This is a genomic window from Pseudovibrio sp. JE062 (assembly GCF_000156235.1).
GTDB lineage: Bacteria > Pseudomonadota > Alphaproteobacteria > Rhizobiales > Stappiaceae > Pseudovibrio.
In genome coordinates this window covers 73,104-188,446 of the sequence record NZ_DS996811.1, presented here as the reverse complement: position 1 = coordinate 188,446, position 115,343 = coordinate 73,104, and the positions used below count along the sequence as shown (strand labels likewise).

Here is a 115,343-nt window from a genome sequence, read left to right as displayed (position 1 = left end):
ACCGCGGTTGGGTAGCGTGAACTTGGCGCCGTAATTCTCACAAATGAAGCCTCTGGCGTTGCCGTCGGGCAGGCTGACTTTAAACACCATGCCGCGCGGTAAAATGCAGATTTCCAGCGGCTCCAGATCAATCACACCGAACTCGGTTGCGATCTTCAGGCGACCGCTCTGGGGCACCACCAGCAACTCCGCATCGGCATTGTAAAAGTATTCGTCCTCCATATCCGCGTTGGCCAGATATACATGCGCCGCCATGCCCATCTGTATGCCGACGTCGCCAGCTGTGGTCATGGTGCGGATACTATCGATGAACGTGAGCTTTTGGCCTTCAGGAAACGGAACCGGGTCCCAGCGATATTGGCCAAGTGAGACAACATCAGGGATCTTGTTGGGAGCGGTTTTCCAGTAGGGATGCGTGATTTTATGCAAGCGACCTAGGTGCTTAACGGAAGGTCTGATGCGATAGAGCCAGGAGCGTTCGAGTGTTCTATGGGGTGCGGTGAAAGGAGAGCCGGAGAGCTGTTCGGCATAGAGGCCGTATTCAACCCGTTGCGGTGAGTTCCGTCCTTGTGGCAGAGCCCCCTTGAGGGCCTCGCTCTCAAAATCATTGCCAAATCCGGCCATGTATCCCGGTGTGGTTCCATAGCGGCTGTCATGGGTGGTCTCTGAGTTTTGATCAGTTGGTTTTTCCATGGTCCACTCCGGGCATCACCAGCGATTTTGGGTCGAATAGAGAAGATGGTTCAATCCTCAGGCTTGAACGAGCAAAGGCATCTGAGCACAGAACCAGATGCACGCAATCAACGCGATCTGGTGGAGGTAATCCATCTCCCGAAAACTATGGGAAGAAAATGGCGGGGCCATGAGCCTTTACTGAATTACCTGCCAACAATCCTGACCCTTCAAACTGCGGCACCCATGATCCGTGGATTGGCTAATTCTTCAATAACAGTAGGGTGATAGCCAGCAACTGAGCAGCTTGTCTGAAAGAGCAAGTGAGAGAGCGAAGTTCGCCGCTGCTACATGGAGGCGCGCCTTCCATTTTGGGCTGGTGGGTGAATGGATCATCTCGCAAGTCACTTGTTCATTTTTTGGAGGTCAGGGCTTCTCAGTTGTCCTGGATGATGGGGGATTTCTCCGTTTAGGTCCGTTTTCAGGTTGAGTTGGGCGCGTAAAAGCGAAGGCGAGTGGGGGCTTGTTTTCGTGGTTGTCATCCTGAAAGCGGACCTTGCATCCGTCACGCTCCTTGATGAGCGCCAACTCTTCCAAAGCTCAGGGCGTGTTCACTACTCTTCGTCGGGGATGGTAGCTAATTGCGTAATGCTTCAGAGGGTTCGTCTCTCGAGCGCGCATCCTTGTTGATGAGAAACTTGAAACCTTTCTAATTTGGTTGGTCATCTAGTGCAGTTGGGAGTCGTCCTAGAACCAGATTTTCCCAAAACAGTTCTCAGAATCGCATTTCTCCAATATTTATACATGAGAAATTTCAATTGAATTCTCGCTAGAAAAGTCGCAGAATTTTGCTAATTCGACGTAGCAAGTCGCATTCGCTCATCAAAAATACGTAAATTTTTCTAGACAGCACTCCGAAAATCTATCTAAGTTGATAACGTTTCATATTTGGGAGCTTGTTATGAAAATATTGAATTCGGCATCTGCGCTCGCAATTGCCGCTATGACATTTGCGGGGGGGACCGCATTTGCAGCTGACAAAGAGCTTGTGATCTTCAACTGGCTGGGTGGCTCAGAACGTGATCTGATCATTGCACTGGAAGAGGGTTTCACTGCCAAATATCCGGACTATGAGATCAAGGACATCAATCCGGCAGCGGGTGGGGATGATCCGCGCTCCGGCATTCGTTCTGCAATGCTTTCCGGCGAACAGTTTGATCTCCTGCTCAACACCTGGCCGTCCTTTGAGAAAGAGCTGGTAGAAGCTGATTTGATCCGTCCGATTGATGCTGCATGGGAGCAGTATGGTTGGTCATCTGCGTTGAATGACAGCTGGCGTAATCTGGCAACCTATCATGGCAAAACCTATGGCGCATACTTCATCGCGGGCAACCGTTCCGGTGTTTGGTATCGTCCGGATACATTGGCGAAAGCCGGCATCGCGGGGGAGCCAACCCAGTGGAAGGACTTCCTGAGCTCTTTCAGTGCCTTGAAAGAAATTGGAATGCTACCTGTTTCCATCGGTGCGCGGAGTTGGGCGCAGACAGAATGGTTTGAAAACGCATTGCTGCGCACCGCTGGCCCAGCCTTTGCCAAAGAACTTTCTGAGCACAAAGTGGCGTGGACGGATGATCGCGTGAAGGAAACCTTCCGCAATCTGCGTGACATGCTGGAAGCGGACTGCTGCGCAGAACCGGGTGCGATGCTCAGCTCTCACTGGACAGATGCTGCTGATGCCGTGCTGAAAAACAAAAAGGCAGGCTTCATGCTGATTGGTTCCTGGGCAAACCAGCGCGCCAAGAATGAGTACTCCCTGACCCCGGTGAAAGACTACTCCTTCATGCAGTTCCCGGTGATCAAGCCGGAATACGGCAACGCGATGAGTGTTGACGGAAAGAACTTCCTTGTGATGAAGCAAGCGAAGAACCCGGAAGGTGCAGAACTGTTTATTGATTTCGTTCTGAGCAAGGAAGGCGCTGCGATCATTGCAGAGCAGAACCTTGCAACACCGAGCGCGCACGTGGATCCCTCGTCCTACGATCCAATCGTGCGTAAATACGCTCAGATTCTGCCGCTCGTAGACGTTTTCTTTGTTCTTGATGATCTTCTGCCAGCTGAGTTGAGCGGTGAGTTCCGCGTTGGCTTGCAGAAATTCCTTCGCGACCCAAGCGATGCGAACATTGATGCTGTCACTGCAGCGCTCGAAGCTAAAGCGAGTGAGCTTTATCAATGAGTGTACAACATGGGTCTATCTTAACCTCCCAGACCCAGGCGGGGCCTTTTGCGGGCCTCGCCACCCGGCTCTTCGGAGGTAACCTGCGCCGCGCCGACTGGATTGCATTTGCACTGCTGGCGCCGACACTGATCTTCTTCAGCATTGGTGTGCTGTATCCGCTCTTTGAGACGATCCGTGTGAGTTTTCTTGACTGGACCGGATTGAGCCAACCGAAACCTGCAGGTTTCTCTAACTATATCAAGCTGTTCAATGACGCGAACTTCTGGAACGCGCTGCGGGTGACGCTGACCTGGACACTGGCTTGTACCGGTATTTCCGTCTTTATTGGTTGGAGCGTTGCGCTGATTTCCGGTCTGGCTCCCAAGCAGACTGCACCGTTCCGCGTGGCCATCTTTGCAGCCTACGGCATCTCTGAAACCGCTAGTGGTTTGATGTGGCTGGGCATTTTGCAGCCGGATTTTGGTCTTCTCAACGGCGTGCTGCGCATTATCGGGCTGGAAGGCTGGGCCTCTCCATGGCTGGGGGAACCGTCCACCGCGATCTGGGGTGTTGTTGCGGCCTATGTCTGGACGCAGGCAGGTCTGCCTCTGCTCACCTGCTATGCAGCCATTCAGGCGATCCCGAAAAGTCAGATTGAAGCGGCGCATATGGATGGGGCAACCCACTTCCAGATCCTGCGCTACATCATGGCACCTCTCAGCCTTCCCGGTGTGCGCATTGCGATCTTCATCAACTTGCTGAACAGCCTCAAAGCGTTTGACATGATCCACATCCTGACAGCTGGTGGACCAATTCGTTCAACAGAAACAGTTGGTTACTTCATGTACCAGGAGTCCGTTGTCTACTTCAAGCAGGGCTATGGGGCTGCAAGTACGGTGGTGCTTCTGCTCGCGGTTATCGTCTGTTCCATCCCACTCATTCTGGACAAGGCATCGGAGAGCAAATGATCAATCAAACTCCAAAATGGCCTGTTTTTGTGCTGGGGTCTGTTGCAGTTATCTGGATTGTGCCGCTGGTGGGTATCATCGCCATGTCGATCCGTCCGGAAGGCGAGATTGTCAATGGCTGGTGGACGATTGAGCCTTTCACGTTCACGCTGGAAGCCTGGCGTGAGGTCTGGGTCAACTACCCGATTGGCCGCGCGTTTTTGAACTCTCTGGCCGTAGCCAGTTTCGCGACTATCCTCCCGGTTCTGTTTGCACCAGCAGCGGCCTATGCGTTCCACTATCTCAAGTTCCCGTTCCGCCGGATCTTGCTGCTCATTCTCGTGAACGCATTTGTTGTGCCAAATCAGGTGGTTATCATTCCCCTCTTCAAGCTGTGGCGCGAGATGGGGCTGATCGATACCTACTGGTCTGTGGTTATTCCGTTCGTGGGTCTGTCCTTCGCCTGGTCGGTTCTGCTGGTCAAAAACTTCCTTTCCAACTTCCCGCGCTCGCTGATTGATGCGGCGCAGGTGGATGGGTGTGGGCATTTGCGGACCTACTTTTTTATCGTGCTACCAAACACGCTGACGGCGATGGCGGCGGTTGGCATTCTGCAGTTTATGTGGACGTGGAACTCGCTTTTGCTGCCGATGTTGTTCCTGCGGGAAAATGCGACGCTGCCGGTGATGCTCTCCACGATCTCCGGAACCTATGAACCCAACTGGGATCAGCGCGCGGTTGCGACCATCATCACCTCCATCTTACCACTCATTATCTTCTTGTTCTTCCAGAAGTATTTCTCCGCTGACGGCAAAAATAACAGCGGCTCCAAGGGCTAAATCATGTGCCAGAAAAAAGAAGTAAAAGACTTCCGATACCGCCAGATTCATCTGGATTTTCATACCTCTGAACATATTGGAGGGATCGGGTCCAAGTTTGATCCGACGCAGTTTGTTGAAACGCTGAAGCATGGCGAGGTGGACTCCGTCACCCTGTTCGCCCGTTGTCATCACGGCTGGAGTTATTACCCCACCAATGTAGGCAAACCGCACCCGGAACTGCAAAATGCAGACCTGCTGGGGGACATGATCAAGGCCTGTCATGCTGCCGACATTGCGACCCCAATTTACCTGACAGTTCAATGGGATGAGCTGACGGCCCGCGAGCATCCGGAATGGCGTGTAATGCAGGCGCAGAACACGGCGGCCAACTATCCGGGCACTGAGCCTTCTGCCATGAACCAGCTTACTCCCACATGGCACACCATCTGTCTGAACCACGAGGGTGCAATTCAGCGGCAGATCGACATCGCTCTGGAAGTTTGCGCTCGTTATAATCCGCCTGCGTTGTTCATGGACATCCTCGCCTCGTGGGAATGCACCTGTAACGCCTGCCTTTCCTCAATGAAATCAGAGGGTTTGGACCCGCTGAGCGCGGATGACCGCAAGAGCAACGATAAACGCGTTCTTTTGCGTTTTTTTGAAAGGTTTTCGCAAGCGGTCAACGGAGAGTTCCCGGATACACGAATTTTCTTCAACTCTGGCCACATCTACAAAGGCCAGGATGAGCGCTACCAATACTACGGTCATCTGGAGCTGGAGAGCCTGCCGACGGGTGGCTGGGGTTATGACCATTTTCCCGTCTCAGCACGGTACGCGGATACATTGAACCTGCCGTACCTGGGTATGACGGGACGCTTCCATACGCACTGGGGTGAGTTCGGCGGCTTCAAGCGGGCTGACGCGCTAACCTATGAGTGCTGCCTTATGGTCTCTCTGGGCGCGCGCTGTTCCATTGGCGATCAGCTGCACCCGAACGGGCATATGGACTTTGCGACCTACGACCTGATCCGCCCGGCTTATTCCCGCGTTAAAGCGCTGGAGCCATATGCGAGCAACGCGACCTATCAGCGGGAAGTGGCGATCCTTTCTGTTGAGGCGCAAGTCTCCCAGCTTGGCAGCCACCTGGGCCATCGTAGCGAGCCGAGCGACTCTGCTTCTGCCCGCATGCTGCTGGAAATGCAGATCCCGTTTGATCTCATCTCCTCTTCCAGCAGTTTTGATGACTACAAGCTGATCATTTTGCCGGACAGCATTCGCCTGAATGACGACCTTGCGGTTCGCCTGAAAGCGTTTACGGACGCGGGCGGCGCCATTCTGGCCACTGGCGAGTCCGGTCTTGATGTTGAGGGCAAGCGATACCTCCTCGACATCGGAGCAGAACTGTCTGATACACCAATGAAGTACGACCCGAGCTATCTGTCCTGTCGGGGAAAGCTGGACGATGATCTGGTCGATGCTTCTGTTGTTATGTACGAGAAGGGGGCATCTCTGCGGGCAACAGATGGTGATGTGCTGGCTGATGTTCGTCCATCCTATTTCAACCGCACATGGGACAAGTTCTGCTCACACCTTCACACGCCGGAAGATCCGGACGCTGAGCCGCTTGGTCCGGCGATCATGCAGAAGGGCAGTGTGGCGTATGTGGCTTATCCGCTGTTCCGCCTTTACGGCACAACGGGCCAGACGCTTTATAAGTATCTGGTGCGCGGCCTCATCAACCGCCTGATGCCAAGTCAGCTGATCGGCACCGAACTGCCATCAGCCACGCGCATGTCGCTGATGAAGCAGGCTGATGAGCAACGTCAGGTGCTGCACGTGCTTTATGCGCCAACCCAGCTGCGCGGCAGCGGTGTACCGTATAATGATGGTCAGACCCGTGCGGTTGAGATCATCGAGGACGCGCCGGAGTTGAAAGAAGCAAAAGCCTGGGTGCGTATGGACGACGAGCCAGCGGGCGTGACCTGCGCTTATTCGGGTAAAACGCTGCCATGGCAGTATGACAGCCTCGACAAAAAGCTGCACATCGTCTTTCCTAGCCTCCATATCCATGGGGCCGCCGTTATCTCACAAGCAGATACCGCAGTGGCTGCGGAATAAAGGGCAGTGCAGTGAAAAAACCAACCATCCTCGATGTAGCAGATACCGCAGGCGTCGCTGTCGGCACAGTCTCGCGTTATCTGAACGATCAACGCATCAGGAAGGACAACCGGACCCGGATCGAACAAGCGATTGCCGATCTGGGTTACCGGGCCAACACGCTTGCCCGCGCCATGAAAACAGAGCGCACGAACACAGTCGGGTATCTGGTTCCCAAGTTTGACGAGTTCAACTCGGGGATCCTGACCCAACTGGTGCGGTCTCTGCGAGCCCGTGGGTATTCCATTGTAACCTTTCACCATTCCGATGAAGCGGATGCCATCAACGAGGCGCTGGAATCAGCGTCTTCACGGCGCATCGATGCCATCATCTTGTCCGGTACTCATGAAGTCACGGAGAAGGTGCAGGAGCTGCTGACTGGAGAACAACCAGTCATCATCTTCAACAACGATGTGCCGGGCGTGGAAACGGATAAGGTGCTGGTCAACGATGAAGCTGCTGCGCAAGACGCTGTGAGCCGCATGATTGACTTTGGCCATACCCGCATTGGCGTGGTGACAGGGGACCTGAATGGAAGCACAGGGCAAAACCGGTTGCAGGGCTTCAAAAAAGCCCATGAGCAAGCAGGCCTGAGTGTTGATGAGGAGTTGGTTTACGTTGGCAATTGGGGCCAGCTGGATGGATACACCGCCATGGACAGGTTCCTTGGCATGGAAAATCCGCCAAGTGCTGTGTTCTACTCCAATTACCTGATGACCATTGGTGGTCTGGACTGTTTGTCCAGCAACGGCAAACAGGTGGGCAAAGACATTGATCTTGTCACCTTTGATGATCCAGACATGTTCCGGCTGATCCCGCCGGGCATCACTGCCATTGAACAGCCCATTGAGCAGATTGCCCGTCATCTGACGGAGATCGTGCTGAGCCGGCTGGATGGAACGGCGCCTGACCACCCCCGCAACATTCGCGTCAATTGCGCGCTCAAGCTGCGCGGCTCCTTAGGAGTTGCTCGGAAAGCCTCCGGAAAAACCCATGAAGATAGTTAGCTACAACATTCAATACGGAACCGGCATCGACGGTAAAGTCGATCTGGCAAGAATTGCAGGAGAACTAGAAGGGGCCGACATCATCGGTCTGCAGGAAGTTGACCGCTTCTGGAAACGAAACGGCAATGTGGATCAGGCCGCGGAACTGGCGGATCTGCTTGGCGGATATCGCTGGGTCTATGGCCCGGGCCTTGACATGGACGCCTCGTTTCACGATGAAAACGGCAAGCTGGTCAACCGCCGCCGTCAGCACGGGGAAATGATCCTTTCCAAATACCCGATCATTTCCACCCGCACTTATCCTTTGCCCAAGATGGGCTCCATTACCCGCCACGCCATTCAGGCGGCGCTTCTGGAAGCCGTCATCGACGCGCCGGGTGGGCCGCTGCGGGTCTATAACACCCACCTGTTCTACTGGTCACCAGACTTTGCGCTGGTGCAGGCACAGTTTGTGAGGGACCGCATCAAGACCGCTCCGTCTGAAGGTGGAGCATGGTGCGGCGGCCCGGGCATCGACGCCCACTGGCTCAACGACGAACCGCAGCCAACCATGCCAACCGACTGCATTTTGCTGGGCGACATGAACAACGGACCGGGCACGCCGGTCTATGAGGTGTTCACCGGCCCGCCATCAGAAGAAGGTGGCCGCGTGCAGACGCTGGATGGCTTTGTCGACCCATGGGTGTGGCTGGGCAACGAGGAGATGAGTGGCAAGACCGCGCATTTCGACACCCGCCGCATTGACCATGTGTTTGTGGGAGCCTCTCTGCGCCACCGCATTGCAGGCATGTGGGTGGATGAAGACGCGAAAGGCTCTGACCATTTGCCGGTCTGGCTGGAACTGAAGGATGCCTGAGGGGGGAAAGCATGGCACAAGTTACTCTGAAAAATCTCGAAAAGTCCTACGGTCCAACCAAGGTCATTCATGGTATTGATCTGGAGATCAAAGACAAGGAATTTGTCGTTTTTGTTGGGCCGTCCGGCTGCGGAAAGTCCACCACGCTGCGCATGATTGCTGGCCTTGAAACGATTTCTGGTGGGGAGCTGGTCATTGGCGATCGGGTGGTCAACGATATGCCACCACGCCAGCGCAACATCTCCATGGTGTTTCAGGATTATGCGCTCTACCCGCATATGACGGTTGCCAAGAACCTTGGATTCTCGCTGAAGATTGCCGGGGTTTCCCAGTCCGAGATTGAAAAGCGGGTGGCGGATGCGGCAGCTATTCTGGGGTTGGAGCCCTACCTGAAGCGCAAGCCGGGCCAGCTTTCTGGTGGTCAGCGCCAGCGTGTGGCCATGGGCCGCGCCATTGTGCGCCACCCGGATGTGTATCTGTTTGACGAGCCGCTCTCCAATCTGGACGCCAAGCTGCGCACCCAGATGCGCATTGAGATCAAGAAGCTGCACCAGCGTGTCGGCAACACCATCATTTATGTGACCCATGATCAGGTGGAAGCCATGACACTGGCAGACCGCATCGTGATCATGCGGGACGGCATCATTGAGCAGGTGGGCAGCCCGCGTGAGGTTTTTGAAAAGCCGAACAACACATTCGTGGCGACCTTCATCGGGTCTCCGCCCATGAACCTGATTGATGCCCACGTGGCCAGCAGCAATGGCGACCCGGTGCTGAAGCTGGGTGACGGCAGTGAGCTGAGCGCACCTGCACGTCTGCGCAGCACGTTGGAAGCGGGCAAAGCGGTGAAGCTGGGCGTGCGGCCAGAAGACATTTCGCCGGAAGGCAATGCCTTGCCGACAGCCGGTGAAATCGCACAATTGCAACTGCCTGTATTGCTCTCTGAAGACCTGGGCTCAGAGGCAACTTTGTTTACGGAGCTGGCAGGCTCTCCGGTTCAGTCCATCATGTATAATCCGCGCACAGTGCATGCTGGGGAAACGCTGAGCTTCAACATGGCGCTTGATAAATGCCATGTGTTTGATGGAGAGACTCTGCGCAATCTGGCAGCTTAAGTTCTTTTGGGGCGAGCCTTTGCCGAAAGCCTGTTACCACTTTTCGGCAAGGCCGCAGCTTGATCTGCCGGATTGACGTAAACAAAGAAAAGCCCTGAGCTGATGCTCAGGGCTTTTGCCGTTGTCGCGTCTTCCCGAAAAGCGGCTCTGGTTTTCGGGTGGACGCGCTGCTTTAGCCTATAGGGAGGCCGGCCTACGCCATTTCTTCCATTTCAAAACCTGGAACCAGCTCCAGCGGCATATCCTGATAGCAAACCGGACGCAGGAAGCGGCGGATCGCCATGGTGCCGACAGAGGTTGCGCCGAAGTTGGTGGAGGCCGGGTAAGGGCCACCGTGAACCATGGCATCACACACTTCCACGCCAGTCGGGAAGCCATTTGCCAGCACGCGGCCTGCTTTGCGCTCCAGCAATGGCATCAGCTTGCGGGCTTCTGCATGGTCTGCGGCATCAATGTGGATGGTGCAGGTCAGCTGACCTTCAATGGTGCGGGCCACATCCTGCATCTGCTCAATGTTCTTCAGCTTGACGACAATACCGAGTGGGCCGAACACCTCTTCCTGCAGCTCTTTGTTGCCGAGCCAGTTTTCAGCATCCGTCACGAACATATACGGCTTGGCACCACGAGTTGCGCAGGCAGTGCCCACCAGCTCTTCAACACCCGCTTCGCCAGCGATCTTTTCAGCGCCGGAGCGGTAAGCCGCTGCGATGCCGTCTGTCAACATTGGCTGCTCGCCGGTAGCGCCCAGAGCTTCTTGAGCCTTAGTGATGAAGGCATCTGCCTCTGCGCCTTCCACCAGAAGAACCACGCCCGGATTGGTGCAGAACTGGCCTGCGCCCATGCACAGGGAACCAGCCCAACCGGCCGCGATGGCATCACCGCGATTGGCGAGGGCATTCGGGAAGATGAAGTTTGGATTGACCGAGCCCAGCTCGCCAAAGAACGGGATCGGCTCAGGGCGGGAGGCGCACAGATCAAACAGTGCGCGGCCACCGGCCAGAGAACCGGTAAAGCCAACGGCTTTGATCAGCGGGTGCTGCACAAGGGCGGTGCCAACCTCACGGCTACCGCCTTGCACCAGTGAGAATACACCCGGATGCATGCCACAGGATTTGATCGCTGCGTCAATGGCTTGTGCCACGATCTCAGCCGTGCCCGGATGAGCCTCATGGCCCTTCACGACCACCGGACAGCCCGCTGCCAGCGCTGAGGCCGTATCGCCGCCTGCAGTGGAGAACGCCAGCGGGAAGTTGGAGGCACCGAATACAGCCACAGGACCAACCGGACGCTGGCTGAGGCGCAGGTCAGGTCGCGGCAGAGGCGCACGATCTGGCATGGCCTCATCGTGTGTTAGGTCCAGATATTCACCTTTTTCAATATGGTCGGCGAACAGGCGCAGCTGGCCAACGGTGCGGCTACGCTCACCGTTGAGGCGCATTTCCGGCAGGCCAGTTTCCGCGCAGCCCACTTCGGTGATTTCAGCGCCGCGCGCGTCGATCTCGTCCGCCACAGCGCGCAGGAACTTGGCGCGCTCTGCGCGGGTGGTCCAGCCGAAGGTCATGAAGGCGTCTTCGGCAGCCTTGACGGCGCGGTCAACCAGCTCCGTGGTGCCGCAGGCATAGCTTTGGGCAGAGCCCGAGAATGGGGACGACTCGAATTTCTGGGCGTTATCGACCCATTCTCCGGCGATGAGATGGCAACCTGTTAGCATCGTTTCCTCGGCACATGAAGTTATCTGGCAGGCGCTGCGGCGCTGATGTGCAGCCCACAGCTGAATTTTGACAGTGATATATCACTATCTTCTATCAGGTTCAAGCCGATAACTTCATATTGTGCAAAGGTCTTTCCTACCGCAGATCTGTAAGGGCCTCATCTTCCACGCGAATTCGCAGGGCTAGGATGGCACCGTTAAAGCCGGAGAACAGGAAGGCAATCGGAAACAAGCCGAGCACCATGGGTGCGGTGAAGATCTCCAGTGCCACCAGCAAGTAATTGGGATGGCGCACAAACGCAAATGGTCCTTTAGTCACCAACGGCGTTTTCGCCACAATAATGCGTGTGGTCCAGCGACGGCCCATGCTGAGCAGAATCCAGAGGCGGAACACCTGCAAAACGGCGAACACCATCAGCCACGGAAGGGAAACCGGCTTGTCGTAACCCAGCACAACAAGAGCGATGATCCACGCCACATGCACGCTGACAATCAGCGGGTAGTGAGAAGCGCCAACTTCGTAGGCCCCTTCCTCCAGCAAGCGCTTGGTGTTGCTGCGAGCGATGACCAGTTCGGACAGGCGCTGGAGGATGATGAAACCCAGAAACAGCAGGGCAGCTAAGGAAGCATCAGGCATTGATCGCCCCCTCTGGTTTTGAAAAGTCGGTTGTGCCCCGGTGCCCGCCAGCTTCTGACGGCACAACGGTGACCGGTTGGAACGAGGCTGTGAAACCGGGGCCAAGGGCGCACATGACCATGTTGCCCTGCGCGGTGCGCTCCAGAACCCGCTCAAGCACAAACAGCACAGTTGGGGCGGACATGTTGCCGAACTCCTGCAGGATCTCGCGCTCCACATCCAGAACACCGGTGGGCAAATCCAACGCACCTTCCAGCGCTTGCACCACCTTCGCCCCGCCCGGGTGGCAGACGAAGCGAGCAACGCCAGTCCTTTCCATGGAAAGGGCAGTGAGACTGCGCTCTGTTACATCACGGAAGTGCTCGGTGGCGAAGTCGGGAATAGAGCGGTCAAACACCACGCCGAGGCCGTGTTCTTCCACGTTCCAGCCCATGATGTTGAGCGTGTCTGGCCACATCTCCTGATGGCCTGATCCCAGCTGGAACACCGGTTTTGACCCTTCCGGCTTACTGGTGGACAGGCAGGCGGCGGCTGCGCCGTCACCAAACAGAACGGTGGCGATGATGTCGGCCTTGGTGAGCCGGTCACTGCGGAAGGAGAGTGTGCAGCCTTCCAGCGCGAGCATGAGCACGTTGCTGCCCGGTTTCGCCTGCGCCAGCTGCTGCGCGATGGCAAGGCCGGAAACGCCTCCGGCACACCCCAGCCCGAACACTGGCACGCGCATGATATCTGTCCGAAAGCCCATCTGCTTCCAGGCTTGTGCTTCCAGCGTGGGTGTGGCAATTCCGGTGGAGGAAACGGTCACGACCGTATCGATCTCATCGGCACGCAACCCCGCTTTAAGCAGCGCTTTGCGGGCGGCGGTGATGAACAGCTCCGTTGCGCCGCGCACGTAGGTTTCGTTTCTGGTTTTCCAGTCCTGAGGTTCCAGAAACCACTCCAGCGGCGCAAAGGAGTAACGGGTTTTGACACCGGCGGTCAGAAACGTGCCGGCCATGCGCTCGAACTGCGCAAACTTGGGGCCAAGAATCCGACGGGCGTAGTCCAGCACCAGAGTCTGGGGTAATTCATAGGGCGGCACCGCTGTCGCAAGGCCGGTCAGGTAAACGGGCATCGGCTCTCCAACCCTGCTTTCATTATTGCCAGAACATGCATCATCAACTTTATAGGCCTTGACCAAACTGCTGAAAATCCGGCGTTTTTTGGGGTTGTTTTGGTGGGGTGAGATTGAGTGCTACGGATTGTCAGAGTGCGGCTTGCCCGGCCTCCCGTTCAGTTGCGGATTTCATACGGTAAATGGTGATCGCCAGCAGCGTGGCATTGGTGATGTCGTTGAGCGACCCACCCCAGGATCCCACGATCAGGGCGTTGACCATCCATGTAAGTGCACAGGAGAACATGGCGATGCGCATCTGTATTCCACTGAGGCAGAAGAGCGCGAACCCGCTCATGAGAGAGGCAGTCCATGGCAGCAGATCAATGAGGCCTTCATACACCATCACACTCATGACGGTTTGGATGACAGCAAAGATGCCAAACCACGTGTAGCCTTTGAAGCGCAGGGAAACGAAGGACCGCACACCATTGATGCCAAGGTTTGTGGCAGCCACATAAGCGCCCATGAGCACATAATGGATGCAGAACAGGGAGCAGCTGACAAAAAGCAGGCCGCGAAACAGCTGATCACGCTTGGTGGAAAAGCCAACCATGTTGACGGCATAGGCCGCCAGCCCAAAGCCCTGTATGACGAGTGGATCCATCTTCCATTTTCTTTCTTATTGGAAGAGGAGTGTAGGCGTGAAAGACCGGCAGATCGTCTGTAATAGCGCGGGTCAGAGATACTACGCGCTGGATAAGTCGTGGCTCAAAGCGTCAGAGTAAAGCGGTGCAATGTCAACGGGTTGCCGTTCAGGTGTACGGTCTTGGTGCCGTTTTTATCCCAACGGAAACCACAGGCGCGCAGCACGTTGGAAGAGGCCGGATTGTTGTCCGCTGCAAAGGCTTCCAGCTCCGTCAGATCCCCTTGCGCCCGCACCAGATCCGCAACGGCAACAACGGCGGCTTTGGCGTAGCCTTTGCTGAGGTGTTTTTCACCCACGCGGTAGCCCAGTTCTGCTGTGTGCAAAGGCTCCGCACCCAGCTTGCGCAGGTTGATGCGACCCACCAGTTCACCAGCCTCAGAGCGCATCAGATAAAACCGATCTGGATCAGCCATCAGATCACGAATGACCTGCTTCAGAGACTCTTCCTCAAAATGCTCTGGCCCGCGCGCTGGCACCCATTTTTCAAAGAAGGTGCTGTTGCTGCTCTCAAACTCCAGAACATCAAGAGCATCCTCTTCGCAGATTTCGTGAAGAGTGAGGGGCGGCAGGGCAAGGTCGCTGGGTGTATTCATAAAACGGGCACTGATTAAAAAAGACAGGTGCACCCTACAGCATATCCTTGCAAAGAGAAAACCCCTCACGCCGGCAGGCGCAAGGGGCTTTCGGTATCAGTCTCAGAAAAAGCCTAGAGGTCTTCGCGGGAAAGAGCGTGGGCCGGAATGCTGGAGCAATCCATTTTCACCATGCCCTGACCGTCCAGATATACCCAGTTGCGGTTGATGCTGGTTGCCAGATACTTCTCATCATCTGTGTGCACCAGCTCATCCTGTTTGAACTTCGGCAGGATCCAGGCCTTCATCAGCACCCAGTAGAGCGCGAAAGCCGTGAAGAAGCCAACGAAGTAGGAAAGGTCAATGGCGTAGATCGCCAGCGCACCACCTACGGCCCAGGCAATCAGGCCAGCCGGGTTGCAGCCAGCGATGTACTTGAACTGACCTTCTTCCTCATAAAGCTCTGGCACGTTCAGGCGGCGTTTGCGGATTACGAAGTAATCGCAGATCATGATGCCACCCAGTGAGGCGAGCATGGCGCCGTAAAGGCCCAGATATGTGAAGAGGTGATCAAGGATCAGCCAAGGCATTGCCAGCGTACCGACAATCGCTGCCAGAACCAGCCCCATAGCGTAGGTGATCCATGGAGCGCCTGCATTCACGAAGGTCAGCGCGGCCGGGATCAGGTTTGCACTGGTGTTGGTGGACCACTGTGCCAGCACGACCATGACCAGCAGAACCACCAGAGTGATGCCGGTGCCCTGACCCTGAATAACTGTGATCGGGTTCCAGTCACCTGCTGCGATGAAGGAGACAGCACCAATCAGCGCGATCCAGCTCTGCACCACTGGCAGGGCGATGAACTGCGCCAGAAACACGTTCTTGTTGCGCTTGAAGAAGCTCTTGGTGCCAGCTTCAACTTTCAGGAAGCGGGTGATGTTTGGAATGTCGACTGCCAGAGAAGACCAGAAGGCCATGTTGGCAACAAACAAAGCCACGATGGAGATTTCTGCATCACCTGCAAAGGACCAGATGTCTTTGCCGCTTGCTGTGGCCAGACCATCAAGGGTGAAGTACATCCAGACGGAGATCGCCATGATTGCTGGAGCTGCGATTTTCGCAAGACGCTCAACGGCGCGGATGCCCATGGCGGTGTTGATCACCTGCAGCACAGCAAAGCCGATGTACCAGACCACCCAGTTATCAAAACCGGTGAGATAGGAGAAGATGCCGTTCAGCGCCAGCGCGCCAAGGTAGGTCTGAATGCCGAACCAGATGGCCGCCACGATGCCGCGGGTGATGGAGGGAATGTGTGTGCCCACGGTGCCAAACGGCGCGCGCAGGTAAACAGCGAAGGAAATGCCGTGCTCGGTGCCGATGTCTGCTGTCATTGCCATGACGATGCCAAGCAGCAGGTTGGCGAAAAAGATTGTTGCAATAACGATTGGGAGAGGGAGACCCGCCACACCGCCAGCACCCAGCTGGAAGGTTGCGATGATCACCGCCATCGAGATCCAAAGTCCAATATATCCGCGATTGGAAATGGCACGTTGATTAAGCCAGACGGGAAGGATGGCTGGCTCCATGAGGCGGGATTGGCCGCGCGAAGTCTCATCCATAACTTGGGTTTGCGCCATGTTCTAGATCCTGATGTATATCTAATTTTCTGAGACAGTAAATCTTAGCAGGGCGCAAGTATGCGCGTGCAAAAACAGCGCCCACAGCAAGAAGTAGTGATGACATTACCGTTTGCCGGTAGTTGCACTACATGCACTGTGAGGCTGAATACAGCCTGATGAGATTGTTCTGCTAAAGTCGGCTAACTAACCTGAAAATATGTATTGCGCAAGTAGGTCAGAGCAAATTTTACTAGATTTTCGCAAAAGTATTAGAGTGAAAATATTTATCAAGGGCGAAGAAAACTTCAAAACTAAGTTTTTTGATCAGTTGGTAAAAGTATTTTCTGTGGTAATTCTTGAAGGTAGCAGAGGGAGTTCTGCTCACGTTAACTCCCTCAACCCTTTAGGTGTGCGGATCTTGGCTGCGTATCTGATTGTCGGGCCATAAATAACTTCGATTGGAAAGTTAATCGCGAGGTCGCCATAGAGCGCCTTTATGGTTTCAGGTTCAGGGTGCTCCAAAGTAAACGTCTCAAGCCGTGCGCCCAGATCCGGAATGTCTGAAGGGTCTTCAGGCACGCCATAACGGTCAATCAGTGAAGGTGCAGCGCCCTCCAGCGGCAGGCTTCCATCCTTGGCAATTGAAAAGGCAAACTCAGGATCGCCCTGAGGCAGAGGAACTTGCTCTCCAAAAATGTTAGGGTGTTTGGTGAGGACTGGATCGATGGATTCCACGCCAGCAACCCAGCCTCTTAAACGGCGTCCAGCATCCCACTCGGCTTTGATCGTCTTCTGATCATCCAGACCAAACCATCGTGCTCGGTTGGGAGCGGGGCCGATTGGATCAAGTGCAACAACTTCAAGATAGAGCGTTCCACCGAGCTGGAGGCGATGATTGTGTGTTCCCATGTAATCATGACAAACACCAAAAGGAACCTGAAGACCAAGGCAGTCTTCAACGTGCTTGACGCCATCCCTTAAGGTCGGCGCAATCACCGTGATATGGTCAAATTTTAACATGCTGTGAGGCTCTGAAAAGTTACGGTAGGACTGAGGATTATCGGTGCACTCCAAGAACAGGGTGCAATCGCCACGGGGGATGTGTGGCTTAGAAATGCCTAACAGTTTGGAACACCTTGGCGGAGGTGTCCAGTGCTCGCGGCAGATGCATATGTTTAGAGGTTTTGACGCTGTTGGACTCGAGAGGCCTAAGCTGGAAAAGAGACAAACTGGCAGATGATCTACAATGCTGAGAGGTTAAGCGCTACAGGGCCAAAACTCATCATGAAAACCAAGGCCATTTGCTTCCATCCGGGAACAACCAGGTAGGCCTTTTGCGGCTTACGGGGATGGTAGAATACTGTTACCCCTGAGTTGTCGTGGTGATCTATGTAGCGGAACTGCCATTTCAACAGTGCGCGCAGATTGTAGGATACCTGGACGTGCCAGACGTTAATCCTATTGTTTTCATAGGGCACACCATCAACAGAGTAGCTGTAAAGTACCTTCGCTCTGTAATTGGTTCCATCATGTGAGCCACCACCCCAGCCATGGACCGATTCTTCATGCAACTTACCGATGACACTTGGCCATTTGCTTATCCGGTACATGTATATCAACGAGTACACACCCATCAGTGCGAAGTATCCGGCGGCTGTCAGCAAAATCGTATCACGGTGGCCTTCGGCAAGAAGTTCAAAATACTCAGTCATATGCATAGGTTAAGTTGAAAAGTGTTTGTTGCCAAGACGGCAGGGTAACTCTTAACCCTCAGCAGATGGGCATGCCCCGCAGGACCCGGCAATAATCGACTTTTGCTTCAGCACCTCCAGAATCTTCTCGAAGTCTCCCTGATCAAGGCCGGATTGCTCTTCGATGACTTTTGAGATGTGCGCGATTGTTTGGGTGCGCAATTCCTGACCTTTGTCCGTCAGCGCGACCTCAATGGCGCGGCGGTCTTCTTCTGAGCGTTGGCGCTGCAAAAGCCCGAGTTTCTCGAACTTATCGACCAGTACAGTCACGTTGGAGGGCAGGCAGAACAGCAGATCTGCCAGCTTTCCCATGCGCACAGGCGTGCCCAAGTGCAGCAGCATATTGGTTTCTGTGGGGGTGAGCTTATCAGCATACTCGGAGTAGGATTTATGAATGCGGCCCAGAATTTCCTGAAACTGGAAAAGCACAAGCATGCTGGCTGGTAAGTCGTTCATTTTGCTCGCTTCCTCACGTCTGCAGGTGGCGTTTTAGCAGGTTTGCTTTAAAAAAGTAATATTTATAATATTGAACTATTAAATGATTGGAGTATATAAAGCGCAACAGAACGGAGTGAAGATATGTCCAAGTCAGTTGTGATTTATGGTGGTGGTGTTGCCGGTGCGGTCCTTGCCACGCAGCTTGCAAAGCACGCAAAAGTGCAGCTTGTGAGCCCGCTTGATTATTTTGAGGTGCCCATGGCGATGCCGCGGGTGGCCGTGCAGTCAGACTATGCCCATCAGGCAGTCATCCCGTTTCACTCCTTTCTGACGGGCGTGGATTTCATTCACGGCAAGCTCGAGCACTTCACCGGAGAGACCGGGCATGTGGTGGCAGCAGATGGGTCTGAACGCGTCATTGAGGCGGATATCTCCATTCTTGCCACTGGCAGTCGTTATCCCTCTGACCTGATCCGTCCGATTGAGGGCTCCACGAAAGATCGGCATGCGGCGTTCAAATCAACCCATGGTGCCATTGAGGCAGCACAGAAGATCCTGCTGGTTGGTGGTGGTCCGGTTGGGATTGAGCTGGCCGGTGAAATCAGTGAGAGCTTTCCGGGCAAATCCGTCACTCTGGTGGAATCCAGCAGTGAGGTGCTGAAGGGAACCTCGCGCAAAACAGCCAATCATGCGGTGAAGGTGCTGCAACAGCGGGGCGTCAAGTTCATGCTCGGTGAGCGGGTGCTTTCGCCGGAGCCATCCTCCTCTCAGAAAGCAGAGGTCGGGCAGGCCAAGCTCTCCAGTGGGGCTGTGGTGGAGTATGATCTGATCATCTGGTGTATCGGTGGCAAACCCAACACGGACTACATGCAGCAGGATCTGGCTCATCTGTTGGACGCTCGTGGTTACATCGCCGTTGAAGAGACGTTCCAGATGAAGGGCAAGAACAACGTGTTCGCTCTTGGTGATGTCGCCGGGATCGATGAGGTGAAGAAGGCGCTTTATGTGCGCGGACATGTGAAGACTGTGGCTCACAACGTGCAGCAATTGCTCAAGAACCCGCAGGCGAAGCTGAAGAGCTATAAGCCGAAAACCAACGACACCATGATGCTGGTCACTCTTGGTAGTGAGGGCGGTGTTGCGGATATTCCGCCGGTTGGCACTGTAAAGGCAAACTGGTTTGCCCGCATGGCTAAAGCGAAGACCATGTTGGTCCCCATGTACCGTAAAGCGCTTGGCGCCTCCGCGAAGGCTTAGGGGCAGCTTCATGAAATTGGGAATACTGGGCGCTTCCGGCTTTGTGGGCCGGGAGCTGTGCAAAGCCGCGCTGGCGCAGGGCCATGACGTGCGCGCCCTCGTCCGCAGTGCGCGCTCTGCCGAGCAGGTGCCGGAAGGTGTTGAGCTGATCTTTGGTGATTACTTCAGTGCTGCAAGTCTGCGGGAACTGGTGGATGGCGTCGATGCAGTGCTCACCACCATCGGCCCACCGGAAACACGGCGTTCACCGCTGAAACCTGCAGACTTTGAAAAAGCCATGCTGCAGCTTTTGGCAGCGATGCAAGAGGCTGGCGTAACCCGCGTGATCCATCTGGCAAGTGCAGGCACGCGATACGGAGAGGAACCACTCACTCTCAGCCGCAAACTGATGCGGTCCATTCTCAGTGTGATCGTGCCGGTGGTGATCCCCGCCAAAGAGGCAGAACTGCGCGTGCTGGCAGAGTCCGGCATCAACTGGACCTCCATTCGCCCACCGTTGATCGCCACCAATGTTAAAGGCCAGCTGCAAACCAGTGAGACGGAGACGCAAGGTTTCCGTGTGGATGTCAGTCAGCTGAGCGCCTTCATGCTGCGGGTGGTTCTGGATGAGCGCTGGTTCAAAACTGCGCCGTTTGTGGGGACGCGGTAGTCGACTCGTCCATCAAACCTTTGCCTGAGAGTGCTCTTCCAACAGCGCTGCTTCCTGCTCAGCTGACAGGCCACACTTCAGCGGAACATCCCGCCGTGTCCGATCCCACGCAAGCAACGGCTTAAGCGTTTCGAAAAGTGGCCGACAGGTCAAACCTGCGGCCTCTGCGCGGGCGGTGTCCACATTCATGAAGTGTGTGTAGTCGGAGGCGGAAGGGATCATGACGGGAAGGTCCGTCCAAGGCTGAATGCCAGCTTCCAGAATGTGTTCCTCGTCCACCCACTTCAGACGGGCAGGGGAGCCGGAGACAGCAATGATCTGCTGAAGCATATCGCTCAGTTGCATCGGGGTGCTGGTCACATTCCAGATCCCACCGCGCTTTTCCTCTGCGCAGGCCAGAGCAAACTCCGCCACATCCCGCACATCAATCATCTGCACATTTCGAGAGGCTGGAGCAGGGGCTGGCACCTCTGGCTTGTCAGCTGTGGCCTGATCTAACCGGCGGACCCACCAGGTCAATCGATCCGAATAATCTCCTGCCCCGACCAGCAGACCTACACGCAGAGACGTCACCCGATCTCCAAGCATGTCCGTTGCTGCAAGCTCGCAAGCGCACTTGAGGCGTCCATAAGAGGCGCCGTAGGAGTTTGCTGAGCTGCGATCCTTCGGTTCCAGATTGCGGGCCAGTGCCAGATCTTCCTCGGTTGGAAGGGGCACCGCATCCTGTTCATTCAGCAGAGGCTTGGTGAAGGTTCCATAGGCGGAGATGGAGGAGATGAACACATAGCGCTGTAGGGTATCTCCCAGCGCTTCAAGCAGATGGCGTACGGTATCCGGCTCAAAGGCGCAGGTGTCGTAAGCCCAGTCGAACTGTTGCTCCTGCAAGATGCTCAGGTCACCATGCCGGTCCGCTGTGATGGCCTTCACGGCAGTTGGCAGGGAGCGGTTGGTGTTGCCGCGCACCAGCACCGATACTTCATGTCCTGCGCTGGTAAGTGTCTCTGTTATCGCACCGCCCAAAAACCCAGTTCCACCGACAACCAAAACCCGCATGATGTTCTCCCCATTCGTACACCCAACCTAGCGGGCTGTATGTGTTTGTCCAGCCACACCTTCAGGTTTCACAACCAGAGCGATGTTGACCGACTGAGGAGGCTCTGATATTAGCCCTCAGCTGCAGCAATTGGTGCGCAGCACAGTATGGAGCGAACCATGTCTTTCCGTGTTTCGCCCTTTAAAGGGCACTGATCCTTCTCAGAGCCAGCGCTAGCGGCCTGTAGGATCTTCTTTCGAGCCAATGCTCGGAAACACTCTCAAGAACTATAGGCCATTTTCATGGGCAATTTACGCTTGGATTGTGCGAGCAGCGCTACAGTTGCGCCTGCGCCAATCCATCGATTTTACGGGACTTCTGCCTGGATCCTTGGGGATGCAGAAGTCCAACTCAACAAACTTGCGCAGCTAGAGGCGGTCCGTCAGATCGCGGCGTTTCCTGATCTTCATCCCGGTCCGGTGGGTGTTGCCATCCTGTCTGACAGGGTGCACCCGCACATGATCGGCAATGACATCGGCTGCGGCATGACTGTGTTCCGCACCTCCTTAAGCGCTCATAAGCTGAAGCCGCAAAAGCTGGCTGACCGTTTGCGCGTGTTGCAGGACTACACGGATCCGGCTGAGGGTCAGGCGCATTTGCGCAGTGCCGGTTTGCCGGATGATCTGGCAGTCACAGCCATTGGCACCATCGGTGGTGGCAACCACTTCTGTGAAGTGCAGGTTCTGGCGGAAACGCCGGATGTAGAGCTTGCTGCCAAAGCTGGTGTTGCCAAAGGTGATGTGCTGCTCTTCGTCCACTCCGGCTCCCGCTCCTTCGGGGCCAGCATCTTTGCGAACTATGCGGAGGTTGGCCCGGAAGGGCTGGCAGCAGAGGATGAGCGCACTGCGGCTTACCTCAAAATGCATGATCTGGCCGTGCGATGGGCAAGCCTGAACCGGCAGATCATTGCACAACGGGCAGCCGCTGCTCTGCGCTGTGATGTGGAGCTGGTGGTCGACAGCAGCCATAACCTCATTGAGCGGTATGGCGATGGCTTCCTGCACCGCAAAGGAGCTGCAAAAGCGGATGTTGACCTTGTTCCGCTGGCTGGTTCTCGCGATGCAAAGAGCTTTCTGCTGAAATCAACCGGCAACAAACCGGAGGCATTGGCATCTCTGGCTCATGGAGCGGGGCGCAAGTACGACCGTGCCTCCATGCATGGCCGGATTGCCAAGCAGAAATCCGTTCGCAATGCCTTGTCACGCACCTCTTATGGAGGCCGCGTGGTCTGTGAGGACAGACAGCTTCTCGTAGAAGAAGCTCCACAAGCCTACAAGAACTCTGAGGATGTTCTTGCGCAGCTGGTTGAGGCAGAGCTGGCCACGTGTGTGGGGGTGATGACACCTGTCGTCACGTTCAAAACCGCACGTGGGGCAGACGAGCGGAGGAGCAAGCGATGACGGAAAAAACAACCGTTCGTCTGCTGTTGTCATCCGGAGACGGGCCTGCGGAATGCAGGCTCGCCCTTTGCCACAGCGTTGCAGCTATGGAGAAAACAGCAAAAAAGCTTGGGCTCTCCTTTGCCAGTGATCCGGAGCGCTCTGACCTTTCCGCAAATGTTGCTTCTGCTGAAGTGACACTTGCGGGTGAGGGAGCCAAGACTTTTGCCAAGGCATGGTGCGGCACGATCAAGTGGACCTGCCAGAGCCCCTTTCGCCCCAACCATAAACGGCAGAACTGGTTCATCGGCGTCTATGAGCTGCCGGTCTCTGCAGCAGAAGCCGGAGAGTTCAACGCAGAAGATCTGCGCTTTGAAACTCTGCGGGCTGGTGGCCCGGGCGGGCAGCACCAGAACAAGACCGAAAGTGCGGTACGGGTCACCCACGTGCCCACAGGTCTTTCTGTTGTGGCGCGTGACGAACGCTCTCAACACCGCAACAAACAGATTGCCCTGCAGCGTTTGCAGGAAAAGCTCTCTGGTCTTTCAGCGGAAGAAGGTGCACGCCTGCGAAAATCTGAACGCTTGCTCCACCACCAACTGGAACGCGGCAATCCGGTACGGTGCTTCAAAGGAGAGCGGTTTAAGGAAGTCTGATCTCAACAATCCGAAAGCGCCTCTTTATGATGGCGCTTTCGGGCTTAGATTCGATGTGGGGGTGAAGAACCAAGATGACTGATATTGTGAATGGCCTGCTGGTGCAGAACGGGCGTGTTCTTATGGGCCTGCGCTCTGCATCGCGAAAAAACTATCCCGGCCTCTGGAGCTTTGTGGGTGGGCACGTTGAAGCCGGAGAAACGCTGGAGCAGGCTCTTATGAGAGAGCTTGGCGAGGAAGTTGGCGTCAAAGCGCAGCGGTTTGTGAAGATCTTCGAGTTTGCTGCCCTTGCTCCAAGTGGTGAGGGCTCAATCACGTTTCACTTGTTCAAGGTCGACCAATGGCAGGGCACGCCTGAGAACCTGGGCGATGAGCACTCTGAGGTGCGATGGGTGGCGTTTGAAGAAGCGATCGGGCTGCCCGGTCTTGCCTTTGCTGAATACCAAAATGTCTTTGAGAAACTGAAAGAAGAAGGAGCGCTTCAATAGCACTCCCGAATGTCAGCTCTGGCTCTCCTGCTGGGCTTCCGGGACAGTGATTTTGCGACCCCACTTGATGTTGGACCAAACCAACTCATGCAGGAAATAGAAGATAAAGCCGAGGATGGAGCTGACAATTGCAATGCTTCCGCCCACGGTGACTGAGCCGGTAAACACAAAGCCGATCAACGTCATAGAGACGAGACCCATGACCTGCCAGGTAACTGATTTTGTAAAAATACGTGAGGCTGAATCCATCTGCGAAATCCGGGTAAGAATGTAAGTCCTGTCTTCGTTGCTACCGGAAAAAATGCGGATTGGACATTTGGTATTTGAGCTGCAATAAATTCATTTTGGTGATTTTATTCTGCAATGGTGATTTTGATGGACAAGCGTGACAGGGCTGTTTTGTTTAAAAACCGTCTGACTGAGGCCATGGCGCAGGCGGATGTGACACGCAGCCAGCTGGCCCGAAATGCCGGTGTGGATCGCTCGACCATCGGCCAGTTGCTGAACAACGAAATCCCGCGCCTGCCCAACAGCCAGTTGCTGGCAGACCTTGCTGCGTCCCTTGGTGTGAGTGCCGACTGGTTGCTGGGACTGACCAACAGACCGGAGCGTCCCGGTGACATCATCGCAGCAGCCATGGCCATGAGCCCGGCTGAGCGCTCTTCTGTCGATGAGCAGATTCTCAACTGGCACAAGGAAGCAACCGGTCTGAAAGTGCGCCATGTGCCCGCTACCCTGCCGGATATCTTAAAAACAGACAGAATGCTGGCCTGGGAGTACGCCTCATTTCGCGGGCTGGATGCGGAAGAAGTGGTTGGGTCCATCCGCGGCCAGCTGGATTGGTTACGCTCACGCCAGTCAGACTATGAAATCTCCATACCGCTGCACGAGATACAGGCCTGCGCCCAGGGCATTGGCTACTATGCGCATCTGGATGAAGACACCCGCCGTGAACAACTACAGTTTGTTGCGGACACCTGCCGCCAGATGTTTCCTCGTCTCCGCTTGTTTCTGTTTGATGCGCACAAGGTGTTCAGCGCCCCCATCACCATCTTCGGTCCCAATCTGGCGGTGATTTATGTGGGCCAGTATTACCTCGCCTTCCGGGAAGCGGAGCGGGTCAGTTCTCTGACCGACCACTTCGATTGGCTTGTTCGCGAGGCCTCCGTAGACGCCAGAGATGTGGCGGATTACGTTGAGACGCTCATTCAGTAGTCTGGCTGTTATGCTGTTCGTTGACTGATCTGCTGCCTTTGCGGTGAGGCCAGATGCAGAACTCCTCCAACACCATCGATCACAGCAAACATCAGCAGGATTGGGTGATGGGAGAGAGCATAGGCCCAAAGCATGGAGGCGGCGAAGAAGAGCCGCAATATGCCTTCATATCTGCCGATGGAAACTGAAAAGTTGCGCCAACGCCAAATCGTCCATCCTGTTCCCAATACACCGAGCATCTGCCCGAACAGCAGTTGAACTGACAGAAAAACAGGCCATGTCTGACCTCCTAGCGCCACATTGAGGCTGCTCAACGTTTCTATGTGGGCACTGTTGATGAAGGGGATGGCAAAAGGTGCCAGTGCCAGAACATCATAGATGCAAAAGAACCTGAATAAGCGTTGGTAACTGCTTTGAGAAAACATGATGCACTCTTTGGAAATTGTGAGGTTGAGCTAAGGAAGCACGGGCGAAGTTGCTCGTGCTCCGGTTAGCGTAGAACCGGTTGATCCGAAATTTCCAGAGGGACAGCTTTATAAATTAGATAAATCTAATATTAAGCTGTGGATTAAGTGACCTCTGTTCTCTTAATTGGTGTTTCCCATAGATCTCCGGGGACATTGCGGTCTCTCAGGCATGAGAAGATCTTGGCGGTGAACAGCAGGCCGAGAGCGAGTTCAAAGGTGCTCAGCGAGATCCAGATGAGCTGAAGCGCCCCTTCCTCGATGCTCCAGTTGTACGCGATCAGGTACGAGGCCGGAACGCTGCCGAACCACATAGTGAGGATACGGGTTTTGAAGACAAACGTGTTCTGATGAAAACTCTGCAACATGCCGCTGGCGATGAAAGACACAGCAAACGCAACCGCATAGTACCAGATGTGCGAAGTGACGGAGACGGAGAGCTCGAAGATATCCTGCCCGTAACTGCCAAGGGAGAACAGTGAGGTGATCTCCCGGTCAAAGCTTTGCAGGATCACCGTGACAATCGCCACATACGAAAACGCGACAAACAGCGAGGCGCTGATGATCTTGGGAATGCGATCATACTGATTGCGGCCAATAGCCTGTGAGGATAGGATTGTCGCCCCATTGGCAATACCAACCACAGGCACGATGCCGATGTAATTGAGGATGACGTTGAAGTTGTTGGCAGCCAGCGCCGTGGTGCCCACAATGGCGACGGCCCAGATGATTGCCGTGTTGCCGATCTCATCCGTGCTGTCATGGGCGCCAAGGGGCATGCCACGCTTGAATAGGGCGAGGACGTCGAGCGCTCGCCGGGATTTGCTGAGCAAGGCCCGGGCTTCTTTCCAGGCCGCAACCCGCAAGGCGCGGGGTGTTTTTCGGAGATAGACAATCAGCACCGCAAGTGAGCCGAGGACTGTGCCAATGGCAGACCCAGCCATGCCCAGCTCCGGAAAGCCATAGGCACCAAACACCAGCAGATAAGTCATGGGCATGGCGACCAGTTGCCCTGCAAGGCTGGCTTTGAAGATGAGGCGGGTGTTGCCGATGGCGCCGAAGTAACAGCTGGCAGCACTATCCAAAATCATGATGGAGCCAAACAGCATGGCCCAGCTGAGGTAGACATTTTCCAGCGCAACCACTTCGTCTGGTCTGCCGCTGAGCTGGGAGATGTTCATCAGCAACGGCAATGTGAGAATGAGGCCCAACACGCACAGAATGGCGACGGCAAACAGCCTGCCTCCCATTTTGTGGGCCGCTTCAATCCCGCTGCGTGCATATGCTTCAGCAATAACCGAGCGGCCAATCTGCGTGACACCAGAGAAGAAAGAGATTGCGGACATGCCCATGAAGACAGCGGGGCCGGAAGCCGTGAGCGTCTGTTCTGAGTAGGCGGCGAGACACAGTCGATCTACAATCATCATCAGAGTCCGGCCAGACATAGCCAGCATTAATGGACCTGAAATGCGCAGAACCCGCGTCAGTTCATGATGAAACAGCGGAAATCTAAGCAATTAGAAAATGTACCTTACGGAAATAAAACTAAAAATCGAAATCAGTATATATAGCTATCAAAGGTTGTAGAGACACTTTTACGCGATGCACATGGCTATACACAGAATGAATGCATGTGTTGCCGAGGCGCCACAAATGGCTTAGGCCGCTACGTTTTTGAGCCTCGCCGGCTAAGCGGGCGAGGCTCAAAAGTCATCATGTAGCAGACTACAAGAACTGATAATCAGGCTTTTGCCGCCTGTTCTTTCTCGTTGATAGGTTCCCCAAAGTAAGCGCGATACATGAACATGACGATGGCGAAGATACCCCAGCCGAAGACCAGGTCTCCCGGTACGCGGGCCCAGACCAATGCGGTCATCACCGGACCGTGGATTGTCTCCGGAGCGCGCGCAAGCCAGTAGCTCTCAGTAAAGCTGATATATGCCTGATAGATGCCCTGCGGGATCAGTGAGAGCGCCAACATCATGGCCAGACCGATGTTGAGCCCCCAGAACGCCTGCTGCAGCCACTTGTCACTCCACCGATTGTCGGGAATGAGTGAGCGCAGGCAGAACAGCATCAAGCCAATGCCCAGTAATCCATAAACCCCGAACATGGCCGCATGACCGTGCGCCGGTGTGGAGTTGAGGCCCTGCATGTAATAGAGCGCCAATGGTGGGTTGATGAAGAAGCCGAGCAAACCGGCGCCAACAAGGTTCCAGAACAGAACAGAAGCGAAGAAGTTGAGCGGCCATTTGTAGTGCTCGATCCACTTGGTGTTCTGCTCTAGTTTATGGGTCTGGTAGGCCTCAAAGCCAATGACCAGCAGTGGCACAACTTCCAGCGCTGAGAATACGGCCCCCAGCGCCAGCACGCCAATCGGTGTGCCGCTCCAATAGAGGTGGTGGAACGTGCCCAGAACACCGCCGGACATGAAGATGATGGTGGCGAAGATCACTGCAACCGCTGCAGTGGAGGCCCGGAGCAGCTTCAGGTTGACGAAGATGAGTGCGATGATGGCTGTCGCGAACACCTCAAAGACACCCTCGACCCACAAATGCACCACCCACCAGCGCCAGTATTCCATAACGCTGATATGCGAGTTCTGCCCCCAGAACAGACCGGCACCGTAGAGCAAGCCGATCGCGGTGGCTGAGAGCAACGTCAAGGCAATGAGGCTGCGGTTGTGGCCGCCTTTTAGGGCCGGATAAAGCGCACGCAGCACAAGTACCAGCCAGAGCAGGAGCCCGATGAAGAGGAAGATCTGCCAGAAACGACCCAGATCAACATACTCATAGCCCTGATGACCGAACCAGAAATTCATGGTGCGGGAGAAGAACTGGTTCACCCCGAGCCACTCACCCGCAAACGAGCCCACCACGATGATGATCAGACAAATCCAGAGGAAGTTGACACCGAGTGTCTGATAGGCGGGATCCTTGCCGGAAAGCAGCGGGGCCATGAACAGGCCTGTGCCCAACCAGGCTGTCGCGATCCAGAACACAGCGAGCTGCGTGTGCCAGGTGCGAGAGATGGAGTAAGGAATGATCTCTGCCAGCGGAATGCCATAAAGATCCTGACCTTCAACAGCATAGTGCGCCGTGAGGATGCCAAGCGCGACCTGCGCGATCATGAGGCCCACAACCACCCAGAAGTATTTGGCTGTCGCCCGCATAGAAGGGGTTATCTTCACATTCGCCAGAGGGTTTTTCGCGGCAGCGCCGCCTTCCGGAATGATCCGCTCGCGCCACAGATCGTATTGGCGGACGTAGTAGAAGCACAGCGCACCAGCACAGCCAAGCAGCAGGAGAATGCTGATGATGGTCCAAATGAACGCAGCACCGCTTGGTTGATTGCCAACCAGTGGTTCATGGGGCCAGTTGCTGGTGTAGGTGATGGTGTCATCTGGACGGTTGGTTACCGAACTCCAGGAGGTCCAGAAGAAGAAGGCGGAGAGTTTTTGGGCTTGTTCGGGAGTGATCAGAATGTTGGGAGGAAAGGCATAATCATCGCGAAGGTTTTGCCCGTCGATGTTGTCGAAGGAGGCAAACAGCCGTGTGAAATGATCTTCCACCTGTTTGACGGCCGTAGCCCGATCATCTGAAATGGTAATGGTCTCATTGGCAGGATTGTAGCGATTGCGCCGCATCTCCTCTTCAATGAGAACCTGAAGGAAAGCTTTTTGCTCATCGCTTGGCGGGGTGTAGCCTGTGCCGACCCGTGCCCGGTGAAAAACATCCCGCAGTGCCAGCGCTTCTCTGTGCAGCCAGTCCGTGGACCAGTCTGGCGCCACGTAGCTGCCATGCCCCCAGATGCTGCCTTGCTGCATACCGCCCAGAGATTGCCAGACGTTCTGGCCTTCTTCGATATCATCTTTCGTGTAAATCACATCGCCGCTGTCTGAGACCACCATATTGGGAATAGGTGGTTTCATGCGGTAGATTTCAGCGCCAAAAAAGAGAAGGACACCAAAGGCGAGGACCATACCTACGCCGAGAAGTATCCAAAGCCGTTTGAGTGAAAAGGTTACATCATAGTCCTTGTCAAACATGGCTTGCTGCTCCTGACCTTCGGGGGAAACACTGGCTTGCGTTTCAAATCAGATTATCAATCTGATTCAGGCCGTGCCTCCCTCAAAGTTAGGAGAGGCGTTCAGGTGGCAGCGGGTAGCATGTCACTTTGACTTTTTTGCGGTTCGTTGGCCAATCGGCTGCGCAGCAGCTCACCTTCGCCCTCAACAATTGGGTAGGCCACGGTGGTCAACAGCGCGTTCAGGTACTTCAGATCGCTGATGGTTTCCAGATGGATGGAGCTGGTGGTCCGACTGGATTTGCGGTTCTGACTCAGGCGACGCAGGTGTGCTTCGCGGCTCTTGTACTCCAGCTCACGCACCAGCACTTTGCGGGAAACAAGATCCCGTGCCAGATCCGGATCGCGGGTGATGAGCACGCGCAGGGAGATCTGCAGGTTTTGCAGCACAGCGGCGTGCAGGTCCTTAATTTCCTTCCAGCCTTCCTGAGAGAATTCCTTGTTCAGGCCGGAGATCTTCTCAGCCAGCACCAGCAGATTACGCTGAATGACGTCACCCATCTGTTCCAGACAGACGCAGTAGTTCATGAGCTCAGTATACTTTTGATAGTCCTCATCGCTCATGGACTGGGTGGTTACATCCGTCAGGTATTCTTTGATAGAACGGTGCAGATCATCGATCTCATCATCCATCTTCATCAGCCGCTTGGCTGTTTGCGCATCATCCCCCCGGAACACCACCATCACGCCGCGCAGCATGGCTTCCACCTTCTCGCTCATATGCAGCATTTCGCGCGTGGCAGCATTGAAGGCAAGGTCAGGCGTTTCCAGCAGCTTACGGTCCAGCAGGCTGAGACGTTCCATGACGGCGTCTTCCTCTGATTGGCCAGCACTATCGGAAATGATGAGCTTGGTTAGTCGAGCCACAAGGCCGATTGTTGGAATGCCGAGCAGGACGACGCCCAGGTTGAAACCACTGTGGAAGTTGGCGATGGCGCGGGCAGGGTCGTCACCCAGCATATCGATGGTGAGCACATCAAAGCGCATAAGAAGCAGGGTGATCAGCACGCCAGCCACACGGAAGATCATGTTGCCAAGTGGAACACGGCGCACTTCTGCACTGTCGCTCATGGTCAACACCAGTGGAATAATGCTGGAGCCGATGTTGGCACCCAGAATGAAGAGCAGTGCGCCTTCCATCGGCAGAACACCGGTGCTTGCCAGTGTCATGATCATCAGCACAACAGCAACAGAAGAGTGCAATAGCCATGTGAGGGCAGCAGCGGTGATGATTGCCACAAACGGATCACCAATCAGCAAGTTTAAGATGACTGGCAGTGAGCCACTTTCGCGCAGAGGTTCAGAAGCCATGCTGATGAAGGACAGTGCGATCAACATCTGGCCCACACCGATAATGATACGGCCTGTCTGGCGCATGGTGCGCGTACTGCCGCGGGAGAACAAAGCGCCACCCACAACGAGACAGACCGGCAGCAGCCAGCTCAGGTCAAGGGAAAGCACCTGCACGACCATCGTGGAGCCCAGATCCGCCCCCAGCATGATGGCGAGGCCTGCGGCCAGTGTGATGGAGCCTTTGCTGATGAACCCGCGGGCAAGAATGGCCGTTGCCGTCGCACTTTGCAAAATGATGGAAACCAGAAAGCCGGTGGTGAAGCTAGTGTAACGGTTTTTGGAGGCCTGCTGCATCCAGCCCTGAAACTTCTGGCCAACCGCGCGCTCAACGCCAGTCCGGATCATTCTGGTTGCCCAAAACAATAGGGAAATACCTGCAGCAAGGTGTAGAAGTATTTCAAAACTGCTCATCACAGCCTCCGGATTCAGCTCTCGCGGTTATTAATAGGAGGCTCACTTAAACGCAGTTGTCGTGGTGTGCGGCAAAGGTCTTTAAGCAGATGTTGTCGGACTATCAGAATATGCGAGATCCCTCGCTTCCCCCGGAAATGACGAGAGGGAAAGCAAGTGATCGCATCGCGCGCCTTGGGAGCTCTTGCGGATTCTTGAAATCGATCCGGCAACTAAAATTAGCCACCTCAATGATTTGATAAATAACTTAAGACAGTTATGTCGATAACTCAATATGTTAAGCTCAATTATGGCGAGAAATTTACGCAATAAGTGCGTTTTTTGAGGCCTTTCGTGATCACTTTGCTATTGGGCAACCAATTCCTTCAGATAAGTCCAACCTATTGAATTTTCTGAATTAATATTAGTTGGCAAAGTAATCGCGAGTCGCTGCTTGAAAATGCGCACGAGGTGCGTTTTCCCCAGCCTCTCACAAAAGCGTAATGTGGCGACTATTTTGCTGAATTTCCTCTATCTGACTCGCTTTTGCCTGAGTTGGAGGAAGACTGCTGCATGTAACGGGTTGGATGATCAGGCCCCCTTGAGAGCAATGTTTCAAACTCAAGAGGTGATCAGTGAGGGTGAAAGGATATCTCCAAGCTTGCGCGGAGATTACCTAGGCGTTTTCTACTGAATCAGGTTAGTAGTTTCTCATAGCAGATCACCTATCAAGTTTTACGGTAACAATTACTTTGAGGCTTCTATGAGTTTTACGCGCACCATAATGCTGGCTTTGCCTGTAGCACTGTTGCTTGGCACTTCTGTGCAGGCGGCGGATGAGCCGACAGAAGAGCAAGTCACGACAATTGCCAAATGCGTTGAAGAAAAGGGCGGTGGTTATCCGGCGATGGCCTGTTTTGGTGAGGTGATGGAACAGTGCATCGGCACCAAGTATCAGAACAGCCACATGATCTACTGCGCCGTGCAGGAGTATGCGGTCTGGGATCAGCGTCTCAACGCGGCCTACTATGAGATTATGGATATTGCGAGCACCAATGTGCAAGCAAGCCTGAAGAGTGCACAGCGCAACTGGATCAAGTTTCGTGATGACACCTGCTCGGCCAATGCGCTGATCTATGAAGGCGGCACTCACGCCCCGCTTACCATGTCGGTTTGCATGGGGGATCAAACAGCGGTGCGCAGCTTACAGCTTGAGCAGTTTCTTGCTGAAGTTGGTCCTCACTGACGAACATGGCCTCTCTCTTTAAAGGGGCCAATATTTAGGAATAGCAGTACAGGCCAATGTGTTTAGGCTGAGCGGATGCTCGTCTCTTAAGGTCTGTGCTGATGAAAAAGGTTCTGATCCATATCGGTGCGCACACAACAGGTTCTACCGCGCTCCAGCAACAGCTATATGCTAAGGATCCGGAGCGTTTTGTAGACCCTGCGCACTTTGAAAACAGCCGCTTCATGAAGCTCTATGAGGATCGCTTGATCAAACCCAAGGCCTCTCAGCTGGCGGAGCTGTTTCAGGAAGCTGTTTACCGGCCTGATATGGAGACCTATCGGCTTTCCTGTGAACGCTTGATGGGCAGGCCCTTTCAGAAAGGTGGCTTTTATCCGCACCTGAAGCGCTACGTGCAACTGGTGGAAGGGTTGCAGCGGGCCGATATCTCCGTGAAGACGCTTGTGGTTCTGCGCGAAAGAACAGACTTCCTGATCTCCTGCTTTTTGCAAAGCCAGACTGGATATGCCTCACGCAACAACTTCCATGAGTTTGCCAATCTGGCTGTGACGGATGCCTTCTCCTGGCAAGCCATCGCGAACCAGTTGGATAAGGCTGACACCACCTTCGTGCCCTGGGAAGCTGCTGAGACCAAAGCCTCTGAGCTGGCAGGGCAGTTCAACCAGTTCTTTGAGTTGAAGTTGCTTGGTGGTGAAGACCTGACAGAGTGCACCGAACAACCTCAATCCGACCCGGGCCTTTCCGTGATCCAGCATCTGGCGAAAATTGAGGATGAAGGTTTACGGGCGCATCTGATGAAATGCGCTGCAGAGTACTGCCGCCAGAGCGACAGGGCTGCGGTGATCTCGGAGGACTTGGAAGGGATTTATCGCAGGCATTTTCTGGAAGGTGATATCGCGTTCGCCAAAGCCAACTATCCCAGTCCTTTCCGCAAAATCTATTCACAGACGAAATCGGTGGCAGAACAGTTCTGGTTTGCGTTCGCTACGGATGATGCTTGATCAGCTTTCAGCGCAGTGTTTGGTGTCACCTACTGCAATTTCCATTGTAACCAGAAAGGCTTGAATAAGCGGGCAAAGCAAGATGCGTGAGCTTGCTTGCGGTGAGTGTGCGTGAAATGAACAGCCTTGGGTGTGGGCGAGCCGCTGATTATCTGTAAGCCAGCCATCATAACGCCAAACTCACGCCGGTTTTACTGTACCGTCAGCAATGGGCTGGCATAGTGTGCAAATCACTCAACTGACAGGAGAATCCTGACACCCTCCGGAATATTGGAGAGGTTAGCGCTATTGCGCAGGTTTCACTGCCGCTTGAAAACAACAATAATAACAGCAGATGGACGCAAACGTCCCGATCAAGATGAGTGAAGAGGCGCCGTGTGACGCAGGTTCAGCTTAAAAACCTCTCAAAAGTGTTCTCCGGAGCACCTGCGGTTGATGCCATCAATCTTGATGTGGCCTGCGGCGAGTTTCTGGTGCTGCTGGGGCCTTCCGGCTGCGGCAAAACCACGAGCCTGCGCATGGTCTGCGGGCTGGAACAACCGACCTCAGGTTCCATCTGGTTCAATGGTCAGGATGTGACTAATCTGCCTGTCCAGAAACGAAAAGTCGGCCTTGTTTCCCAGCGCTTTGGCCTGTTCCCGCATATGACGGTTGAGCAGAACGTGGCGTTTGGGCTGTCCGTGCGCGGTATGTCTGCTGAGGAGCAGATGCGGCAAGTGGGTGAGATGCTGGAGATTGTGCGTCTCTCAGCCTTTGCCAAGCGCTTTCCATCTCAACTGTCTGGTGGGCAGATGCAGCGCGTGGCGATTGCCAGAACGCTGGTGACCAAGCCGGAAGTGCTGTTGCTGGATGAGCCGATGGCGAGCCTTGATACTCTTTTGCGCAGTGAAATGCGCCAGTTCATCCGCGACCTGCATGATGAGTATGGCATGACAACGTTGCTCGTTACTCACGACCAGATCGAAGCCATGGATCTGGCGGACCGGATTGCGGTGATGTTTGATGGCAAGGTTGCGCAGCTTGCAGCGCCCGATGAGATTTATCAGCGCCCTGCAAATGAGCAGACCGCCCGTTTTATGGGGCATTCCAACATCTTTGAGTGTACGCGTACTTCAGAAAGTCATATCGACAGCCCGTTTGGTCAGCTTAGTTTGGGGGAAGCATCTGCCTGGGGTGGAATGCAGCCCTCCAAGGCTATGTTGCGGTTTGAGAGTATTCAGATTGGAGAGTGCCGCGAAGCACCGCAGAATAATGCGTTTTCCGGTACAATCACACGAGCAGAATTTCTTGGCGCGATGATGCGCTACACGCTTCAGGTGGGAGAGGGATCTCTGACTGTTGAAGAAGCATCTACAATCAAAAGAAAAACAGGCGATGCGGTTACTGTGACACTACCGCCAGAACAAATTTGGCTGCTGCAATAAGCGGCTGAAGAACCGGTTGGGGGCAATTTATGCAAAGAACAAAATCACTCACCAGACAGATGCTTCTTGCAAGCACGCTCGCTGTTGTCAGCTGGAGCGGCGTTGCGCAGGCAGAGAACGCACCGGGCATGTTCCGCAGTGAGTTCCTGAAAGGCAATCTGGGGTGGGAAGATGTGACCGCCAAAGCCCGTGAGGAAGGCACCGTCAATCTCTACTACTGGGGCGGCTCTGACATCATCAACCTGTGGGTGGATCAGGTGGCAACCCCTGCACTGGCTGCAGAAGGCGTGCGCCTCAACCCGGTTCGCATCACAGCCACCAAGGACACCGTGGACGTGGTGATCGCTGAACTGGCCGCTGGTCGCGGTGAAGAGCAGGGCAGTGTGGATCTGGTATGGGTCAACGGCGAGAATTTTTACTCTCTGAAGCAGCAGAATGCGCTGTGGGGAGCTTTTGCCAATCGCCTTCCAAACTCTGTGAACTTTGAGTGGGATGAGAACGATCCGCGTTCTCTCCTCAACCTGCGTGACTTTGGCGTAGAGACTGGTTTTCAGGAAATGCCATGGTCTGGTGAGCAGTATGTGTGTTCTGTCAACCGCGCTCATGTTTCCGCAGAAAACACTCCGGCGACCTTTGCGCAGCTGAAGGCCTATCTGGAAGCCAACCCAGGCAAGTTCACCTATGTGAAGCCACCGCATTACCTTGGCAACACTTTCGTGCAGTCCGTGCTTTATGCGCACAACCCGGATGGAACTGGCGCAGAGCCGTACCAGAAGAGCTTTGAGGAGCTGGGCGGCGCAGAACTGGCACGCCTGATGGAACCGGGCATTGAGTATCTGAAGAGCATCGAACCGCTGTTGCTTGGTGGTGCCTCTGGCAAGCCACGCTACCCGGAAAACTCTGGTGAACTGGACAATCTGTTCCTCAATTCTGAGGTTCACTTCAATTGTAAATTCGGTGTGTTCGGCAACCATAACGGCCTGATCACCGGTGCCTATCCAGAGCAGGCGGAAGAGATGATCTTCCCGGCTGGCAACATGATCAAGAATAAGAACTACCTTGCCGTACCACTCAACAGCCCGCATCCGGCGGCCGCTCTTGTGGCGATCAACTACTTCTCTTCAGCGGAAGCTCAGGCTTCCAAACTGAAGACAGCAGGTATGCCGGTTGGTCTGGATCTGTGGCGTTTGAGCGAGGAAGAGTCTGCTGAAATCGCAGCTTCCGCACCGCCTCACTACGGCGTCACGCAGCAGCAGCTGGACGACAACATTGCACCAGACACCAACGCAAGCCTTGTTGATGTGATCGAGGCCACCTGGCTGGCAGTGATCGAGCGCAAGGAAGACAAGCCACTGGCCGACATCGTGGCGCAGGTTTCTGGTGAACTGAACAACTAATAGTCTTGCGGATGGCGGGCTGCTGCCATCCACTCCTTTATGAAACGATTGATGATGCCCAAGGCGCTTTCAGCTCACTCCAACACTTCTGCCTCTCCTGCATTTATGCAGAACCTGCGGGACATTGCAGAAATTACGCCACTGCTCGTGGTTTTACTGGGGCTGTTTGGAGGCGCCGTTGTACTGGGTGTTCTGCAAAGCTTTGGCTATGCGCCGTGGTTTGGCATCAATGAGTTTCCAACCGCTGAGTATTATGAACGCCTCTGGCTTTCCTCCGATTTCTGGGTCTCTCTCGGGCTGACGCTGTACTACGGTTTCGCGGCAACGCTGATTGGCCTCGTTCTCTCCGTTCCGTTGAGCATTGCGCTTTCCAAAAAGTTCAAAGCGTCCCGCCTGTTTGGAGCTCTTATTCGCCTGCCATTGATGGTGCCTTATACGGTTGGCATCGCACTGGCATTGGTGATGTTGGGCAATGGAGGCCTGCTCTCTCGCATCTCTGCCGGGCTTGGCCTGATTGATGATCCTTCACAGTTTGTGCAGATCCTCAAAACCCATTGGGGCTGCGGGATTATCGCCGTTTATGTCTGGAAGCAGGTGCCATTCATGACACTGACCCTCTCTGCTGTTCTGGCCCGCAAAGGGGAGGATACGGTAGAGGCTGCCATGGTGCTGGGAGCAAGTTCCAGGCAGATTTTCTGGCGCGTCACGCTTCCACAGATCATGCCGGGCATTGTCTCCGCCTCTCTCATCTGCTTCGCCTTCAACATCGGCGCTTTTGAAGCTCCGTTTATTCTGGGCGGTGGCTATCCGGATACGCTGCCGGTTCTGGCGTGGCGATACTTTCAGGATGCAAATTACGCATTCCAGCTGCAAGGCATGGCTGTTGTTGTGTCTCTGGCCTTGGTTTCCGGTGTCTTCCTCGGTGCTTACTTGCTGGGCTACCGCAGATGGGAACGTGCACGGGGGCGTGTGTGATGATTGGTCAGACTTCCAAACTCCGCGATCTTAAGGTGATCAGCCCTTGGCAGCGCCTCCTCGTGCTGACCATGGCAACCTTCACCATCGCGCCATTTGCACCACTGATCATCCAGTCACTGGCCTTCCGTTGGGCGTGGCCGAACATTCTGCCAACAGTGTGGTGGCATGAGCAGCGTGAACGCTCGCCATTTCCGTTGGCATGGGATTATGTGTTTTCGCCAAGCTCCCGCGTTGGGGAGGCAACCCTCAATACACTCGGCATCGGCATTGCGGTGACCCTGCTGTGCCTGCTCATCTGTCTGCCCGCTGCGCGCGTACTGGCGCAGCGCAACTTCCGTGGTAAGAGCCAACTGGAGTTTTTGATCGCTCTGCCGCTTCTTCTGCCAGAAGCTGCCATTGGTATTGCTTTGCTGATGATCTTCATCGCGCTGGGTCTTGCAGGTACGTATGCGGGTGTGATTGTGGTCCATCTGATCCCAACCATTCCCTACATGGTGCGGATGCTCACAGCTGTCTATCAGGGCCATGGAACGGACGCGGAAGACCATGCCCGCGTTCTTGGCGCCAATCGCAGGCAGATCTTCTTCCGTGTCACGCTGCCCATGATCCTGCCGGGTGTCATTGCAGGCTGCCTGTTCACCTTCCTGGTCTCAACCAACCTGTTTTTGCTGACGTTCTTCATCGGTCAGGGTCAGATCATCACCCTGCCAACACTGCTGTTTGCCAAAATTTCCGGTGGCGCACTGGACGCAACTGGCGCAGGCATCGCCTTGATCGCCTCTATCCCCGGCATCATCCTGCTGATCTTCACAGACCGCTTTATCCGGAACTATCCGCTGGCGGAGTAATACCCTGAAAAATTAGGGACTTTAAAAACAGAAGTCTGTCTTGTTCAACACACCTAAAGGGAGCGCCGTTGGTTAGAGTCCGGCATCGGAAGAACTTTAGGCATTAGATATGACAGACATTTCAGTTGGCGGTGTTTCTACGCACCATGCCCCACTTGAAGTGAATGCACCGGCAGCTCAACAGGCGGCAGAGCTGGACGGTCATACAGTTTCAAAATCACTTGGAACGCGGATTAGTGAGGGCTGGAATAATTTCACCAGCAAAATATCCGGATTTTTTGACAGTGTTTCCAGCAAGTACAACGATTGGAAGCAAGCTCGGGCCGATGCGGTCATTGAGCGTCAGCAGAATGCAGCAAAGGGCGCTGCTTCTGAAATTATAGGCAGCTTGAAAGACGGTAGGTTGGTGGAGGCTTATCAGAGCTTTACGCAGCTGCACAGCGTGGCAGAAAACCTGCAGCCAGAAAACCCACGTGCGTTCGTTTCTGAAAAACTGCAGGAAGCCGCCTCTCAGCTTTCAACGCAAGACCGTGAAGCAATCCGCCTTCACGACTTCAAAGAGGATGGCGAACGCCTTGTTCGTGACCATTCTGCGCATGCAGTGCGTTCGCTGCATATTTCAGAAGGGCTGGTGAAATCCGGCCTGATGTCCGTCAGTGACCTCAGTGCGGAAATCAACTTTATCGAAGACGTCAAAAGCGAAATTCCTACTGCGTTGAAGCTGGTTAAGAATGAGCTGAAAGGTCAGGCGCTTGCGGACGTTCGAAGCGTATCCCAAGGGCTTTTCCCGGTTGCTGATGATGGCACGGTGAACACAACGCGCAACGACGTCCAGATTTTCCGGGGTGATCACAATGAGACACCCGGAGAAGTACTCAAGCATACTGGCGAGAACTATCTGACAAAAGGTAGTTTTGAGAATGTTGGTGGTGTAGATGTCTCCACCAAAGCGGTGGCTGATTGGCCGCGTTCAAACATCAACTTTGTAGATGGTGACCGCACGCACAATACAACCAATACCGGAGGGCCGGATGAGGCACCTGCAAAGGTCGCTGAATCTGTTGCGTTTGCCCGGGAGTTTACCGGTTCTGATGAGGCCACAAAGGTTCTTTCCAGTGTCGTGCACCAGTATGGTTGGCGAGACCTGTCCTCCAAGATGGTGAATGATGATGGTCAGGTTGTTCGCCTTACATTAGCACCTAAAGAGTATGCCTTTGCGAATGTGCACGGCTCTGACGGTGTGAGGCAGGTTGAAAATCCTGGTAAACAGGTTGGTGGCGCGGAGTATACGGTCACCAAGACGGAAAGTGGTGACTTCAAAGTTGCGATTGATTGGGAGCTGCTGGCCGTTGGGATCAAGGATGAAAACGGGAACACCGTTTTGTTTGACCCGCGCAATCCAATCCATGCTGCGAACACTGATGAAGAGAAAGCAAGCGGCATTTCGAGCGCGCTCTCCATTCAGTTAGATGGTGAGATTCTCATCTCTGGTGAAGCAGCCGCGCGCGGTGAACTCGAGCTGTTGGACAGCTCGTTTGAGCATACCTTCACCGGGAAGTTAACTCTTTAAACTCACGATAACACGAGAGGAAAAGCAGTGCAGACTGCTTGGGCACCCTCTCGAGTAATTCAACACCCAGCGTCTTTTGTAACCTTGCATGAGGCTCAAAAGCGCTGGGTTTTGCGCCATTTGCGAGCAGGAGACGCAAATGGCCTTTCAAAACAAAAGGGGCATCATATGGAACTGGTTGAAACCGTAATCCGGCAGTTTGGCGAGACAATCGGATTGTCTGACCTGAAACTGGACAGCGAAAACATCTGCTCATTGACCGTTGATGGTGAGATCGAGGTATTTTTTCAGGTTCTGGATTTCAAAACAAACGTCATCCGGTTGAACAGTAAACTGGCGAACCTGAACAGCGTACCAAAGTCGCTCTACCAGCACTTGCTGGAGGCAAACTACAACGGCATTGGAACAGGCGCGGCAGCGCTTTCCATCAACCTGCGCAGCTCCGAAGTGCTGCTGACACAGGCTATTCAGGCAGACAAGCTTTCAGCTGAAGAGTTTGCTGACACAGTGAAGCTGTTTGTGAAGTACACCAGCTTCTGGGTTCAGGAACTGGTGGAGCTGGCCAAGTTCCCGTCAGATGATCCAGTCTCCATGCCGGAGATGCCGGTCGATAACCTGAGCTCCCAGATGCAATACCTGATGCCTTAAACAGCCGGTGCGAGACTTCGGATTTGCTTAAGATCTGAAGTCTCGCAAATCGGGTGGGTTTTGGCTGCGTGTCGCTCAATAGTTCTTCCAGTGAACCACTGGAGGGAACTATGGAACTACATGGTCAGACGATTATCGTAACAGGCGCAAGCAGCGGCATCGGTGCTGCTGCCGCCGAACTCTTCGCCTCAGAAGGTGCCAATGTTGTGTTGGGTGCCAGACGCGAAGCTGAGCTTGCCAAACTGGCGAGCGGTATTACCGAGCAGGGCGGCTCGGCGACCTATCTTGCCGGAGATGTCACGGATGAGGCGTATGCTGCCGCTTTGGTTGAGCATGCTCTCAACACCTACGGCAGACTGCATGGCGCTTTCAACAATGCGGGCATCATGGGAGACATGGAGCCGGTGCCGGAGATGGATACGGACAACTGGAACGGCGTGCTGCGCACCAATCTGACCAGTGCCTTCTATGCAGCCAAGGCGCAGATTCCGGTGCTCAAAAACGCCAGTCAGAGCGCCATTGTTTTCACCTCATCCTTCGTTGGTCACACAAACAGCGGCATGCCGGGCATGGGAGCCTATGCGGCGAGCAAGGCGGGCTTGGTTGGATTGGTGAAATCATTGGCGGCTGATCATGGACCGGATGGCATCCGGGTAAATGCTCTGTTGCCGGGCGGTACGAAAACAGCCATGGCAGGTGACGACCCGGAAGGCCATGCCTTTATCTCCAACCTTCATCCCCTCAAACGCATGGCAAACCCAAAAGAGATTGCGCAGGCCGCTCTGTTCTTGCTGTCAGATCGTGCAAGTTTTGTAACGGGCAGCGCAATGACTGCAGATGGCGGGGTGTCTATCCGGCTGGTTTAAATCTTGAGACCACTAATAGGGGAGGCATTGCCTCCCTTTACTTCTTCAGGAGCTTGTGTCCCTGAAGCTGAAGCCCTGCATCTGCGATCCGCTTCTCCCATGCTTTGCGCGTGCCAATGCCAGCAGGCTTTTCAAACAAGCCAGCCTCTTCAGCAGCCTTCGTCAAAGCAGCGTACATCGGGATGTTGGGATCGTTATCCGGCAGCAGCAGTTCTTTTCGATGCAGGATTGGCGGGTTATCGCGCTTGGAATAGTCGATGGATTTGCTGGTTTGGGCGGCAAGATCGAAGGTGATTGAATGCAGCAGGGCAGGGAAGCCAGAGCTTTCAAAATCTTCGTAGTGCAGCAAGGAGACCTTGTCCTTCGCGATCTTGCAAAGGTTCCACGGTGTATCCGGGTGTTTTGTCGTAACCTGCGCCAGTCGGTCAGCGTCTTCTGGTGCGAGCAGATCGACACCAGAGCGATGCAGGTAGAGCCAGCCACCAACCCGGCGGCCAATTTTTGTCTTTTGAGCCATAGCTCTTATCTACCTGAAATCATTTAAGAGTGCAGTTCAAATATGGGTGTTCGTATCAGGAGAAGCAAAAACGCACCGCCCTGAGGAGGTAGGCGGTGCGTTTGCTGGTTAAGCCTGAAGCAGCTTAACAGCTTCGTCCGTTGTCCAGACGGCGTTCGCGATGAAGCGGAAGTTGGTCAGAGCAGCCAGATAGCCATCACCATCAGGAATAACAGCTGCCGCTGTGCCATCACTCACCACAGCAACCTCGAAGCCCTGCTCGATCAGCTCACGCATGTGGCTCTCGGTGCAAAGGTTAGCAGACATACCAGCCAGGATCACCTGATCCACGCCCTGCTTGCGCAGCTGAAGGGAAAGGTCGTTGGTGTCGTTGCCGTAAACCTTGTGCGGAGAGGTAACGATGGTTTTGCCGTCGTTGATGTAAGGCTTGTACACGTCCAGCCAGTCCGCACCGGAACCTTCAAAGCCGTCCACGTTGAGTGCGCCTTTGCGATCGAACATGCCGATGTTGTGCATCAGCTTTTCCAGCGCGCCTTCAAACTTCCAGCCGTGATCAGTTGGGTAGTAGTAGTGAGGAGAAACAGCCACGGTGATGTCCGCTGCCTTTGCAGCTTTGAACAGACGCTCGATGTTGTTTACGGTGTTGTTGCGGGTCACGCTCTCGCCTACAACGCCCCAGGTTACGCCATCAGGAGACAGGAAGTCATTCTGAGGGTCAGTCACCACAAGTGCAGCGCGGCTCAGGTCCAGCTTCATGTCACTTGGAGGCAGAACAGACTTTGCTGGTGGTGCGTATGGGTCTTTCACTTTGTCCTGTGCTTTGGCGTGGGCGACACCCGCAACTGCCGCACCACCGACAGCTGCAGCAGCGGTCAGGCCACCGCGCAGAGCATCACGGCGGCTGAGTGTTTTCTTGTGATCATGGTCATTACACATCGTCTGTTCCTTCTCATGTTTGATGATGAGAAGATGGGAGATGCCATGTGCCTTATGGTCCAAAATTGGTACCTTTTCGTCTTGATATGTATCATTCCATCGCTTGGGCCGTTATAGATGACTGCATGGATATGCATTTTATTCTTGATGAAATGGAGATACAGGCTCACCCGTTTGCTCTGTGTGAGTTGAATGGCGCCTGTGACCTCGATCTGGACAAAGATCCTTTGGCGACCTTGCATTATGTGCTGGCCGGGGAAGGGGAGCTGGTGCTTCCTGGACGTCCCGCGATCCCCGTGCGCAAAGGCTCATTGATCCTTGTGCCCGCGCTCAAAAAGCACGTGCTGCGCAGTTTTGGGCAGGTTCAGGACCCGATCCCCAGCTGCAATCCGGACAAGCTGAAAATGGCGCATCTGATCCATAGCAGTGAAAGCCAGGACAAAGGCCAGCTCATCGCCATCTGCTCCCGCATTTCGCTCAGTCTGCGGCAAATGGAAAATCTGATTGATCTGGTGCAGGAACCGATTGTTGAGTATCAGGCCGGTGAAGATGCCTGCGAAGCGCCGATCCGCCGATTGCTTCTGGAACTCGCCAACCCGGCGCCGGGCAGTCTTGCTATGGTACGTGCACTCCTGATGCAATGCATGATCGAGCTGATGCGCCGCCGTTTCAATGATCAGCATGGCGGACTGGAATGGATGGCCGCGCTGCGTGACCCACGCATGTGGCCAGTGCTTCGCCATATCCTCGACACACCGGGCGAGCCACATTCCGTGGAAAGCCTCGCGTCCCTTGCTGGAATGAGCCGCAGCGGCTTTGCTAAACGCTTTCAGGAAGCTTATGGCAGTGGCCCTATGGAGCTGCTGCGAGATGTCCGCATGCGCCGTGCCGCCACCATGCTGCTGGAGACCGACCACCCTATTGAGCGCGTCTCCCACCTCATCGGCTTTCGCAGCCGCAGTGCCTTCTCCCGCGCCTTCGAAGCCGCCATCGGCATCTCACCGCAGAAGTTCCGGATGCAGCGGAAAAATTAATTGCAGCAACTGCTTAAACGCCTATCATCGCTACGACTTTATTTGTGCATTTGGTGATTGAAGATGTTGGAAGTTGTGAGTGTCGCGAGTTTTACCGCGTGGGAAGCGTTGGCTCGTTTTTCAGAGCTTGGTGCACGTGACCTAATTATTTTCACGTTTCCAATCATGCTTATTGCGTTGCGCTTGCTTAAGCCTAAAGAATTTCTCGCTGTCAGTGTAGTGCAGATACTTGGCATTGTTGTTGTACAAGGCTCTTTGAATGAAGTTGAGGCAATTTCGAGTCTTGATGCTCCATGGGTACAGGCTGGGAAATTTCTACAATTAGGATTGCCGTTTACATTGGTATGTTTAGCTCTTGTTTGCCTGCTCAAGCCTTCGATTTCTACACTGGCAAAGAATTTCGAAGTACGAAGTGCAGTTGCTGCTTTTGCTTTGATGTTTGCAGGCTGCAGCCCTTTTTACTGGGTGTGGATTTGGTCAAATTTAGGTGTCGCAGATTATTACAAGACGCAGGTTACATATTGGACGGCTTTTTCGTCACTAACCGTCATGATGCTTGCGACTTATCTACTGATACCGGCGATTGTTGGTTTGATTACCGAGCGATGGAATAAGCCATTTTTGCGCGTGCCAGTCTTTCTGTTCGCAATGGTACCATGGGTAATGGAAGTCAGAAATTTCTACACTAGTGCGATGATGGTGTTGACTTGACCACGCTAAACAGCATTCAAATATAGACCGCTGGCGTCACCACGTTCGTCAGCCCCGCTGACCGCAACTCCGCGGCGATGCGTTCCACATCTGGCTCCTTCATCGTGGGCCATGTGAGGGCTTCGCCTTTGACGCCGTGGTGTTGGTAGGCGTTGAGGCGTAAGGGCAGGTCAGTGCTCAGGGCTTCTACGAAACTGATGAGTTCTTTGATCTCTTCAGGGTTATCGGTGCGTTCTGGAATGAGCAGATAGCGCAGTTCATGCAGCTTACCGGCCTCGAAGAGCAGCTTGGCGGAGGCCAGAACGCGTTCGTTTTGGCGCGTGGTGAGCAGGCTGTGCAGGGTGTTGTCGAAGGCTTTGATGTCCAGCATCACGCCGTCGGTAACAGGCAGAACTGTCTTCCATGCTGCTTCAGGCAGATAGCCGTTGCTGTCGATGAAGCAGGTGAGATCCTTTAGCTTCTCATCGGACTTGATAGCCGTAAACAGAGCGATGATGAACTTCAGCTGCGTAGTTGCCTCACCGCCGGAAATGGTAATGCCATTCAGGAATGGTTTGTTCTGATAAAGCAGAGCCAGAACATCATCAACTCTGTACTGTGTCACCTTAGGGTTGGCATTGATGGGGCAGACGTCCAAGCACTTATCACACTGGTCGCAAATGCTTGGATCATGTACCACCTTGCCTTGCACGATGGTCAGAGCGCCGGTTGGGCACTCTGGCACGCAGTCACCGCAGTCGTTGCATAGCTTCATGGTATGCGGATTGTGGCAAGTTGGGCAGGCGAAGTTGCAGCCTTGCAGAAACAGGACAAGCCGGTTGCCCGGCCCATCCACGCAAGAGAACTTTAAAACCTTACTGACTGTAGCGAGGGGCAAGTTCATGGCTCATCACCCGCGGTGCGCGCTCCAGTATTTTACCTTTATCAGCCGCTTCGGCGCCCAGCACAGTTGTGTTGATGCGAGACCCGCCACATTCTTTGAACTTCGCGATGTCTGACAAGCGCACCATGTAACCGGTGATACGCACCAGATCATTGTTGGAGATGTTGGCAGAAAACTCACGGAACCCCAGCTGGAATGCGCCTTTGACCAACTGCTCCAGCGCTGCCGGATTGTTCTCGATGGTCTCATCCAGTGTCAGAATTTCTGAGACGCCGGATGGATAGAACGCATGGTGTTCTGCCAGTGCCTGTACGTGTGTGACCGGATCTGGTTCGCTACCATAAGGGATGCGAACACCCGGTGTGCAACCATCATCATCGCTGAGGCCCGCTTGTGAATGCAGCATAGCCTTGCCTTGCCAACAGTTTTCCATTGGGCGTGCTTCAACAGCTTCGAAGAGCACTTTGGAAATGCGATGCCCAAGCTGGTTGGCTGTCTCATCGTGACCGTATTTACCGGAACGGCCTTCCTTGGCCTGCAGCTCGTCAACACACTGCGCCATGGCAAAGATGCCGTACATGGCAGTGAAGCGATCTTTACGGATCCAGCCTTCCTTCACGAGGAAGCTTTCAAAGAAACCGGATTTGTTGAAGAGGTGATCAATCCGCGCTTCTGTCAGGCGGAAGTTGAGATCAATGTACTTCGGCAGAACATTTTCGAAGAAGTCCGCAGTATCTTTGGAGCGACGCGCCACTTCTCGCAGGTTGATGCGGGTGAGCGTGGACGCACCACCGCACAGTGGCAACACGTTGTAGCAGCTGGCGACGCCGTAGCCGTATTCGTCAAACAGCGGTTGATGCAGTGGGTTATTGGCGATGTGCGGTTTGGAGCATTCAATAATGCTTTGGCAAGCCTGAGAGAAGATTTCGTCTGAGCTAACGTCAGGATCCCAGATGAATGTCAGGTTCGGCGCGATCTGCTTCAGCTCGGCATCAATGCGCATGATGGTGCGGGCAACACGGTTGTCCGTTGGCCCCACATTGGCATGCATGAAAGCGTCCGGCAGGACGCGGTCCAGATAGCGCCAGAACAGCTTCAGCTTCTTATAAAGGTCTTCATCGCTTACATCATCACAATATGGCAGCAGCAGATTGTCGAGGCGGCCAATAAACACCGGCATGTTGGTGACGGATGGCACGTGATGATAGGCAATCATGAGGGAGTTGATGGCCTCATCCAGCGTCGTGGCTGGGTCCAGCTCCAGGAACGTGCTGCCTTTCTCAAGAACAACGGAATAGTCGGGCATCACATAGCGCGGTTTGAAGGGCGCATGTCCCTCATACATGTCGCAGATAACGCGCTCTTCCAGTGCCTTGGCGGTTTCCTCATCAAGGTCAGGATAAGGCAGAGAGTTTTCTGCCTCCAGCGAGAGATAACGCGCCTTTTGCGTAAAGGAGAGGCCAGGGTCTTCCGTAATGCCCTTAAACCGTTTGAGAAGCTCCGACATGGGTTCGTTCCTTTTTGCTCTTTGGAACAAATCTTAAACCTGTGTGACAGGCGAGGAATTGAACTACCGCAATTTCCGATTGGAAAAGAATGATGGTGCACAGGGCTGGATCGAAATACATACCAGTTACACTTACAAGTCGGGCTCATATAAAGTGCATATGATCGAATAGAGTGGAACCGTGGTAGTCATCAGTTACCCGCAAGGGCCTCTGTGAAAATGATGACGACTTTTATTGATAGTGAGTAGGTATGCGATTTAATCGAGTGATCGAAATAGACCTGAGCAACAAATACCATTTGCTCGCGTTGAATAACACGCTCATTCCTTGGGTATTAGGTTACTTAATCAGGTTTGTGAGGAACTTACTGATTGCGCTTCCGGTTCATGTCGATACCAGCTTCACACTGGTTGTTGTCTCTCTGCTTGTTCTTATGAATCTGTTTAACTTGTATCTTGCTAGTTCTTTGGAATTTCGGGGAAAATGTATCGCGGCACTCCTTGTGTTTTTGAACGTCTCTTCTCTGCTATTGTTGGGATCGATCTCGATTTTTACTGCGATACCTAACTTGCCACTGCTGATTGGAACGGTGCAATCGTTCTTCGGCTAAAGTATGCAAAATAAAACCCGGCCTCATCAAAGCCGGGTTTTGCGTTTTCAGTTCTGACTACGCGATTTACGCTCTTTCAGAGGCTGGTTTTGGGTCCAGGTCGCTGGCGTCGTGGCGTTCTGGGACCTGTTGGTCCTCATCACCCCAGGTGCGGTTGACGCGTTTGCCGCGTTTAACGGCAGGGCGCTCAGCGATTTCTTCCGCCCAACGTTTCACGTTCTTGTACTCGTCAACGGAGAGGAACTCAGCAGCGCTGTAGAGTGAGCCGAGCACTAGTGCGCCGTACCACGGGAAGATCGCCATATCTGCGATGGAGTACTCGTCACCAGCCATGAAGCGGCGTTCCGCCAGATTGCGGTCCAGTACGTCCAGCTGACGCTTGGCTTCCATGGCGAAGCGGTTGATTGGGTACTCGAACTTTTCTGGCGCGTAAGCGTAGAAGTGGCCGAAACCACCGCCCAGATATGGAGCGGAACCCATCTGCCAGAACAGCCAGTTCATGGCTTCTGTGCGGGCTGCTGGATCTTTCGGCAGGAAGGCGCCGAACTTTTCTGCCAGGTACAGCAGGATGGAACCGGACTCGAACACGCGGGTTGGTGTTTCGGTGCTGTGGTCCACCAGTGCCGGGATTTTGGAGTTCGGGTTTGCGCCAACAAAGCCGCTGGAGAACTGATCACCTTCGCCGATGTTGATCAGCCAGGCATCGTATTCTGCTTCGCTAAAGCCTGCTGCCAGAAGCTCTTCCAGCATGATGGTGACTTTCACGCCGTTTGGCGTTGCCAGCGAGTAAAGCTGTAGCGGGTGCTTGCCAACCTCCAGATCTTTGTCATGGGTTGGGCCAGCGATTGGGCGGTTGATGTTTGCGAACTGGCCGCCGTTTTTCTGTTCCCACTTCCAAACCTTTGGTGGGGTATACTCTTGCTTATCACTCATGAAATTGTGGCTCCGTATTGATTATTAGCAAATGGGAACGGACAGCTATGCGGCTGTCTTTTTCATCTCAACAGATGGGTGAGTCCTTAACAAAATCAAGTGTGCCATCAAAAACAAGGTCTTGGCTGACACGCCTTGCTGCATAGTCCATCTTGAAAGTTCCCAACACGCCAGATTAAAAATTGCTTTTTTCAAAGCAGCTGCCGAAATATTGTTCGCCGCTGACAATACGCTCAGAGATTCCTTTTTTCATTGCTGGATTGATCAAATGACTGTGATACCGACCCTCGAAACCGAAAGATTGCGCCTTCGTCCGATGACGATTGAGGATTGGCCGCAGTATGAGCAGCTGATGCAATCAGACCGTTCGCAATTTATGGGCGGCCCAACGCCAAGGCATGTGACCTGGGGCATCTTCAGTCATGATATCGCGCATTGGGTCTTGTTTGGTCACGGTGCTTTGATGGTGGATGACAAGACAACGGGCAAAACCGTTGGTCAGGTCGGGCTCAATCATGGACCATTGTTTCCTGAGCATGAGCTGGGCTGGTTCCTTTATGATGGCTTTGAAGGGCACGGCTATGCGCTGGAAGCTGCCATGCGGATGCGCAAATGGGCTTTTGAAGAGCTGGGCCTGAAAACGCTGGTCAGCTACATCGACCCAAAAAATGAGCGTTCGCGCAAGCTTGCAGAACGTATGGGTGCCGTCATTGACCCGGATGCAGAACGTCATGATCCTGTCGATCTGGTCTATCGCCATCCTGCTTTGTAGGGCTTTGCAACAAGAGGTTTCATTTTTTCTTTGGCGCCACGTCACATCTGAAGGCGCTGTCTCGTCGAACCAGTGAACGCAACAAAACAATCACTGGAGATGACGATGAACGTTCACACCACCATCAATCACTATGAGAGCGGTGCGCAGATTATGGCAGCCCTTCAGGGCTTGGAAGAGGTTATCGCTGCAACAGGTTTTGATGAAAAGCTGCATCACCTCATTCTGCTGCGGGCATCTCAGATCAACGGTTGCGGGTTCTGGGTGAAGATGCACACTCGCGATGCGCGCAAGGCGGGCGAAACCAATCACCGTCTGGATCATCTCATCATCTGGCGTCATAGTGATGATTTTTCTGAAAAAGAGAAGCTGGCGTTTGAATGGACCGAAGCTCTGACAGAACTTAACAAAGAAGATCAGCTTCCACGTCTTCGCCAGGAGCTGAAAAAGCATTACAGTGATCAGGAAATTTCCACGATGACGGCCATGGTTGGCATGATCAACCTTTGGAACCGGATTGCAATATCGAACCATTGATCATGACATCAGATAAATCACTTTGTGCATTTGAGAAGGCCAGACCCATGCTGATGGGGCTGGCTTACCGCTTATTAGGTTCCACGGCAGAAGCCGAAGACGTGGTGCAGGAGACCTATCTCAGTTGGTTGTCCGCCAGTCATGATGACATTTCTAATGCGGAGGCATGGCTTACCACAGTTTGCACACGCAAGGCCCTCGATCAACTCAAAACAGCGCGTAAAAAACGCGAAAATTACGTTGGTATGTGGCTGCCGGAGCCTTTGCACACCACAACACAGGACACGCCCGAGGATCGGGTGGAGCTCTCAGAGAGCCTCACCATGGCGTTCCTGCTGGTGATGGAACGGCTCGCCCCAAAAGAGCGCGCTGCCTTTCTGCTGCGTGAGGTGTTCTCCTCCAGTTATGAGGAAGTTGCTGAGATCCTGGAAGTGACCCCTGCCAGTTGCCGTAAGCTGGTTTCGCGGGCCAAAGCCAACATCCAGCAAAAATCTCAGCGGTTTGTTGCACCTGCCGAAAAACAGCGCGAGATGGTTCATGCATTCCAATCCGCGCTGGAAACAGGCGAGACCTCTCAGCTGTCTCAATTGCTGGCTGCTGATGTAGCTCTCCTGTCTGATGGTGGTGGCAAGGTCAATGCTATTCCAAAACCACTTGTGGGGCTGGAGCAGGTGCTTGGCTTTATCGACAAGGCCATCTCGCCAGCGGCAAGCAGCGGAAGAGCCTGGGTGGAAGAACTCAATGCGTGTCTGTCTCTGGTGACAGTCGATGGCGGCGGCATCGTCACAACCTTCACCTTTGGCTATGATGAGGAGATGAAGGTCAACGCCATCTACGCGCAGCGCAATCCAGATAAACTTTCTGCGGTTCAGTGAGGCAAGGGCAGGTCACCTAAAGCCCGCCTTGCATTCATTGCGAGAACCTTCCAAACTGCCCGCTGATGTTTGGGAGGGGAACTCATGTCAGTTGAGATGATATTTGCGCTTGTGATTGCAACAGCTGCTCTGGTGGCCATTCCAGGTCCCAATGTTGCGCTCATTGCTGCCAATACCATCAGCCATGGGTTCCGCTTTGGCGCTGTGACTGTTCTTGGAACAACCCTCGGCGTTGCCATTCAGCTTAGCATTGTCGTGCTTGGATTTACGGCTCTATTGACGTTTGTGGCAGATGCCTCCTTGTGGGTGAAATGGGCTGGTGCGGCTTACCTGATCTATCTTGGCATCAAATCATGGCGAGAACGGTCGGATATGCTGGAGAACGCGCAAGCCAGCGCAACACCTTTGCGCAGTCTCTTCTGGCAGGGCATGTTGCTTGCTATGATCAACCCGAAGACACTTGTCTTCAGCGCAGCCTTTCTGCCTCAGTTCGTCAGCAACCAGAGCGCAACCTACGCATTGGCTCAGCCTGCACTGATCTATCTGCTTGTTATCTTTGGCGGAGACCTGTGTTGGGCCGCTCTCGCCCGCTCTGCAACACCGCTCTTCAAAAGCATTGGCCACCTGCGCCACAAGCTCACCGGCACACTCTTCATCGGTTCCGGCATCGGCCTCGCGTTGGCACGGTTTGAGCGGTGAGGCTCCACTTCCGCTTATTGCAGAAGTAGAGCTAGCTTGCGTACGATTTACTGGTTAAGCCATTTTGGTTTATCGCGACATTCATCATCTGTAAGATGGACACCTACGATGTGGTCATCATTGAAAGTAGCGGGATTGTTACGTGCAATATCGGCAATTTGGTTTGCGAATGCCCGTGCTGGATTTGCAACTGCTGGATTATCATTTACGCTGACATGACCCTGAGGGATTGCCGGTGGGTTTTGATCAAAAGTCGCGTCAAATCCTGGGAATTGATTAATCGCGGATTGATTGCCAACAACTGGGATTGGATTGGTAGTATCCAACATCAGTGCACAGTTGAAATTCTGTGGTGCTGCCATGATCTGTGCCATGTCTTTGTTGAAAGAGAGGCCTCCTCCTCCGAAATTAAAGCGATTTTCTCTGAGGTCCAAGACACCGTGTCCACCCTCTAGTAATCCACGATAGATTGCTTCACTCGTAGCGGGCTGTGTGAAGAATGCACTAGCTGCTATAAAAGCGCATAGACTAAATGTGAGATGTTTTTTGCTTTTCATTATGTCCTCATTTTTGGTTGTTTGCAGAAAGGAGGACGATTTACGAACCAGAGTGTGAGTTTTTAAGAACCTAAGCCTTCCCGCCAACGGGGATAATCTCACGCGATAACGGGTGATAGGGCTCTCCAGTCCATTCCCCCAGCCAGTCTGTGACTTGCAAACCCGTGTCAGCCATCAACTGCGCCAGTTTCTTTTGTGAGGTGTATTTGAGTTGGGAGGGGGCGCTGAAAATCTCTCCTGTCTCCAGTGACTTGTAAGCATTGATAAAGCTGAGGATCTGTTCTGCCTCATCATACTCCGAGATGTTCCAGCTCTCGATAGGCCCTAGTTTCGAATGCATGGACTGAGATAGCGTTTCTTGTTTGCTGCGGGTCTTCCTGCCCGGAAAGTCTGGATTGCGGGTGTCGAAGACAAACTGACCTGTTGGGCTCAGGTGCTTTGCAATGCAGGATAGCGCTGCGCGCTGGTCTTCTTTAGTCAGGAAAAATTGGAAGGAATGTCCCGTCAGGCAGATAAGATCAAAGGTCTCTCCCAGATCAAACGAGCGGGCGTCACCTTCTACCCATGTCACCTGCTCTCCACCGGGACGAGTGCGGGCGATATCCAGCATTGCTCCGGCTGGATCGAGCCCAACAACGCGGCGCCCCTTCACCAGCTGTACGGTGAGCTCTCCAGTGCCACAGCCCAGATCAAGGACAGACCTGGCGTTGCGAGCAAGTGATTTACAGAACATATGGTCCTGTCGGTCGCGGGGTGTCAGTTCATAAAACTGCGCGACAGCAGGGTCCGTGAAGATATTGCGTGTATTCATTTTTAAAAAAAGCTTTCTCAGAGAATGCCAGCAGCATAGGCGCAGATCCGCACCAAGACAAATGGGGGTAGAGCAGACCCTATCTCGACGGAGTGCCAACTGTTCAGGGCTGTAGGATCGCATTACTCTTATCTGGATGAATCAGTTCCAGCGTGCGACTTTGGCCCACCGCTTGGCTCGCGACAGCAGAGAAAGGCACTTACATGGCGAACCCGCTTTATGATCGTTTGTTCGGCATCCATGCATCCAAAACCAAGCCTTTCCTGTATTTGCCTGATGGAACAACCATCTCATACGCACATTTTCTTGAAATGACAGCGCAGCTTGCCCATGCGCTCGTGAAGCATGGTTTGCAGCCGGGTGATCGCGTGGCCATGCAAACGGAAAAGACACCGCAAGCGCTGGCGCTTTATGCCGCTTGCGTTCAGGCTGGCCTGATCTTTCTGCCGTTGAATATCGCCTACACCGTTGAAGAACTTTCCTACTTCCTCGATAACAGCGGTGCATCGGTGGTTGTCTGTGATGGGGCTAAAGCGGAGAAACTACAGGTACTTGCTGATGAGCTAGGTGTGGTCCTACGCACGCTCAACGCAGATGGCACCGGCACGTTGATGGATGAAGCCAATAGCCAACCGACAGCATTTGACACAGTAGACCGAGACCTTCAGGATCTCGCCGCCTTCCTCTACACCTCAGGCACCACGGGTCGTTCTAAAGGGGCCATGCTGACGCAAGATAACTTGCTTTCCAACGCAGATACTCTTGTTGAGTACTGGCGCTTTTCTGAGGAAGATGTACTGCTGCATGCGCTACCGATTTTCCATACACACGGCCTGTTTGTCGCGACCAATGTGATCCTTGCCGTTGGTGGCTCCATGATTTTCCTGCCCAAGTTCAATCTGGATACGATCATCGAAAAGCTGCCGGATGCGACCTCTATGATGGGTGTGCCAACGTTCTACACCCGGTTGCTTGGAGATGAACGCTTCACCAAAGATCTGACAGGCCACATGCGACTTTTCACCTCCGGCAGTGCGCCTTTGTTGGCGGAAACCCATCGCCAGTTTGAAGACCGCACCAATCATCGCATTCTCGAACGTTATGGCATGACCGAGACCAACATGAGCACCTCCAACCCCTATGATGGGGAACGGCGGGCAGGCACAGTGGGGTTCCCTCTGCCGGGTGTGGAGTTGAAGATCACTGATCCCGAAAGCGGCACTGAGTTGGAGCAGGGCGCTATCGGGGTCATCGAAGTGCGCGGAAGAAACGTCTTCAAAGGCTACTGGCAGATGCCGGAGAAAACCGCCGCAGAACTGCGGAAGGATGGCTTCTTCATCACTGGTGACATGGGCAAGGTGGATGAGCATGGCTACGTCCATATTGTTGGCCGCAACAAAGACCTCATCATCTCAGGCGGTTACAACATCTACCCGAAAGAAATCGAACTCCTGCTAGATGAGCAACCCGGCGTTCTGGAAAGCGCAGTGATTGGCGTGCCTCACGCAGACTTCGGCGAAGCCCCATTGGGCATTCTCGTCGCCGAAAAAGGCCAGATACCTGATCTGGACGCGATCATGACAACCGTCAAAGACCACCTCGCCCGCTTCAAACACCCCCAAAAGCTGCTAGTGGTAAACGAACTCCCCCGCAACACCATGGGCAAAGTCCAAAAGAACGTTCTGAGGGAGCGGTTTAGCGAGCCGGTGTAGGTGGATTGAGTGGCGTACTTTATCGCCGCTCAACACTGTTCAACTGCGGTTCAAAGAGCCTCAAGAAAATTCACCAGATCCTCAATCTCGGTCCTGTTCAGTTTCAATGGCTGCAACAGCTTGGAATGTTTGGGAAACAGTGGATCAGATGCTTCTTTCTTGGTGCGTGGACGTTCGCGACCACCACCGAAGTTATAGAGCAACACCACTTTGCGCAGTGAGGAGATGACGCCGTTGTGCATGTAAGGTGCGCTGTTACGGATATGGCGCAGGCTCGGTGTTGCAAAGGCACCAACATCCTTCGGATCATTGGTGACCTGATAACGCCCCAAATCTTCCAGGGGCTTTCCGAAATAGGTCAGGCCGAGATTATGGAACTTGCCGTCTGTAAGAGCTGGCCCGTTGTGGCAGTTCATGCAGCGGGCTTTGGTGCGAAACAGATGCAGGCCGCGGATCTGGCTGTCGCTCAAAACACTGTGGCGACCTTCCATAAACAGATCCAGCCGTGTTTTCCGCTCTAACCCGCGTTCAAAAGAGGCTAGTGCTGTTGCCAGAAGATCCGCTGAGATTTGGTTGGCTGCAAAGGCATCAAAGAACATCTCGGGATAGACATCATGGGTGTTCAGCCGCTCAAGAACTTTATCAAGCTCTGCTGCCATCTCAATCGGGTTTTCAATTGGCCCGAGTGCCTGCTCCTCCAGCGTTGCAGCGCGGCCATCCCAAAAGAGGGAAGGGCGGTGAACGGCAGTAATCACCGCCGGTGCATTTCGGTTGCCCCTTTGGCGATCATGACCAAACGAGGTTTTGACGCCATCCGCCCATCCAAGTTCCCTGTTGTGGCAACTCTGACAGGAAATCTGCCCGCTCTTGGAAAGGATTGGATCATCAAACAGCTTTGCACCAAGCGCAGCAATCAGATGCTCTTTCGAGCCTTTTTCAGGCCTCCTGGGCAGTCGAAGCGGAGCCATCTCGCTCCACTCAACACCTTCATCGACAGTTGGTGCAGGCCATTCCGACACCGGCTTTTGATAGATGGCACGAAGCGGCTCACCTGCAGAAGTTTGCGCGAAAACAGCACCCGCTGCAGGCAACAAGAGCACCGCTGCAGAAACCGCAGCAGCCACCCTGGAAACAGTGATCTTCTTAAGCATGTTACTTTGCTTTTATTGTCATGAAAAAGAAAAGGGCCAGCTCCCCGGCCCCAGCCCTTAGAAGCTCGTCTTCAACCCCAACCAGAACTGACGGCCCTTTTTGAAGGGGTTAGATTCAGTGGCTGTCGCATGACCGACTTCGTTAAATACGTTGTCTATTTTAGCCGTTATAACGGTTTCACCATACTTGGTCTTTGCGAGCTGGAAAGAAGCGCCAGCATTTACATAGGTTGTAAAGTCATAGTGGTGATCTTCGTAAATCTTGTGCTTTTGGGGGCCTGAGCCATCTACAGCGTCGAATGTCTCAGAGCTTCCTGCATATTTCACGCCGTCATATGGAAGAGTGAAATTAGCAGACGCCCAAAGATTAAAACGCTCCTCAAGCATACCTGCTTGCAGTCTCAATCCACCTCGAATTGGAATGTCAAGATTACCCCGCACACCATCAAATCCTGCTTCTGTATAGGATTTGCCGTTGTAGTATATATATTTATCTTCAACAGCTTCACTAAAGTAATTTACGTTTGTGGTATGTCTTTTTGCCCAAGAAGCGCTCACCTTAAAGCCAACACTATTGAGTAGGCCAAGGTCCAACTCACTCCACGATTTTGCATATTCTACAGAAATACTTTCATATTTGCTGGAGCCGTCGTTGGAAAGTATCTTATTTAGACTTGTCGAGTCAGCGCGCAAGGAAAAACGATCACGTCCTTTACGCTGCAGATATTTGGTTCTGAACGTCCCGTTTAGGAATGGATCAGTGATACTTGCTCCCACAGTGTATTCGTCATTGTATGGTGTTTTTAGGTCATAAGCCGAATAATCATACTTGATTTGTCTACCTGAAGTCCAACCTCCGTCGGCTCCGACTTCGTTAGAAATCTGCCCATCTTCAATTTTTCTGGTCTGAATAAGGTTTCCAGGCTGTCCGGATTTCAAGGCGTAGGCGAGCATCGTGTCATCGTAGTATCGATTGAAACCGGCTGTGAATGTCAATCGGTCATTTACAGTCCAGGATCCCGCAAGACGTGGAGCAAGGTTTGTATTTTGTAGGTAACTTTCGTGATCAATGCGAACACCTGGGATTATCTGAACATCTCCCCAGTTGAATTCTGCTTCTGCCCAAAGGTTTAGTTCTGTTAAAGCTACATTAGTTTCGTAAGCAAAGTATGTGGTATGATTATTGGCATAAACCCCATCTACGTAACACAAAGGGTCATCATCACTGACACATGTATGTATACCATCTTTTACTGCAGAATAATGATTTAGATCTCTTGCTTGCTCTCTGCGTGCGAAGATGCGTTGGTAGCCTCCGCCAAAGCTGAGTCTGTGCTGCTTCCAATCAGCTTCTAGCGAGAACTTACCACCAGCTACAATCTCACTTTGTGTCTTCTCTCCAAATCCGCCTTCATTGCAAGGGCTGCTTGTCGCACTCTTTACGTCTATACATTTATCCGAAAGTTCTTCCTGAAAATCGCCAGATCTAATTCTTGAGTAAACCGACCAGAACACATCTCCATCATGTATAGAGCCTTTTTTTGATGTATTTAGGAATACATCAGTATCTAATGAAATATTGGAGAAGGCGCCAACATCATCTAATTCACGTTGAAGTTGAAGTTTGGTTGATGTCCCGTCCCCAATTATCTCCTGAGGATTGTCCATCAGGATCTTATCGGACTCGAAGTTCTGGTTATAAAAGGTCGTTGTGTTCGAGAGACTTAAAACGCCCCAATCTCGCTCAATCTTTAGCTTGTTAAGTAAAGTTGCCGCATGAGTTGCCGTCTCTACTTCTTTCTGGTCCACAAACTGCGGTGCTCGTTTGCGAGATGTATGCGAATAGTTATTTGAGATACTGGAAAGAAATGCAATCCCTTCAGAAATGGGCCCGCTTAGTCCGATCGACCCATTGAGCCGTAAAAATTTATAGGGGTCACGACCCAGAGGATTGTCACCATTTTTTGTCGCGATGTTGAATTTTGCAAGAGAGTCTCCGGAGCCCTCGATTGACGCAAAACCTGACCAGCGATCCATAGTTGGCTCGATGGTTTTGACTTCTACGACACCGCCTTGGAACCCGCCATGTCTCGCGGAAACATTGCTGTCTTGAACAGTTAAGCTGTCTACAATTGTGTCAGGAACGTAAACTGTTTGAGAGTGCAGCCCATCAAAGGTTTTATGCTGAATGTTGCTTCTATCTTGAAGTGGCTTATACTCGCTGTCATAACCAGCACCGCGACTGGTAATTCCAATGCCATCTAAGATGAAAAGATTTTCATTAACGTCAGCACCCGAAATGGAATACTGACCAGGACGTAAATCTTGCTCATTTGTCGCATTATCGCCTGCGTCAGTGCTCGTATGATTTTGCCACTGAACATTCGGAAGTGTCTTGAGCTGGGAGTTGATATCGCCGCCTGCATCTCCTCCGGTTTCAATAAGGCTGCGACTGATTGTTGTTTTGCCGATGGCGCGAGGGTCTCCGTCACCGAATAAGCTCTCTGTATTGGAAGGATTGGTGTTGGCATAAACGACAACCTCATCCAGTAACTCGCTGTCAGCTGAGGCATCTGCTTTGCTTCCGAAAGGGAGCAGTGCGACGGAGGTGGATGAGCGCTTGCGAAGCTGTAAGCCGGTTCCACTAATGAGCTTTCTCAGAGCAGCTTCTGGTGACATGTTTCCAGAGACGCCAGAAGAACGTTTGCCAGCAACCGCATCACTGGAGTAACTGATCTGCCAGCCGGTCGTTGCGATGAACTCTCTGATCGCTGAGGAAAGCGGCTGTGCGCTGATCGAAAATGAAACAGACTGTTCTTGAGCGATTACCGCAACATGTTGGTTGAAAACGACTGAACCCGTCGTAAGCGCAGAGCAACCCAAAAGAGCTGTAACCAGAAGATGTGAAACAGAGTTTCCGTTTAATCTCTGGGTATTTTTCTTTCCCAGAATATCAGCGAGCAAGTGCATATTGTCCCAACTTTTTGCCGTGCAGTTCACTCAGCGATGCTTCAAATATCGCCATCTAAAAAGAACGACGTTTGAAACATTCCAATCCGGCAAAAAAAAGTTGAGTATTTAATTCATAAAATAGATTCCAGTAGGCAACTGATAGAGATCGGCCCCTGTCGCGAGGGCGAGTGTCTCAATGGCTTCAATCAAATTATCTGTTTTAAAGTAACCACTTACCCGTATGTCGCGAAGAGCAGACGAGGTGATGAAAATGGAGCTGCTATAGTAACGTTCAATTTCTTCAACTGCCTTTGAAAGGGGCACATCCTCAAGCACCAGCCGCCCCTCCCGCCAGGCAAGAACTTCAGCTGGATTAATCTTTTTGCTCTCTTCAATCCCAATTTTGGAGATGCGGCTCAGCTCCCCCGGCTTCAGCTCTCTGGCTGTCTCAGCATCATTTGCCCGGGTGAGTTCCACACGTCCCCTCTCCAACACCACTCGGTCTTCAGTCCTGCTTGCCAGCACCGAAAAGGCGGTGCCGAGAACTGTTACTTCTCCAAAACCACCGGTGACCTGAAACGGTCTTTGAGCATCATGCAAGACATCAAAATAGGCTTCTCCGCGAAGAATGTGAACGTGGCGCTGCGATCCTTCAAAATCCAGCGCAACAGCCGTTTCGCTGTTCATGAGCATAGAAGAGCCATCCGGTAGAGAAATCTGCCGCATTTCTGCAGATTGAGTCGTGTAATCAGCCTGCAAATAGATCCACCAATCAGAAAATTGTGTCGCTCCGATCATTAAAGCGAAAGCGGCTGCTACTCCAGTCAGCTTTCGGAAAGTCTTCTGCGGATGGGTTTTAGTCGCTGGAGGATGAGCTGAAACAGTCTTCAACTCCCCCACCGCCTTCCTAAAGGCTGATGCTCCCCAGATCTCTTCCAGTCTGGCGAACTCTTGTTGATGCTGCTCACTGGTGTTGAACCATGCTGAGAACTGTTTCCGTTGCTCATCAGAGGTATCTTCTTGAAGCTTTAGGAACCAATTCAGTGCTTCATCAGCAATGGGGTCAGGGTGACTGAAAATTCTGGCTTCCTGGTCGTCTTTGGCAATGTTGTCTTGAAATGAGCTCATTAGAAACAGCTTGAAATAATTATTGTTTTGGGTTCGGTAAGGATTTTATTTCTGCTCAAGCCGATGGAGTGCATCCCGGCAATGAGCCATAGCCAACTTCAGATCGTTGAACACGGTTCGCTCAGACACATCTAAATGCTTGGCAATTCTGTGATTTGGCCATTCTTCGATACGGCTTAAAACGATGACCGTTTGTGCCCGTGAAGGAAGACAGGAAAGCGCGCTGCGGAACTCCCGAAATCGCTCACGTTCTATCAGAGCATTTTCCAGGGAGTAGACGTCTGCAGGAAAGCTATCCAAAGCTTCTGGCGTACCGCTGTCCATCTCATAGGTTTGGCGTGTTTTGCTTCGGCGCAGATGGTCTAATGCAAGATTTCGGGCAGTCTGATGCAAAAAGCCTTCAACATGGCTGATCTGCTGAGATTCTGAAGTTCTTTGCGCCCGGAGATAGGCTTCCTGAGAAAGATCTTCAGCAATGCCGGGATCCTTCACAATCCGCAAAATACTGCCAATCAACGAGCGGCGCTCGTTCATAAAGATCGAAGCTAAGGTCGGCGACATCTTTAACTACCCGAAGAAAACTAAGTTTGCTCCTCGGGCGTCGGCTAAAGGATTGAACGCTGTATAACACAACACCAACCTCAGGGAAGTCCCCTACAGCACACCAATTACGGAAATTCCCTCAATATTAGGCGAGCGAAATTTTGGCTTCAGTGAAATACTCTCCAAGAGCACTTAGCTCACGCTTCTCTATGCTTGAAGCGAGTACTCTAGGAGCCATCAATCTTCTGATAGATCTGCCCCAGATTCATATTCGTGCCGCGCACAAGTCCAATCGCAGATGCAATTTTCTTTGCTGAAGAGAGCAACAGTTTCCGTCCTTTCTTCTGGTTAATCAGGAAAAGGAAGCCAGATCCAATGCCACCAGCAATGCCGCCGAAGAAACGGCCGATCGCTTTGGGAAGCGACTTTTGAATGGCCTTTTGAGCGCCTAACCTTTTGCGCGATAAGTACGCTTGCACGCTGGCTACGGAATATGCTCTACGAACCTGATACTGGAAGGTCAGGCGTGAAAGGGGAGTAACCTCCCGGGCAATTGCGGTTGGCACCCAGATGATTTTCGCGTTTCGGTCTGTTGCCCGGTAAAAAAAATCGAGATCTTCTCCGCCGCTGAAGCGCAAAGCCTCATCGAACATCAGGCCTTCAACAGCCTTGGTTGAGAACAGAACATTGTCCGTTCCTGCGGTATCCATAGTTGTACCAGCGGGGCGCTTGTTTCTGGGCTGGTGGAAGGACCAAGGACCATTTGGATCTGCTGGTGTCGATTGTGTCCAGCCGTGGTAAATCTCAGCAGGCCAGGTGCTTATCGCTTGTGCCATTTCGGCTAACCAGATCGGGTCCAAAATCTCATCATCATCGATAAATGCAATCCACTCAGGATTCTGTTGGCGCGCAGTCTGGAGAGCGGCATTTCGAGCTAGCGGTATTCCGGCTTTTGCTTCATGGACGTAAGTTACAGGCTGCCCGGCGGCAGCTTTCGCTGCATCCAAGTCTTCCGTTGGCATCGGCTCGCTATTATTATCGCAAATAACAACTGATACATCGAAGAGTGGATGTGGAGTCAGCTGTCTGATTGACCCCATACAGTCAAGAAGCATGTTTTGGCGTGCTCTTGTGCAAACCGCGATTACGAGTGTTTGGGGCTTAGACAAGCATTAAATCCAATCTAATGGCATGAAAATATAAATGAATTTAGGTGCTCTGCTGCTTTTCGAGCATTTTCAGGATGCGTGAGAAGCGGGAGAAGGATTGGGTTGCGGCGAAGGCAAAGCCCTTCCATCCGGCAAAGATGAAGCGGCGCACGAACAGGTACTTGAACATTTCCACCGGCAGCTCGGTCACCAGCCGCAGGCGCAGCAACCAGGCCGGCTTCTGCTTCTGGGTCTCAGCCGCCAGCTCAGAAGTGTAGTTCAGTTTGCTCAGCGCATGGGCCCAGGTGCGGAACGAGTAGTGGTACTGGCGATTACGCAGGATGCCCATCTTGTAACCGTCATCCAGCTGCATACGGTCATAGGACGGGTCCAGCTTGATGCGGGCATGCTTGAGATTGTAAAGCCGGGGTACCTTGCGGAAATCGGCAAAAAGCCGCGGTTTCTGATCTCCCGGCAACACCATGGTGTTGCGCACAAGATAGCAAGCGCAATCCGGTTCGCCAGCAGCAAACATCTGTGTCAGTTCTTGTCTGAGTTCCGGGGTCACGACCTCATCGGCGTCAATGTAAAACACCCAGTCAAAGGCGCACTGGGTTTCTCCAAAGCTGCGCTGCGGGCCAAACCCTTTCCATGGGTTGTAAACCACCTTGGCTCCATGAGATTTTGCAATGGCTACGGTGTCATCGGTGGAGCCGGAATCAATCACAATGATTTCCTGCCCAAGCTCTTTGACACTTTCCAGTGTTCTTCCAATACGATCAGCTTCATTGAAGCTGCGGATTAGATAGAAATCGGTGGCAATTGCTGTGACATTTGCGGGGCCATATTTACCAGTTACGCTTGAGCTGTAATTAAGGGGTCACGTGGATTTAATCAAGCCTGCTGCATATGGTATGAGTGCGGCAAAAAAGGAAACAGGACTTGAAACAAGCAAATAACGCGGCAGGCGCCGAGAAGGATGTCACGTCCTGCATCACCAGTTGTGGCCGGCTTGATCTTCTCTCGCGCACGCTGGACAGCTTCCTGCCGGACCATCAGTCAGAGTTTGCAAAATCCATCATTATTGATGATGCCAACACCGCAGAAATTCAAAGCTGGGTTGCTGAGAACTATCCGGATACCGAAGTTCTGCTGAACCAGCCACAGCTCGGACAGATGAAGTCCATCGACAAGATGTACGCGCATGTGAGCACACCTTTTATCTTCCATGGTGAGGATGACTGGCTGTTTGAAGCTGGCAGCACCATTGCAGCGTGTAAGGCGGTAATGGCAGCTGAACCCAAAGTCAGCGTTGTTTGTGTGCGCAAACTCTCCGATTTGCAGCAAAGGTTTCAGGACAACTGCATCCGCAAGGAAGTGGACGGTGTCAAATACGCAGTGATGCCAGTGGACATTCACCCGGAATGGCTGAGCTTTTCCTTCAACCCAGGTCTGGTGCGCAAGGAGTTGTGGGACACCTATGGCCCTTATGAGCAATATGGCACAGAAGAACGCATTTCCATGATCATGAAAAAGGATGGCTGGATGGTTGCATTTCTGGACCCTGGTGCCTGCCATCACATTGGCGGTGGTGCTCATGTGGACGACCCCTACCAGCCCAAACGCGCCAACACCATCACCTCCCGCCTAAAACGCTCCATCCGAAAACGCTGGCATCGGATACTCAGAAAATATGGTTATGATGTGTGAAGGATAAAGTAGGATGAGGGTCGCATTCAGAGCAGATGCATCTGCTGAGATTGGAACCGGGCACATCATGAGATGCCTTACTCTAGCTGATGCACTTCAAAATGAAGGTGCCAGATGCCATTTCATCTGCCGGTTTATCCCTCAATCACTTGCAGAGTTGGTTGAGAAAAAAGGCCATTCTCTTACTCATTTGCCTGTTGGAGTACCCTTTCAACAAAGACAGGATGATGTATCTCACGCTTCCTGGTTGGGAACCGCGTGGGAGGTCGATGCCGTCGATACGCAACGTGTAACCAATCAGTTTCAACCAGACTGGATTGTGTTAGATCACTATGCACTTGATGCCCGCTGGGAACAGCAGGTACTGCCTGAAGCCTGTAAACTGCTTGTAATTGATGATCTTTTTGATCGGGCTCATGTTGCTGATGTTTTGCTTGATCAAAATGTAGGCCGAGAGCAAGAAACCTATAAACAGTTAGTACCAGAGACCTGCAGGATACTGACAGGCCCAAGGTTTGCACTTCTCCGTCCTGAGTTTGCCACCGCACGACCAGCTAGCCTTGCGCGCAGAAAAAATCCTGAGTTGAAAAATATCCTCATCACCATGGGTGGCGCTGATAAAGACAATGTTTCAGGCTGGTTGTTGGATTGCTTATACGCATTGCCAGAGTTTTCAAAACTCAACGTGACTGTTGTGTTGGGTGCAAGCGCTGTACATGCTGACGCGGTGAAGAAACAGGCTATAACTCTTGATGTTACCGTTCTTCAAAATGTAGAGAATATGGCCGAACTCATGAGTGCTGCTGACCTTTGCATCGGCGCAGCAGGCAGCACATCTTGGGAACGAGCTTGTCTGGGAGTTCCTAGCATCATCTTCAGCCTTGCTGATAATCAGGAAACACTATCCAGAATAATAGATGAAATGGGTGTCGCTAAGCTAGTATCAAAACTTGATGTCTCTGAGTTTACAGCAGCATTTCACTATTTGAGTAGAACTGAGAATCTTCAAAAATCCAGTGATGTTGCAGCGAACCTAGTAGACGGTTACGGAACTGAAAGTGTATCAAAACTAGTGGTGTGCCAAGCTCAATAGAGCAAAAGTGGAAGGATTGGTCTGGTAACAAACATTTCATAAAATTGCATTTGACATCTCCTAAAGTTACCCTGCATAAATTTTACGCATGTGAAATATTACATATTATGTATTTATTGATTACGTAGGGTTGGAGGCGGGATGTCGCTCAACAAACAAGCCTTCCTTGAAGGTGAAGCAGATAACTGGTTCAAACGAAACATCCAGGCGCTGATTTGCCATGATGAAGATAGGGTTGTTGCGAGTCTGTCTGAATGGCTTCAAGACTTCAAAACAGATATCACAACAATAGCTGAGATTGGATGTGGTGCAGGAAATCGTTTGAGTAACTTAGCTCACTCCTTAAATGCTAAAGGCATTGGCATCGAACCAAGCGAAGAGGCTGTAAAATTTGGACAACTGAATTACGAAAATGTCAAAGTGCTACAGGGTGTGTCAGATGCACTTCCTATAGAAGACAACAGTTGTGATTTTGTTCACTTGGGTTTCTTTCTGTATTTGGTTGATCGACAGGATTACTTAAAAACAATTTCTGAGGTTGATAGAGTACTGAGTCCGGGAAGCTTTTTATCTATTCTCGACTTTGATCCTGGACTGAATTACTCAAAAAAGTATCACCATCTCAACGGGGTTAAAAGCTTCAAGTGTGATAACGCCCAACCCTTTTTGGCGAGTGGATTGTATTATCTCGTAAACAAGTACTCATTTTCACACCAAGGTCAAAATTTTAACATCGATCAAGATGAACGTGTATCTTTGACATTGCTCTATAAGGAAAAAGACAGTTTCCCTCTTGTCGATTGAAAATACAACAGGCCTCTCATATGAAGTGACCCATTGCATTTCTATACTAGCGAACTTTAAATAGAGGTTTCAGTGGTGCGCAGAGCAAAAACTCATTAGCATTACCTCGGTCACATGCGTCTTTAAGTATTGGAAAAACCTCATCATATACAGACAGGAGTTTCTCTATGTCTTGGCTGGAGTGTGCGTAAGTAACATTATGGGCGCCCAGTGTTAGAACTCCTCGTTTAAATACTTCCTGCAAAAACAGTGTTTTTAGTTCCCAAGGAGACACGCCATTATAAGAGGTCAGATTCAAGAAGGACCAGCAAGGCTTTCCCGAAGTCGAGATCAGGTTCTCACATTCGTACTTGCGAGCAAGCTCTACTATACCTTTTTGAATTGATGCGCCTGTTTGGTATAATGTTTCTATTACTGGTTCACGTTGCAATTTATCAAGAACAGCTTTACTTGCAGCCAATGATAGGGTTTCTCCACCAAATGTGCCGGAAAGAAAAACGTGTTCCATCATATTCATGACATCAGAGCGCCCGGTGACTGCAGAAAGGGGCATGCCATTTGCCAAGGCTTTACCAAAGGTGGCTAAATCTGGTGTAACGCCAAAATGTTCCTGCGCCCCACCTTTTGCAAATCGGAAACCAGTAATTGTTTCATCAAAGATCAAAAGTGCGCCATTCCGCTCGCAAAGTGACTTTACACCTTCCAGAAATCCTTCAGCTGGTTCCGCAACATTCATTGGCTCCATTACAACAGCCGCTATGCCTTTCGGCTGTTGATCAAACAGCGCTTGCAGACTAGCTAAGTCGTTATAGTCAAATGTATGTGTAAGCTTCCGTGTAGATTCTGGAATGCCTAGATTTTTAGTAGTGGTTGAGATGTACCAGTCTTGCCAGCCGTGATAACCACAAACGGCAATATGGACACGACCGGTAAAGGCGCGCGCTAACCGTACGGCTCCCGAAGTCGCATCAGTCCCATTCTTTGCGAAACGAACCTTTTCCGCGCACGGGACCATATCTATAATACGTTCAGCTACTTCGCATTCCAATCTATGTGGTAATGAGAAACTGATTCCATTATCCAGTTGGTCCCTGATCGCTTGATCTACCTCAGGATCTCCATAACCAAGAGACACACAACATAGCGCACTCACAAAATCCAAGTATGCATTACCGTCAATATCCCAACACTGAGAACCCTTTGCTCGTTCGATAAAGAAGGGAGACACCCCTTTAGGATACTGAGTTATGCTTTTGGAAAAGGTTTGGCTACCAAGCGGAATTGACTTGAGGGCCCGCTCGAGAAGTTGTTCTGAGTTATGATATCGATCAGACATTTTCAATCCAAGAAGTATGTGTTTAGGGAGCGTTTCGGTCATTTGCCAAAGATTTGAGATAACCCTCATTTCGTTTTAGATGAGAGTTCTGGATCAAATCTGGTTCGACAGCGATTAAATCCAAAATTTCTTTAGTCGCAAAATTCGGATTTGATGAATAGAGTCGATCGTAAACCTTGGTCACAAAAGCAAAATCTTCAGGCTCATCTACAGTCCACCTCAATGCAGATAAATCTTCGTCATTAAGAAGTGTTCCTATCCGATAATGTTGCTTATTGTTACGGATATAAGACGTAACATGCTCACGATCTGATTTGAGCTTTGCGTGCTTGCCCGCATCAAACAGTGCAGACCTAGTCATTACTTCGACATCAAGTCCATCAGGCCAGGTTGCGGGGTCTGCATTGCTAACGTAATCAAAACTATTTGCTTTAAAATATGCAATCGCGGCGTCTAGAACGTTCCAATCAGTTAGCGGACAGTCCCCGGTTAATCTGACAATAGTACTTGCTTCAGGCAGTTGTTGGGCTGCTCCGCAAAATCGTGACAAAACATCAGATAAATCACCTCGATAGACCTTGCAGCCTGCTTGCTTTAAGCAATGTTCCAATTGATCATCGCTCTCTTCGCAACTCGTGGCCACAACGAGTTCATCAATAAGTTTCGACCTTCTAATTCGTTCGATCTGATGGATAAGCATCGGTTTGCCCAAAATTGGCTTAAGGACTTTACCTGGCAAACGGCTAGAAGATAAACGGGCTTGTAAAATTGCAAGGATCACAGAACTGACTTTTCTTGCTGAAGTGAAACACGGTCCCGCCGAAGCTAGTTCCAAAGTGCGGGGTTAATTATGGCGGCGTCATCGATTGTGAAGTTGCAACGTAACGCTTTAGATGTATCCATACCAATACTTTCAGCAGCAGATACACTTTCCACCAGACGCTGAATTTGCCACTTGTTCTGGCAACCAATAACAATGTAGTCAACATCTGTGTGATTTAAGTAGGCAGCCAAACACGCAGTGGCAGGCAATACTCCGTCTTTTGCAAATTGCCTATATAGGCGCTCGTGTTGCACCTTCAACTTTTCAAATCTCGGAGGCAAGTCATTTGGAGGAGTAAGTAAGATACCTTGTAGATATAAGCTTCGTACGTGTACTTCAACTCCAGCTGCCTTGAGCTGGTTTAGCATTCCAGACTTGTCAAATCGGCCGTCGTATAGATTGGCAGGAAGTTGAATAACTTCAATGGGGTACTTACTTAGCAAAGCCTCTGCTTCTTGGGGAGAGTAAACAGATGCGCCAATTAAACCAACTTTACCATCATCTTTGAGTTCATTCATCAAAGCCCAAACATGTTCTCCTTGGGGAGATAGAAGGTCTGAAGATCTATGAACCATTAAGCTCGCAACTTTTGTACGCTGCAAGCGATCCAGCGAAGTGTGAAAAGCAACTCGCGCCTTAGAGGCTAAATCTGTGTCATCCGAGGTTTCAAGCAGAGGGGGAAGCTTGGTCGCGATTCTCGCCCATGAGTCATTTCCCGGAAGTAAGTGCCCCAACACATTTTCTGCAGAACCATAAGCATAGGCAGTATCCAACAAAGTTATGTTTTCACGCTGAGCGAATTCCAAAACCTCTTTGATGGATTCAACAGCCGGCTTACCAACGTTATTAGTCATACCGTAGTCTAAACCAAACTGAACAGTCCCGAGAGCGACTTTAGCCATTAGCTCAAAGCCTCAGAAAGGGTTTCTGCAATGTATTTCTGCTGGGCTTCTGACAAGTTTGGATGCAGAGGCAAAGTAAGCACGTTTCTACCGTGGGCTTCAGAAACAGGGAACATACCTTCCTTGAAGCCTTGCTTTTTGTAGAATGGCTGCAGATGCACTGGGATATAGTGCACGTTTACCCCGATGCCTTTTTCTCGCATCTTGTTGAAGACAACATCTCGCTCAGCTGGTTCTGAAATAAGTACGGTGTAAAGGTGCCAAGCCGAGTAAGCACTTTCAGAACGTTTCGGAAGGCCAAGTGCGAGGCCACTTAAAAGCGTATCGTAGGCGTCTGCAAGTTCATTCCTCTTTAAGGTAAACTCATCTAGCCGGCTCATTTGAGAAAGACCCAGTGCGGCCTGAAGGTCTGTTGTTCGATAATTCAGCCCGAGAGCAACTTGCTCATAGTACCAAGGCTCAGCGACAGCTGTTTCCATTAATGCGGTATCGCGCGTCACGCCATGGCTGCGATACAGTGCCATGCGTTTGGCTAACTCTGGATCATTGGTCAGGGCTAAACCACCTTCACCCGTGGTGATGATCTTCACTGGATGAAAACTGAAAATTGTGACATCAGAGAACTGGCAGTTCCCAACTTTGTCGCCCAAGTATGACCCGCCGACAGCGTGTGAAGCATCTTCTATGACGCGAAAGCCATAGCGTTTTGCCAGCTCATTGATTGCTTTCATACCGCAGGATTGACCCGCAAAATGAACAGGAATAACGATTTTGGGAAGGTTTCCAGATTGCGCAGCTGCTTCCAGTTTGGCTTCTAACGCACCAACATCCATGTTTCGAGTATCAGGATCGATATCGACAAAATCGGCTGTTGCCCCGCAATAGTAGGCACAGTTTGCTGATGCGACAAAAGTATTTGGAACTGTCCAAAGTAGGTCGCCGGGACCGAGATCTAAAGCAAGGCATGCAATATGCAGCGCACTCGTCGCACTGTTAACTGCAACAGCATGGTCAGCACCTGTGTAATCACAAAATGCTTTTTCAAAAGCTGGAATTGCTGGACCTTGTGTCAAAAAGTCCGAACGCAAAACACGTTCGACAGCTTTTATGTCTTCTTCAGATATATCCTGGCGACCATACGGGATCATTTTTTGGCTCGCTCGTTCATTTCGATGATTTCATCTGGTGTCAAGAAATGAGGGTTTGTTCCAGATGCGTACTCCTGCCCCATTTCAACGAACTTACCTTTTTCTCCAAGCTTGTTGGTGCTGTAGTCCATGTTGTCGTCATGAAAACGAATAGACGGTGTAATCGCAAAGTGATCATCAAACTCGATCGTAAGATGCGCATCATCAACTGGGCACATCACTTCGTGAAGTTTTTCACCAGGACGAATTCCAATAATTTTAGCCGGGAGCTGAGGTGCCATTGCCTTAGCCAAATCGGTGATACGAATGGATGGAATCTTCGGAATAAAGATTTCACCGCCTTGCATACGCTCAAAATTCTTCAGCACGAAGTCGACGCCTTCGCGCAATGTGATCCAGAAGCGCGTCATATCTTCGTGAGTGATTGGAAGTTCGCTTGCACCTTCATCAATCAGCTTTTGGAAGAATGGTACAACAGAACCACGTGAGCCCACAACATTGCCATATCGCACGACAGCAAAACGCGTATCGCGGCCACCTGCCATGTTGTTGGCAGAAACAAAGAGCTTGTCAGAACAGAGTTTTGTCGCACCATACAAATTGATCGGGCTAGCTGCCTTATCAGTAGAAAGTGCAATTACTTTCTTAACGTTATTTGCCAGAGCAGCCTGAATGACATTTTCTGCACCGTGGATGTTGGTTTTGATGCATTCAAACGGATTGTACTCTGCAGCAGGGACCTGCTTAAGCGCGGCTGCATGGATAACGTAGTCAACGCCATTCATGGCTTGAGTTAGGCGATCTCTGTCGCGGACATCGCCAATGAAGTATCGCATGCACTCAGTATTATAATCCTGAGACATCTCGTATTGCTTCAACTCGTCCCGGGAATAAATAATGATCTTATTCGGAGAAAAACGCTCCTGCAAAATCTGCGTATATTTTCTACCGAAGGATCCAGTGCCGCCAGTGATAAGCACATTTGCACCGTTGAACATTATTACGCCTTTCTGAGTGATTAAATCTGCGATTTACATAAGGATATTTAGCAAAGAAAGAAAGACGTATTTGCGCATTGAACTAAGTTATTCTCTGGGCAAAAATGCGTGAAGTTAGCAAGAGCAGCTTCTATCAGCGGTTAGTAGGTTCTAATTGGAAAAGTGTTTGGATCTTCGGCTTTCGAAAGGCATCGACTTTCGCGGTCCAATGTTATAAATGCGCACTAAAGATCAGTAAAGTTGGTAGTTCTATGGCAAACTCTATCGAAATCGCGGGCAGAAAAATTGGTCCACAACATGCTCCATACATGATTGCTGAAATGTCAGGTAATCATAATGGAGATATTGGCCGAGCCTATGCTTTGATTGAGGCAGCCAAAGAAGCTGGTGCTGACGCAGTCAAACTGCAGACCTACACAGCAGACACCATCACAATTGATCATGATAGCCCCGAATTTAAGATTAATGGTGGGCTATGGGATGGTCGTACTCTTTATGAGCTTTACAATGAAGCTCACACTCCTTGGAGCTGGCATGAGCGCTTATTCCAAAAGGCATCTGACCTGGGAATAGCCATCTTCTCCTCCCCATTTGATCCAACGGCCGTCGATCTTCTCATGTCTCTTAATGCGCCGGCTTACAAAATTGCTTCCTTCGAACTAGTTGATATTCCTTTGATCGAGAAGGTAGCGAGCGCGGGCAAACCGATGATTCTATCAACAGGCTTGGCCAATCTCGGTGAAATTCATGAAGCGATTACAGCAGTTAGAAATGCTGGTGTGTCGGATTTCGTGGTGTTGCATTGTATTTCCTCTTATCCGGCGCCTGCCGACAACAGTAATCTGCTCACGATGCCGCATTTAGGACAAACATTTGATGTCCTTACCGGTTTATCTGATCATACTCGGGGTACTCCGGTGAGCGTAGCAGCTACCGCTCTAGGTGCTTCTGTCATCGAAAAGCATATGACGCTCAAACGGGCGGATGGAGGGCCTGATGCAGCCTTCTCTTTAGAGCCTGATGAATTCAAAATGCTTGTAGATGACTGTAAAATGGCATGGCAAGCACTGGGCAAGATCAACTATGAAATCAAAAGCGCAGAAGAAGGCAACAAAACATTTCGCCGTTCGCTCTATGTCACCAAAGATATCGCAGTTGGTGAAGCCTTTACCGAAGATAATGTTAGATCAATTAGGCCAGGAAATGGCTTAGCACCTAAAGAGTTATCGAAGGTTTTAGGACGTAAAGCTACTGAAAGTATTAGTCGCGGCACTCCGTTGTCTTGGAAACTTTTTTCATAACTTATTTTAAAAAAGTATAAGAAGAAAATAGGGAATATCTGATGTATCTTCTTGCTGGATTTGACGCAACTATGTTTGAAGGCTTCAAAAGCCAGGGTTGTGAAATTGGTGCTTGGATTCAAGTTGTCGAAAAAAAGCACAAACTAGCTAGACCTGAAGGCGTCGAGACATACTCTTGGAAAGACTTTACTCTTTGCAACTTACCTGGTGTTTTCGCCCACGACATGGATCCGGAGCTTGCTCGAAGAGTTAGAGAACAAGCTTACCCCTATTTTGTTCGAATGCAAGATCGGATGTATTGGTATAATTTTGAACGAGTAGATACATGGATGGATACTGTAAATCTTCTTGATAGCATGATTCATTTCTTTTACTCACTCATAAAAAGAAATAAAATAACACACGTTATTTCTTCAAATCTACCTCACGAAGGTCCCCATATTATTCTATACTACGTAGCTAAAGAAATGGGTTTAGAAAATATTCTTCTTACTCAATCTTTGGTTCCAAATGCTTTTTGGATAATGACAGATTTCAAAGACTTTGGCGCTTTTGATACAGGTGTTGCTACGGATGGAATTACTATTCCGATAACTGAAGAACCTAAATTGCCCTTTTATATGTCAGGAATAAAAGGTAACCCACTACTCGATCGGGTTAAGTTTTTATCCAAGCATATTTCGAAAACGGTCATTAACTTTATTCCTTACCTAATGGGTTTTAGAAAAAGATCATTCAAAAAGAGCTTGTTCAAACTGGATCAAAACCGGAGGGTAGGTCAGATAATGAATACCTTCGACTATGACAATGTCAAAGAGGGAGAGAAGTATATTTACTTTCCTTTACACCTTCAGCCTGAGATGACAACCGATACACTTGGACACGAGTATTGTGATCAGTTACTTGCGATTGAAGAACTTATTCGGAAACTGCCAGATGACATATTTGTTTATGTAAAAGAAAATCCAAAGCAGAGTGGGCAAATGAGGGAAGATAGCTTTTACAAACGTATGCGAACTTTCCCGAGGGTGAAGTACTTAAAGCGTGATGTAAATAGCTTTCATCTGATAGAGGGGGCAATGGGCATTGCGACGATAACCGGTACGGCCGGATGGGAAGCTTTGCAAATGAAGAAGCCTGTCATTACATTTGGATCTGCTTGGTACCGGGCAATACCAGGTGCCTTCGAATGGAACTCAGACTTTAGTTTTGAAAAAATTGAGAAATTTTCCTTTGACCGTAGGAGTTTCAATGACGGTGTTAGGTGGCTTGGTCAGTACTTACGCCATGGCGTTGTAGATGACGCATACATTCCGCTTGTGGAGAATTTTGATGCATCTGAAAATGCTAAAGCAGTTGCAATAGCAGTCAATGAATTTGCTTATGAAAAGCAAATTGGAAGCTCAGCTATGCAAGTACATAATACGGCTTAATTAGTATTGAGCGTAAGCATGAAATATTTGCATAAAATTAAAGGTATAGCTTTAAGAGCAGCAAGCTTAAGCGACGCGCTTAGCATCTGGCAATGGCGTAATCTAGATGATGCTTATAAATTCTACGGTAATGCAGAGTATGTACCTTATGAGAAGCATATCGGATGGTTTAGAAAAGCACTTAACGACGAAGATCGCTACCTTTTAATAGCTGAGCTTGAAGGTGATCCTATCGCCCACATACGTTTCGATTTAGAAGATACATCTGCTACTGTCAGTATTTGCATGGCTGGCAATGCAAAAGGTAAAAAGCTATCGCGTCCAAGTCTAGAAGTATCATGTGATTATATCATGTCCAAAGGGTACACTGAAATTCTTGCGAGCATTCATGAAATGAACTTGGCTTCAATTAGACTTTTCCGTTCATTAGATTTTGAACTCGAAACATCCAGCCCTCCATTCCTGAATTATTGCTTACGCAAGCATCGAGAGGCATAGATTAATCACCTACTTTATCCTTCACACATCATAACCATATTTTCTGAGTATCCGATGCCAGCGTTTTCGGATGGAGCGTTTTAGGCGGGAGGTGATGGTGTTGGCGCGTTTGGGCTGGTAGGGGTCGTCCACATGAGCACCGCCGCCAATGTGATGGCAGGCACCAGGGTCCAGAAATGCAACCATCCAGCCATCCTTTTTCATGATCATGGAAATGCGTTCTTCTGTGCCATATTGCTCATAAGGGCCATAGGTGTCCCACAACTCCTTGCGCACCAGACCTGGGTTGAAGGAAAAGCTCAGCCATTCCGGGTGAATGTCCACTGGCATCACTGCGTATTTGACACCGTCCACTTCCTTGCGGATGCAGTTGTCCTGAAACCTTTGCTGCAAATCGGAGAGTTTGCGCACACAAACAACGCTGACTTTGGGTTCAGCTGCCATTACCGCCTTACACGCTGCAATGGTGCTGCCAGCTTCAAACAGCCAGTCATCCTCACCATGGAAGATAAAAGGTGTGCTCACATGCGCGTACATCTTGTCGATGGACTTCATCTGTCCGAGCTGTGGCTGGTTCAGCAGAACTTCGGTATCCGGATAGTTCTCAGCAACCCAGCTTTGAATTTCTGCGGTGTTGGCATCATCAATAATGATGGATTTTGCAAACTCTGACTGATGGTCCGGCAGGAAGCTGTCCAGCGTGCGCGAGAGAAGATCAAGCCGGCCACAACTGGTGATGCAGGACGTGACATCCTTCTCGGCGCCTGCCGCGTTATTTGCTTGTTTCAAGTCCTGTTTCCTTTTTTTGCCGCACTCATACCATATGCAGCAGGCTTGATTAAATCCACGTGACCCCTTAATTACAGCTCAAGCGTAACTGGTAAATATGGCCCCGCAAATGTCACAGCAATTGCCACCGATTTCTATCCTAATCCGCAGCTTCAATGAAGCTGATCGTATTGGAAGAACACTGGAAAGTGTCAAAGAGCTTGGGCAGGAAATCATTGTGATTGATTCCGGCTCCACCGATGACACCGTAGCCATTGCAAAATCTCATGGAGCCAAGGTGGTTTACAACCCATGGAAAGGGTTTGGCCCGCAGCGCAGCTTTGGAGAAACCCAGTGCGCCTTTGACTGGGTGTTTTACATTGACGCCGATGAGGTCGTGACCCCGGAACTCAGACAAGAACTGACACAGATGTTTGCTGCTGGCGAACCGGATTGCGCTTGCTATCTTGTGCGCAACACCATGGTGTTGCCGGGAGATCAGAAACCGCGGCTTTTTGCCGATTTCCGCAAGGTACCCCGGCTTTACAATCTCAAGCATGCCCGCATCAAGCTGGACCCGTCCTATGACCGCATGCAGCTGGATGATGGTTACAAGATGGGCATCCTGCGCAATCGCCAGTACCATTACTCGTTCCGCACCTGGGCCCATGCGCTGAGCAAGCTGAACTACACCTCTGAGCTGGCGGCTGAGACCCAGAAGCAGAAGCCGGCCTGGTTGCTGCGCCTGCGGCTGGTGACCGAGCTGCCGGTGGAGATGTTCAAGTACCTGTTCGTGCGCCGCTTCATCTTTGCCGGATGGAAGGGCTTTGCCTTCGCCGCAACCCAATCCTTCTCCCGCTTCTCCCGCATCCTAAAAATGCTCGAAAAGCAGAAAACGCACTGATATTATTGGGAAAATCACTCCGCAACCAAAGCTACGCTTAAATGTGCGTTGCTTTGCGTTTTTTGGGGTGTTTTTGCGTTGCTAGGTAAAGTCCAGCTGTCAGGGCTACAATTTTTCAGCAGTGGTGCGAGTGAGGCCGGAGCCTCACTTGGTGTGGCTACTTTTCTACTCCTGGCATTGAGAGCCAGCCGTCCCGGATGACGGCGGGGGCGGTTCCGAGTTGTGGGCTGGTGTCCGGGGTGAGCAAATGGGAAGTCACCTCCCAGCCTGTGCCTTTGACCTCCACCCACTGCCACTGTCCCTGTGTACCGCCGGGCAGTGGTAGGCTGATTGCATCTGCAGGTGTCAGGATAGGGCCAACCCGGAAGTTGGCAGACATGTTCTGCAGGGCAGGAGCGATCATTTGCGGGGTGAGCTGAGCCCAGTTTGCAGGAAGCAATGTGGATGTCACGGGGATCTGGCCGCGTGGATCAACCAGCAGGACCAGATCAACATATGCGGGCGCCTGTGTGCTGCTCACTGTGATGGGAATATCCGCACCGGAGTTGATGTAGGTTCCCGTCGTCTCAGGTGTTGATCGGGTCAGTGTTTGCTTCACCGACTCTGCGGAGGCATTTGTCAGTTCCTGCTGATAGTTCTTTGCTGTGATCAGCTGGCTGAAGTCGCCGTTGACATAGCTGCCCAGAACACCGGAGGCTGCCAGTTCAAAGTCGCCAATGGAACAGGTTGTCTGATACCCTTGTACGGGAGATGACGGCAAGCTGGTCTCGGTGAGATCAACGGGGTCCAAAATCAGCGGGCCTTGCTGTGTCAGTGCCAATCTGGCGCTGACCACGGCGATAGGGGTTCCGAGCATTTCCTGCAGATTGCCATTCAGCGGCTGACCGCCTTTTGCGCTCATGGCCCAGCTGTTGAGTGCTGCAAGCTGCAACAACCCTTCCAGAGCAGCATCACTTTCTGAGAGCTGGGTTGCCAGCAAGCCGGTCAGCATCTCTTCAAACAGTGGGTTTTGAACTGTTGGAGGCGTTCCCAGAGAGATCGGCTGTCCGGGGGCACTTTCCCAACGCAAACCAGCGCTGTTTTCAGAGTAGATGGACCGCACTGTGCCAGCGGGAGTGCCATCAGCTTCGAACACCATCATGGACTGTTCCAACCGGTTTGGCAGAAGCCAGCCGATGATTGGGGTAGAGGCACTGGCGGAGTTGACAGGGACGGAGACTGAGGTCTCCTCTGAGCCGTTAAAGGTTGCCGCACTCATCAGTGTGAGATCAAGCTTTGCCGGTTGCGCCAGAGCTGGCTCCAATGCGGCAAAGTTCGCGCCGGAATCTGAGTGCAGTGCCGGTGGTATTGTCACTGTCGGATTGGTCGTCTCGCCATCATTAATCACGTTCAGAACCTGACCAAAGGCGTCTGCGATGTAAACGCCGGTAAACTCAAAACGCCCGGCTCTTAATGGTGCATACAGTTCCGTATCTGTTGGAACGGCAGAGGACGCAGAGAGGATTGCCTGCCGAATGACAGCATCATCAGAGGTAAGCATGGACATTTCCTGCTTGCGGCTCAAAAATGCCTCTTCAAAGCCACTCATGGTCTGGATGAGCACATCAAAGCCAGTGCCCGTTGCTTCTGCATCAGTTAGGAATGACTGCTCCTCCGCGGTCAGCTTGCTGAACTGCGGTGAGGGCTTGATGAAGTTTTGTAGTCTGGCCGAAAAGACACTAAAAGCGGTGCCATTCAGGATTGTCTGGCCGCTCAGCTCAAACGGGCCGCTGCCTGTAGACCCCAGAGACTGAGAGGTGTCCGGGTACCAGTTTGCTTTCCAATCCAGAACCAAGGGGATCCATGGTGCTGAGTAAGACAGGCTCACACCAACCACAGAAGGGGCGACACCCGTAAAGTACTGGGGGGCAATGGAAACCGGATCGTGATCTTCATCGCTGCCGCTGGTTGGATAAATAGACTGCAGTGCGGTGATGATCGCATTGCCGAATGTTTCCAGCTCGCTGGCCGTAAGCTCTTGTCCAGCTTCACTTGCAATTAAGCTTGCAATGTATTGAGCATTGCCTGGATTGAGCAGGATCGCTTCTGCCAGAAGCCATTGATACTCAACGGGAAGAAGCGAGGAACTGGCAATCCCGAGGTCACTAAACAAGGTTGATGCTGACACACTTCCAGAGATGGGATTACTGCTATAATCCGATGTCCAGGAGAATGTGAACTTGCTCAGAGTTTCTCCGGTTACCCGCACCTCCAGCATGGTTTTCTGGGTTGCTGAAGCTGCGGTGGTTAAGGTCTGGCCTGCGATCCCTTTGCCTGCAACAATCACTGCCGGATCATTGGGAGACATGAACTGCGAAAGCGGACTTTGCAAAACCTGAAATGTGGAACCAACGCTGGTTTCCAACTGACCTTTGAGATCATTTACGGACTTGGTTGCGTTTGTAAGTTTGATGTTTTGATCATCCACTTCAGACTTAAAGGCAGCCAAAGCAGTTGTGTAAGGGGTTGCGTCAAACCCATTGCTGTCGGCTGTTTTTGCTTGCTCTTCAAGGTAGGCAACCGCAAAAATCCGCCAGTTCAGGTCGGCAATGTACTCAGAGATCTGGTCGACCTCTGCCTGTGACTGGTTGAGCTGAATCAGAAGCGAGACCTGATCATCAGTAAGATTTACGGAAATGGCGGAGCTGCTTGCAGGCAATGTGCCGGCAGCTGCATTGTTTGCATTGGCTGGGCGAACAACCCACTGGCTTCCTCCGGGTTTGGGAGAGAAGGTGGTGGCCTGAGCCGTGGTATCAAAGTTGACGGTGCTGCTGTACGTATCGGCTGGAAAATTGCCGAATACGGACGTCAGGAGGTCATTCTTCTGAGTGTTTGTAACTGCTGTTGAGGCCGTTGTTTCGCTTGCCGTGTTTGCTGCAAGCAATGCTGCCAAAGCCTGGCTGGAGCTTTGCCCGACAGACAAAGCCAGATCCGTGACCCCGGAAGACCCTGGAGTGTAGTCATGGTCTTTGCCCTGCCACGGCAGATTTAGGTAGACGCTGTTGCACAGCATCTGGCTGGGGTAGATCCATTCCGTGGTTGCTGAGGAAGGGTATTCTGCAGCAAGCCACTTTTCCCAGTCCTGTTTAGCCTCTGTCTCGCCGCCTGAAAGTGTCCAGGCAAACTCGGTCATGATCTGCTGCCAAAGTGCTTCTGCATCCTCTGCAGTGGACTTTTGGGAAACACCGGCGAACGGGTCCTGCGTGACTGGCTGGTACCAACCAATCACCATGTAGCCTACGGTTACGCTTTCAGCATCATAGTTTGTCAGTGGATCATGGAAGGAGAGTACGTTTTGTGTGCCGCTGTAAGCTGCTGCCCACCGGATGGAACCGGGGGCACTGGCGGTAATGTCAGCGGTATTGGAAAGCGGGTCGGCATTCCATTCAGCCAGGGGCATCGCGCGGCCCAGACCTTTGGCCACGAGCTGAGGGGCATCTTTTGAGTTGGCAGCTGTGTTGAGCAGCCATTGTGCGTCCGTTTGTGGTGTGACCTCACTCAGATAGTCACTTTCGATGATCCAGGAGGTCAACTCAGGCTTTGCTGCCGAAGATGTCGAGAGAATGCGCGTGACCAGCCAACGGTTAGGCAAGTCCGGATAGCTCATCATCCCTTCTTCGTTTTGCGTGCCATGGCGTAGTGCTTTAGGCACGGTGAAGTGCAGGTGCGCACCTGTTTCCAAAGCGTAATTTGGAGAAACTTCAGTTGTGATGGCAGATTTGCCGCTCAGCAGGTCGTCATAGTTCAAGCCCAGCTTGGCCCAGTTTACCTTTTGGTTGGGCGTGCCGACCAGCAAACAATCCATCTGCATCGGAACAATCATGCGTGGTCCGCTTACCACGGGAGAGACTGCGGTTTCATTGTACGTCATGCTGCTTCTCCATTGGTGTTATTCTGGGAAGTTGAGGACCAGCTGAAGGTGAAACTGCCAGCAGGCTTGATCAGCTGAATAGCAAACTGACCGGATGTCAGGTCTGAAGTGTCTTGCAATATGCTGTCGTTTGCTGCGATGACTGCAGCCAACTGCCGGGCGGTTGCGTCCACACTCACCACGCCTGTGCTGCCTGTGCGCATGGACACAGCAACGTCGTCAGCATTGGTGCTTTCACCGGGAATCTGACTTCCGGCATTGGAGCCGGAAATGTAGCGGGCGGGGATCACATATCCGTCGTTGTGAGAGAAAATCCCGAACTGCAAATGTTGTTCTGGTTGAGTGAAGCTGACACTCTTCGGGACACCATAAAACATGCCAAAGGCAACTGAGCTGGAAAGGTTCTGCTTTTGCAGGCAGACAAGAGGATTATTGTCGGCAGCTTTTGCTGAAACGGTCATCTTTGGAAAGTCAGTGACGAGTTTGGAGCGAAGCAGGTATCCTGTGATGGGCTCAACCCAACCTTCTCCATTGTTCGCCTGTGTCATGGCCTGCGTAACAGTGGTGTGCGCGCTGCCCTGATGATGGGCGAGGGAGCTGTCTTCCAAAATCCCAACGCTCAACGCACCCATGAGGAAGTAGTAGATCCAGTTCTGGTCCACGATGAAGAAACGCAATTGCTCAGCTTCCAGTAAGCTCGCATTCGGAACCAGATGGGAAAATGGCAGGCCGGTAAGCTGCGCCTGACGGGCAAGCCAGTTTTGAATGCTGACCGGAGGAGGAGGAGGAGGTGTGCTCTCAGAAGAGGTTGCTCCACCAGAACTGAGATAATCCCGTGCCTCACTATATGCGTTGTTGGTGAGGTCCAGCGCTTGACTGACTGCATCTGAACGCCAGCCAGCAATCTGCGTCAGGTAAGAGGGCGATGACAGCGCCAGCAGGCGGCCAACCTCAAAGGCTGCGGCGTAAGAAACGTCAAAGATGCCGTTTGACTGATTGTACCGCAGCAGCTGATCACTATGCAAAACAGCAGGCAGGATGCCGGAGGTTTGCGGCGGTGCAATCAAATCTTCTTTTGTGGCAACGGGGGCAAAAGGTCCGCGATACCATGCTGTCATGGTTTCGCCAGAACGCATGTTCCAGGTGAGAGGGACAAAGCCCTGCTCCAGAATTGTCCCAGCTTGCCCCTCAAGAGCACTGTCAATCTTGAGCATGCCGGTACTGCCGTTTTCAGAGATCTCCTGAAAGTCCGAGCAAAAATCACCGGTGTCTGTGACTGTGCCCATTTGCCAGGAATACAGCACAGCAACCCGTACAGCGGTTTTGGCCTGCGCAATGCTCTGGCTACCACCTGGCAAGTAATCACCAAGACCTTCAAGGCTGATCAGGAAGACAGAGTTGTTCTTGCCGGTTTGAGGGAGCCGGTTTGCGACGATGACAGAGTAGGTTTCTGTACCAGCTTCTCCAGTTGCGGTGCCATCATCAGTGCTTGTTCTGCGCACATGAGCAAGAAGCTTCATATCCGCTGCAGAGGGCATGTTGGCCGTAAACACATCTCTCGGAATGTCGAGCATCTGGATCTTCTCTTCCTGCTCCTGGGTGGTCGGGGCAGGAGAGATAACAGGCGCCAGAATGTCCGCTGAGGATGGGGTGATGAGTGTGGCGACAGTGCCTGAGGTAACAGGCTGACCAGATCCGCCGAGTTCGTCCTCGGTCAACACCACAAGCGCCAGCCACGGTGCATGTTCCGCTGGTTCTGTATTTGGCACGGTGAGTTCACTCTCCCACGGCAGAGTAGGAGAGCTGAGCGTGATGTAGGGCAGTGTTTCCTGCCAGGCGCCGGGAGATCGGGATGGAGGAAAGACCTCCACCACCTGATCTGTGCTCATGGAGAGCTTGGGGCCTGTGACAGAAAAATCCAGCGACGTGGAGTAGGCTCTACACTGATCGTCGTTTGACGAGCTGACAGCACAGGTTCCATCCTGCTTCACGGCTTGATCAACTGTCAGAGTGTAGTTGCCCGATGGAAGGGCTGGTACATCCTTGTCGTAGATCTCAACTTGTCCAGCAGTCAGGCCAGACAAGGTGTTGGAGTCTTGTTCTTGCATGGGAAAATTCCTTCTCTTCGTCTGGTTCTAGTCAGCGCTGCGCGCCAGCGTGATCTGGCCTGCTGCTTTGCTCATCGCCTTACCTGTGACAGGAGCGGCGAATGAACCGAGGGTCTGCCTGGACCAGGTGGCTTTGAGCTCTGACGGAGACTGGGTGCTGGCAAACACGCCCTTGATGGTCGGGCTTGCTGTTGTACGTAGACGCACCGGCTGATCAGTTGTGCCTTCAAAGAAGAAGACTTTCGCATCACCCAGATCGAGCGTTTGTGAAGGTGTGGCCGGTTTCCAGCCGCCAACCTGAGTGCCGTGTTTGATTAGGATGTCTTGCTCAGACACCTCACCAGCTCCAACCGTGATCGCGATGGACCGTGCGCCGCTCGGGAAGCACGTCTCAAGGGTGCCTTCGATGCTTGTGCCATTCACGTGTTCCAGCACGTCTGCGTCGATGACATTTTTCATAAGAACGGTACCGGGCTTGAACCGAGTGGTTTGCTCAAAGGCTCCGCGGGTGAAGACCGTGCAACCTTCGCCGATCAAGCGACCATCTCCGGCCAGCATCAGCTTCTGATCGATCATCCAGCCATCAAGGTGGAAGGGAACGTTGTCCCGCCCAGCTTCACAGAACACCGCCACGCGGTACGTTTTGGTAGGCAGGGTCACAGTCTGATCGCAGGTGTCCGTTTCAAGCAGAACACGGCCAGCCCGATCCAGTGCGACAACTCTGAGCGACACGCCATTGAACTTGCTGAGATCGAGGCGCAGTGGTGTTGTGCTCTTTGAAGCCTGGAAGAGATAGGCACGACCTGGCTCTGCGGAGACCTCAGGCTTCCTGTAGTGGAACGGTGACAGACTGCGCCATGTCCAGCGGGTGCGTTTTCTGGACGGCAGGCCTTCATGAGCCTCCGTAACTCCGCGCAGTTCCCGCAGGCTGCCATAGGCGATCAGATCCACACTGCTTTCTTCAGCCATCTCCATGACCTCCGATGTGCCAGAGGTATCGGGGGAAGGCTGGGCAATTGCCGGAGGCGTGCTGGAGGCCACCGGCGGTGTGTCCACGTAAGTGCCGATGGTGGCTAGCTGTGGAGGCGCAATCATGATCTGATCGGCATACTCCTTCATGATGCTCAGATCTGGATTGTCGATGGCCGTCAGGTTCACACTATTCAGTGCAGCGCTGATTGCGGATCTGGTTTGCTCAACACTGGTCGATGCGATGGTCGACTGGATGACATCAAACGCATTGTCCTGTGCTTCCGGCTGATCGCCGTTGACCTGCGGAATATCCGCAAATGGCAGCGGCGCATCTGAGCTTTGTGCGCAGGTAGGTTTGTAAGCCGAACTCATGGTGATCGGGCCGATGCCGCCGGTTGGTTGAGTCTCAGTGGTACCGATGGTCAGTCCAACAATGGCGTCTTTGATGACTGCATCAGAGTCGCCATCAGACCAGAGGGCAGACGGCACACCATTGGTGATCGTCTCCACAGTGAAACCTGTTGCTTCTTCTGTTCCCTCTGCCGATGTGATGGAGACAGTCAGCTCCGTATCCACGCTGTCCTTCCAACCCACGGGCTTCACTCCGATAGAAGCAGTACCAGCGAAGGTCTTGGAGGTGTTCGCGAACGTGGCGGAGGTTGCCGGAATGGCCGAGGTGACCTTGAACTCAGCAGTCTTGGCCTGCACCGTGTTGGCCGCAGCACCTGACACCTGACCGGCCTGAACAGCGGCACTCAGTGGAACGATCTCGTCATTTTTCTGAGCATTCTTGGGCAGGAATTTTTGCGCAAATGCATCCCACGACAAGGCTGCCTGACTGTTCGAACCGCCATCTCCAAATGGAATGGAGAAGGAGATGATCACCCAGTCCACATAGACCGAACCACCGGTTTGTGGGCCATAAAGGTTCAACCCCGCTCCCAGAGAGGCTGAGAAGGTTGAGGAGCCGATCCAGTAGTCGATGGTGTAGGAGACACCAACATCCACGTGCACATCAATGTTGTAGTAGAACGGCGCCCAGCTGATCAGGAAGTCCGCGCCTGCATCAAACCAGGCGTGGAGCTCACCGGAATGGAACTGAGCACTCAGATCAGCACCGGCCATGATGGCACTTGGAGTGAGGGCAAAGTACGTGCCTCCGGTGATGGAGGTGTCATCATTGATGCGCCAGTCAAAGCCAACCCGTGGTACAGCTGGATAGTAATCCGGCGGTGTGAAGGCAGGTGAGTATCCGCCCAGAGTGATGACAAAATCACCGGCATTCTCATTGTCGCCAAACCACGCTCTGACCGCAAAACCGCCTGTCAAATGACAGTCATGAGAGAGCAGGAACGAGCTTGGAGAGAGCTGACCTGTGAGTGCAAACTCACCGTCAGAAGGATCAAAGCTCATGGTGACGCCCAGCTCGATATAGGCCAGAGCCTTATCGAAGGAGGCGTTTGGCGGCATGGTTGCCTTTGCCAGACCAATCGCATCAAATGAGAAGCTGGCGCCAAAGTTAGCAATGAGCATGGCGAAGGTATCCACCAGCTCAAAGCTGGAGACATTCATGCCAGCTGCGCCCCAGTAGTTGCCAATCTGAGGAGGAATGACCTCATCAAACTTGGCCAGTACCTGACCGGGAGAACTTCCCTCTGCGATGAATGTGGGGTCAGAGACCGCCTGTATGAGAGGGAAGCTGTCAACTGCACTCACATCCGGCAATGTCAGGCCACGGTTGACTGAGAAGCCACCGGCAAAGCCTTGAATGGAGAAGGCTGGCGGGCCACCAAGCGCGCCGCCGGTGCGCACATCACCAAACACAAACAGAGACGTGGCTTGTGTCTCTCCATCTGTTGGATTTGCTGGCATGAGGGCATAAGAGCCAACTGCCGTAAGACCCAGAAGACTGGTGGACGCGTTGATCTCGCCGTCATAGCTGATGATGTTGCCACTGGTTTGCTTCAGCAGATCACCGGAAAGGGAAACCGTGCCACCTTTGAAGGCCAGCGCAAGACCGGAAAGATCCAGACCATACCCATCGAAGTTGGTTGGGTTCGTGATCGGAATAGTTACATCCAGCCCAATCACTTCCAGTGTAATGGCTGTGGTCTCAATGCCGCCATCAAACAGCATGCCGAGGCTATGGGTATCTGCTTCCCATTCTGCTCCGATACCATCCACTTGCAATGGACCGAAACTGCGCTGAACGGGCAGATAGATCTCCGAAACGGGCTTGCCATCCTGTTCCAACGCAGCACCAAAGGTGCCGTCAGAGATCCATCCTAAGGTTGCATCAAACGCCGGGTTCACTGCAGGCTTTGCACCTTGCGCGCTGGATGATGATGAACCGAGCAGGTTGTGGGCCACCGGGTTTGAGCCGGAGCCAGTAACTGAACCTGGGCTGAGCGCGAAGGCAATGTCGACCAGATCTCCACCAGCTCCATAGCTATGCACTGGATCGGACTGCCCAAACTGTAAGGACAGGAGGCCCTGTGCTGTGACACCGCCGAGGGAAAAGCGTGACAGATCAATGAGCGGCTTGCCGTTCTTGCCATTCAAAGACACACCAATATAGGCAGCTGAGAACTGAATAGAGCCAAAGTCTGGACCACTATCAGGAACGCTAAGTGTCAGGGCAAGACCCGCTGGATAATCGCCAGTGTTGGACTTACCAGCCTGTTTGATCCAGTCACCGGCCTCTGAGTTGCCCAGCTGCAGCGCAACACCGCTGTCTTTGATTGAGATACTGGGTATCACGAGTGAGAGGGTGTACTCGGGTGTGGATTCAGAACCGTCATTGGAGGCGGAGCTGACCTGCAATTTGCCGTTGTCTGGCAAGGAAACCAGAGTAAGAGGGCTGCCTGCCGTCAGGGTGCCAAGGATCGTGTTGATCAAGGAGCTGATGATGTTGTTGACGGTTTTGCCTGCTAACTCCTCCGGAGAGGCTGGCATATAAAGACCATCCGTTTCTGTAATCAAACCGATGTCTTTCAAGACAATGCCAGGCGCAGGGATTTTGCCATCCAGAAGTGGCTGGTTGAGCCAAGTCTTTGTAACGCTTGCATTGAGCAGGCCAAGCGCTGCGTAGCGTGGCAGAACATGGAGCGCGAGATCTTCCAGCCACGCATCCAGACCGCCACCTGCTGTCCCATCCGTTCCGGGGAAAGGCACCGGTAGCAGTTTGGCGTCGTAGACCGCGTAGGCATCACCTGCACCAATTGGATTGAAGATGAGAGAGAAGCTTTTGCTGTTGGACCAGTCCAGCTCAATACGCGGGCCTGTGTTGCCAAACAGGTCAGCTTCAACACTCAGCCCCATATCGAACTCAATGTCACCGCCAGTAGCGATTGGGTAGCCGATGCCGGTTTTTGACAGAGTGACCTGAATGCCAGAGCCTGCATCAAAGCTTGCTTCTGCCCAAAGGCCAACCAGATCTCCATCGCTGCCAAAGGAGATTTGGGATTTGTCTCCATCACCCAGTTTGTAGATGACCAGACCGTCTTTGGAAGAAACCCCATCCAACTCGCTGGAGAGGAAGGTGGCGATGGCCTGGGCCGTTGCGGACGCGTTGATGGAGGACACCCGCTGTTTGATCCAATCAACTGCGATGTCTTCCAGTGACTGGCCCTCATCAGCCTCGGTTGCCGAGTTGATCAGTTCATCGACCAACTCAGAAATCTGAAGAGCTTCTGCGGCATTTTCCAGTTTGGTGATGAAATCAGAAGCGCCGCTTGACTTCAGCTTATCCAACAGCTGGGTCGTTGCTTCTGTAATGAGGCTTTGCGCGGCTTGTGCTGCGACCTCTTCAGCAAACTCCATCCAGCCGGTGAAGGGGATCAAGCTCAGGGTTGGGCCATCCATCTGACCCACTGACAGGTTGAAGGTATTGTCGTACCCTGCGGTCAGCTCGAACTTAGGTGTTGTGCTTGAGATGGAACCGGACAGTGCCACCTGAGCTGTTGGAACCGGCACCAGATCAGGGGTGAGTGCCAGACCAAATGAAAGCTCAGAGATTGCAAAATCGTCAGATAATTGCAGTTTCTCAGTCAGGCGTGGAGCTACGGAAAATTGATTGGTGTCCACATCAGCGGTAAACACCAGCTCAAGGTTATAGGGCAGGCCAGCAACCGTAATGCTGTTATCAGCAGATCTCAGATAAATGCCGGAACCGGGCGTGCCCTCAGCTGGCAGCTGTGAGAACAAGCGGCTCAGTCCTTCAATACTGAAGGCGCCATCGAGGCCCATTTCTGTCTTTTCCAGCAACCAGTCACCGGGATTATCAATGAACTGCAGAGGCAGGGTGATTTCAGTGCTGCCACCCTCTCCAGTTCGAGTAAGGCTAAGAGCATTGGCAACGCCCATCGCAACCGGATGATCGCCCAGAACGGTACTTAAAGCGTCGGCTACCACACGGCCCAGCAACATTGCCGGTACGGTTTTTTCCAGGTCCTGCAACAGGGTGTCTGCATCAAACGGGTAGAGCGCGACTTCGACTGGGTGCAATGATCCGTCAGATGAGCCAAGAGTGATGGCTGCCGAAAGATCTGCGCTCTTAAAGTTGGTGCCGGTAAGCGCAAGGGTAAGGCCACTTCCAATCTGCGGTGCGGTCAGGTCCAGCGCGGCTGTTAAGCTCTCACTGGTCAGATTGAAGTCAACGGAGGCATCCAGCTGGAGTGACGAACCAAATGAGATCGGGTTGGAAAGTTCCAGCTTAAAGTCGTTTGCATTCAGGACAGTCAGGTTCACAGGGCCAAAACTTGCCGTGGCTTTGGACTGACCAAAGGCCGCTGCAAGGGCAGCCCGCTTTTCCTCGCTCTCCATCAGTGCAGAGAGTTGGGTTGGCAGGAAACCTGCCGGATCAGAGATCAAAGCCAAAATGGAGTTTGGAACCGGAAGGTAGCCATCCTCCTTGGAGGTGATCAGATCCAGTGCAGCCATAACGGCGAGCAGTTCCTCAGGAATGGTCGGCCAGTCCAATCCGGAAACGGACTTGATGAGATTGATCAGGTCATCTCGTTGTTCAACCTGTGCAAGCAGATAATCTCCTGCTTCCTTGAAGAACTCTGTTGGAGCTGCAGTGAGCTGCAGCCATGCCTGAGCGTTCAGAGCGAACTTGCCATCTACCAAAACTGCAAGACCCGCTGTTTCCAGCAGCGATCCCAGTTTGGAGAGGGTTTCATTGTCGCTGTAGGCTTCAACAAGTGCCGCAACGCCTTTGTTCAGCATAGACAGCAACACTTCGCTGTGCGCTGCAGAAAGGCCCGTTGCCGGATTGTCAAAGTCAATTCTGATCGGGTCACTTCCGTCAGCCGGTGTAACTGACAGAATAGGGGCCATGGCCGGTCCGGCTGATGTGAGCACCAGAGTGAGACCGATTTGCGCGGAGCTCAGAAGACCCTGAATGAGATCTCCATTGGCGCCAGTCAGATCAGCAAGGAGCGTGACAGACGGGGTATGAGTATCAGTTGAGGTTGAGCTGGAGTAAAGCTCTGCTGAGGCCTCAACGGAGACAACAACATCTCCAAGCGTATCTGGTGAAAAGGAGCGCTGTAGACCGATGATGACACCATCTCCGGCCTCCTCTTTGTCCCAGACCGCGAGGTTAATCCCGGTCGAGGTCGGTAATGGCACCAGATAGGGATCACCATTGCTAGCAGCGGAGATTTGAGGTGCGGTCGTATCATCTCCCAAAGCCCAGCCAAGCAGGGAGAGGGCGGCCTGAGCCTGCGTTTCGTTGGACAGCAGGTCGTTAATCTGGCGATTTACGGCGTCCAGCGGGTTGGTAAGGATATCAGCGCCAACGCGCGGCATATCTGCAGGCCACGTGATCCCGGCGGGCATGTTTTGTGCGGTTGCATTGCCAAGCAGGCCGAGCCAGCCATCGAGCAGCAAGCCTGCTCGTGTTCCGGTTCGCAGCAGTGCAAGACCTGTGATCCCGGCCAGCAAAGGTGCAAAGGTGGTCGCACCAGCACCAGATAGCTTATCCTCCCAAGATTCACCTTGCTTAAACGTCAGGTTACTGCCAGTGGCGATGACGGTGTCACCGTCTTTCAACTGGGATTGCGCCACATTGATCTGCCAGCCAAATCCATTTGTTGCGGACCAGCCGACCTGCGCATCTGCACCCGTGATGTCGAGGGTAATTCCAGAGACGGCAGAGGTGGTGACGCCATCTGGCAGTGAGACTTTGAAGTCCAGCGCACTAAAGGCGCTTGCACCGGACAGCACTTGATCTGCGCTGGAGGTCTCAAGTGTCAGGAGGTCTGCACCGAGGGAGATATCCAGCGGTGTGTATGCTCCCAGGTTGAAATCTGCGCCAACCTGAAGTCCAACAACCAGATTGGTGTTGTCCATGTAAGCACGAAGATAGGCTTTGACCTGCGACCCCATCAGCGGGAAGAGCCATGGATCCTGTGCAGTTCCTGCAGCTGAGGAGGTTGAGACAGATTGCGAGCCGTTGGTCATCAGCGTTGCAATCATCTGCGCGATCCACTGTGCAGGTGTTGCCCCAGAAATCGGCTGGTCGGCGCTCAGGACTGCGTAATACCACTTCTGAAGCGCACCCAATGGGTCGGTGATGTTCTTAGCAAACTCATCCGGACTGAGAGGAGGGGCGAGATCCTGCGTCCAGTCGCTGGTCGTAGGGGCTGCAAGTCCGATCAGGACAGAAAGAGCAAAGCCCGGAGTGCCTGTTGTGTTGCCGAGCAGATCCTGCAGTTTCTCGCTCACCGCAGAGGCCAGATCACTTGCAACGACACTTGCAACCTTTTCCGGTTGCAATAGGTTGAGAGATGCGTGTGAAGAGCCTGCAATTTCCACGGAAACGAGTTCAAACTTCGGCAACAGATTTACGCTGTCGCCCGAAGGCGTGAGTTCGATCCCGAGCTCGACTGACCCAACAGAAAAGGCCTTGCCATCATATGTGGTGCTGACAAGGTCTGTGCCTTCGGTTTTGTTCTCAAGCGTGAGCTGTGCAACAAACGGGGCAGGAGCAACCGAAAGCGCGCCACTGTTGAAACCGAGATCAACAAAGGTGAGGGAGGCAGAGGGAACCAGTTGGGCCTCTGATGTTCCGAGTGTCACCGCATCAGCATCAAACGCAAGACCGGGCAGGAGATGCGTAGAACCATCGCTGTTCGTGCTTGCCTGAAGTGTCAGATAAAGCGTCCCAACACTACCGATGGTTTTCAGAGCAAACTGATAGGGAGCTGTTTGCGTTCCATCGCCGGAAGCTTGGGCAACCGTGCCGGTAATCAAGCCGGTTAATGCAGTGCCCCAGGCATTGAGGGCCGTGGTATCACTGGCAATTTGCTGCAGCCAGTCAACAAAGGGCTTGGTCAGATCCTCGCTGTTCTCAAGAAGAGACAGCCAGTCGATGGCTGGGACTTCACCAATATCTGCAACCTGACCACCAAAACCGATGGCAGGGAAGAGCAGGGAGATCTCAGGTGAATCTGCGGGCATGATCTGTGCGAGTGCTGCTATGAGCAATCCACGCACAGCGCCCATGATCTCATCGTTGGAAACAGCCTGAAAATCGGAGAGATCTACATCGCTAGCTTTTGCTTCTCCAGGGATCTTCAGCTGCAGGATTTCTAGGCTGATGCTGACGGGAGAGCCAGTTGTTTTAGCAGGCGCCATCGTCACGCTCATGCGCAGTCCGTCCAGGGAGAAGCCTGCAACCTCAACGACGGGTCCTGACGAACTGGCGATCTCAACACCCAGCAGGATGCTCTCACCAGCGTTGGTCAGAGCGACTTGGGGGGTGTTGTTGACGATAACAATCGGGAGAATGCCCCAAATCCTAGCCTGAAGATCACCGGAGAGGGTTTGAACAGTCTGGAAGCCCAAACCGTAGGTGAGCCCCCCATCCGGAGCAGGTCTGGAGATCAGATAAGGACCGGAGCCATTGGCTGTCGCTTCTGTGTCGGTTTCCTGAAGCAAAGGGTACCAGGTGCCGAGGCTATCGGTGGAGGCTGCGGGAATGTTGAGTGTTGCGCCGCTGCGTGAACCGATCAGTTCTTTGATGAGTGCCGGAAGGTTGCTGTCAGGACTTTTCAGGCCATCTGCCAGATATGAGATCGGATCAGAAAACCAATCCTCCACCAGCGTGTACTCTGAAGAGCCGTCTTCAGATGGGGTGAGTAGGCCGGTTAATAGGGCCAGTTCCAGTGTGGCAGCGTCTAGGTCTTTTCCGTTTATTGTTATGCTCACGGCGCCTGTTCCTCACATCTTGAGTTGCATTCAAGTCTGTGAGGGAGACGGGTAGCGAAGACCTGCGTGAAGGAGGCTGCGTATCAAGAAAGAACGCGGTTAATGAAGGCTTTAACTGCCACCTCTCAACACCTTCCGCATATCAACCTTCTCGAAATTCGTCTTGAGTATCGCGTTATAGCGGAGTTCGCGGTGGTATTCGTAGTAGCCGAGGTGCTGGTAGAGGGTGAGGGCTCTTGTGTTTTGGGCGGTGACGGTGATGAGTGCGTGGGAGTTGGTGATTTGGGCTTCTAGTGAACGCAGGAGGACGGTGCCGAGGCCCTGGCCTTCGAAGGTGGGAGCGATCCAGAGGTCCGTGATGCGGTTGTCAGCGTGTTCTCTGGCGCCAAAGCCTGCGAGTTGATTGCCGATCTGCGCGACCAGCACATGTGCATGGCATGCTTTCAGGAAAGGCAGGAAGGGATTGCTGACCTCAAACTCCTTCGCGATGTGAGCGGGCACAAGCGGTTTGATGCCTTTGCGCCAGGCTGCCAGCCCAACTGCAGAAAGGGGCTTTACGTCTTCAGCAGTTGCTGGCTTGATGGTCAAAGTGGGTGAAGTGGCTTGAGAGAAGACCATGGCAATCAGGAAAGGTCTATTGGCGCTCGTCTAGTTGGCGCGGTTGAAGCTTTGGAAGCCTTTGCAGGCTTTGGGGCTTTGGGCGTTGGGTTGGCTGAGTTCGCCGCAGGTCTTCCTCGTCACCGATGAAACGCAGGCAATCGCCTGTCTCTTCTGCGCGTTGGAGGTGGCCTCACTGGCAAAGTCGGCTTTGATCACGGCGCACGCCTGATTGACGCTGTTGTTAATGGCCGTTGCTGTGGGATGCTGTTTTGAGGATGCATCAATGCCCATCTGCTCAAAAGCGCAAGCCTTCAGCTTCTCGCACATGTTGGCGATTGCTGCGTTGAGGTCAGAGGTCATTCCCGCAGTTGCGACGCTGTATGAGGCAAGCAGAAGTGAAGCAGCAAGGCATAGGTTTTTCATCGCAGACTCAAGTTTGTATTGGTCACATGAGCATTTTGAGTTGCTGACATGACCAACACAATCACCAAGATCTGCTGGCTTTACCCTCAGGGTTTCGCCATGATCCGAAAGTTACTGCCGTCATCTTTACGCACCTTCCCTCCGCCCCAAAGAAGGTGCAGTGACTTCACCGGAGGATGGAAACCTTGCCGCGCAGGATGTCGAAGAACATCACGAAATCGCCGAGAAGGCTGTAGAACGGGAACTTGAATGTGGCTGGTTTGTTCTTTTCAAAAAAGAAATGCCCAATCCATGCAAAGCCATAGCCAACCACGGGCACGGCGAGCAGCCACGTCCAGAGGCTGAAGGTGATGATGTAGGCGACCAGCCCAAGCACAAGAGCCGTTCCGGTGAAGTGCAAACGGCGGCTGACCACGTTCTGGTGCTCTGCCAGATAAAACGGATAGAACTCTTTGAAACTGCCAAACTGCTGGTTATGGCTGTTGTTGGCTTCACTCATTGCATTATCCCCCCTTAATCTGCCGATAGTACGTTAGCAGCACTGCGGCCTGACGCGTGATGAACAATCGCGCGCGTTCTCCCAATCCTGCCTCTTTTTCCGGAAGAAGCATAGACCTGACCAATCTACGCATGGCGCGAGCGTGCTCGCGGTAGCGCTGTGTCGGGCTCTGGCCTTTGCCGCGCTGTTCCATGGTGATGTTGGTGTGGTTTTGGCCGCGCACCAGCAAAGCGGACTGGTTGTCGGCCCGCACATTGCTTTTGGCTGCCACATAGCGAATGGCAAAGCCGATACGCCGGTCATCCGTTGTGTTGGCGTCAGAGCCATGCACCAGCTGGAAGTGATGCAAAGACATCTCTCCGGGCTTCAGCTCCATATAGATCTGACGTTCCGGTTCCAGCTCTTCAACCGGAATTTCCTGTCCGCGGGTGAGCAGGTTGTCTTTGGCGTAGGTGTTGATTTGCGTGCGGATGGATTTATGGCTGCCCGGTTCCACCTTCATCACGCCAGACTGAGCCGTCGCAGGGCTGAGCGCAACCCAGGCGGTGACCACATCGTCCGCGTCCACCCCCCAATACGCTGCATCCTGATGCATGGAGACGTAGGATTTGCTGCCCGCTTCCTTAGTGAACAGGTTGGTCATCAGGCACAGAATGTCCGGGCCGATCAGCTGTTCAACCGCATCCAGAATAACCGGATGGTGCACCAACTCGTCCGCCCAGTCATACAAGAGGTAGGATTTGTTGCACTGGGCCTTGTCGAGCGGATGGCCTTGAAGCTTCTCAATGGCCTCCAGCTCTGCACGCATGCGGATGGCGTCGTCTGATCCCAAAACCTTGATTGGGAATAAAAATCCCTCGCTTTGGTATTGGCCTGTGTCGATTGTGTTGGCGGTGTCTGTCAATGTCATGCTGGAACCATCCTTGAAATAAGCGTTGCGAAGGTTGCAACAAGACCGAGTGAAGCTGCGCCAAGAAGAACCGAAAGTGCCGGTATGCGTTCGCGTGTGCCGGTGTGCGGGTCCAATCGCGTAAACAGCATGGCGTAAAGATTGCCGGTCATGAACGCCCATGCGCAAAGCATAAGAACAACGCCGGCTGCACTTTCAAAAATCAAAGCAGAAATGATGAGCGCGCCGCAAGCCAGATAGTCATCAATGGATAGCGGCCAATATTTGTTGGTTCTGACCAAAATGAGTGTTTCGCCCACGCAGAGTATTGCTGCGAGAACAATTGCGTAAATTGGCAGATAAGTTTGAAACTCCCCCAAAGTTCTCCCTCCCAAATTGTGGAAACATCGTTACCGAGTCTTGTTGATGTGTCAAGTTAATTGATCTCGATCAAATCCGGAGTGTTTTTCGGTACATCTTCGGACAAGGCGGCTAGGAGACAAATGAAAAACGGATACAATGGGAGAAGTTGGGGGGAGCCAATAAGAATGACCGTGGAAGTAGACCGCAGAACAATAAAGCCGGAAGCGCTTGAAACACTTCGCAAAACCATTCTGGAGATCTTCTCCTCCGGAATGTATCAGGATGTGGGAATCCGGCAGATCTGCCAGCAGGCGCGTGTGAGCCCACAAACGGTTTACAAGTACTTTGGCAACAAGGAAGAGATGCTCTACGCCTGCATCAAAGGGGATCTTGAAAACCTCTATGCAGAGGCAATGCAGGCAGCCCGAGAGGCTGAGAGCACGGTCGATAAATGCCTTACCTTTCTGGATATCTGGTGCGAGTTCTATTTCGCCAACCCAAGCATCGCCCGCATCGTGTTTCTGAACATTCCGCAGGCCTATTGGATGGGGCAAACCCAGTTCACGCACGTTGCTTTGCATGATGAAACCACCCGCATCATCGCAGATGGCCAGAGTGAAGGAACCGTCTGGGATGAAACATCCGCTGAGCTGCTAGGGCAGGCCATCATGGGAATGGCCCACCGCCTGCTCACCCGCTGGCTGATGACCGACAAAGTCAGCGGCGAAGAAACCAAGCAGGCCCTCGCAAAAAGCATCAAAAAACTTCTGCAGCCTTAGGGGAAGAGGGGCCTAATCCAGCTCGATATCGGTGGCGTGTGAGATAAGGCGTTTCAGGCTGTTGGTGCCTTCATCGACGGATTTTTGCGCCTGAATGGCCTTGCCGTTCTCAAGGTGGCCTTGCGCATTGTCGAAGTGGCCTTTCACCACATCCGCTTCTTTCACATAGGCATCAAAGCTTTGCTTGGCGTTCTCATCGGACTGGCTGATGAGCTTGAGGTCTTTGTGCTGATCCAGCCAGGACTTTGCTTCGTCTTTCAGCTGAATGAGCTGTTTTTCAACCCACTCCAGCTGCCCCTTGGCCTTGTGGGTCATGCTGTAGAGCTGGAAGCGGATTTTCCTAAGTGGGAGCACCTTTTCTTCCGCTTCTTCAACCCTGCCGGAAATCAGATCAGACTGAGCTGAGGTGAGCAATGTCTTCAAAGACTTGCACTCTGCTTCATACTGATGCGCATTGGGCAGACAGTCTTTGATGAAAGGCAGCCGCTCATACGCCTGATCCAAAGCATTGCGCAGGTTCTCGATCTTCTTGCGTGTGGGGATGGGCTTGCCCTTTTCAACTGGGCCATCTGCTTCGTCTTCAGATGTTGAGGCACTGGCAAACCAGATCTGCTGCATATCAAACAGCGCACTTTCATTTTCATGCACCACTGCGATGGCACCTTGATAATCTCCGCCGGAAAGCGCTTGCAGGCCCTTTGGCGTGGCAGCGGCCACCTTGTCAAAAGCAGAGGTAAACTGGGCGAGTGCCTCTGGAGCATGCTCCAGTTCTGAGGACCGCTTGTTCAACGCGGTGGCATCGGCGAGGGTTTTATCCAGCCGCTGCTGCGCATCTTCCCGGTTCTTCTCAATCTGCTCCTTGGCATCCTCATAGGCTTTGACGAAGCCTTCCTTCTTGCCTTTAATCTTGCCAAGCATGAACTTCAGGCCCGGATAGCTGTGATCCGCAATTGCCTTTTGCATACGAAGAAGGGGAAGGTTGGCGATACGGTGCGCCTTGTCGAAGGCGGCTGTCTCAACACCCCACTGCACCAATTCATCGCGGTGTTCGTAGGTGTCTTCAACGGTGTTCTTGTAGGCCTCAACTGCTGGCATTTCCTTGGCGATCATCTCGTCCGCATGTTTACAGCCCTGCTGCAGAACCTTTTTGCCTTCGCTGATGTGGTACTGAACCTTGTCCAGCAAGGTTTTCAGCAGGCTGATGGTTCCCGCATCTGGGCGCTGCTGGCCGGAAAAGTTCTTATTGAACTGCTTGAAGGTGTTGCTGATCTTCTCAACCTGCACCTTAAACGCATCGATGTGCTCTTTGGTGACCAGTTGCTTACGGGCCTGCGCGTCCAGCTTCTGGGCGTTGGTGGCCAGTGTCTGATACCGGTTGGAGAGTTGCGTGATCTCAGCTTTGAACTGCTCTGCCGCTTGCTCAGCCTGCTGCTGATAGGCAGCGGGGCTGTCTTTGGAAACCAGCACACGTGCGCGGCGGGCAGCGCGTTTGCCCGGATTGACCTCGTTGGGCTGCGTGTGGCCCGCATTGCTCTCGTCCAGTTGCACCTCATCCACGTTCTTCAAGTTCAAGTGCTTGAGGACCAGTTCAGTCCACTGTTCCTGCTCAGGGGTGAGGTTAGACTTCGGCATCGAGATGCTCCAAACGACTGCGCATACTTTGGCTTTTCATCATCTATAAGGCCAAAATACTGAGCATTCTTAAGGGAGATACCGTCAAATGAGCAGTTCAGTTAACCGCGACTTGAGCCACGCACGATGTTTTGCTGCGAATTTTTACTAAGAGTATTAGAGTGATCAACGCATCTTGCAGCACCTGCATTTTGTGATGGACATCACAGTTTTGCAGGGCAAGGTGCAAAATTTACAAAATGCGTCTGGTATGTACACTATGTGCTTCCTAGTTTAAGCAGCGAGAGAAGGGCAACAAGAGCTGGCAAAGCGCCAAAAGCTCGGCTGTAAGAGATTGCAAAAAGAGAATGATTAAGAAAATTGCCGGTGGAGTGCTGGGCGTTGTGGTGATTGGAGTTGGCGCGATTTACGCCAGTGCCTACACCAATATGGGGCAGAAGCCAGATGAGGAACACAAGGCACAACTGGCCCAGTCTGACCAATGGGCCGATGGCAGCTTTGCAAACAAGCTTCCTATGGTCCGCGGCCCACTGAGTGAGATTTTCCGTCAGTTCATTTTAGAGCCGACCGATCACAACCGTCCGCAGCAACCTGTTCCGACCGAAACCATCGGCGACCGTCTGAACACACCACCTGAGTCCGGTGCCCGCGTGACTTGGTTCGGCCACTCCACTCTTCTGGTGGAGCTGGAAGAGACACGTATCCTGATCGACCCGGTCTGGAGCAAGCGCGCCTCTCCACTGCCATGGGCAGGGGTAGAGCGCTTCTATGATCCGCTGATTGCACTGGAAGACCTGCCTGAGATTGATGCGGTGGTGATCTCTCACGATCACTACGACCATCTGGACATGGTAACCGTCCAAAAGTTGGCGCAAAAGCAGGTGAAATGGATTGTTCCGCTTGGAGTAGGGTCTCATCTGGAATACTGGGGCGTCGCGAGCGCTGACATTACTGAGCTGGACTGGTGGCAGTCCGCAAAGGTGGAAGAGACCACCGTGACCGCCACACCCTCCCGCCACCGCTCTGGCCGCTCTGTCACCTTCAGCGATGTTAACGCAACGCTCTGGGCAGGCTGGGCCTTCAATGGTCCTGAGCACGCCGTGTTCTACTCCGGTGACACCGGCATGCATGATCGCTTTGAGGAGATTGGTGAACGCCTCGGCCCGTTTGATCTGACGGTGATTGAGACTGGTGCCTATAACCCCCTTTGGAAGGATACGCACCTCGGCCCGGAACAAGCTGTTCTGGCCCACAAACTGGTGAAGGGTAAAACCATGTTGCCGGTTCACTGGGGCCTGTTTGACCTGTCCTCCCACAACTGGACAGAACCTGTTGAGCGGGTAATGGTTGCCGCTGAAAAATATGGTGTTGATCTGGCAGTGCCGCTGCCGGGTGGTTCTGTTGAGCCGGGGCAGGTGGTTTCCACCACAGCCTGGTGGCCTCAGGTGCCATGGAAGACCGCAGAAGAGCGCCCAATCTGGGCAACGCGTGTTGAAGAAATCGTCAAACGCGCCAAAGAGATGAACAGCGGTGAACCTCAAGTGGCCTCCCGTCCGTCAAACTGACAACTCAGAAGGAGAGTAGGCGAAGGCCACTCTCCTTTTTTGCATCAGTAAACGGCTAGAACCCGCCCTGGACCGCCGGTCCCGCCTTTAAATTTCGGCGCTCCAGCAATGATCGTCGCGCCTGCCAAGGGCACCTGATCCAGATTGGTGAGGTTCTCAATGCCATACCGTCCGGACCCAAGCCACAGGTAGTGCACGGGAAAGTCCTTCGTCGGTCCATAATCTATGGAGAGGGTGTCTACCCCAAGCCCATAAACGCTGCGCTCATTGATCAGAAATTTAGCTGTTTCCTCATGAAACCCAGGGAAATGCAGCACACCTTTGCTGTCTTCCCCCCGATACTTCTCCGTTCCCACATATTGTGGCCATCCAGAAAGCATTGCCACGCAGGATCTGTCCGGAATGCGTCCATGTTGCTGTTCATAAGCCCGAATATCTTCTGGCATAACACGGTAGTCAGCATTGTTCGCCGCCTGATCCCGCACATCAATCACCGCCAGAGGGCAGACGAACTTTTCAATAGGGATCTCATCAATAGATTGCCCATCCTTGCTGAAATGGATCGGCGCATCAAAGTGCGTGCCTACATGCTCGTGATAGTGCAAGGTCTTCAGGTTCAAGCCATCTTTTGCAAAGGTGTATTCGTAACTCTCCTCAAAAGCAGGCCCGCCCTCAAATGTGGGAAAGTCCGGCGTCAGCGTCTGTGTCAGATCAATCACATTGGAAAATGAAACATTCTCAGGCAACACATTCGCTGTCGCAGAAAGCGCGGACGCACTCAACACCGCTCCCCCTGCCGCAGAAGCCACAGCTCCACTCAAAAACCCCCTCCGCGACAACCGCCCCTTCACCACCTCCATCACACACGCATCACACACTCTCTTCCCCTATGGGCTTTTGATTTGTTGCTGAAGCCTAGGGGAGAAGTGTTAAGGAGGGTTGAGGGTGAACTTATGAGTTTACGTTGATGATGTTCACTCTCGCGATCACATTAGTGAGGAGAGTGAGACTTTTAGAGATAATGAAGTTTGATCTTCTGGAGCTTGTGCCACATGAGCTTCTGAATGTAAGGGGCAGAATATATATTATGGAACTTGTAGGTATCTGCTTTAAGACCCACCTTCCTCACACTTCCAATCTGCCCCAAACCCAAATCACTGCATTCACCAGTAGCAAGCCTATGAATGTGCCGAATAGCGTTATTGGGTTGTTTTGTTCCAGAAGGATGCCGCTGAGGAGGAGGCCTAGGGGGACGCCGGTGTAGCGGAGGGAGGAGAAGGTGGAGAAGACGGTGCCGCGTTTAGCTTCAGGGACGAGTTTCTGGAGCACGGTTGCGTCGACCACGCTTCCGACACCGAGGTTTAGGCCGTAGAGGAACATTCCCAGTGCGGCGATGATGCCAGTCGTTGAGGTGAGGTTCGTGTTGGCCATGTCAGCGAACACCCAAAGCAAGAGGCCAAGGCCAATGGCCTGGCCGATTGGCGTGAGCTGCAAAAGGCGGAGAGATGAGATGCGGTGGCCCAAAACCGTGTAGGCGATGGTTGTGAGTGTGGTTCCGCAGGCAAAACAGGTGAGCCAGATGCCCAGCCAGATGGCTTGTTTATCGTTCGCGTTTGCCAGCACTGGCAGGACCAGTGACAGCAAGGAAACAGCGACGGTGTTGATGATCAGATCATAGACGCCCAGTTTCAAAATGCTGGGCGTTGTGAACATCCACTTCCAAGCTTCCTTTGTTGGCTGTGGCTCTGATTGGGGCGGAGCGCTGACATGGTTGGCTTTGATACCCATGGAGACGATCATCAAGGCCATCAGAAAGCTAAGGGAATCCAGAAGTAGCACGGTGGTTGCACCGAAAGCAGCGATAAGGATACCCGCTAGTGATGGTGTCAGAAGATCAGCGCCGGTCTCCAGCAGTGAGTTGAGCCCGTTGACCCGTTCGCGTGGCAAGCCTTCTTTGTCGATCAAAGCCGGGATCATGACGGCTTTGGAGGTCTGCCCCGGAACGTCAATCACCTGAGACAGAAAGACGAGGAAGCCAAGCAAGGCCACGTCCAGCATCTCGAGGGCATAAAGCAGCGGGATAAGCAGCACTGCGACAGCGTTTACACCATCACAGAAGATGCTAATAGTTCTGGCGGAGTAGCGGTCAATCAACGGTCCGCTGAAGAGGCCAACGATGATGTTGGGCAATTGCCCCGCAATGGCGACTGTTGCAGTGATAACGGCATTGCCCGTCAAATCATACACGAACCATGGGATAGCAATTGCAGACAAACCATTGCCAAGAAGCGACAGAAAGTTTGCTGAAAACAGTAGGCTGATCTGCCCCCATCTGGCTTTTAAAGTGGCGTCTGACAATGTGGCCTCTGAAGAGAATATATGAAATCAATAAGTTATATGTAGACTGCTGGATGAGTAAGCCGCAGGTTAAGCGTATCCATAGTGAGCAAATGGGCTTGGGGGTCAAGGCTAAGCCCGAATGACAATAGTGACAAGCCGATTGAATGGATCGGACTAAGCGGTCAGCGCTTTGGTCATGTGGAAGTTTGTCAGTGTAATGCCTCTGCACACCGGAGCTTGTTGGCGGACCACTTGCCAGTCCTGCCGAAGGAAGAAGGGCTTGGCGGCAAGGCTGATGTCTGATGACAGAGCCGAGATGTTGCGCTCAATTGCCCAGTTCAGCAGAGCGTTGTAGATGGCTGTAGCAACCCCATTGCGGCTCTCAAACGGGCTAACAAATGCAAACTTGATGTAGCCTTCCATATCGATGGTCATGAAACCGATGACGGCATCTTCTTTGATAGCCACAAAACCTGTCATTCCATCCAGATTCTTGGTCCAGCCTTCCGGGTTGGGTTGAGGACCTGCCCATGCGTTGAGCTGTTCCGTTGTGTAGTAGTCCTTCGCGCCGATCATGATCGCATCATAATAGATCTGCGCGCAGTGTGGGGCATCGGTGATTTCTAGCGGGCGGATCATAACACTCATGGACTTCACTCATCTGAATTTGGGAGGCGTGTCATGCCACAAACTCAGTCTGCTGAAAAGAGAAAATGGTTCATCTCCTATCACTGCTGAATGATCGCGTTTTGCCATTCCTGAAGGAAGTGCTGCCGCTTGAGGTTATCCTGATAAACCAGCAGGCCCGGCCCCAAACGAATGGCGCGTAAGGACAGGTTTGGTGCCACCTCGCTGTGATTGAGCTTTGGGTAAGGGTAGTAGTCTGCGCCCTCCTCGCTCCAGCTTGCGGTGATCAGGTGATCAATGAAATCGCCAGCAATCTCCGGCTGTTCTGCTCCTGCCGGAATGATAGCAGAACGCAACATAAGAGTGGTGAAATCTTCCAGCTCCAGAATGCCAACATCCGGGTCTTTCGCTGCCCGCGCTGAGGCGTAGGAGCCGAGCACGTTGTAGGCTACGGCCAGATCGCCTGTTGTGATGTCTGAGATCATATCCGCAGAGCAGCAATAAAGCTTGGCATTGAGGCTACCCATCACTTCATTGAGGCGCCAGAACGTGTCTGAGGTGCGTGCATCCTGCGTGGCGAACAGAAAGCCAAGCCCACTCTGGCGAATGTCGTAGGTGCCGACTTTGTCGAGGAAGCGGTCTGGATTGTTGCGCAGGGTTGAGATGAGGTTCTGCCGTGAGGTTGGGATCTCCAGCCCTTCAAAAGCCGACTTGGAGTAAACCACGGAGGCTGGTTCCTGCGTGAAGGCAAACACGTGGTCACGCCAGCGGGCCCAGTCTGGCATCAAGCCGGCAACTGATGAGCTGTGCGGCTTTGTGAAACCGTCATTGGCCAGTTTCACCTGCAGGTCCATCGCCGAGGAGATAGCCACGTCGAACACCTGTCGCTCCTCATAGAGCGCTTTCATCAACTCCGTGCTGCTGACCACGGTGTAATCAATAGAAACGTGCGGATACTTGCGCTGGAAGGCTTCCACCATCGGGGCGAAGATATCTATGTCGGAGTTGGAGATGATGCGCAGGGTCTGCGCCTCTTGTGAGGCTGGGAAGACCTTGTGCTGCTCAATCTCATAGGCGCGGGCTGAAACCAGCGACACCAACAACACAATCAGGACTGAGGGAAATAGAAGGATACGCATGCGCCTCTGACATTTGTTCTGTTTGAAAGTTTCAGGTGTCCGCCGTGAGCCTGTGTCACTTCTTCGGCAATAGTAAGTCCCAGACCAGAGCCCACTGTGTCCTCAGCGTTTTTGCCGCGTGAGAATCGTTCTGTGAGCTTCTCGATGTCTTCCGGTGCAAAGCCCGGGCCTTGATCATAGACCGAGAGCACCACCCATTTTTCTTCATGAGTGACGGTTATCTTCACGTCCTCCCCTTGCGGGGCGTACTTGATGGCGTTGTCGAGAATGTTGCTCAGAGCATTTTGAATGAGGATTGCATCGCCCTTGATGAAGGGCGGTTCACTCCCATGCAGGCTGAGCGTTTTGTCTTGCATTTCTGCCAGTGGCCGTAAGCGTTCCAACGTTTCATCGGCCAACTCCAGCAGATTGATTTCCTTCACTTCCAGATGGTCTGTGCGGAAGGAGACCATGGCGTGATCAAGCAACTGGCCAGCCGCGCGCGAGCTTTCATCAATAGCGCGGATCATCTCTTTCAACGCGGCTCTGTTTTCAGGACGTTCTACGCGGCGCAGGGCTATTTCAGCTTGTGTGCGCAGCACTGCCAGTGGCGTGCGAATGCGGTGGGCAGCCTCGGCGATGAACTCTTCGGATCGCGTCAGCGACTTCTTCAGGCGAGCCATGAAGCGATTGAGCGCGACCACCAGTGGGGCCATCTCTCCCGGCACAGGGGCTTGCACGGCACGCAGGTCTCGCGGGCCTCTTCTGGAAACGGAATTTGCCAGTGTCTGTACAGGCCGGACAGCGGACTGCGCGGTCAATACCCCCAACACCGCTGCGGCGATGAAGAAGCCAAAGCCGAGGTACGCAGCGTTGGTGGAGATGCGCTCCAATGTTTCGCGTTGCCGCTTCAAGGTTTGAGCAACAGAAACGGTCACCTCAACAGGTCCGGATGCATTGGAAAGCCGGCGGGTGGCCGACACCATGCGGATGCTCTCGCCCAGATAATGGGAGGTGATGAAGCGGTGGTTCTCCCGCCCTTTTGCCGTGTAGGCATCGGGTAAGCTCTCATATCCAGTCAGGTACTTTCCATCAGCTACAACGCGGTAGAACACGCGGTCATCGCTCACGTTCCCCAGCATGGAAAGCGCTGAGTATGGAATATCGACGGTGACCTCCCCGCTCTGAATGGCAGCGCTATCCAGAATGGAGGTGGCTGAGGCGGACAGGATGTTATCCTGAGACTCTTCTGCCACCTGCTTGGCGTAAGTCATCACCATGACAAACAGCAGAGCCGCAAGCACAGCGGCGATGCCAAGCAGCTGCAGGGTCAAACGGCGGCGGATGGAGCCGGAGATGTTGGCCTCTAACGTCATGTCAGGCTCAACCGATAACCCAGACCGCGCACAGTGATGATCTGCACGGAGGAGGAAGATATATGCCTGCGCAGACGGGCCACATAGACCTCGATTGCATTCTCAGAGACGTCCTCGTCATATGAAAATAATCTGTCTACAAGCTTGGTTTTTGAGAAAATAACGTCTGGAGCGCTGAAAAAAATCTCCAAAAGACGCAGCTCTTTGTTGCGAAGGCTCACTGTCTTGCTGCCGATTTTCAGTGTTCCGGCTAAGGAATCGAACACCAGATCACCGAATCGTTTTGCGTTGGTCACGCCGCCGGATTTACGACGCATCACAGCCCGGCAGCGGGCTTCTAATTCTGAGAAATCAAAGGGTTTGGTGATGTAGTCATCCGCCCCAAGATCAAGCACACCTACCCTGTCAGAAACCTCCGAACGCGCGGTCAGAACAATGACCGGAGTATCATCCTGACGCCCCCGATGTTCATTTAGAAAATCTCGTCCATCGCCGTCGGGAAGCATAATATCGAGCAGGATCATGTCGTAATCTGCCGTTGAGATAAAGTCCTCAGCAGTCGAAATTTCAGCAGCGTGATCAACTACATGGCCGTCCAGCGTCAAGCATTCGACGATGGAGGTGGCCAGTTTGGCGTTATCTTCAACGAGAAGAAATCTCATCTTTAGCTTCCCCAAAAAATCAAGGAGGTGACAGGTTTGTGTCAGGTTTCCGTGTTTTCACGTAAGTCATGGGCGACAAATGCTGCCCCTGTCAAATGGGAGGACAAAATGAGTTTTATTCGGGCGTGCCGCTTGGTTGCGGCAGCGGCTATGGCCGCGGCGACTTTCTCACTACCTGCAGCTTCAATTGCAGAGCCAGTGGTTGAAAGCATCCACTTCCTCATTCCAGGTGGTGCTGGCGGCGGCTGGGATGGCACCGCACGCGGCACAGGTGAAGCGCTGACCAAATCCGGTCTCGTCGGCAACGCATCCTACGAGAACATGTCCGGCGGTGGTGGCGGTAAGGCCATCGGTTACCTGATCGAGAACGCAGCCAGCCAGCATGGCACGCTGATGGTGAACTCCACGCCAATCGTGATTCGTTCTCTGACTGGCGTTTTCCCGCATAACTTCCGTGATCTGACGCTGGTTTCCGGCACAATCGGTGACTACGCAGCTATCGTGGTTGGCAAAGACAGCTCCATCAACTCCATGGGTGATCTGCTGGCAGCCTACAAAGCTGACAAGCGCGGCACTGCTATCGGCGGGGGCTCCGTTCCGGGCGGCATGGACCACCTCGTTGCAGCCATGGTGATGGAAGCAGCCGGTGAAGACGCAACTGCTGTGAAGTACATCCCGTACGATGCCGGCGGCAAAGCAATGGCAGCTCTTCTTTCCGGTGAGATTGCCGCGCTTTCAACAGGCTTCTCTGAGGCAGTTGAACTGGCAAAAGCAGGTGAAGTGAAGATCATTGGTGTGACTGCAGATGAGCGTGTTGCAGCCTATGGCGATGCTCCAACCATGAAGGAACAGGGCATCGACGCCACCTTCGTTAACTGGCGTGGTTTCTTCGCCGCTCCGGGCCTACCAGAAGCACAGCTGACCGCTTATCAGGAAGCAATTGCCAAGATGTACGCCACCCCAGAGTGGGAAGAAGTGCGTGCACGTAATGGCTGGGTGAACATCCATAACTCCGGCGAAGACTTCCAGGCTTTCCTTGAAGGACAGGAAAAGGCCATCGGCGATCTCATGAAGAAGCTGGGCTTCCTCTAAAACAATTAAAATAATGGGATGCGCTCTTTTGGGCGCATCCACTTGCCACGCCAACGGGAGGGGATGATGGCACTGGACCGATGGATTGCACTTGTCATTCTGGCAGTGAGCCTCAGCTACGGATACACAGCGTTCTTTATGATGGACGCAGGCCTGCCGCCTTTCATGCGGTTTAACCCGATCTGGCCAAGCACGTTTCCAAAAGTCATTGCAGTATTGGCCGCAATCACCAGCCTTGCCATTCTGCTCGGCTTTGAGAAAAAGCCTGCTGAGAGCGAAGCTGACGAGATCGATTTCAGCCGACTGTGGGACTACAATATCGGACAGGCGGTTTTTCTGCTGGCTTTGATGGTGGCCTACGCCTTGCTGCTGCGCCCTGCGGGCTTCCTGCTCTCCACCCTGCTCTTCATCGTGATTGGCGCAGCCCTCTTGGGCGAGCGACGCTTCATGATCCTTGTACCAGTCGCCGCAGTCGCTGCGGGGGGCGTCTGGTATCTGGTTCAGCAAACGCTGGGTATCTATCTCAGCCCGCTGCCGACATTTCTCAACTAGGAGGCCACAATGTTAGACGGTATCTGGATTGGCCTCTCGACGGCTTTCTCATTCTCTAATCTTCTGATGGTAATTGGCGGCTGCCTGATCGGCACGTTCATCGGTATGCTGCCCGGCCTCGGCCCCATGTCCATCATCGCCATCATGATCCCGGTGGCGATCTCCATCGGAGACCCTTCAGCTGCACTGATCCTGCTCGCAGGTGTCTACTACGGCGCAATCTTCGGTGGGTCCACCTCCTCCATCCTTATCAACGCACCGGGTGTTGCCTCTACCGTCGCGACAAGCTTCGATGGCTATCCACTAGCCCGTCAGGGCAAGGCTGGCAAAGCGCTGACTGTGGCGGCCATCGCATCCTTCGCAGGTGGCAGCATCGGCGCAATCTTGTTGATGATCTTTGCTCCGGCTCTGGCCTCTGTCGCCCTGCTCTTCCACTCCGCTGAGTACTTCGCACTCATGGTGGTGGGCCTTTCTGCGATTGCCGCCTTTGCTGGCAGCGGACAGGTGGCAAAAGCACTGCTGATGACTCTGGTTGGTCTGATGATGGCAACCGTTGGCGAAGGCGCGCTGTTCAATCAGCCACGCTTCACCATGGGCATTCTGGATCTTCAATCCGGCTTCGGCTTCATCACATTGGCAATGGCCATGTTTGCTTTGCCAGAAGCACTGTTCCTCGTGCTGGACCCTTCCCGTTCCAACTCCGGTGGCAATGGTGGTGACATCAAAGACCTGCGCATCACCAAGGAAGAAGCAAAGAAGATCACCCCAGTGATTGGGCGGCAGTCCATTCAGGGCTTTCTGATCGGCGTTCTGCCCGGCGCTGGCGCGACCATCGCTTCTTTCCTCGGTTATGCGGTGGAGCGCAATATCGCTCCGAAAGAAGAACAAGCTGAGTTCGGCAAAGGCTCCGTTAAAGGTCTCGCTGCTCCCGAGTCCGCCAATAATGCAGCGTGTACCGGTTCCTTCGTTCCCCTGCTCACCCTCGGCATCCCGGGTTCAGGAACCACTGCAATCCTGCTCGGTGCTCTCATCGCACTGAACGTATCGCCCGGGCCGCGCCTGATGGTAGATCAACCAGAGATCTTCTGGTCCGTGATCATCTCCATGTATGTGGGCAATGTGATCCTGCTGATCCTGAACCTGCCGCTGATCCCTTACATCGCTAAGGTGCTGGCTGTTCCTCGCAATTTTCTCATTCCGTTCATTCTGTTCTTCACCCTGATGGGAGCATATATTGGGCAGAACAACGCGACAGAACTGCTGATGCTCGTGGGCTTTGGGGTGTGCGCAACGCTTCTGCGCTTTGCTAATTATCCGCTGGCTCCGCTGCTGATCGGCTTTATTCTGGGCAGCATGCTGGAAGATAACTTCTCCCGCTCTATGCAGCTTTACGATGGCATTGGCTTTATTCTGGAACGCCCGATGACCATGGGCCTGCTGGCTCTGGCAGTTATCCTGGTCGTGCTGCCAACCATCCGCGCGCGCCGAGTGCGCAAACAAGAACTGCAGGCCGCAGAAAGCGACTGATGACACAGCAGCTGGGAAACTGAGATTTTGACATTTGAGAGAAAAGACCTTTTCAACCTTTCCATAACGCTTGCGATTGCAGGCGCTGGAGCAGGTCTTTTTTCTCTCCTCGGTTTTCCCGCTGCCCCCCTCACCGGTTCTGCACTGGCTGTTTCCATTGGAGGTCTGCTCGGTGCGCCGGTCACCGTTCCACTTTGGTTGCGGACACTGTGCTTTATCGTGCTCGGCACAGGCATTGGTTCTGGGGTCACACCAGCTGTCATTGATGCCGCCGTAACATGGCCTGCCAGCTTCCTCGCTCTCGGTATCAGCCTTATCCTGAGCATGCTTCTTAGCCGAATGGTTCTGGTGCGCTTCTTCGGTTTTGACGCCTACAATGCTTCATTGGCTTCGTCTCCGGGCCACCTAAGCTACATCCTCAGCATGGCAGCAGATGCCAAGGCGGATGTGACGCGTATCGGCCTTGCCCAAAGCACGCGGGTGCTCTTCCTCACCATCTGCGTGCCTCTCTTCATCACTCTGCTTTTTGAAGAAACTGGCGCCTCTTTCCTTCCTGCACAAAACATCACCCCACTCTCTGCAGTTTATCTTCTGCTGGGTGCTGCTGTTGTAGGAACCATCTTCCTGAAGATGAAACTGCCTGCGGCCTACCTGCTCGGAGGAATGCTCGTGTCCTCGCTTGGGCACCTGACGGAGTTCACACCGGGCAAGATGCCGGACTGGGCCACCCTCAGCTCATTTCTGGTTATGGGAGCTTTGATCGGCACCCGCTTCAAAGGCATTAGCCCAGAGCTTTTCGCTAAAGCCATTTGTGCAGGCATTGCAGTGACAATCATTACCGTCGGCATGGCTATCCTCGGTGTCCTACTAGCCATGCCTCTGGTAGGTCTGAACCCGAGCCTGCTGTTTGTGGCCTTTGCTCCCGGCGGCGTAGAAGCCATGGCAGCAATCGCGGTACAGAGCGGACTAGACCCCACCTTCGTCGCTGCCCACCACGTCTTCCGCCTCCTACTCCTGACCTTCCTTGTGCCGCTGTTGCTGAGGCACTCTAAGTCCTCCAACCCACTCAATGATCAGGCGTGAATCTACGTAGGGGTTGAGCTGAAAAATGCATTCCGAATAGGTTAGGCGGAAGTATTTTCCTCAAATTGGACCGAAGCTCAAAAATTTCCCTTATTCATGAAGGTATATCAATCGGCTCAAGACATTAATTCTCAGGGCAACCTGATAGCCTCGCGGAATAATAATTATTCCAATGAAACCGACGGGGAGTTTAATGAGCGCAGCTTCACTGGAAACTTTGGGAACACTGGAAAGCCGTGTGCGATGGCTTGCCTCCTGGACCATTCACAATGCCAACCATCTGCGTGGGGCTGATGTTGGTGACGTGAAAGTTGGTGGCCATCAGGCCTCCTGCGCCTCCATCAGCACCATCATGACTGCGCTCTATTTCCATAGCCTGCGCCCACAGGATCGGGTGGCGGTTAAGCCCCATGCTGGACCGATTTTTCATGCTATCCAGTATCTGGCCGGGAACCAGAGTCTGGAAAAGCTGCAGAACTTCCGCGGATTTCATGGCGCACAGTCTTACCCATCACGCACCAAGGACGTTGATGACGTTGACTTCTCAACCGGCTCCGTTGGTCTTGGTGTTGCGCAGACGCTGTTTTCCTCACTGGTGCAGGACTATGTGAAGGCCCATGGCGGTCTCAACAAAGCACCGGAAGGTCGCATGATCTCTCTGGTCGGCGATGCGGAGATGGATGAAGGCAACATCTATGAGGCATTGCTGGAAGGCTGGAAGCACGGTCTGCGCAACTGCTGGTGGATCGTGGATTACAATCGCCAGTCTTTGGATGCGGTGATCCGTGAGGGGCTTTGGGAGAAGTTCGAAAGCATCTTCCGCAACTTTGGTTGGGACGTGGTGACTCTCAAGTATGGCAGTTTGCAGGAAGAGGCGTTTAAAGAGCCGGGTGGCAACAAACTGCGTGATTGGATCGATCTGTGCCCTAACCAGCTTTACTGCGCCCTCGCCTATCAGGGTGGTGCGGCGTGGCGTAAGCGTCTGCTGGATGATCTGGGAGATCAGGGTGAAGTTACTGAACTGATCGAGCGCCGCAGTGATGAAGAGCTTTCAAAACTAATGTGCAATCTGGGTGGTCATGACCTGCCCTCCTTGATCGAAGCCTTTGAGAAGGCAGGCAAGCATGACCGGCCTGTTCTTTTCCTATGCTACACGGTTAAAGGCTTTGGTCTTCCTCTTGCTGGACACAAAGACAACCATGCAGGGTTGATGACGTCCAAGCAGATAGAAGAGTACCGCAAACTGGAAGGTATTCGCGAAGGGCATGAGTGGGACAAGTGGGAGAGTGCTTCAGACCCGCAGGACTTGGAAAAGTTTGTTGCTGAAGCGCCCTTCTTCTCCAAAGGCAGCCGCCGGTATTCCGCGAAAACTGTGCCAGTTCCTCCGCAGTTACCTGCTCCAAATGCCGCTGAAAAAATGCTCTCGACCCAGATGGGTTTTGGGCAGATCCTGCATGAAATCTCCAAGCAGAATGACGAGCTGGCAAAGCATATCGTCACCACAGCACCGGATGTAACCGTTTCCACCAACCTTGGCCCCTGGGTGAACCAGCGGGGTTTGTTTGCCAAGGAAGAGCTGGCGGATACGTTTAAAGCAGAACGGATCCCTTCTACGTTCAAATGGGCGTTCTCTCCGCAAGGACAGCACATTGAGCTGGGCATTGCAGAGTCCAATCTGTTCCTGCTGCTTTCCGCATTGGGGCTGTCTCACAGCATTAATGGTCAGCGCTTGTTGCCGATTGGTACGGTCTACGATCCGTTTATTCTGCGTGCAGCTGATCAGCTCAACTACGCCTGCTATCAGGACGCCCGCTTTATGCTGGTGGCGACACCGTCCGGTGTGACGCTGGCGCCGGAAGGTGGGGCGCACCAATCCATCAGCACACCGCTGATCGGGATGGCTCAGGATGGCCTCGCTGCGTTTGAACCTGCCTTTGTGGATGAGCTCGCCACCATTATGCGCTTTGGGTTTGACTATATGCAGCGTGATGGTGAAGGCGATCCGGATGAACGCACTTGGCTGCGGGATCAGACTGGTGGCTCCATCTATCTGCGTCTTTCCACTCGTCCGCTGGAACAACCGCTGCGTACTTTCACACCGGAAGAAGAGCAGGATATTGTCGATGGTGCCTATTGGCTGCGTAAGCCGGGTCCGAATGCGGAGATCGTGATTGCGTATACCGGTGCCGTTGCGCCTGAAGCGATCAACGCTGTTGGCCTGATGGCAGAGGATCGCCGTGATGTTGGGCTGCTTGCCATCACGTCTGCCGATCGTCTCAATGCTGGCTGGACAGCTGCTCAGCGCGCGCGAGATCGCGGTGCGTTGCATGCGCGTAGTCATATTGAACGCTTGTTTGATGATGTGCCGGATAACTGCTCGCTGATCACTGTTCTGGATGGCCACCCAGCAACGCTTGCTTGGTTGGGGGCCGTCAAAGGCAACAGTATCCGCACGCTTGGTGTGGAGCACTTTGGACAGACGGGCACGATTGCTGATCTTTATGCGCATTACGGCATCGACACCCAGTCGATTTTGCGTGCGGCTGAAACGATTTCGACAGGCGGCAAGATTCGCTACATCAAGGCAAGTTAGGCTTGCATGGCAGAAGCGATGTGTGGTGCATTGCTTCTGCTGTTTTGATCATTGCGCTCAATGAACGCTGCCTGCTGCAAGGATTTCGCCGTGACCTCAGATTTCTCCCAGTACACGCTTGGCTATGACATCCCCGCTTTGCCTGGGATGAAAATAGAGGACGTGCAAACGCCTGCGCTGATCGTGGATCTGGATGCCTTCGACCATAATCTCTTTAAGATGCGCGATGAGATCGCCAGATACGGGGTTCGCCATCGGGCTCACTGCAAGATGCACAAATCTGCTGAGATTGCGAAACTGCAGATGGAGCAAGGTCATGCCTGCGGTGTGTGCTGCCAGAAGGTGAGCGAGGCCGAAGCGCTGGCAAGAGCAGGCATCACGGACATCATGGTGTCCAACGAAGTTTGCGATCCTTACAAGATTGACCGTCTGGCTCAATTGCCAAAACTGGGTGCACGTATTCTCGTCTGCACGGATAACCTGCCAAACATCGCGGCCCTTTCTGAGGCTGCCGTGAAGCATGGTACGGAACTTGAAGTTCTAGTGGAGCTGGACTGCGGCGGCAGTCGCTGTGGTGTGGCAGACAGCGCAGCGGTGCTGGAGTTGGCGACCGAGATCATTAATGCTCCCAACCTGCATTTTGCTGGTATCCAGTCCTATCAGGGGGCGGCTCAGCATGCCTATGAGTATGCGGATCGCAAGGCTCTGTTGGATACTGCGATCACGATCACCAAGGATGCGGTTGATCTGCTGGAAAGCAAAGAGATCCATTGCGATATCGTTGGCGGTGGCGGCACTGGCTCTTACCCGTTTGAGGCTGCTTCAGGTGTGTTCAACGAGCTGCAATGTGGGTCTTATTTGTTCATGGATGCGGATTATCGCCGCGTGAAAGATAAAGATGGTCAGTATCTGCCCGCCTTTGAACATGCGCTCTTTCTGCTAACCTCAATCATGTCCACCGACATTGATGGGCAGGCCGTTTGTGATGCGGGACTGAAGGCGCACAGCATCGACTCAGGCCCGCCTGAGGTGTTTGAGCGACCTGATCTGCAGAGCCTTGATTATTCAGATGAACACGGTGTTCTCAAAGATCCGCAGAACACTTTGAAAATCAACGACAAGATCAAGCTGGTACCTGGGCATTGTGACCCGACCTGTAACCTGCACGACTGGTATGTTGGCGTGCGTGGCGGTGTGGTGGAAACACTCTGGCATGTAACTGCGCGCGGCAAGTTCTATTAGGCCCTCACCTCAGTGTTTGACAGTTTCCGGCTTCCTCTGTAGGTTGCGCGGCAAGGGTTCAGGCCCCTGCCGCTCGCAGAGCCGTTGCTCATGGTGAAGCCTGAAACAAGAGAGACGACATCAGCCTAAACAAGCGGGTTGGTGGCAATGCGAGCCCCATCAAATTGATCCCGCATAGTTTGAGGCTATGACATGAATGGATCTCTTCCTTCCCTTTCTGCGTTAAAAGCGCAGGCAAAGCAATTGCGTGCTGCGCTGGAAAAACGCGGCGAAACCATTTCGCATTCCCAGACATTGGAACTTATCGCCCATCAGTATGGCTATCGGGATTGGAACACCCTTTACGCCGCTGTCGGCAACCGTCCGCCCGTGCTGTATCTGCGCCCTGGAGACCGAGTGCAGGGCAAGTACCTTGGTCAGCGGTTTGATGCGGAGGTTCTTGGCGTGCAGAGTTCAGTAGCAGCTTGCCGGGTGCGTTTGACTTTGCAGTTTGACGAAGCGGTGGATGTGGTGAGTTTTGACAGTTTTTCCTCCTTCCGTCACCGCGTGACCTGCACGTTGAATGCAGATGGAGTGACCAGCGAGAGGACCTCTGATGGTGAACCTCACATGGTGCTCACCGGGCTTTAGCTTTTCATAAAAAGACCGGGAGACCTGAGGCCTCCCGGTTTAAAAGAGGATGCAATCATCCCGTTAGGCGTAACTCAATGGAACGACAGCATGTCCGTTGAGTTCGCCAATCAGGAGGCGCTGGATATCGCCCACTGTGCTGAGCGTTACTTCGCCAGCATCCACACTCTCGGCACCTGTGATTGGTCGGGGAAGCTTGAGATCCAGCGAGATGTCGCGCAGCCGGACTTTCTCCTGAATGACTTCAATGTTGGTGCTCTTGTTTTGGCCACGCAGCCGTGGAGTTGAGAACAAGGTATGCAGCAAATAGCGCTTGTTCTCCGGCTGGTGGCGCAGGATCACCCTGAGACCGGGCATAGGCTCATGGGTGGTGGTGACCATTGGCTCCTCCAGCAAAGAGCCAATGAGATTGCGCAGGGCCTCCAGCAAAACCACAGGCCCCTTCTGCATGTAGATAGAAAAGACCGAATGCGCGAGATAGGTGATCGGGCCTTTGCAGACGCCGACCGCATAGCCTGACTTTTCACGTCTGTTCGGTGTGTGCTGGTGTCCGCAGAAGTGTTTGATGGATCGGGCAAAGTACGGCTCATAAACATCTCCAAGAGACATGCCATCGGTTACCCTGATCCGTTGTGACCCTTCATAAAGACACACCGGTGTTTTAGGTGCATTGCCGAACTCTGGTGCCGATAGAAGAGCGTAGTCCACGTCAAACGGGCTAGTCCCGCAATACTCTGCACCGATATCAAACAGGAACCCATCTTCGCCAAGGCCACTTTTGCCGGAAAGCAACAGTTTGCCGCCACCTGCCAGATAAGTGTCCAACTTGGCCTTGAGATCAGCATCCACCTGCACCTCATCAGGCAGGATCAGGAGTTTATAGGTGCCGAAATCGCAGCTCCTGTCTAGAACATCAAACTGCATCTGACATTCCAGCAGCAAGCGCACAACGCCTTCGTCTCCCGGCACGTGTTTGGGCCAGGTGCGGATGGTGTAAGGATCGTTGATGGCTTCAGCAGACAGGACACCGATCTCGGCAAGGCCCTCACTGCCAGAGTGATACGTCTCCCGATCCTTGATCAGCTTGAAAGCCTGCCCGATCCGCTCATACGTGGTTTGGTCAATAATGCCTGAGGGATGCAACTGATCCCCCACTGAGCTGCCTGCACCAAACGCCAGCATCATAGCGCTTTCCTGCTCCAGAGCATCGCCGGGTTTGTAGGTTCCAAATTCGCCCCAGAAGGTGTGGAACTTACCCGTCATGCCCAGATACTTGGCACCGATGGTTTCGGCATAGCGAGCGGAGACGGGAAAGTGCTCATAGCCCCAGCCGCCTGTTGGCAGACTCTCGATTTCCAGATGACTGTCGAAGCCAAGGATACGTCTGTCGCCGCGGGTCACATGGCCGTGGTTGTGAAAGACTGGCAAGTCTGCGTGAACACAACGTGCAGCAGCCGTGGTTCTGCGCAAAAACTCATCGCGCATATCTGCCGCATGCTGCACGAGATGTTCGGTGTTCTGCCAATCCAACCCTTTGGCCTTTAATGCATCCATGCTTTGTGAGCTGAGGCTCACATACTGATGGCAGATGTCGAGAAAGATTCCGTCGTTTTCCGGAAACAATCGAGCGACCTCTTCTATCTGGGCGCAAAGGTAATCCAGATAGCTGGTTCCGAAATCCAGAATACCCCAACTCGGCCCCTGCAGATGGTCAATCCCGCCGGTGGTGATCCATTTGCCGTGTTCGTCCACCACGCGCCATTCCGGGTGTTCATGGCAGGCCAACTCATCCCATGCGCAGCTCAGATAAATGGGTGTTGCGATGCCGCGGGCTTTGCAGGCATCTATCTGCCGACGTAGCAGATTGGTTTTCAGGTTTGGGTGTGGTTTGCCGACCTTGGTCGGATGGTAGGAGTAACCGTGATGGCATTTGGCGAAGAGAGTGATGGATTGCACGCCCGCCTTCACCAAGGTATCGCCAAACTCGTCTTCATCAAAATGCAACCCGATGTCAGGGACTTGCGGGCCAGTATGAAAATCCAGATGCACCTGCCGCAGCAACAGCGGATCATTCAGCGTTCTTCTCGTCATTATGCAAATTCCTTGGTGAGCGCGATGGTTTGCTCGTGCTCGTCAAACAGGTAAATAGCTTCGGGTTTTAGGGAGACAGTCCATGGCGTCCCTGCCTCATGAAAGTGCTGCCCGTTCTCCAAAACGGAGATGTATTGCTTGTTGGGCAACACCATGTGCGAGAGCGTCTCGCGGCCCAGTTGCTCAACAACGCTGATGGTGCCGCACAGCGTGGAAAGGCCGCGCTCCCCTTCCACCACCTCGTTGGGCCGGATGCCCACACAGACCTTCCGCCCACGCGCAACTGCGTCGTGCCCCCGCCAACGGTTTGGTATCTCAAGCCCGACACCATCGCCCAGTTCCAGATGCAAGCTTTGCTCGGAAACGGCCGTGATGTGGCCATGTAGGAAGTTCATCTTGGGCGTGCCGATGAAGCCAGCGACGAACTTGTTGCACGGGTTGTTGAAGAGCTCGATGGGTGTACCCACCTGCTCAATCACCCCATCACGCATCACGACAATCTTGTCGGCCATGGTCAGCGCTTCCACCTGATCGTGGGTTACGTAGATCATAGTGGCCTTGAGCCTGTTATGCAGCTTCATCAGCTCCAAGCGCATCTGCACCCGTAGCTCGGCATCCAGATTGGAGAGCGGTTCGTCGAACAGGAACACATCCGGATCGCGAACAATGGCGCGGCCAATGGCAACGCGTTGACGCTGCCCGCCGGAAAGCTCTCCCGGCTTGCGTTTCAACAGTTGCTCAATCTGCAAAGTCTGTGCAACGTCCTGCACTTTCTGTTTGATCAATGAGGAAGGTTGCCGGGCCACGCGTAAACAGAAGCCGATGTTTTGCTCAACGCTCATATGCGGGTAGAGCGCATAGGATTGGAACACCATAGCGATGCCGCGCTTGTCGGCCTCGACATCATTGATGACACGCTCACCAATCTGGATGGTGCCATCAATGATGTCTTCAAGGCCGGCAATCAGCCTCAGGAGAGTCGATTTTCCGCAGCCGCTTGGGCCGACGAGCACGACAAACTCACCACTTTGAACGGCCAGATTGATGTCATGCAGCACGTCCACATCGCCGAAACTCTTACAGAGATTAGAAATAGTTAGCGTCGTCATTTATTTTCCCATGCCTGTAAGAGAACGAACAAAATGCTTTTGCATGGCCAGATACAGCGCAACGATGGGCAAGGCGGAAAGCAGCACCGCAGCCATGATCGCACCCCAATCGCTGGAGTACTGGCCCTGAAAGGATGTCAGCCCCAACGGCAGTGTCTTCACCTCTTTGGAGGTGAGGATCAAAAGGGCGATGAGAAACTCGTTCCAGACAAACACCACCTGAAAGATCGCAGCGCTGAGCAGTGCTGGTTTTGAGAGCGGCAACACGATGAAAAACACCG

98 protein-coding genes (1 of these 98 only partly in view) are annotated in these 115,343 nt (G+C 53.0%); 45 read left to right on the top strand and 53 right to left on the bottom strand.

Annotated elements, in window-relative coordinates:
• Positions 1 to 693, bottom strand: the 5' portion of a protein-coding gene (gene hmgA, locus PJE062_RS17740; RefSeq protein ID WP_008550906.1) for a homogentisate 1,2-dioxygenase. 672 nt of this gene lie to the left of the window's left edge; only the first 693 of its 1,365 coding nucleotides appear in the window; its start codon is at positions 691 to 693; its stop codon lies off the left edge, out of view.
• Between the two features lie 940 nt (positions 694 to 1,633).
• On the opposite strand from hmgA, the gene PJE062_RS17735 reads away from it, so the two are divergent.
• From PJE062_RS17735 to PJE062_RS17705, 7 genes are read left to right on the top strand one after another with little or no spacing between them, the layout of a single operon-like run.
• Positions 1,634 to 2,905: an ABC transporter substrate-binding protein gene (locus tag PJE062_RS17735; protein ID WP_008550803.1), complete on the top strand. Its 1,272-nt coding sequence runs from the start codon at positions 1,634 to 1,636 to the stop codon at positions 2,903 to 2,905.
• Positions 2,902 to 3,855, top strand: coding sequence for a carbohydrate ABC transporter permease (locus PJE062_RS17730; protein WP_008550843.1), 954 nt, complete (start codon positions 2,902 to 2,904; stop codon positions 3,853 to 3,855). Before PJE062_RS17735 ends, PJE062_RS17730 begins: the two co-directional genes overlap by 4 nt.
• Entirely contained in the window at positions 3,852 to 4,673 is an 822-nt protein-coding gene (locus PJE062_RS17725; RefSeq protein WP_008551094.1) for a carbohydrate ABC transporter permease, read from the top strand. The genes PJE062_RS17730 and PJE062_RS17725 overlap by 4 nt, the downstream gene beginning before the upstream one ends.
• Positions 4,674 to 4,676: 3 nt before the next feature.
• A complete protein-coding gene (locus PJE062_RS17720; protein WP_008551015.1) occupies positions 4,677 to 6,773 on the top strand; it encodes an alpha-amylase family protein in 2,097 nt (698 codons plus the stop codon).
• An 11-nt stretch (positions 6,774 to 6,784) separates the two neighbouring features.
• On the top strand, positions 6,785 to 7,819 hold the full coding sequence (locus tag PJE062_RS17715) for a LacI family DNA-binding transcriptional regulator (protein WP_008550890.1): 1,035 nt from the start codon (positions 6,785 to 6,787) through the stop codon (positions 7,817 to 7,819).
• Positions 7,806 to 8,675 carry an endonuclease/exonuclease/phosphatase family protein gene (locus tag PJE062_RS17710; RefSeq protein ID WP_008551164.1) on the top strand — a complete coding sequence of 290 codons (870 nt, stop codon included), beginning with the start codon at positions 7,806 to 7,808 and terminating at the stop codon, positions 8,673 to 8,675. Before PJE062_RS17715 ends, PJE062_RS17710 begins: the two co-directional genes overlap by 14 nt.
• An 11-nt stretch (positions 8,676 to 8,686) precedes the next feature.
• The gene (locus tag PJE062_RS17705; RefSeq protein WP_008550926.1) at positions 8,687 to 9,790 is read left to right on the top strand and encodes an ABC transporter ATP-binding protein; all 1,104 of its coding nucleotides are present in this window, start codon (positions 8,687 to 8,689) and stop codon (positions 9,788 to 9,790) included.
• Positions 9,791 to 9,983: 193 nt separating this feature from the next.
• On the opposite strand, the gene PJE062_RS17700 is transcribed toward PJE062_RS17705, so the two are convergent.
• The 9 genes from PJE062_RS17700 to PJE062_RS25840 all read right to left on the bottom strand — a co-directional run bounded on the left by PJE062_RS17700 (position 9,984) and on the right by PJE062_RS25840 (position 18,338).
• Entirely contained in the window at positions 9,984 to 11,501 is a 1,518-nt protein-coding gene (locus tag PJE062_RS17700; RefSeq protein WP_008551111.1) for an aldehyde dehydrogenase (NADP(+)), read from the bottom strand.
• Between the two features lie 136 nt (positions 11,502 to 11,637).
• On the bottom strand, positions 11,638 to 12,138 hold the full coding sequence (locus PJE062_RS17695) for an isoprenylcysteine carboxyl methyltransferase family protein (RefSeq protein ID WP_008550999.1): 501 nt from the start codon (positions 12,136 to 12,138) through the stop codon (positions 11,638 to 11,640).
• Positions 12,131 to 13,252, bottom strand: coding sequence for a type III polyketide synthase (locus PJE062_RS17690; protein WP_050773952.1), 1,122 nt, complete (start codon positions 13,250 to 13,252; stop codon positions 12,131 to 12,133). Before PJE062_RS17690 ends, PJE062_RS17695 begins: the two co-directional genes overlap by 8 nt.
• Positions 13,253 to 13,382: 130 nt before the next feature.
• Entirely contained in the window at positions 13,383 to 13,898 is a 516-nt protein-coding gene (locus PJE062_RS17685; RefSeq protein ID WP_008550836.1) for a YgjV family protein, read from the bottom strand.
• Between the two features lie 104 nt (positions 13,899 to 14,002).
• Positions 14,003 to 14,533 (bottom strand): GNAT family N-acetyltransferase, encoded by a 531-nt coding sequence (locus tag PJE062_RS17680; RefSeq protein WP_008550837.1) that lies wholly within the window; start codon positions 14,531 to 14,533, stop codon positions 14,003 to 14,005.
• A gap of 113 nt (positions 14,534 to 14,646) precedes the next feature.
• Positions 14,647 to 16,149 carry an NCS1 family transporter gene (locus PJE062_RS17675; RefSeq protein ID WP_008550793.1) on the bottom strand — a complete coding sequence of 501 codons (1,503 nt, stop codon included), beginning with the start codon at positions 16,147 to 16,149 and terminating at the stop codon, positions 14,647 to 14,649.
• A 363-nt stretch (positions 16,150 to 16,512) separates the two neighbouring features.
• Positions 16,513 to 17,151, bottom strand: coding sequence for a VOC family protein (locus tag PJE062_RS17670; RefSeq protein WP_008550925.1), 639 nt, complete (start codon positions 17,149 to 17,151; stop codon positions 16,513 to 16,515).
• Positions 17,152 to 17,372: 221 nt separating this feature from the next.
• Positions 17,373 to 17,843, bottom strand: coding sequence for a DUF3592 domain-containing protein (locus tag PJE062_RS17665; RefSeq protein ID WP_208982379.1), 471 nt, complete (start codon positions 17,841 to 17,843; stop codon positions 17,373 to 17,375).
• Positions 17,844 to 17,894: 51 nt separating this feature from the next.
• Entirely contained in the window at positions 17,895 to 18,338 is a 444-nt protein-coding gene (locus tag PJE062_RS25840; RefSeq protein WP_008550812.1) for a MarR family winged helix-turn-helix transcriptional regulator, read from the bottom strand.
• A gap of 123 nt (positions 18,339 to 18,461) precedes the next feature.
• Here PJE062_RS25840 and PJE062_RS17655 point away from each other — a divergent pair, with 123 nt between their 5' ends.
• Entirely contained in the window at positions 18,462 to 19,577 is a 1,116-nt protein-coding gene (locus PJE062_RS17655) for an NAD(P)/FAD-dependent oxidoreductase (RefSeq protein ID WP_008550911.1), read from the top strand.
• Between the two features lie 10 nt (positions 19,578 to 19,587).
• Positions 19,588 to 20,226 (top strand): NAD(P)-dependent oxidoreductase, encoded by a 639-nt coding sequence (locus PJE062_RS17650; protein WP_008550814.1) that lies wholly within the window; start codon positions 19,588 to 19,590, stop codon positions 20,224 to 20,226.
• A gap of 12 nt (positions 20,227 to 20,238) precedes the next feature.
• On the opposite strand, the gene PJE062_RS17645 is transcribed toward PJE062_RS17650, so the two are convergent.
• A complete protein-coding gene (locus PJE062_RS17645; protein WP_008550978.1) occupies positions 20,239 to 21,279 on the bottom strand; it encodes an NAD-dependent epimerase/dehydratase family protein in 1,041 nt (346 codons plus the stop codon).
• 282 nt (positions 21,280 to 21,561) lie between these two features.
• On the opposite strand from PJE062_RS17645, the gene PJE062_RS17640 reads away from it, so the two are divergent.
• The 3 genes from PJE062_RS17640 to PJE062_RS17630 all read left to right on the top strand — a co-directional run bounded on the left by PJE062_RS17640 (position 21,562) and on the right by PJE062_RS17630 (position 23,842).
• Positions 21,562 to 22,719, top strand: coding sequence for an RNA ligase RtcB family protein (locus PJE062_RS17640; protein WP_050773945.1), 1,158 nt, complete (start codon positions 21,562 to 21,564; stop codon positions 22,717 to 22,719).
• Positions 22,716 to 23,354, top strand: coding sequence for a peptide chain release factor H (gene prfH / locus PJE062_RS17635; protein ID WP_008550776.1), 639 nt, complete (start codon positions 22,716 to 22,718; stop codon positions 23,352 to 23,354). The genes PJE062_RS17640 and prfH overlap by 4 nt, the downstream gene beginning before the upstream one ends.
• Before the next feature lie 74 nt (positions 23,355 to 23,428).
• Positions 23,429 to 23,842 (top strand): NUDIX domain-containing protein, encoded by a 414-nt coding sequence (locus PJE062_RS17630; protein ID WP_008550977.1) that lies wholly within the window; start codon positions 23,429 to 23,431, stop codon positions 23,840 to 23,842.
• A 12-nt stretch (positions 23,843 to 23,854) separates the two neighbouring features.
• On the opposite strand, the gene PJE062_RS17625 is transcribed toward PJE062_RS17630, so the two are convergent.
• Positions 23,855 to 24,091, bottom strand: a complete 237-nt coding sequence (locus PJE062_RS17625) for a DUF2061 domain-containing protein (RefSeq protein WP_037037542.1) — start codon at positions 24,089 to 24,091, stop codon at positions 23,855 to 23,857.
• 126 nt (positions 24,092 to 24,217) lie between these two features.
• On the opposite strand from PJE062_RS17625, the gene PJE062_RS17620 reads away from it, so the two are divergent.
• Complete coding sequence (locus PJE062_RS17620) at positions 24,218 to 25,057, top strand: helix-turn-helix domain-containing protein (protein WP_050773951.1); 840 nt, start codon at positions 24,218 to 24,220, stop codon at positions 25,055 to 25,057.
• 8 nt (positions 25,058 to 25,065) lie between these two features.
• Here the strand turns inward: PJE062_RS17620 and PJE062_RS17615 are convergent, their stop codons facing one another.
• The 4 genes from PJE062_RS17615 to PJE062_RS17600 form a co-directional block, all read right to left on the bottom strand.
• Entirely contained in the window at positions 25,066 to 25,482 is a 417-nt protein-coding gene (locus tag PJE062_RS17615; protein WP_008550995.1) for a hypothetical protein, read from the bottom strand.
• A 143-nt stretch (positions 25,483 to 25,625) separates the two neighbouring features.
• On the bottom strand, positions 25,626 to 26,975 hold the full coding sequence (locus tag PJE062_RS17610; protein ID WP_008551038.1) for an MATE family efflux transporter: 1,350 nt from the start codon (positions 26,973 to 26,975) through the stop codon (positions 25,626 to 25,628).
• Between the two features lie 287 nt (positions 26,976 to 27,262).
• Positions 27,263 to 29,569, bottom strand: coding sequence for a nitric-oxide reductase large subunit (locus PJE062_RS17605; protein ID WP_008551014.1), 2,307 nt, complete (start codon positions 29,567 to 29,569; stop codon positions 27,263 to 27,265).
• 101 nt (positions 29,570 to 29,670) lie between these two features.
• A complete protein-coding gene (locus PJE062_RS17600) occupies positions 29,671 to 31,371 on the bottom strand; it encodes a Na/Pi cotransporter family protein (RefSeq protein ID WP_008551041.1) in 1,701 nt (566 codons plus the stop codon).
• A gap of 742 nt (positions 31,372 to 32,113) precedes the next feature.
• On the opposite strand from PJE062_RS17600, the gene PJE062_RS17595 reads away from it, so the two are divergent.
• From PJE062_RS17595 to PJE062_RS17555, 9 genes are all read left to right on the top strand, one after another.
• Positions 32,114 to 32,596, top strand: a complete 483-nt coding sequence (locus PJE062_RS17595) for a lysozyme inhibitor LprI family protein (protein ID WP_008551162.1) — start codon at positions 32,114 to 32,116, stop codon at positions 32,594 to 32,596.
• A gap of 101 nt (positions 32,597 to 32,697) precedes the next feature.
• Positions 32,698 to 33,597 carry a hypothetical protein gene (locus PJE062_RS17590; protein ID WP_008551106.1) on the top strand — a complete coding sequence of 300 codons (900 nt, stop codon included), beginning with the start codon at positions 32,698 to 32,700 and terminating at the stop codon, positions 33,595 to 33,597.
• Positions 33,598 to 33,974: 377 nt separating this feature from the next.
• Complete coding sequence (locus PJE062_RS17585; RefSeq protein ID WP_008551082.1) at positions 33,975 to 35,021, top strand: ABC transporter ATP-binding protein; 1,047 nt, start codon at positions 33,975 to 33,977, stop codon at positions 35,019 to 35,021.
• A 29-nt stretch (positions 35,022 to 35,050) separates the two neighbouring features.
• Positions 35,051 to 36,418, top strand: a complete 1,368-nt coding sequence (locus PJE062_RS17580; RefSeq protein WP_008551176.1) for an ABC transporter substrate-binding protein — start codon at positions 35,051 to 35,053, stop codon at positions 36,416 to 36,418.
• Positions 36,419 to 36,469: 51 nt separating this feature from the next.
• Entirely contained in the window at positions 36,470 to 37,393 is a 924-nt protein-coding gene (locus PJE062_RS17575; protein WP_037037537.1) for an ABC transporter permease, read from the top strand.
• Entirely contained in the window at positions 37,393 to 38,244 is an 852-nt protein-coding gene (locus tag PJE062_RS17570) for an ABC transporter permease (RefSeq protein WP_008551028.1), read from the top strand. Before PJE062_RS17575 ends, PJE062_RS17570 begins: the two co-directional genes overlap by 1 nt.
• Before the next feature lie 109 nt (positions 38,245 to 38,353).
• On the top strand, positions 38,354 to 39,814 hold the full coding sequence (locus tag PJE062_RS17565; protein ID WP_008551065.1) for a hypothetical protein: 1,461 nt from the start codon (positions 38,354 to 38,356) through the stop codon (positions 39,812 to 39,814).
• Between the two features lie 168 nt (positions 39,815 to 39,982).
• Positions 39,983 to 40,462: a type III secretion system chaperone gene (locus PJE062_RS17560; protein ID WP_008550984.1), complete on the top strand. Its 480-nt coding sequence runs from the start codon at positions 39,983 to 39,985 to the stop codon at positions 40,460 to 40,462.
• A 110-nt stretch (positions 40,463 to 40,572) separates the two neighbouring features.
• Complete coding sequence (locus PJE062_RS17555) at positions 40,573 to 41,328, top strand: SDR family oxidoreductase (RefSeq protein ID WP_008551060.1); 756 nt, start codon at positions 40,573 to 40,575, stop codon at positions 41,326 to 41,328.
• Positions 41,329 to 41,365: 37 nt separating this feature from the next.
• Here PJE062_RS17555 and PJE062_RS17550 read toward each other — a convergent pair whose 3' ends face one another.
• Both PJE062_RS17550 and PJE062_RS17545 read right to left on the bottom strand, forming a co-directional pair.
• The gene (locus PJE062_RS17550) at positions 41,366 to 41,845 is read right to left on the bottom strand and encodes a hypothetical protein (RefSeq protein WP_008550979.1); all 480 of its coding nucleotides are present in this window, start codon (positions 41,843 to 41,845) and stop codon (positions 41,366 to 41,368) included.
• Positions 41,846 to 41,953: 108 nt separating this feature from the next.
• Positions 41,954 to 42,844, bottom strand: coding sequence for a cysteine hydrolase (locus PJE062_RS17545; protein WP_247643133.1), 891 nt, complete (start codon positions 42,842 to 42,844; stop codon positions 41,954 to 41,956).
• Between the two features lie 62 nt (positions 42,845 to 42,906).
• Here PJE062_RS17545 and PJE062_RS17540 point away from each other — a divergent pair, with 62 nt between their 5' ends.
• Together PJE062_RS17540 and PJE062_RS17535 are read left to right on the top strand one after the other, a co-directional pair.
• Positions 42,907 to 43,815 (top strand): AraC family transcriptional regulator, encoded by a 909-nt coding sequence (locus tag PJE062_RS17540; RefSeq protein WP_008551218.1) that lies wholly within the window; start codon positions 42,907 to 42,909, stop codon positions 43,813 to 43,815.
• 63 nt (positions 43,816 to 43,878) lie between these two features.
• Positions 43,879 to 44,526 carry a hypothetical protein gene (locus PJE062_RS17535; protein ID WP_008550800.1) on the top strand — a complete coding sequence of 216 codons (648 nt, stop codon included), beginning with the start codon at positions 43,879 to 43,881 and terminating at the stop codon, positions 44,524 to 44,526.
• Between the two features lie 16 nt (positions 44,527 to 44,542).
• On the opposite strand, the gene PJE062_RS17530 is transcribed toward PJE062_RS17535, so the two are convergent.
• The 3 genes from PJE062_RS17530 to yghU all read right to left on the bottom strand — a co-directional run bounded on the left by PJE062_RS17530 (position 44,543) and on the right by yghU (position 48,460).
• Positions 44,543 to 45,409, bottom strand: a complete 867-nt coding sequence (locus tag PJE062_RS17530; RefSeq protein WP_050773944.1) for a YjjW family glycine radical enzyme activase — start codon at positions 45,407 to 45,409, stop codon at positions 44,543 to 44,545.
• A complete protein-coding gene (locus tag PJE062_RS17525) occupies positions 45,381 to 46,916 on the bottom strand; it encodes a YjjI family glycine radical enzyme (protein WP_008551187.1) in 1,536 nt (511 codons plus the stop codon). The genes PJE062_RS17530 and PJE062_RS17525 overlap by 29 nt, the downstream gene beginning before the upstream one ends.
• 677 nt (positions 46,917 to 47,593) lie before the next feature.
• Positions 47,594 to 48,460, bottom strand: a complete 867-nt coding sequence (gene yghU / locus PJE062_RS17515) for a glutathione-dependent disulfide-bond oxidoreductase (protein ID WP_008550823.1) — start codon at positions 48,458 to 48,460, stop codon at positions 47,594 to 47,596.
• 268 nt (positions 48,461 to 48,728) lie between these two features.
• On the opposite strand from yghU, the gene PJE062_RS17510 reads away from it, so the two are divergent.
• The 4 genes from PJE062_RS17510 to PJE062_RS17495 all read left to right on the top strand — a co-directional run bounded on the left by PJE062_RS17510 (position 48,729) and on the right by PJE062_RS17495 (position 51,343).
• The gene (locus PJE062_RS17510) at positions 48,729 to 49,232 is read left to right on the top strand and encodes a GNAT family N-acetyltransferase (protein WP_083793281.1); all 504 of its coding nucleotides are present in this window, start codon (positions 48,729 to 48,731) and stop codon (positions 49,230 to 49,232) included.
• A 105-nt stretch (positions 49,233 to 49,337) separates the two neighbouring features.
• Entirely contained in the window at positions 49,338 to 49,769 is a 432-nt protein-coding gene (locus PJE062_RS17505) for a carboxymuconolactone decarboxylase family protein (protein WP_008550970.1), read from the top strand.
• A 2-nt stretch (positions 49,770 to 49,771) separates the two neighbouring features.
• Positions 49,772 to 50,644, top strand: a complete 873-nt coding sequence (sigJ, locus tag PJE062_RS17500; protein WP_037037527.1) for an RNA polymerase sigma factor SigJ — start codon at positions 49,772 to 49,774, stop codon at positions 50,642 to 50,644.
• A gap of 84 nt (positions 50,645 to 50,728) precedes the next feature.
• Positions 50,729 to 51,343: a LysE family translocator gene (locus tag PJE062_RS17495; RefSeq protein ID WP_008551255.1), complete on the top strand. Its 615-nt coding sequence runs from the start codon at positions 50,729 to 50,731 to the stop codon at positions 51,341 to 51,343.
• Positions 51,344 to 51,390: 47 nt separating this feature from the next.
• Here PJE062_RS17495 and PJE062_RS26760 read toward each other — a convergent pair whose 3' ends face one another.
• Positions 51,391 to 51,900, bottom strand: coding sequence for a hypothetical protein (locus tag PJE062_RS26760; protein ID WP_208982377.1), 510 nt, complete (start codon positions 51,898 to 51,900; stop codon positions 51,391 to 51,393).
• 70 nt (positions 51,901 to 51,970) lie between these two features.
• On the bottom strand, positions 51,971 to 52,711 hold the full coding sequence (locus tag PJE062_RS17485) for a trans-aconitate 2-methyltransferase (RefSeq protein ID WP_008551168.1): 741 nt from the start codon (positions 52,709 to 52,711) through the stop codon (positions 51,971 to 51,973).
• 203 nt (positions 52,712 to 52,914) lie between these two features.
• On the opposite strand from PJE062_RS17485, the gene PJE062_RS17480 reads away from it, so the two are divergent.
• Positions 52,915 to 54,423: a malonyl-CoA synthase gene (locus tag PJE062_RS17480; RefSeq protein ID WP_008551245.1), complete on the top strand. Its 1,509-nt coding sequence runs from the start codon at positions 52,915 to 52,917 to the stop codon at positions 54,421 to 54,423.
• 50 nt (positions 54,424 to 54,473) lie between these two features.
• On the opposite strand, the gene PJE062_RS17475 is transcribed toward PJE062_RS17480, so the two are convergent.
• The 6 genes from PJE062_RS17475 to PJE062_RS17450 form a co-directional block, all read right to left on the bottom strand.
• Entirely contained in the window at positions 54,474 to 55,574 is a 1,101-nt protein-coding gene (locus tag PJE062_RS17475; RefSeq protein WP_008550867.1) for a cytochrome-c peroxidase, read from the bottom strand.
• Positions 55,575 to 55,631: 57 nt separating this feature from the next.
• On the bottom strand, positions 55,632 to 58,544 hold the full coding sequence (locus PJE062_RS17470) for a TonB-dependent receptor (protein WP_008551122.1): 2,913 nt from the start codon (positions 58,542 to 58,544) through the stop codon (positions 55,632 to 55,634).
• 108 nt (positions 58,545 to 58,652) lie between these two features.
• Positions 58,653 to 59,654 (bottom strand): FecR family protein, encoded by a 1,002-nt coding sequence (locus tag PJE062_RS17465; RefSeq protein ID WP_008551053.1) that lies wholly within the window; start codon positions 59,652 to 59,654, stop codon positions 58,653 to 58,655.
• Between the two features lie 45 nt (positions 59,655 to 59,699).
• Positions 59,700 to 60,215, bottom strand: a complete 516-nt coding sequence (locus PJE062_RS17460) for an RNA polymerase sigma factor (protein ID WP_037037522.1) — start codon at positions 60,213 to 60,215, stop codon at positions 59,700 to 59,702.
• A gap of 209 nt (positions 60,216 to 60,424) precedes the next feature.
• Positions 60,425 to 61,366: a glycosyltransferase family 2 protein gene (locus PJE062_RS17455; protein ID WP_198136878.1), complete on the bottom strand. Its 942-nt coding sequence runs from the start codon at positions 61,364 to 61,366 to the stop codon at positions 60,425 to 60,427.
• Between the two features lie 40 nt (positions 61,367 to 61,406).
• Positions 61,407 to 62,108: a glycosyltransferase family 2 protein gene (locus PJE062_RS17450; RefSeq protein WP_371256357.1), complete on the bottom strand. Its 702-nt coding sequence runs from the start codon at positions 62,106 to 62,108 to the stop codon at positions 61,407 to 61,409.
• Positions 62,109 to 62,287: 179 nt separating this feature from the next.
• Here PJE062_RS17450 and PJE062_RS17445 point away from each other — a divergent pair, with 179 nt between their 5' ends.
• From PJE062_RS17445 to PJE062_RS17435, 3 genes are all read left to right on the top strand, one after another.
• Positions 62,288 to 63,055, top strand: coding sequence for a hypothetical protein (locus tag PJE062_RS17445; protein ID WP_008551032.1), 768 nt, complete (start codon positions 62,288 to 62,290; stop codon positions 63,053 to 63,055).
• A 13-nt stretch (positions 63,056 to 63,068) separates the two neighbouring features.
• Positions 63,069 to 64,148 carry a UDP-2,4-diacetamido-2,4,6-trideoxy-beta-L-altropyranose hydrolase gene (gene pseG / locus PJE062_RS17440; protein ID WP_008550997.1) on the top strand — a complete coding sequence of 360 codons (1,080 nt, stop codon included), beginning with the start codon at positions 63,069 to 63,071 and terminating at the stop codon, positions 64,146 to 64,148.
• A gap of 141 nt (positions 64,149 to 64,289) precedes the next feature.
• Positions 64,290 to 64,952 carry a class I SAM-dependent methyltransferase gene (locus PJE062_RS17435; RefSeq protein WP_008550802.1) on the top strand — a complete coding sequence of 221 codons (663 nt, stop codon included), beginning with the start codon at positions 64,290 to 64,292 and terminating at the stop codon, positions 64,950 to 64,952.
• Positions 64,953 to 64,998: 46 nt separating this feature from the next.
• Here PJE062_RS17435 and PJE062_RS17430 read toward each other — a convergent pair whose 3' ends face one another.
• From PJE062_RS17430 to pseB, 5 genes are read right to left on the bottom strand one after another with little or no spacing between them, the layout of a single operon-like run.
• Positions 64,999 to 66,288, bottom strand: a complete 1,290-nt coding sequence (locus tag PJE062_RS17430) for an aminotransferase class III-fold pyridoxal phosphate-dependent enzyme (protein WP_008551037.1) — start codon at positions 66,286 to 66,288, stop codon at positions 64,999 to 65,001.
• Between the two features lie 22 nt (positions 66,289 to 66,310).
• Complete coding sequence (locus tag PJE062_RS17425) at positions 66,311 to 67,069, bottom strand: cytidylyltransferase domain-containing protein (RefSeq protein ID WP_008550853.1); 759 nt, start codon at positions 67,067 to 67,069, stop codon at positions 66,311 to 66,313.
• 44 nt (positions 67,070 to 67,113) lie between these two features.
• Positions 67,114 to 68,013, bottom strand: coding sequence for an aldo/keto reductase (locus PJE062_RS17420; protein WP_008551139.1), 900 nt, complete (start codon positions 68,011 to 68,013; stop codon positions 67,114 to 67,116).
• Positions 68,013 to 69,161, bottom strand: coding sequence for a UDP-4-amino-4,6-dideoxy-N-acetyl-beta-L-altrosamine transaminase (gene pseC / locus PJE062_RS17415; RefSeq protein WP_008551136.1), 1,149 nt, complete (start codon positions 69,159 to 69,161; stop codon positions 68,013 to 68,015). The genes PJE062_RS17420 and pseC overlap by 1 nt, the downstream gene beginning before the upstream one ends.
• Positions 69,158 to 70,159: a UDP-N-acetylglucosamine 4,6-dehydratase (inverting) gene (gene pseB, locus PJE062_RS17410; RefSeq protein WP_008550838.1), complete on the bottom strand. Its 1,002-nt coding sequence runs from the start codon at positions 70,157 to 70,159 to the stop codon at positions 69,158 to 69,160. The genes pseC and pseB overlap by 4 nt, the downstream gene beginning before the upstream one ends.
• A gap of 251 nt (positions 70,160 to 70,410) precedes the next feature.
• On the opposite strand from pseB, the gene pseI reads away from it, so the two are divergent.
• Genes pseI through PJE062_RS17395 form a run of 3 tightly spaced genes read left to right on the top strand, consistent with a single transcriptional unit; the run spans position 70,411 to position 73,391 of the window.
• Positions 70,411 to 71,460 carry a pseudaminic acid synthase gene (gene pseI / locus PJE062_RS17405; RefSeq protein ID WP_008551021.1) on the top strand — a complete coding sequence of 350 codons (1,050 nt, stop codon included), beginning with the start codon at positions 70,411 to 70,413 and terminating at the stop codon, positions 71,458 to 71,460.
• Between the two features lie 41 nt (positions 71,461 to 71,501).
• Positions 71,502 to 72,893, top strand: coding sequence for a hypothetical protein (locus PJE062_RS17400; protein WP_037037515.1), 1,392 nt, complete (start codon positions 71,502 to 71,504; stop codon positions 72,891 to 72,893).
• 18 nt (positions 72,894 to 72,911) lie between these two features.
• Positions 72,912 to 73,391 carry a GNAT family N-acetyltransferase gene (locus PJE062_RS17395; protein ID WP_037037512.1) on the top strand — a complete coding sequence of 160 codons (480 nt, stop codon included), beginning with the start codon at positions 72,912 to 72,914 and terminating at the stop codon, positions 73,389 to 73,391.
• Positions 73,392 to 73,412: 21 nt separating this feature from the next.
• Here PJE062_RS17395 and PJE062_RS17390 read toward each other — a convergent pair whose 3' ends face one another.
• On the bottom strand, positions 73,413 to 74,180 hold the full coding sequence (locus PJE062_RS17390; RefSeq protein WP_008551032.1) for a hypothetical protein: 768 nt from the start codon (positions 74,178 to 74,180) through the stop codon (positions 73,413 to 73,415).
• Positions 74,181 to 74,289: 109 nt separating this feature from the next.
• On the opposite strand from PJE062_RS17390, the gene PJE062_RS17385 reads away from it, so the two are divergent.
• On the top strand, positions 74,290 to 75,063 hold the full coding sequence (locus tag PJE062_RS17385; protein ID WP_008550919.1) for a glycosyltransferase family 2 protein: 774 nt from the start codon (positions 74,290 to 74,292) through the stop codon (positions 75,061 to 75,063).
• Positions 75,064 to 75,220: 157 nt separating this feature from the next.
• Here the strand turns inward: PJE062_RS17385 and PJE062_RS17380 are convergent, their stop codons facing one another.
• The 8 genes from PJE062_RS17380 to PJE062_RS17345 all read right to left on the bottom strand — a co-directional run bounded on the left by PJE062_RS17380 (position 75,221) and on the right by PJE062_RS17345 (position 93,061).
• Positions 75,221 to 78,973: a hypothetical protein gene (locus PJE062_RS17380; RefSeq protein WP_037037508.1), complete on the bottom strand. Its 3,753-nt coding sequence runs from the start codon at positions 78,971 to 78,973 to the stop codon at positions 75,221 to 75,223.
• Positions 78,970 to 81,081, bottom strand: a complete 2,112-nt coding sequence (locus tag PJE062_RS17375) for a hypothetical protein (RefSeq protein ID WP_008551077.1) — start codon at positions 81,079 to 81,081, stop codon at positions 78,970 to 78,972. The genes PJE062_RS17380 and PJE062_RS17375 overlap by 4 nt, the downstream gene beginning before the upstream one ends.
• A gap of 27 nt (positions 81,082 to 81,108) precedes the next feature.
• Positions 81,109 to 90,270: a DUF6603 domain-containing protein gene (locus PJE062_RS17370; protein WP_008551040.1), complete on the bottom strand. Its 9,162-nt coding sequence runs from the start codon at positions 90,268 to 90,270 to the stop codon at positions 81,109 to 81,111.
• A gap of 111 nt (positions 90,271 to 90,381) precedes the next feature.
• The gene (locus tag PJE062_RS17365) at positions 90,382 to 90,888 is read right to left on the bottom strand and encodes a GNAT family N-acetyltransferase (protein ID WP_008551183.1); all 507 of its coding nucleotides are present in this window, start codon (positions 90,886 to 90,888) and stop codon (positions 90,382 to 90,384) included.
• A 30-nt stretch (positions 90,889 to 90,918) separates the two neighbouring features.
• On the bottom strand, positions 90,919 to 91,293 hold the full coding sequence (locus PJE062_RS17360) for a hypothetical protein (RefSeq protein ID WP_008550855.1): 375 nt from the start codon (positions 91,291 to 91,293) through the stop codon (positions 90,919 to 90,921).
• Positions 91,294 to 91,459: 166 nt separating this feature from the next.
• Positions 91,460 to 91,792, bottom strand: coding sequence for a DUF962 domain-containing protein (locus tag PJE062_RS17355; RefSeq protein WP_008551142.1), 333 nt, complete (start codon positions 91,790 to 91,792; stop codon positions 91,460 to 91,462).
• Positions 91,793 to 91,796: 4 nt separating this feature from the next.
• Positions 91,797 to 92,702: a phytanoyl-CoA dioxygenase family protein gene (locus PJE062_RS17350; RefSeq protein ID WP_008550868.1), complete on the bottom strand. Its 906-nt coding sequence runs from the start codon at positions 92,700 to 92,702 to the stop codon at positions 91,797 to 91,799.
• Positions 92,699 to 93,061, bottom strand: coding sequence for a hypothetical protein (locus PJE062_RS17345; protein WP_008550820.1), 363 nt, complete (start codon positions 93,059 to 93,061; stop codon positions 92,699 to 92,701). The genes PJE062_RS17350 and PJE062_RS17345 overlap by 4 nt, the downstream gene beginning before the upstream one ends.
• Before the next feature lie 168 nt (positions 93,062 to 93,229).
• On the opposite strand from PJE062_RS17345, the gene PJE062_RS17340 reads away from it, so the two are divergent.
• Complete coding sequence (locus PJE062_RS17340; protein WP_008551194.1) at positions 93,230 to 93,823, top strand: TetR/AcrR family transcriptional regulator; 594 nt, start codon at positions 93,230 to 93,232, stop codon at positions 93,821 to 93,823.
• Between the two features lie 12 nt (positions 93,824 to 93,835).
• On the opposite strand, the gene PJE062_RS17335 is transcribed toward PJE062_RS17340, so the two are convergent.
• Positions 93,836 to 95,455: a hypothetical protein gene (locus PJE062_RS17335; RefSeq protein ID WP_008550774.1), complete on the bottom strand. Its 1,620-nt coding sequence runs from the start codon at positions 95,453 to 95,455 to the stop codon at positions 93,836 to 93,838.
• A gap of 347 nt (positions 95,456 to 95,802) precedes the next feature.
• Between PJE062_RS17335 and PJE062_RS17330 the strand changes: the two genes are divergently transcribed.
• A complete protein-coding gene (locus PJE062_RS17330; RefSeq protein ID WP_008550840.1) occupies positions 95,803 to 97,020 on the top strand; it encodes an MBL fold metallo-hydrolase in 1,218 nt (405 codons plus the stop codon).
• 44 nt (positions 97,021 to 97,064) lie between these two features.
• On the opposite strand, the gene PJE062_RS17325 is transcribed toward PJE062_RS17330, so the two are convergent.
• From PJE062_RS17325 to PJE062_RS17300, 6 genes are all read right to left on the bottom strand, one after another.
• Positions 97,065 to 97,841: a cyclase family protein gene (locus tag PJE062_RS17325; RefSeq protein WP_247643132.1), complete on the bottom strand. Its 777-nt coding sequence runs from the start codon at positions 97,839 to 97,841 to the stop codon at positions 97,065 to 97,067.
• A 304-nt stretch (positions 97,842 to 98,145) separates the two neighbouring features.
• A complete protein-coding gene (locus PJE062_RS17320) occupies positions 98,146 to 99,378 on the bottom strand; it encodes an MFS transporter (RefSeq protein ID WP_008551130.1) in 1,233 nt (410 codons plus the stop codon).
• A 156-nt stretch (positions 99,379 to 99,534) separates the two neighbouring features.
• The gene (locus PJE062_RS17315; RefSeq protein ID WP_008550993.1) at positions 99,535 to 100,008 is read right to left on the bottom strand and encodes a GNAT family N-acetyltransferase; all 474 of its coding nucleotides are present in this window, start codon (positions 100,006 to 100,008) and stop codon (positions 99,535 to 99,537) included.
• Between the two features lie 80 nt (positions 100,009 to 100,088).
• A complete protein-coding gene (locus PJE062_RS17310; protein WP_008550804.1) occupies positions 100,089 to 101,126 on the bottom strand; it encodes an ABC transporter substrate-binding protein in 1,038 nt (345 codons plus the stop codon).
• Entirely contained in the window at positions 101,096 to 102,481 is a 1,386-nt protein-coding gene (locus PJE062_RS17305; RefSeq protein WP_008550927.1) for a sensor histidine kinase, read from the bottom strand. Before PJE062_RS17305 ends, PJE062_RS17310 begins: the two co-directional genes overlap by 31 nt.
• On the bottom strand, positions 102,478 to 103,143 hold the full coding sequence (locus tag PJE062_RS17300) for a response regulator transcription factor (RefSeq protein ID WP_008551070.1): 666 nt from the start codon (positions 103,141 to 103,143) through the stop codon (positions 102,478 to 102,480). The genes PJE062_RS17305 and PJE062_RS17300 overlap by 4 nt, the downstream gene beginning before the upstream one ends.
• 108 nt (positions 103,144 to 103,251) lie before the next feature.
• Between PJE062_RS17300 and PJE062_RS17295 the strand changes: the two genes are divergently transcribed.
• The 7 genes from PJE062_RS17295 (at position 103,252) to PJE062_RS17265 (ending at position 111,862) form a co-directional block, all read left to right on the top strand.
• Positions 103,252 to 104,235 carry a tripartite tricarboxylate transporter substrate binding protein gene (locus PJE062_RS17295; protein ID WP_037037500.1) on the top strand — a complete coding sequence of 328 codons (984 nt, stop codon included), beginning with the start codon at positions 103,252 to 103,254 and terminating at the stop codon, positions 104,233 to 104,235.
• 66 nt (positions 104,236 to 104,301) lie between these two features.
• Positions 104,302 to 104,787: a tripartite tricarboxylate transporter TctB family protein gene (locus PJE062_RS17290; RefSeq protein ID WP_008551181.1), complete on the top strand. Its 486-nt coding sequence runs from the start codon at positions 104,302 to 104,304 to the stop codon at positions 104,785 to 104,787.
• 9 nt (positions 104,788 to 104,796) lie between these two features.
• Entirely contained in the window at positions 104,797 to 106,314 is a 1,518-nt protein-coding gene (locus tag PJE062_RS17285) for a tripartite tricarboxylate transporter permease (RefSeq protein ID WP_008551196.1), read from the top strand.
• A 27-nt stretch (positions 106,315 to 106,341) separates the two neighbouring features.
• The gene (locus tag PJE062_RS17280; protein ID WP_008551003.1) at positions 106,342 to 107,397 is read left to right on the top strand and encodes an AbrB family transcriptional regulator; all 1,056 of its coding nucleotides are present in this window, start codon (positions 106,342 to 106,344) and stop codon (positions 107,395 to 107,397) included.
• Between the two features lie 193 nt (positions 107,398 to 107,590).
• On the top strand, positions 107,591 to 109,990 hold the full coding sequence (locus PJE062_RS17275) for a transketolase (protein WP_008550936.1): 2,400 nt from the start codon (positions 107,591 to 107,593) through the stop codon (positions 109,988 to 109,990).
• Between the two features lie 90 nt (positions 109,991 to 110,080).
• Positions 110,081 to 111,232 (top strand): DSD1 family PLP-dependent enzyme, encoded by a 1,152-nt coding sequence (locus PJE062_RS17270; RefSeq protein ID WP_008551059.1) that lies wholly within the window; start codon positions 110,081 to 110,083, stop codon positions 111,230 to 111,232.
• Between the two features lie 192 nt (positions 111,233 to 111,424).
• Positions 111,425 to 111,862: a glyoxalase superfamily protein gene (locus tag PJE062_RS17265; protein ID WP_008550954.1), complete on the top strand. Its 438-nt coding sequence runs from the start codon at positions 111,425 to 111,427 to the stop codon at positions 111,860 to 111,862.
• A gap of 63 nt (positions 111,863 to 111,925) precedes the next feature.
• On the opposite strand, the gene PJE062_RS17260 is transcribed toward PJE062_RS17265, so the two are convergent.
• From PJE062_RS17260 to PJE062_RS17250, 3 genes are all read right to left on the bottom strand, one after another.
• Positions 111,926 to 113,953, bottom strand: a complete 2,028-nt coding sequence (locus PJE062_RS17260) for an alpha-amylase family protein (RefSeq protein ID WP_008551143.1) — start codon at positions 113,951 to 113,953, stop codon at positions 111,926 to 111,928.
• The gene (locus tag PJE062_RS17255; protein WP_083793278.1) at positions 113,953 to 115,062 is read right to left on the bottom strand and encodes an ABC transporter ATP-binding protein; all 1,110 of its coding nucleotides are present in this window, start codon (positions 115,060 to 115,062) and stop codon (positions 113,953 to 113,955) included. The genes PJE062_RS17260 and PJE062_RS17255 overlap by 1 nt, the downstream gene beginning before the upstream one ends.
• Positions 115,063 to 115,343 (bottom strand): ABC transporter permease subunit (locus PJE062_RS17250; RefSeq protein ID WP_037037494.1); only part of this gene is annotated, 281 nt, incomplete at its 5' end.

Bases quoted from the DNA above. Each gene is read 5' to 3' on its own strand.
- PJE062_RS17330 (WP_008550840.1), top strand. From the start codon at position 95,803: ATGATTAAGAAAATTGCCGGTGGAGTGCTGGGCGTTGTGGTGATTGGA.
- PJE062_RS17615 (WP_008550995.1), bottom strand. From the start codon at position 25,482: ATGTTTTCTCAAAGCAGTTACCAACGCTTATTCAGGTTCTTTTGCATC.
- PJE062_RS17725 (WP_008551094.1), top strand. From the start codon at position 3,852: ATGATCAATCAAACTCCAAAATGGCCTGTTTTTGTGCTGGGGTCTGTT.
- PJE062_RS17360 (WP_008550855.1), bottom strand. From the start codon at position 91,293: ATGAAAAACCTATGCCTTGCTGCTTCACTTCTGCTTGCCTCATACAGC.
- PJE062_RS17340 (WP_008551194.1), top strand. From the start codon at position 93,230: ATGACCGTGGAAGTAGACCGCAGAACAATAAAGCCGGAAGCGCTTGAA.
- PJE062_RS17605 (WP_008551014.1), bottom strand. From the start codon at position 29,569: ATGTTTGACAAGGACTATGATGTAACCTTTTCACTCAAACGGCTTTGG.
- PJE062_RS17620 (WP_050773951.1), top strand. From the start codon at position 24,218: ATGGACAAGCGTGACAGGGCTGTTTTGTTTAAAAACCGTCTGACTGAG.
- PJE062_RS17430 (WP_008551037.1), bottom strand. From the start codon at position 66,288: ATGTCTGATCGATATCATAACTCAGAACAACTTCTCGAGCGGGCCCTC.
- PJE062_RS17655 (WP_008550911.1), top strand. From the start codon at position 18,462: ATGTCCAAGTCAGTTGTGATTTATGGTGGTGGTGTTGCCGGTGCGGTC.
- PJE062_RS17510 (WP_083793281.1), top strand. From the start codon at position 48,729: ATGACTGTGATACCGACCCTCGAAACCGAAAGATTGCGCCTTCGTCCG.
- PJE062_RS17480 (WP_008551245.1), top strand. From the start codon at position 52,915: ATGGCGAACCCGCTTTATGATCGTTTGTTCGGCATCCATGCATCCAAA.
- PJE062_RS17665 (WP_208982379.1), bottom strand. From the start codon at position 17,843: ATGACTGAGTATTTTGAACTTCTTGCCGAAGGCCACCGTGATACGATT.
- PJE062_RS17475 (WP_008550867.1), bottom strand. From the start codon at position 55,574: ATGCTTAAGAAGATCACTGTTTCCAGGGTGGCTGCTGCGGTTTCTGCA.
- PJE062_RS17710 (WP_008551164.1), top strand. From the start codon at position 7,806: ATGAAGATAGTTAGCTACAACATTCAATACGGAACCGGCATCGACGGT.
- PJE062_RS17255 (WP_083793278.1), bottom strand. From the start codon at position 115,062: ATGACGACGCTAACTATTTCTAATCTCTGTAAGAGTTTCGGCGATGTG.
- PJE062_RS17555 (WP_008551060.1), top strand. From the start codon at position 40,573: ATGGAACTACATGGTCAGACGATTATCGTAACAGGCGCAAGCAGCGGC.
- pseG (WP_008550997.1), top strand. From the start codon at position 63,069: ATGAGGGTCGCATTCAGAGCAGATGCATCTGCTGAGATTGGAACCGGG.
- PJE062_RS17310 (WP_008550804.1), bottom strand. From the start codon at position 101,126: ATGCGTATCCTTCTATTTCCCTCAGTCCTGATTGTGTTGTTGGTGTCG.
- PJE062_RS17535 (WP_008550800.1), top strand. From the start codon at position 43,879: ATGTTGGAAGTTGTGAGTGTCGCGAGTTTTACCGCGTGGGAAGCGTTG.
- PJE062_RS17495 (WP_008551255.1), top strand. From the start codon at position 50,729: ATGTCAGTTGAGATGATATTTGCGCTTGTGATTGCAACAGCTGCTCTG.
- PJE062_RS17300 (WP_008551070.1), bottom strand. From the start codon at position 103,143: ATGAGATTTCTTCTCGTTGAAGATAACGCCAAACTGGCCACCTCCATC.
- PJE062_RS17275 (WP_008550936.1), top strand. From the start codon at position 107,591: ATGAGCGCAGCTTCACTGGAAACTTTGGGAACACTGGAAAGCCGTGTG.
- PJE062_RS17290 (WP_008551181.1), top strand. From the start codon at position 104,302: ATGGCACTGGACCGATGGATTGCACTTGTCATTCTGGCAGTGAGCCTC.
- PJE062_RS17485 (WP_008551168.1), bottom strand. From the start codon at position 52,711: ATGAATACACGCAATATCTTCACGGACCCTGCTGTCGCGCAGTTTTAT.
- pseB (WP_008550838.1), bottom strand. From the start codon at position 70,159: ATGTTCAACGGTGCAAATGTGCTTATCACTGGCGGCACTGGATCCTTC.
- PJE062_RS17315 (WP_008550993.1), bottom strand. From the start codon at position 100,008: ATGAGTGTTATGATCCGCCCGCTAGAAATCACCGATGCCCCACACTGC.
- PJE062_RS17385 (WP_008550919.1), top strand. From the start codon at position 74,290: ATGTCACAGCAATTGCCACCGATTTCTATCCTAATCCGCAGCTTCAAT.
- PJE062_RS17650 (WP_008550814.1), top strand. From the start codon at position 19,588: ATGAAATTGGGAATACTGGGCGCTTCCGGCTTTGTGGGCCGGGAGCTG.
- PJE062_RS17560 (WP_008550984.1), top strand. From the start codon at position 39,983: ATGGAACTGGTTGAAACCGTAATCCGGCAGTTTGGCGAGACAATCGGA.
- PJE062_RS17590 (WP_008551106.1), top strand. From the start codon at position 32,698: ATGAAAAAGGTTCTGATCCATATCGGTGCGCACACAACAGGTTCTACC.
- PJE062_RS17705 (WP_008550926.1), top strand. From the start codon at position 8,687: ATGGCACAAGTTACTCTGAAAAATCTCGAAAAGTCCTACGGTCCAACC.
- PJE062_RS17595 (WP_008551162.1), top strand. From the start codon at position 32,114: ATGAGTTTTACGCGCACCATAATGCTGGCTTTGCCTGTAGCACTGTTG.
- PJE062_RS17540 (WP_008551218.1), top strand. From the start codon at position 42,907: ATGGATATGCATTTTATTCTTGATGAAATGGAGATACAGGCTCACCCG.
- PJE062_RS17685 (WP_008550836.1), bottom strand. From the start codon at position 13,898: ATGGATCCACTCGTCATACAGGGCTTTGGGCTGGCGGCCTATGCCGTC.
- PJE062_RS17690 (WP_050773952.1), bottom strand. From the start codon at position 13,252: ATGCCCGTTTACCTGACCGGCCTTGCGACAGCGGTGCCGCCCTATGAA.
- PJE062_RS17700 (WP_008551111.1), bottom strand. From the start codon at position 11,501: ATGCTAACAGGTTGCCATCTCATCGCCGGAGAATGGGTCGATAACGCC.
- prfH (WP_008550776.1), top strand. From the start codon at position 22,716: ATGACGGAAAAAACAACCGTTCGTCTGCTGTTGTCATCCGGAGACGGG.
- PJE062_RS17730 (WP_008550843.1), top strand. From the start codon at position 2,902: ATGAGTGTACAACATGGGTCTATCTTAACCTCCCAGACCCAGGCGGGG.
- PJE062_RS17645 (WP_008550978.1), bottom strand. From the start codon at position 21,279: ATGCGGGTTTTGGTTGTCGGTGGAACTGGGTTTTTGGGCGGTGCGATA.
- pseC (WP_008551136.1), bottom strand. From the start codon at position 69,161: ATGATCCCGTATGGTCGCCAGGATATATCTGAAGAAGACATAAAAGCT.
- PJE062_RS25840 (WP_008550812.1), bottom strand. From the start codon at position 18,338: ATGAACGACTTACCAGCCAGCATGCTTGTGCTTTTCCAGTTTCAGGAA.
- PJE062_RS17680 (WP_008550837.1), bottom strand. From the start codon at position 14,533: ATGAATACACCCAGCGACCTTGCCCTGCCGCCCCTCACTCTTCACGAA.
- pseI (WP_008551021.1), top strand. From the start codon at position 70,411: ATGGCAAACTCTATCGAAATCGCGGGCAGAAAAATTGGTCCACAACAT.
- PJE062_RS17435 (WP_008550802.1), top strand. From the start codon at position 64,290: ATGTCGCTCAACAAACAAGCCTTCCTTGAAGGTGAAGCAGATAACTGG.
- PJE062_RS26760 (WP_208982377.1), bottom strand. From the start codon at position 51,900: ATGAAAAGCAAAAAACATCTCACATTTAGTCTATGCGCTTTTATAGCA.
- PJE062_RS17380 (WP_037037508.1), bottom strand. From the start codon at position 78,973: ATGACGTACAATGAAACCGCAGTCTCTCCCGTGGTAAGCGGACCACGC.
- PJE062_RS17505 (WP_008550970.1), top strand. From the start codon at position 49,338: ATGAACGTTCACACCACCATCAATCACTATGAGAGCGGTGCGCAGATT.
- PJE062_RS17265 (WP_008550954.1), top strand. From the start codon at position 111,425: ATGAATGGATCTCTTCCTTCCCTTTCTGCGTTAAAAGCGCAGGCAAAG.
- PJE062_RS17600 (WP_008551041.1), bottom strand. From the start codon at position 31,371: ATGAGCAGTTTTGAAATACTTCTACACCTTGCTGCAGGTATTTCCCTA.
- PJE062_RS17610 (WP_008551038.1), bottom strand. From the start codon at position 26,975: ATGCTGGCTATGTCTGGCCGGACTCTGATGATGATTGTAGATCGACTG.
- PJE062_RS17420 (WP_008551139.1), bottom strand. From the start codon at position 68,013: ATGGCTAAAGTCGCTCTCGGGACTGTTCAGTTTGGTTTAGACTACGGT.
- PJE062_RS17550 (WP_008550979.1), bottom strand. From the start codon at position 41,845: ATGGCTCAAAAGACAAAAATTGGCCGCCGGGTTGGTGGCTGGCTCTAC.
- PJE062_RS17670 (WP_008550925.1), bottom strand. From the start codon at position 17,151: ATGTTAAAATTTGACCATATCACGGTGATTGCGCCGACCTTAAGGGAT.
- yghU (WP_008550823.1), bottom strand. From the start codon at position 48,460: ATGAGTGATAAGCAAGAGTATACCCCACCAAAGGTTTGGAAGTGGGAA.
- PJE062_RS17335 (WP_008550774.1), bottom strand. From the start codon at position 95,455: ATGCCGAAGTCTAACCTCACCCCTGAGCAGGAACAGTGGACTGAACTG.
- sigJ (WP_037037527.1), top strand. From the start codon at position 49,772: ATGACATCAGATAAATCACTTTGTGCATTTGAGAAGGCCAGACCCATG.
- PJE062_RS17695 (WP_008550999.1), bottom strand. From the start codon at position 12,138: ATGCCTGATGCTTCCTTAGCTGCCCTGCTGTTTCTGGGTTTCATCATC.
- PJE062_RS17530 (WP_050773944.1), bottom strand. From the start codon at position 45,409: ATGAACTTGCCCCTCGCTACAGTCAGTAAGGTTTTAAAGTTCTCTTGC.
- PJE062_RS17565 (WP_008551065.1), top strand. From the start codon at position 38,354: ATGACAGACATTTCAGTTGGCGGTGTTTCTACGCACCATGCCCCACTT.
- PJE062_RS17295 (WP_037037500.1), top strand. From the start codon at position 103,252: ATGAGTTTTATTCGGGCGTGCCGCTTGGTTGCGGCAGCGGCTATGGCC.
- PJE062_RS17305 (WP_008550927.1), bottom strand. From the start codon at position 102,481: ATGACGTTAGAGGCCAACATCTCCGGCTCCATCCGCCGCCGTTTGACC.
- PJE062_RS17355 (WP_008551142.1), bottom strand. From the start codon at position 91,792: ATGAGTGAAGCCAACAACAGCCATAACCAGCAGTTTGGCAGTTTCAAA.
- PJE062_RS17570 (WP_008551028.1), top strand. From the start codon at position 37,393: ATGATTGGTCAGACTTCCAAACTCCGCGATCTTAAGGTGATCAGCCCT.
- PJE062_RS17720 (WP_008551015.1), top strand. From the start codon at position 4,677: ATGTGCCAGAAAAAAGAAGTAAAAGACTTCCGATACCGCCAGATTCAT.
- PJE062_RS17630 (WP_008550977.1), top strand. From the start codon at position 23,429: ATGACTGATATTGTGAATGGCCTGCTGGTGCAGAACGGGCGTGTTCTT.
- PJE062_RS17465 (WP_008551053.1), bottom strand. From the start codon at position 59,654: ATGAGCTCATTTCAAGACAACATTGCCAAAGACGACCAGGAAGCCAGA.
- PJE062_RS17400 (WP_037037515.1), top strand. From the start codon at position 71,502: ATGTATCTTCTTGCTGGATTTGACGCAACTATGTTTGAAGGCTTCAAA.
- PJE062_RS17575 (WP_037037537.1), top strand. From the start codon at position 36,470: ATGATGCCCAAGGCGCTTTCAGCTCACTCCAACACTTCTGCCTCTCCT.
- PJE062_RS17395 (WP_037037512.1), top strand. From the start codon at position 72,912: ATGAAATATTTGCATAAAATTAAAGGTATAGCTTTAAGAGCAGCAAGC.
- PJE062_RS17625 (WP_037037542.1), bottom strand. From the start codon at position 24,091: ATGGATTCAGCCTCACGTATTTTTACAAAATCAGTTACCTGGCAGGTC.
- PJE062_RS17675 (WP_008550793.1), bottom strand. From the start codon at position 16,149: ATGGCGCAAACCCAAGTTATGGATGAGACTTCGCGCGGCCAATCCCGC.
- PJE062_RS17350 (WP_008550868.1), bottom strand. From the start codon at position 92,702: ATGACATTGACAGACACCGCCAACACAATCGACACAGGCCAATACCAA.
- PJE062_RS17735 (WP_008550803.1), top strand. From the start codon at position 1,634: ATGAAAATATTGAATTCGGCATCTGCGCTCGCAATTGCCGCTATGACA.
- PJE062_RS17580 (WP_008551176.1), top strand. From the start codon at position 35,051: ATGCAAAGAACAAAATCACTCACCAGACAGATGCTTCTTGCAAGCACG.
- PJE062_RS17640 (WP_050773945.1), top strand. From the start codon at position 21,562: ATGGGCAATTTACGCTTGGATTGTGCGAGCAGCGCTACAGTTGCGCCT.
- PJE062_RS17260 (WP_008551143.1), bottom strand. From the start codon at position 113,953: ATGACGAGAAGAACGCTGAATGATCCGCTGTTGCTGCGGCAGGTGCAT.
- PJE062_RS17470 (WP_008551122.1), bottom strand. From the start codon at position 58,544: ATGCACTTGCTCGCTGATATTCTGGGAAAGAAAAATACCCAGAGATTA.
- PJE062_RS17460 (WP_037037522.1), bottom strand. From the start codon at position 60,215: ATGTCGCCGACCTTAGCTTCGATCTTTATGAACGAGCGCCGCTCGTTG.
- PJE062_RS17375 (WP_008551077.1), bottom strand. From the start codon at position 81,081: ATGCAAGAACAAGACTCCAACACCTTGTCTGGCCTGACTGCTGGACAA.
- PJE062_RS17365 (WP_008551183.1), bottom strand. From the start codon at position 90,888: ATGGTCTTCTCTCAAGCCACTTCACCCACTTTGACCATCAAGCCAGCA.
- PJE062_RS17525 (WP_008551187.1), bottom strand. From the start codon at position 46,916: ATGTCGGAGCTTCTCAAACGGTTTAAGGGCATTACGGAAGACCCTGGC.
- PJE062_RS17285 (WP_008551196.1), top strand. From the start codon at position 104,797: ATGTTAGACGGTATCTGGATTGGCCTCTCGACGGCTTTCTCATTCTCT.